This is a genomic window from Acidobacteriota bacterium, from assembly GCA_016716905.1.
GTDB lineage: Bacteria > Acidobacteriota > Vicinamibacteria > Vicinamibacterales > SCN-69-37 > SYFT01.
Genome location: JADJUS010000022.1, coordinates 114486 through 229828 on the forward strand (window position 1 = coordinate 114486; position 115343 = coordinate 229828).

General features: G+C 65.6%; 103 protein-coding genes and 3 tRNA genes (2 of these 106 cut by a window edge). 36 read left to right on the forward strand and 70 right to left on the reverse strand.

The window, feature by feature from the left end; translation table 11 throughout:
* The 24 genes in view from IPL75_16685 to IPL75_16800 are tightly spaced (at most 57 nt apart) and all read right to left on the reverse strand, a layout consistent with a single transcriptional unit that may run on beyond the window.
* Positions 1–18 carry the 5' end (the start) of a hypothetical protein gene (locus IPL75_16685; protein MBK9241834.1) on the reverse strand. The gene continues 1131 nt to the left of window position 1, outside the view, so the window shows 18 of its 1149 coding nt (coding positions 1–18); the start codon lies at positions 16–18; its stop codon lies beyond the left edge, outside the window.
* Between the two features lie 28 nt (positions 19–46).
* The gene (locus tag IPL75_16690; GenBank protein ID MBK9241835.1) at positions 47–547 is read right to left on the reverse strand and encodes a hypothetical protein; all 501 of its coding nucleotides are present in this window, start codon (positions 545–547) and stop codon (positions 47–49) included.
* Positions 544–1902, reverse strand: a complete 1359-nt coding sequence (locus IPL75_16695; protein MBK9241836.1) for an exopolysaccharide biosynthesis polyprenyl glycosylphosphotransferase — start codon at positions 1900–1902, stop codon at positions 544–546. Before IPL75_16695 ends, IPL75_16690 begins: the two co-directional genes overlap by 4 nt.
* A 30-nt stretch (positions 1903–1932) precedes the next feature.
* Entirely contained in the window at positions 1933–2697 is a 765-nt protein-coding gene (locus IPL75_16700; GenBank protein MBK9241837.1) for a YdcF family protein, read from the reverse strand.
* A gap of 14 nt (positions 2698–2711) precedes the next feature.
* On the reverse strand, positions 2712–4601 hold the full coding sequence (locus IPL75_16705; GenBank protein MBK9241838.1) for a polysaccharide biosynthesis protein: 1890 nt from the start codon (positions 4599–4601) through the stop codon (positions 2712–2714).
* 34 nt (positions 4602–4635) lie between these two features.
* Complete coding sequence (locus IPL75_16710; GenBank protein MBK9241839.1) at positions 4636–5622, reverse strand: glycosyltransferase family 2 protein; 987 nt, start codon at positions 5620–5622, stop codon at positions 4636–4638.
* Positions 5619–7169: a hypothetical protein gene (locus tag IPL75_16715; GenBank protein MBK9241840.1), complete on the reverse strand. Its 1551-nt coding sequence runs from the start codon at positions 7167–7169 to the stop codon at positions 5619–5621. The genes IPL75_16710 and IPL75_16715 overlap by 4 nt, the downstream gene beginning before the upstream one ends.
* Positions 7170–7226: 57 nt before the next feature.
* Positions 7227–8234 carry a glycosyltransferase family 4 protein gene (locus IPL75_16720; protein ID MBK9241841.1) on the reverse strand — a complete coding sequence of 336 codons (1008 nt, stop codon included), beginning with the start codon at positions 8232–8234 and terminating at the stop codon, positions 7227–7229.
* Positions 8234–9154, reverse strand: coding sequence for an NAD-dependent epimerase/dehydratase family protein (locus IPL75_16725; GenBank protein MBK9241842.1), 921 nt, complete (start codon positions 9152–9154; stop codon positions 8234–8236). Before IPL75_16725 ends, IPL75_16720 begins: the two co-directional genes overlap by 1 nt.
* A gap of 5 nt (positions 9155–9159) precedes the next feature.
* Entirely contained in the window at positions 9160–10434 is a 1275-nt protein-coding gene (locus tag IPL75_16730) for a glycosyltransferase family 4 protein (GenBank protein ID MBK9241843.1), read from the reverse strand.
* On the reverse strand, positions 10404–11567 hold the full coding sequence (wecB, locus tag IPL75_16735; protein MBK9241844.1) for a UDP-N-acetylglucosamine 2-epimerase (non-hydrolyzing): 1164 nt from the start codon (positions 11565–11567) through the stop codon (positions 10404–10406). Before wecB ends, IPL75_16730 begins: the two co-directional genes overlap by 31 nt.
* Positions 11542–12669 carry an NAD-dependent epimerase/dehydratase family protein gene (locus IPL75_16740; protein MBK9241845.1) on the reverse strand — a complete coding sequence of 376 codons (1128 nt, stop codon included), beginning with the start codon at positions 12667–12669 and terminating at the stop codon, positions 11542–11544. Before IPL75_16740 ends, wecB begins: the two co-directional genes overlap by 26 nt.
* Positions 12670–12677: 8 nt before the next feature.
* Positions 12678–13700, reverse strand: coding sequence for a polysaccharide biosynthesis protein (locus IPL75_16745; protein MBK9241846.1), 1023 nt, complete (start codon positions 13698–13700; stop codon positions 12678–12680).
* The gene (locus IPL75_16750; protein MBK9241847.1) at positions 13697–14941 is read right to left on the reverse strand and encodes an O-antigen ligase family protein; all 1245 of its coding nucleotides are present in this window, start codon (positions 14939–14941) and stop codon (positions 13697–13699) included. The genes IPL75_16745 and IPL75_16750 overlap by 4 nt, the downstream gene beginning before the upstream one ends.
* Positions 14938–16107, reverse strand: coding sequence for a glycosyltransferase family 4 protein (locus IPL75_16755; GenBank protein ID MBK9241848.1), 1170 nt, complete (start codon positions 16105–16107; stop codon positions 14938–14940). The genes IPL75_16750 and IPL75_16755 overlap by 4 nt, the downstream gene beginning before the upstream one ends.
* A gap of 6 nt (positions 16108–16113) precedes the next feature.
* Positions 16114–17277, reverse strand: coding sequence for a DUF2029 domain-containing protein (locus IPL75_16760; GenBank protein MBK9241849.1), 1164 nt, complete (start codon positions 17275–17277; stop codon positions 16114–16116).
* 44 nt (positions 17278–17321) lie between these two features.
* Positions 17322–19145, reverse strand: a complete 1824-nt coding sequence (gene asnB, locus IPL75_16765) for an asparagine synthase (glutamine-hydrolyzing) (protein MBK9241850.1) — start codon at positions 19143–19145, stop codon at positions 17322–17324.
* On the reverse strand, positions 19145–20341 hold the full coding sequence (locus tag IPL75_16770; protein ID MBK9241851.1) for a glycosyltransferase family 4 protein: 1197 nt from the start codon (positions 20339–20341) through the stop codon (positions 19145–19147). The genes asnB (IPL75_16765) and IPL75_16770 overlap by 1 nt, the downstream gene beginning before the upstream one ends.
* 32 nt (positions 20342–20373) lie before the next feature.
* Entirely contained in the window at positions 20374–21444 is a 1071-nt protein-coding gene (locus IPL75_16775) for a glycosyltransferase (protein ID MBK9241852.1), read from the reverse strand.
* Positions 21441–22925, reverse strand: coding sequence for a hypothetical protein (locus IPL75_16780; protein ID MBK9241853.1), 1485 nt, complete (start codon positions 22923–22925; stop codon positions 21441–21443). Before IPL75_16780 ends, IPL75_16775 begins: the two co-directional genes overlap by 4 nt.
* A complete protein-coding gene (locus tag IPL75_16785; protein MBK9241854.1) occupies positions 22922–24367 on the reverse strand; it encodes a lipopolysaccharide biosynthesis protein in 1446 nt (481 codons plus the stop codon). Before IPL75_16785 ends, IPL75_16780 begins: the two co-directional genes overlap by 4 nt.
* A 5-nt stretch (positions 24368–24372) precedes the next feature.
* Positions 24373–25584 carry a glycosyltransferase gene (locus tag IPL75_16790; protein ID MBK9241855.1) on the reverse strand — a complete coding sequence of 404 codons (1212 nt, stop codon included), beginning with the start codon at positions 25582–25584 and terminating at the stop codon, positions 24373–24375.
* Positions 25584–26435 carry an NAD(P)-dependent oxidoreductase gene (locus IPL75_16795; protein MBK9241856.1) on the reverse strand — a complete coding sequence of 284 codons (852 nt, stop codon included), beginning with the start codon at positions 26433–26435 and terminating at the stop codon, positions 25584–25586. The genes IPL75_16790 and IPL75_16795 overlap by 1 nt, the downstream gene beginning before the upstream one ends.
* The gene (locus IPL75_16800) at positions 26432–27586 is read right to left on the reverse strand and encodes a DegT/DnrJ/EryC1/StrS family aminotransferase (protein ID MBK9241857.1); all 1155 of its coding nucleotides are present in this window, start codon (positions 27584–27586) and stop codon (positions 26432–26434) included. The genes IPL75_16795 and IPL75_16800 overlap by 4 nt, the downstream gene beginning before the upstream one ends.
* 57 nt (positions 27587–27643) lie before the next feature.
* On the opposite strand from IPL75_16800, the gene gmd reads away from it, so the two are divergent.
* Positions 27644–28609 (forward strand): GDP-mannose 4,6-dehydratase, encoded by a 966-nt coding sequence (gmd, locus tag IPL75_16805; GenBank protein MBK9241858.1) that lies wholly within the window; start codon positions 27644–27646, stop codon positions 28607–28609.
* Here the strand turns inward: gmd and IPL75_16810 are convergent.
* From IPL75_16810 to IPL75_16895, 18 genes are all read right to left on the reverse strand, one after another.
* Positions 28606–29160 (reverse strand): hypothetical protein, encoded by a 555-nt coding sequence (locus IPL75_16810; protein MBK9241859.1) that lies wholly within the window; start codon positions 29158–29160, stop codon positions 28606–28608. The two genes, gmd and IPL75_16810, sit on opposite strands and share 4 nt — an antisense overlap.
* A 2-nt stretch (positions 29161–29162) precedes the next feature.
* Positions 29163–30047: a glucose-1-phosphate thymidylyltransferase RfbA gene (rfbA, locus tag IPL75_16815; protein MBK9241860.1), complete on the reverse strand. Its 885-nt coding sequence runs from the start codon at positions 30045–30047 to the stop codon at positions 29163–29165.
* 8 nt (positions 30048–30055) lie between these two features.
* Positions 30056–30496, reverse strand: coding sequence for an SsrA-binding protein SmpB (gene smpB, locus IPL75_16820; GenBank protein MBK9241861.1), 441 nt, complete (start codon positions 30494–30496; stop codon positions 30056–30058).
* Between the two features lie 124 nt (positions 30497–30620).
* A complete protein-coding gene (locus IPL75_16825; GenBank protein ID MBK9241862.1) occupies positions 30621–31700 on the reverse strand; it encodes an FAD-dependent oxidoreductase in 1080 nt (359 codons plus the stop codon).
* Complete coding sequence (pdxA, locus tag IPL75_16830) at positions 31697–32575, reverse strand: 4-hydroxythreonine-4-phosphate dehydrogenase PdxA (protein ID MBK9241863.1); 879 nt, start codon at positions 32573–32575, stop codon at positions 31697–31699. The genes IPL75_16825 and pdxA overlap by 4 nt, the downstream gene beginning before the upstream one ends.
* Positions 32572–33909, reverse strand: a complete 1338-nt coding sequence (locus IPL75_16835) for a nucleotide sugar dehydrogenase (GenBank protein ID MBK9241864.1) — start codon at positions 33907–33909, stop codon at positions 32572–32574. The genes pdxA and IPL75_16835 overlap by 4 nt, the downstream gene beginning before the upstream one ends.
* Positions 33910–34303: 394 nt before the next feature.
* A complete protein-coding gene (locus IPL75_16840; protein MBK9241865.1) occupies positions 34304–35302 on the reverse strand; it encodes a DNA polymerase III subunit in 999 nt (332 codons plus the stop codon).
* Positions 35303–35314: 12 nt separating this feature from the next.
* A tRNA-Asp gene (locus IPL75_16845) sits at positions 35315–35391 on the reverse strand.
* Positions 35392–35399: 8 nt separating this feature from the next.
* A tRNA-Val gene (locus IPL75_16850) sits at positions 35400–35471 on the reverse strand.
* A 124-nt stretch (positions 35472–35595) separates the two neighbouring features.
* On the reverse strand, positions 35596–36096 hold the full coding sequence (locus tag IPL75_16855) for an isoprenylcysteine carboxylmethyltransferase family protein (protein ID MBK9241866.1): 501 nt from the start codon (positions 36094–36096) through the stop codon (positions 35596–35598).
* Positions 36096–37127 carry a lipopolysaccharide heptosyltransferase I gene (waaC, locus tag IPL75_16860; GenBank protein MBK9241867.1) on the reverse strand — a complete coding sequence of 344 codons (1032 nt, stop codon included), beginning with the start codon at positions 37125–37127 and terminating at the stop codon, positions 36096–36098. Before waaC ends, IPL75_16855 begins: the two co-directional genes overlap by 1 nt.
* Complete coding sequence (locus IPL75_16865) at positions 37124–37540, reverse strand: adenylyltransferase/cytidyltransferase family protein (protein ID MBK9241868.1); 417 nt, start codon at positions 37538–37540, stop codon at positions 37124–37126. The genes waaC and IPL75_16865 overlap by 4 nt, the downstream gene beginning before the upstream one ends.
* Before the next feature lie 47 nt (positions 37541–37587).
* Positions 37588–38652 (reverse strand): sugar kinase, encoded by a 1065-nt coding sequence (locus tag IPL75_16870; protein MBK9241869.1) that lies wholly within the window; start codon positions 38650–38652, stop codon positions 37588–37590.
* Positions 38649–39230 carry an HAD family hydrolase gene (locus IPL75_16875; GenBank protein ID MBK9241870.1) on the reverse strand — a complete coding sequence of 194 codons (582 nt, stop codon included), beginning with the start codon at positions 39228–39230 and terminating at the stop codon, positions 38649–38651. Before IPL75_16875 ends, IPL75_16870 begins: the two co-directional genes overlap by 4 nt.
* The gene (gene waaF, locus IPL75_16880) at positions 39227–40261 is read right to left on the reverse strand and encodes a lipopolysaccharide heptosyltransferase II (protein MBK9241871.1); all 1035 of its coding nucleotides are present in this window, start codon (positions 40259–40261) and stop codon (positions 39227–39229) included. Before waaF ends, IPL75_16875 begins: the two co-directional genes overlap by 4 nt.
* Positions 40258–41193, reverse strand: a complete 936-nt coding sequence (locus tag IPL75_16885; GenBank protein ID MBK9241872.1) for a lysophospholipid acyltransferase family protein — start codon at positions 41191–41193, stop codon at positions 40258–40260. Before IPL75_16885 ends, waaF begins: the two co-directional genes overlap by 4 nt.
* On the reverse strand, positions 41190–42374 hold the full coding sequence (gene lpxK / locus IPL75_16890) for a tetraacyldisaccharide 4'-kinase (protein ID MBK9241873.1): 1185 nt from the start codon (positions 42372–42374) through the stop codon (positions 41190–41192). Before lpxK ends, IPL75_16885 begins: the two co-directional genes overlap by 4 nt.
* Before the next feature lie 47 nt (positions 42375–42421).
* Positions 42422–43735 (reverse strand): 3-deoxy-D-manno-octulosonic acid transferase, encoded by a 1314-nt coding sequence (locus IPL75_16895; GenBank protein MBK9241874.1) that lies wholly within the window; start codon positions 43733–43735, stop codon positions 42422–42424.
* 34 nt (positions 43736–43769) lie between these two features.
* Here IPL75_16895 and gap point away from each other — a divergent pair, with 34 nt between their 5' ends.
* The 6 genes from gap to IPL75_16925 all read left to right on the forward strand — a co-directional run bounded on the left by gap (position 43770) and on the right by IPL75_16925 (position 47780).
* The gene (gap, locus tag IPL75_16900) at positions 43770–44777 is read left to right on the forward strand and encodes a type I glyceraldehyde-3-phosphate dehydrogenase (protein ID MBK9241875.1); all 1008 of its coding nucleotides are present in this window, start codon (positions 43770–43772) and stop codon (positions 44775–44777) included.
* An 8-nt stretch (positions 44778–44785) separates the two neighbouring features.
* On the forward strand, positions 44786–45958 hold the full coding sequence (locus tag IPL75_16905) for a phosphoglycerate kinase (GenBank protein MBK9241876.1): 1173 nt from the start codon (positions 44786–44788) through the stop codon (positions 45956–45958).
* A complete protein-coding gene (locus IPL75_16910; GenBank protein ID MBK9241877.1) occupies positions 45955–46719 on the forward strand; it encodes a triose-phosphate isomerase in 765 nt (254 codons plus the stop codon). Before IPL75_16905 ends, IPL75_16910 begins: the two co-directional genes overlap by 4 nt.
* A gap of 35 nt (positions 46720–46754) precedes the next feature.
* Positions 46755–47153 carry a preprotein translocase subunit SecG gene (gene secG / locus IPL75_16915; protein MBK9241878.1) on the forward strand — a complete coding sequence of 133 codons (399 nt, stop codon included), beginning with the start codon at positions 46755–46757 and terminating at the stop codon, positions 47151–47153.
* Between the two features lie 23 nt (positions 47154–47176).
* Positions 47177–47263, forward strand: a tRNA-Leu gene (locus tag IPL75_16920).
* A 187-nt stretch (positions 47264–47450) separates the two neighbouring features.
* Positions 47451–47780 carry a DUF1475 family protein gene (locus tag IPL75_16925; GenBank protein MBK9241879.1) on the forward strand — a complete coding sequence of 110 codons (330 nt, stop codon included), beginning with the start codon at positions 47451–47453 and terminating at the stop codon, positions 47778–47780.
* Here IPL75_16925 and IPL75_16930 read toward each other — a convergent pair.
* From IPL75_16930 to IPL75_16940, 3 genes are all read right to left on the reverse strand, one after another.
* Entirely contained in the window at positions 47726–47947 is a 222-nt protein-coding gene (locus tag IPL75_16930) for a hypothetical protein (protein MBK9241880.1), read from the reverse strand. The genes IPL75_16925 and IPL75_16930 overlap by 55 nt on opposite strands.
* 181 nt (positions 47948–48128) lie before the next feature.
* Positions 48129–48593: a DUF1569 domain-containing protein gene (locus tag IPL75_16935; protein MBK9241881.1), complete on the reverse strand. Its 465-nt coding sequence runs from the start codon at positions 48591–48593 to the stop codon at positions 48129–48131.
* On the reverse strand, positions 48590–48994 hold the full coding sequence (locus IPL75_16940; protein ID MBK9241882.1) for a DUF3291 domain-containing protein: 405 nt from the start codon (positions 48992–48994) through the stop codon (positions 48590–48592). Before IPL75_16940 ends, IPL75_16935 begins: the two co-directional genes overlap by 4 nt.
* A 237-nt stretch (positions 48995–49231) precedes the next feature.
* Between IPL75_16940 and IPL75_16945 the strand changes: the two genes are divergently transcribed.
* Positions 49232–49474: a hypothetical protein gene (locus tag IPL75_16945; GenBank protein ID MBK9241883.1), complete on the forward strand. Its 243-nt coding sequence runs from the start codon at positions 49232–49234 to the stop codon at positions 49472–49474.
* Positions 49475–49478: 4 nt separating this feature from the next.
* Here IPL75_16945 and IPL75_16950 read toward each other — a convergent pair whose 3' ends face one another.
* The 4 genes from IPL75_16950 to IPL75_16965 form a co-directional block, all read right to left on the reverse strand.
* Complete coding sequence (locus tag IPL75_16950) at positions 49479–49745, reverse strand: hypothetical protein (protein ID MBK9241884.1); 267 nt, start codon at positions 49743–49745, stop codon at positions 49479–49481.
* A gap of 64 nt (positions 49746–49809) precedes the next feature.
* Entirely contained in the window at positions 49810–50376 is a 567-nt protein-coding gene (locus IPL75_16955) for a sigma-70 family RNA polymerase sigma factor (protein ID MBK9241885.1), read from the reverse strand.
* Between the two features lie 213 nt (positions 50377–50589).
* Positions 50590–53568: a hypothetical protein gene (locus IPL75_16960; GenBank protein ID MBK9241886.1), complete on the reverse strand. Its 2979-nt coding sequence runs from the start codon at positions 53566–53568 to the stop codon at positions 50590–50592.
* Between the two features lie 58 nt (positions 53569–53626).
* Entirely contained in the window at positions 53627–54691 is a 1065-nt protein-coding gene (locus tag IPL75_16965; protein MBK9241887.1) for a proline racemase family protein, read from the reverse strand.
* Between the two features lie 283 nt (positions 54692–54974).
* Here IPL75_16965 and IPL75_16970 point away from each other — a divergent pair, with 283 nt between their 5' ends.
* Both IPL75_16970 and IPL75_16975 read left to right on the forward strand, forming a co-directional pair.
* Positions 54975–56828, forward strand: coding sequence for an ATP-binding cassette domain-containing protein (locus tag IPL75_16970; protein MBK9241888.1), 1854 nt, complete (start codon positions 54975–54977; stop codon positions 56826–56828).
* A 41-nt stretch (positions 56829–56869) separates the two neighbouring features.
* Positions 56870–58906, forward strand: a complete 2037-nt coding sequence (locus IPL75_16975; GenBank protein MBK9241889.1) for a hypothetical protein — start codon at positions 56870–56872, stop codon at positions 58904–58906.
* Here the strand turns inward: IPL75_16975 and IPL75_16980 are convergent.
* The 4 genes from IPL75_16980 to IPL75_16995 form a co-directional block, all read right to left on the reverse strand.
* Positions 58787–59653: a metal ABC transporter permease gene (locus IPL75_16980; GenBank protein MBK9241890.1), complete on the reverse strand. Its 867-nt coding sequence runs from the start codon at positions 59651–59653 to the stop codon at positions 58787–58789. The two genes, IPL75_16975 and IPL75_16980, sit on opposite strands and share 120 nt — an antisense overlap.
* Before the next feature lie 5 nt (positions 59654–59658).
* Positions 59659–60594 carry a zinc ABC transporter substrate-binding protein gene (locus IPL75_16985; GenBank protein ID MBK9241891.1) on the reverse strand — a complete coding sequence of 312 codons (936 nt, stop codon included), beginning with the start codon at positions 60592–60594 and terminating at the stop codon, positions 59659–59661.
* Positions 60595–60603: 9 nt separating this feature from the next.
* Positions 60604–61677, reverse strand: coding sequence for a hypothetical protein (locus tag IPL75_16990; protein ID MBK9241892.1), 1074 nt, complete (start codon positions 61675–61677; stop codon positions 60604–60606).
* 119 nt (positions 61678–61796) lie between these two features.
* Positions 61797–62168 carry a hypothetical protein gene (locus tag IPL75_16995; protein ID MBK9241893.1) on the reverse strand — a complete coding sequence of 124 codons (372 nt, stop codon included), beginning with the start codon at positions 62166–62168 and terminating at the stop codon, positions 61797–61799.
* Positions 62169–62356: 188 nt separating this feature from the next.
* Here IPL75_16995 and IPL75_17000 point away from each other — a divergent pair, with 188 nt between their 5' ends.
* The 3 genes from IPL75_17000 (at position 62357) to IPL75_17010 (ending at position 70869) form a co-directional block, all read left to right on the forward strand.
* Positions 62357–65260: a TonB-dependent receptor gene (locus tag IPL75_17000; protein ID MBK9241894.1), complete on the forward strand. Its 2904-nt coding sequence runs from the start codon at positions 62357–62359 to the stop codon at positions 65258–65260.
* A 75-nt stretch (positions 65261–65335) separates the two neighbouring features.
* Positions 65336–68092: a hypothetical protein gene (locus IPL75_17005; protein MBK9241895.1), complete on the forward strand. Its 2757-nt coding sequence runs from the start codon at positions 65336–65338 to the stop codon at positions 68090–68092.
* Positions 68092–70869: a PIG-L family deacetylase gene (locus IPL75_17010; GenBank protein ID MBK9241896.1), complete on the forward strand. Its 2778-nt coding sequence runs from the start codon at positions 68092–68094 to the stop codon at positions 70867–70869. The genes IPL75_17005 and IPL75_17010 overlap by 1 nt, the downstream gene beginning before the upstream one ends.
* A 31-nt stretch (positions 70870–70900) precedes the next feature.
* Here the strand turns inward: IPL75_17010 and IPL75_17015 are convergent, their stop codons facing one another.
* On the reverse strand, positions 70901–71947 hold the full coding sequence (locus IPL75_17015) for a VanZ family protein (protein ID MBK9241897.1): 1047 nt from the start codon (positions 71945–71947) through the stop codon (positions 70901–70903).
* Positions 71948–72030: 83 nt separating this feature from the next.
* On the opposite strand from IPL75_17015, the gene IPL75_17020 reads away from it, so the two are divergent.
* The 6 genes from IPL75_17020 to IPL75_17045 all read left to right on the forward strand — a co-directional run bounded on the left by IPL75_17020 (position 72031) and on the right by IPL75_17045 (position 79209).
* Positions 72031–73242 (forward strand): MFS transporter, encoded by a 1212-nt coding sequence (locus tag IPL75_17020; protein MBK9241898.1) that lies wholly within the window; start codon positions 72031–72033, stop codon positions 73240–73242.
* A 78-nt stretch (positions 73243–73320) separates the two neighbouring features.
* Entirely contained in the window at positions 73321–74703 is a 1383-nt protein-coding gene (locus tag IPL75_17025) for a cardiolipin synthase B (protein MBK9241899.1), read from the forward strand.
* Entirely contained in the window at positions 74679–75536 is an 858-nt protein-coding gene (gene fdhD, locus IPL75_17030; GenBank protein MBK9241900.1) for a formate dehydrogenase accessory sulfurtransferase FdhD, read from the forward strand. The genes IPL75_17025 and fdhD overlap by 25 nt, the downstream gene beginning before the upstream one ends.
* A gap of 140 nt (positions 75537–75676) precedes the next feature.
* Positions 75677–76987: a cytochrome c3 family protein gene (locus IPL75_17035; protein ID MBK9241901.1), complete on the forward strand. Its 1311-nt coding sequence runs from the start codon at positions 75677–75679 to the stop codon at positions 76985–76987.
* Positions 76984–77832 carry a hypothetical protein gene (locus IPL75_17040; protein MBK9241902.1) on the forward strand — a complete coding sequence of 283 codons (849 nt, stop codon included), beginning with the start codon at positions 76984–76986 and terminating at the stop codon, positions 77830–77832. Before IPL75_17035 ends, IPL75_17040 begins: the two co-directional genes overlap by 4 nt.
* 15 nt (positions 77833–77847) lie before the next feature.
* A complete protein-coding gene (locus IPL75_17045) occupies positions 77848–79209 on the forward strand; it encodes a NapC/NirT family cytochrome c (GenBank protein ID MBK9241903.1) in 1362 nt (453 codons plus the stop codon).
* 86 nt (positions 79210–79295) lie between these two features.
* On the opposite strand, the gene IPL75_17050 is transcribed toward IPL75_17045, so the two are convergent.
* Positions 79296–79652, reverse strand: a complete 357-nt coding sequence (locus tag IPL75_17050) for a cytochrome c (protein ID MBK9241904.1) — start codon at positions 79650–79652, stop codon at positions 79296–79298.
* Positions 79653–79808: 156 nt separating this feature from the next.
* Here IPL75_17050 and IPL75_17055 point away from each other — a divergent pair, with 156 nt between their 5' ends.
* From IPL75_17055 to IPL75_17075, 5 genes are all read left to right on the forward strand, one after another.
* Positions 79809–80213 carry a BlaI/MecI/CopY family transcriptional regulator gene (locus IPL75_17055; GenBank protein MBK9241905.1) on the forward strand — a complete coding sequence of 135 codons (405 nt, stop codon included), beginning with the start codon at positions 79809–79811 and terminating at the stop codon, positions 80211–80213.
* Complete coding sequence (locus tag IPL75_17060; GenBank protein MBK9241906.1) at positions 80210–81181, forward strand: M56 family metallopeptidase; 972 nt, start codon at positions 80210–80212, stop codon at positions 81179–81181. The genes IPL75_17055 and IPL75_17060 overlap by 4 nt, the downstream gene beginning before the upstream one ends.
* Positions 81182–81261: 80 nt before the next feature.
* Positions 81262–83469 carry a TonB-dependent receptor gene (locus IPL75_17065; GenBank protein ID MBK9241907.1) on the forward strand — a complete coding sequence of 736 codons (2208 nt, stop codon included), beginning with the start codon at positions 81262–81264 and terminating at the stop codon, positions 83467–83469.
* The gene (locus tag IPL75_17070; protein MBK9241908.1) at positions 83469–84005 is read left to right on the forward strand and encodes a hypothetical protein; all 537 of its coding nucleotides are present in this window, start codon (positions 83469–83471) and stop codon (positions 84003–84005) included. Before IPL75_17065 ends, IPL75_17070 begins: the two co-directional genes overlap by 1 nt.
* 12 nt (positions 84006–84017) lie before the next feature.
* A complete protein-coding gene (locus IPL75_17075; protein MBK9241909.1) occupies positions 84018–85184 on the forward strand; it encodes a DUF1343 domain-containing protein in 1167 nt (388 codons plus the stop codon).
* A gap of 10 nt (positions 85185–85194) precedes the next feature.
* Here IPL75_17075 and IPL75_17080 read toward each other — a convergent pair whose 3' ends face one another.
* Complete coding sequence (locus IPL75_17080; GenBank protein ID MBK9241910.1) at positions 85195–88083, reverse strand: glycosyl hydrolase; 2889 nt, start codon at positions 88081–88083, stop codon at positions 85195–85197.
* Between the two features lie 105 nt (positions 88084–88188).
* Between IPL75_17080 and IPL75_17085 the strand changes: the two genes are divergently transcribed.
* Both IPL75_17085 and IPL75_17090 read left to right on the forward strand, forming a co-directional pair.
* Positions 88189–89379 (forward strand): DegT/DnrJ/EryC1/StrS family aminotransferase, encoded by a 1191-nt coding sequence (locus tag IPL75_17085; GenBank protein MBK9241911.1) that lies wholly within the window; start codon positions 88189–88191, stop codon positions 89377–89379.
* 64 nt (positions 89380–89443) lie between these two features.
* Positions 89444–90295, forward strand: a complete 852-nt coding sequence (locus IPL75_17090) for a hypothetical protein (protein MBK9241912.1) — start codon at positions 89444–89446, stop codon at positions 90293–90295.
* Here IPL75_17090 and IPL75_17095 read toward each other — a convergent pair.
* Genes IPL75_17095 through IPL75_17110 form a run of 4 tightly spaced genes read right to left on the reverse strand, consistent with a single transcriptional unit; the run spans position 90286 to position 93003 of the window.
* Positions 90286–91443 (reverse strand): metallophosphoesterase, encoded by a 1158-nt coding sequence (locus IPL75_17095; GenBank protein ID MBK9241913.1) that lies wholly within the window; start codon positions 91441–91443, stop codon positions 90286–90288. The genes IPL75_17090 and IPL75_17095 overlap by 10 nt on opposite strands.
* Positions 91444–91449: 6 nt before the next feature.
* Complete coding sequence (locus IPL75_17100; protein MBK9241914.1) at positions 91450–92523, reverse strand: exo-alpha-sialidase; 1074 nt, start codon at positions 92521–92523, stop codon at positions 91450–91452.
* Positions 92524–92574: 51 nt separating this feature from the next.
* A complete protein-coding gene (locus tag IPL75_17105; protein MBK9241915.1) occupies positions 92575–92814 on the reverse strand; it encodes a hypothetical protein in 240 nt (79 codons plus the stop codon).
* Positions 92815–92823: 9 nt separating this feature from the next.
* On the reverse strand, positions 92824–93003 hold the full coding sequence (locus IPL75_17110) for a hypothetical protein (protein ID MBK9241916.1): 180 nt from the start codon (positions 93001–93003) through the stop codon (positions 92824–92826).
* A gap of 280 nt (positions 93004–93283) precedes the next feature.
* On the opposite strand from IPL75_17110, the gene IPL75_17115 reads away from it, so the two are divergent.
* The gene (locus IPL75_17115; GenBank protein MBK9241917.1) at positions 93284–93763 is read left to right on the forward strand and encodes a hypothetical protein; all 480 of its coding nucleotides are present in this window, start codon (positions 93284–93286) and stop codon (positions 93761–93763) included.
* Between the two features lie 63 nt (positions 93764–93826).
* Here the strand turns inward: IPL75_17115 and IPL75_17120 are convergent, their stop codons facing one another.
* From IPL75_17120 to IPL75_17130, 3 genes are all read right to left on the reverse strand, one after another.
* Positions 93827–94783 carry a sugar-binding protein gene (locus tag IPL75_17120; GenBank protein MBK9241918.1) on the reverse strand — a complete coding sequence of 319 codons (957 nt, stop codon included), beginning with the start codon at positions 94781–94783 and terminating at the stop codon, positions 93827–93829.
* A gap of 128 nt (positions 94784–94911) precedes the next feature.
* Positions 94912–95871: an ABC transporter permease gene (locus tag IPL75_17125; GenBank protein MBK9241919.1), complete on the reverse strand. Its 960-nt coding sequence runs from the start codon at positions 95869–95871 to the stop codon at positions 94912–94914.
* Positions 95868–97400: a sugar ABC transporter ATP-binding protein gene (locus IPL75_17130; protein MBK9241920.1), complete on the reverse strand. Its 1533-nt coding sequence runs from the start codon at positions 97398–97400 to the stop codon at positions 95868–95870. The genes IPL75_17125 and IPL75_17130 overlap by 4 nt, the downstream gene beginning before the upstream one ends.
* 73 nt (positions 97401–97473) lie before the next feature.
* Between IPL75_17130 and IPL75_17135 the strand changes: the two genes are divergently transcribed.
* A complete protein-coding gene (locus tag IPL75_17135) occupies positions 97474–98622 on the forward strand; it encodes a galactose mutarotase (GenBank protein MBK9241921.1) in 1149 nt (382 codons plus the stop codon).
* A 12-nt stretch (positions 98623–98634) separates the two neighbouring features.
* On the opposite strand, the gene IPL75_17140 is transcribed toward IPL75_17135, so the two are convergent.
* From IPL75_17140 to asnB (IPL75_17155), 4 genes are read right to left on the reverse strand one after another with little or no spacing between them, the layout of a single operon-like run.
* Positions 98635–99720 (reverse strand): glycosyltransferase, encoded by a 1086-nt coding sequence (locus IPL75_17140; protein MBK9241922.1) that lies wholly within the window; start codon positions 99718–99720, stop codon positions 98635–98637.
* On the reverse strand, positions 99717–100511 hold the full coding sequence (locus tag IPL75_17145; GenBank protein ID MBK9241923.1) for an ABC transporter ATP-binding protein: 795 nt from the start codon (positions 100509–100511) through the stop codon (positions 99717–99719). The genes IPL75_17140 and IPL75_17145 overlap by 4 nt, the downstream gene beginning before the upstream one ends.
* Positions 100511–101284: an ABC transporter permease gene (locus IPL75_17150; GenBank protein MBK9241924.1), complete on the reverse strand. Its 774-nt coding sequence runs from the start codon at positions 101282–101284 to the stop codon at positions 100511–100513. The genes IPL75_17145 and IPL75_17150 overlap by 1 nt, the downstream gene beginning before the upstream one ends.
* Positions 101281–103155: an asparagine synthase (glutamine-hydrolyzing) gene (asnB, locus tag IPL75_17155; protein ID MBK9241925.1), complete on the reverse strand. Its 1875-nt coding sequence runs from the start codon at positions 103153–103155 to the stop codon at positions 101281–101283. Before asnB (IPL75_17155) ends, IPL75_17150 begins: the two co-directional genes overlap by 4 nt.
* 53 nt (positions 103156–103208) lie before the next feature.
* Here asnB (IPL75_17155) and IPL75_17160 point away from each other — a divergent pair, with 53 nt between their 5' ends.
* The 7 genes from IPL75_17160 (at position 103209) to IPL75_17190 (ending at position 110452) form a co-directional block, all read left to right on the forward strand.
* Positions 103209–104195, forward strand: coding sequence for a glycosyltransferase (locus IPL75_17160; protein ID MBK9241926.1), 987 nt, complete (start codon positions 103209–103211; stop codon positions 104193–104195).
* A gap of 1 nt (position 104196) precedes the next feature.
* On the forward strand, positions 104197–105144 hold the full coding sequence (locus IPL75_17165) for a glycosyltransferase family 2 protein (protein ID MBK9241927.1): 948 nt from the start codon (positions 104197–104199) through the stop codon (positions 105142–105144).
* Positions 105141–106313 (forward strand): glycosyltransferase family 4 protein, encoded by a 1173-nt coding sequence (locus IPL75_17170; GenBank protein ID MBK9241928.1) that lies wholly within the window; start codon positions 105141–105143, stop codon positions 106311–106313. The genes IPL75_17165 and IPL75_17170 overlap by 4 nt, the downstream gene beginning before the upstream one ends.
* A gap of 65 nt (positions 106314–106378) precedes the next feature.
* On the forward strand, positions 106379–106990 hold the full coding sequence (locus IPL75_17175) for a class I SAM-dependent methyltransferase (protein ID MBK9241929.1): 612 nt from the start codon (positions 106379–106381) through the stop codon (positions 106988–106990).
* A gap of 41 nt (positions 106991–107031) precedes the next feature.
* On the forward strand, positions 107032–108084 hold the full coding sequence (locus IPL75_17180) for a hypothetical protein (GenBank protein MBK9241930.1): 1053 nt from the start codon (positions 107032–107034) through the stop codon (positions 108082–108084).
* Between the two features lie 69 nt (positions 108085–108153).
* Entirely contained in the window at positions 108154–109254 is a 1101-nt protein-coding gene (locus IPL75_17185; GenBank protein MBK9241931.1) for a hypothetical protein, read from the forward strand.
* Positions 109255–109273: 19 nt separating this feature from the next.
* Positions 109274–110452 (forward strand): hypothetical protein, encoded by a 1179-nt coding sequence (locus IPL75_17190; GenBank protein MBK9241932.1) that lies wholly within the window; start codon positions 109274–109276, stop codon positions 110450–110452.
* Positions 110453–110472: 20 nt separating this feature from the next.
* Here IPL75_17190 and IPL75_17195 read toward each other — a convergent pair whose 3' ends face one another.
* The 3 genes from IPL75_17195 to IPL75_17205 are packed head-to-tail and all read right to left on the reverse strand — an operon-like array spanning position 110473 to position 113488.
* Positions 110473–110919: a chromate transporter gene (locus IPL75_17195; GenBank protein ID MBK9241933.1), complete on the reverse strand. Its 447-nt coding sequence runs from the start codon at positions 110917–110919 to the stop codon at positions 110473–110475.
* A gap of 38 nt (positions 110920–110957) precedes the next feature.
* Entirely contained in the window at positions 110958–112490 is a 1533-nt protein-coding gene (locus IPL75_17200) for a carbohydrate kinase (protein MBK9241934.1), read from the reverse strand.
* A complete protein-coding gene (locus IPL75_17205; protein MBK9241935.1) occupies positions 112487–113488 on the reverse strand; it encodes a Gfo/Idh/MocA family oxidoreductase in 1002 nt (333 codons plus the stop codon). Before IPL75_17205 ends, IPL75_17200 begins: the two co-directional genes overlap by 4 nt.
* A 169-nt stretch (positions 113489–113657) precedes the next feature.
* Between IPL75_17205 and IPL75_17210 the strand changes: the two genes are divergently transcribed.
* Positions 113658–115343: the 5' portion of a hypothetical protein gene (locus tag IPL75_17210; GenBank protein ID MBK9241936.1), read on the forward strand. It continues 48 nt past the right edge of the window; the window shows 1686 of its 1734 coding nt (coding positions 1–1686); the start codon lies at positions 113658–113660; its stop codon lies off the right edge, out of view.

Here is a 115343-nt window from a genome sequence, read left to right on the forward strand (position 1 = left end):
CTGACCTGGAAGCGACACCCGGTGAGCGTAGCACGACACCTCCGGGTCAGCGCGCGCGGGCCCCGATGTCGTCCCCGCCGAGCATCAGGGCGGCGATCGGCGTTTCGATCAAGCCGTTCGGGCCCGCTGACAGCAACCAGGACGGCCCCGCAGATCCCTGCGCCCGGACGTCGAGCAGGAAGCATCGTCCCCAGGCATCGGTGGGCATGCCCTCGCCGAACAGCTCCGGCGCCGACGTCGCGGCAAGAATCCATTCGCTATGCGAGGCAAGCGATTGTGCGGCCGCACGGGCACTCGCCGTAGCCGGCACGAGTTGCGGTAACCGGCCGGGACCACACGCCACGGTGATGGTGCCGCCGGAGACGCGTGCGGGGTGCGCGCGCAGATACTCGGCGGCCGATTCCGCTCTCGTCTGCGTTTGTGTAATCCGTCTCGAATTCAGAAACGAGGCGGCACCGGGTGGTACAACGACCGTCGCCACGACGATTGCAATCAGGGCTCCCACCAGCTGCTGACCTGAAAACGGGAAACGCGGATGTGCGGTCACCGGCCCCTCCCGAGAAGCATCCGGCCCACCGTGCGCACGAGGATGCTGAGGTCGAACCACATCGACCGGTGGCGCACGTAATACAAGTCGTATTCCAGCTTCGTCATCGCACCTTCCACCGAGTCACCGTAGCGGGTGTTGACCTGGGCCCATCCCGTCAGGCCCGGCGCCACGATGAGGCGTGCCCGGTACAAGGGCGCCTGCTGCTCGAGCACATCGATAAACTCCCGGCGCTCCGGACGTGGCCCCACCATGCTCATGTCTCCGCGCAGCACGGCCCACAAGTTTGGCAGTTCATCGATGTGGGTGCGGCGCAGCATGCGGCCGACACGGGTGATGCGCGGATCGTTTTCCGGGCTCCATTGGGGCCCCGCCGTTTCCGCGTCCTTTCTCATCGTCCGGAACTTGGTGAGCCGGAACGGCCGTCCCCGGCGACCCTGGCGCATCTGCGAATACAACACCGGCCGCCCCGACTCCACGAGGACAGCCAACGCGGCGATGACGGCCGGTACCACACCCACCACAGCGAGGATGACGGCCACGGCAAGGTCGAGGAGACGCTTCGCGATCGGCGAAGGGTCCCCGGGCCCGGCCCCCACGAAGAGTTGGGTCAGCATCCAGTCGTGGCCGAGATGGCGCACCGGCACGCGCCGGAGCGTCTGCTCGTACACACGTGCGAACGTGACCACGTCGATCCCGGCTTCCTGGCAGCGCAGGAGTTGGTCGATGGTTTCTGCCGAAACGGCGCCATCCGCCGCGACGATGACTTCGTTCACACCAAGCCGCGCGGCCAGTCCATCAATTCCCTCACCGGCAATCAGCCGCTGATCGTCGGCGCGTCGGAGGGGCGCCAGCATAGCCGCGTCGCGCAGGGCGGGCTCCTTCGCGAGCGCCATCGCGGCGTCGGCGGCGGGACCATCACCCACGATCAACACGGTCCGAGTGAAGGAGTCGCGCGTCAGGATCCACAGCAGGAGCAGGCGGCCGCCCAGCGTGAGCCACGCGGCGTTCCAGAGCAGATACAACGCCACCAATCGCGGCAACGCCTCCGAACCGACGTAGAAGAACACGGCGAGGTACGCCACGAGCAACACGCCGCCGGCATGGATCAACCCGGATGCCGTGGCCCGGAGATCGAGGGCGATGGTGGAGTGGCGCGTGGGTGAGAGCGCGGTGACCCAGAGAGGAACCGCGATGAACCACCAGGCTTGATCGCGAACGAAGCCGGCCGAATATCCGAAGCCTGCGGTCAACGACCATGTCCACGTCGCCAGGACCACCGCCATCGTCGCGCTCGCGGTGTCGCTCACGGCGAGCAGTACGGCGCGTTCGGAGGGGCGAAGGGCGCGGGCCATGGGTAGGGATGTTAGCTCAGGGCCGATGAGTCATCGGGGCGCGACGGCGCCCCACAACCAGTAGAACGCGCGGCCGTAGAGCTCGCGAAGCGCCGTGTGGGTCTGGCGCAGCGCATCGACGCTGGGCAGGAACCTCATCAGCGTCAGGCCGTCGTACGCATCAAGTGCGAAGTCGACAGGAAAGGAGGTGACTACGAATCCGTGCTGTTCGAAGACCAGCCGCGCACGGCGCATGTGGAACGCCGATGTGACCAGCAGGATTTTCGGTGATGTGAGTTGACGCGCCCTCAGGAGCGACGCGACTTCCCTGGCCTCGTCGGCGGTATTGGCGACACGACCGGTGATCGCGATGCGATCCGCAGGGACGCCAAGTGCCATCGCCTGCCTCGCGAGCAGGTCGCCTTCTGTCGGAAGGTCCGGCGCCCCGGCTATTGGCGCCGCCGTGAAGACCAGCAACGGAGCCTTGCCGGCCTGGAACAACTCCACGCCGCCGAAGAACCGATTCGGGTCGCCCCATTCACTGACACGCTCCGGCCCAGGCGCCAGACCGCGGCCGGCGCTCAGGACCACAATCGCGTCGACCACCGGACTGAGCGCCGCCGACGGCCGCACGGCCCAGTTTTCGGTCGCCCTCATCAGCCATGAGCCCACGTAAGGATTGGTGCTCACCAGCAGCACGACGAGCGCCGCAAGCATGGGGGCGCGACGCCGCCGTGCCAGTCCCCAGACGAGCAATATCAGGCACATGCCGAGCGGCAGCACAAATTGCGGCAGGACTTTGCTGAGGAGGAACATCCGTCCTGTGGATGTCAGGCGCGGGGTAACTGCACCACGACTGCGGGCGCGCGGGGGCCCGCGGGTCGAGGCCGTGCGGTGAGCGTCGCCGACGGCACACACTGATGAAAGAGGCGAACGATGCGATCGTGATCGTCGGCGGCCGCCGCGTCGGCCAACCGGTTCACCATGTCGTCGAGGTTGTCTTCGGTCACCACAGTCGGCTCGAGCACACGTCTGACGTCACCTCGGGCGGTGGGCTCGATCACCGCACCGGGCTCCCACAGTACCTCGTTGAGTTTCTCTCCAGGCCTGAGCCCGGTAAACACGATGGGCACCTCACTCTCCTGGAAACCCGACAGCCGGATCATGTCAGCGGCCATCTCGCGCAGCAGCACGGGCTCACCCATGTCGAGCACAAACAGTTCGCCGCCCTGGCCGATGCCTCCCGCCTGCAGGATGAGGTGCACCGCCTCGGAGATGGTCATGAAATACCGGCGCACGTCCGGATGCGTGACCGTCACGGGCCCGCCGCGTTCGATCTGCGCCTTGAAGATCGGGACGACACTGCCGCGACTCCCGAGGACATTGCCGAATCGCACCACGACGTACGCCCCACCCTGCGTGCGGGCGGTCCGTTGCACCACCAGCTCGGCCACGCGTTTGGAGGCGCCCATGATGTTGCTCGGCGCCACGGCCTTGTCGGTTGACACCATGACAAAACGCTCAACGCCCGCTGCGACGGAGGCATCAAGGACGTTCCTCGTGCCAAGGATGTTGTTGGTCACCGCCTCGGCGGCGTTGTCCTCCATCAGCGGCACGTGTTTGTGGGCCGCGGCATGGAACACGACCGTCGGTTCGCACCTGCGGAAGATTCGCATCACCCGTTCGCGGTCCCGCACGTCGGCGATCGCAACCTCAACGATCACGGAAGGGAACCGCATCCGCAGTTCACCGGCAATCGCGAAAATGCTGTTCTCACCGTGTCCCAGCAACAGCAACCGAGCCGGCCTGGCGTGCGCCACCTGCCTGCACAATTCAGACCCGATGGAACCGCCGGCCCCCGTGACCACGACGCTCGCGCCCTGGAGGTACGTCGGACCGGCGACATGCGCGGGCACCTGAGGCCGGCGCAGGAGGTCGGAGATCTCCACGTTCCGAAGGCGGCTGACGCTGACGTTGCCGTCAAGCAGTTCGTAGAAACCTGGCACGACGCGCGACGGGATCCCCAGTTCCTGACAGCGTTCGGCCACGGCCCGCACGATGTGCCCGCCCGCGGTGGGAATGGCGATGACCACTTCATCGACGCGCTGGTCAGCGGCGATTTTCGCCAGGGCGCCAAGTTCACCCAGGACGGGAAGTCCGTGAATCTGCTGATTCACCTTGTTCCTGGCGTCGTCGAGAAATCCGATCGGCAGAAGACCGAGTTGGGGATTCTTCTGCATTTCGCGGGCAACGAGCACACCCGCATCACCTGCGCCAACGATCAGGACTTTGCGGGTGGGCGGAGGGCCGCCGCGGGGACGCATGGCGATGGTTTCGGCAATTGCACGGACGGACGCACGAAGACCGACCGTCATCGCGACGGCAAACAACCAGTCGAGCGGCGGCACCCAGCGCGACCAGCCCTCAGTCCACTCCAACAAGCGCAGCACCACCATGAAGGTGGACAGGATGGCGGAGGCCACACAGTTGGCCAGGACGATGGCCATCAGATCCCAGAACCCGGCGTACCGCCAGTAGCGGCGATAGAGACCGAATCCGTAAAACGTGGCCAGCTTGATAACGATGGCCGCCAGCAGGAACGGCACAAACTCCGGCCGAAACTCCAGGAACAACCAGCCGAAGCGCAGTCCGAACGCACCCCAGGCGGCCACGATGATGGCCAGCAGGTCGGCAAGGAAGAGGTATCGGTTGCGGATCACGTTGCCGTAGGGATTATCGCCGAAAAACGCAATATCAGTGGTGCGGCGGACCGCCGCCGAGCATCCCACGCCAGAATCCGGCGCTCCAGCTCACCTGCAGGGTGGCCAACGCGGTAAAGGCCGCCAGGGCACTCGCCCCACGTCTTGCCACCAACACGGCACCGGCCGTGAGCACAGCCGGATACAGGCCCGCAGCGACGCCGCTCAGCGGCGAGGGCCACAGCAGTGCCATCACGCCGGTGGCCAGCACCCAGGGCACCAGGAGCATCGGCGGCACCTGGCGCCAGTGAATCGCCTGCACGTCTTTGCGCAGCATCTGACGCTTCCAGTAGCCGTATCGGAAGTACTGGCGGCTCAGCGTTGCCAGCGTCGGCCGCGCGGTGTACGTCGCTGAAATCCGGCGATCGAACACCACGTCCAAGCCAGCCTTCCGGACACGATAATTGAAGTCGAAGTCCTGATTGGCTGAGAGGGACTCATCGAACCCGCCGAGCTGCTTCCAGAGCTCGCGGCGGAATGAGCCAAACGGGACGGTCTCCACCCGAACGGTGACCGGACCGGCAGAATCCGGATGGCGATAAAGGGCCCCGCCCGATCCCAGCGGGTGCGACACAACGTCGGCGATTGCCCGGGCCATGCGGGTCTCGGCACCGGGCTGCACCTTCCAACCTCCACCCACCACGCCGGCACGCGCATCGGCCAGCCCGGCTATCGAGTGCTCAATGTAGTTGGCATCGGGCACGCTGTGCCCATCCAGGCGGACGATCACGTCGGCAGAGGTGGCGAGGATCCCGGCATTCATGGCCGGCCCGGGGCCGCGGCCAGGTCCGGCGACGACTCGTGCAGGCGTCCTGGTGTTCGCCGAGGACCAACGGCGAATCACGCCGGCTGAGTCGTCGGTGGATCCGTCATCCACGACGACAATTTCATCGGGAAGGACCGTCTGGGATCCGAGGGCGTCGAGGAGGGCCTCAATGGACCCCGCCTCGTTGCGGCACGGGACAACAACGGCTACGTTCAGCGGCGCTCCAGTGCCAGGCGCTCGCGAACGACGAGGAACCCGAACACGACGACCACCATGGCCATGAAAGCTGCGGCCACCAGCTGCAAGAGGGAGCGTCGGGTGAACGCCCGGTTCTCGTCAAACGCCACAGGCTTTTCAGATTGGTAGAGTCCACCCGCCGGGCGCAAGGCGACGCGGGAGAACTGGTCGTAGAGTTCGCCGAACTGCCTGGTCAGCATCTTGCCCTCGGCCTTGATCTCCTCAAGGCGCTTCTTCAGGTCATCCGCGCTGATTGACGCGCCGCCGGAGTCACGTAGCGACTGCAGCCGCTTGTAATAGTCGGCGCGATTCTGCGCGCGAACCGCGTCGAGATTCGCGGTCACCATTTGCTGGGTCAAAGCCTGCCGGAATCCCGCCGTCATGCCAGACATCTGAATAATGCGATCGATGAAGGACTGATCGATCAGGGGCATGGGCGCTTGCCCCGCGTCCCGGTTCGAACCCGCTGGCGCCGCGGCCAGCCTCGCGTCCATTGGAGCCGAGGTGCCGGAGTATTGCTGCAGGCCTTCCTGGTATTTCTTCGCCCGGTTCTCAGCCGATTTTTGCTCGCGTTCGGCAGACGCCACAGCTTCGTTGATCCACGCAAACGATTCCCGGGCCAACGCCCTGCCGGACGTCATCACCAGTGGTTCGAGCTGGGCGCGCAACAAATCGTCGAGCTTGCCGCGAAGTTCCCAGAAGGTCAGCCGATCGACGCCGGCCGGCGCAGCCGCACCAGCACCTCCGGCCGCGTCCGGTGCTGGGTTCAAACGCACCTGGACAGCGCCAGGAATTTTTGCAACTTCTTCGACGTTCAGAATAATCCGCTCCAGCGCGCTACGAAGCTGGTCGGCCCCAATGACCCATCCTCCAGGCCCTTCAGATGTCACGTCGAGGGTGGTGGGACTGAGCACGGTCACCTGGTACTTCAACACGCCTCGTTTGCTCTCGCTTTCGGTCGCCCACGTGGGCAGCACAATCGACATGGCCTTCACCAACACGGCATTCGGGATCGACGCGCACTCAGACGGCAGACTGAACACCAGACGGTACTGAATCGGCAAGGCGCGCCGCTTGGCCGCATGTTCATCCTGCAACTGCCGCCGTTCGACCGGGTCGAGTCGAGGCTGGCCCAGGAGCGCCTGGTACTCAAGGTCGAGCCACACGGAATCATCGGACCGTTGTTCGACAAAAAATCCCGCACGAAACGGTTCGGGCGCGCAATAGGGTTTGACCTCGGCCGTGGTCCACACCTGGTCGATCACCGACGCCGCTGTGACGTCGGAGGACGAAAAGGGCAACCCGTTGGGATATTCCATCTTGTCTGCGGCAAGGAAGGTCGGCCGAAACTCCAGACTCACCTGCCGCGTCACCGGCTGGATAAACCGCATGTACACGAAGCCGCCCACGCCAACAAGAACCGCCACCGCAGCCGCCGCCAGGATCGAAATTCGTCCGTGGGCCTTGAGCAAGGCTACGACATCAATCTTCCAGGCCTCAGAAACGTCGCGATTCGGTTCGGTCATAACGGACAAATCTCCCAAGCATCGGGTCGGGTCATCAGCCTAACATGGCACTGGTCGTCACCGCCTGCCGGTGGCCACCGGTGGCAGCCCCGCGCCAAGCATCACGGCCGCGACAACCAGCGGCACATAGGCCACCACCAGGCCCCCCAGTACACTCAGTTGCCCGATCGCGACCAGGGCCGCCAGAGGCGCGAGCCAGAGCGCGTTGATTCCGATGATCGCCAGCGTGACTGGCTGGTGCGCGCTCCACGCCACCGCGAGGTGCTGATACGCATGGCTGCGATGCGCCTCGACCACGCGCTCACGCCGCATCGCCCGTCGCAACAGAGTAATCGTGGCATCGGCGATGAAGACACCTGAGAGGATGAGCCAACTCCAACCAAGAGCCGGAGTGGCCGACAGGGCGCGCAACGAGAACACCGCCACGATGAACCCGAGATACCCGCTTCCGACATCGCCCATGAAGATGCGCGCGGGCGGCCAGTTCCATGCGAGAAACCCAGCCGTGGCTGAGGCGACCACTGCCGGCTCCAGCCACAGGACCGAGCCCGGCAGCACGACCGCCGACAGCACAGCCCCGCCGATGCAGACCGTCAGTGTCTGCGCGCCCGCGATGCCATCGATGCCGTCCATGAAGTTGGTCAGGTTGATGAGCCAGACGATGGCGACAACCAGCAGGGCGGCGACGGGCACACTCCAGGCCGGGTCCGCCAGGCTTGAGACCGCGAGACTCGCGGCAATGAAGTGCATGGTGAGGCGAAGCGCTGGAGGCACGTGGCGATGGTCATCCGCGAAGCCGACCGCGGCCACCAACACGCCGCACCCGAGCACCACCGGCGGGAGCGCGCCGGGGCTGCCGGTCCACCACCACCAGCACAATACTGCCGTGGTAACCAACACAATCGCCCCACCCCCGCCGCGGGGCGTGGCGACAGAATGCGAGCTGCGGGAATTGGGCACATCCACCATGTCCCGGCGGAGTGCGTACTGCCGTACCCGATCGGTGAGCCACCAGGACACGACGGCGGCCGTCAGCAGCAGAATCGCCCCCATGACTGGCGTCATCATTGGCGCGCCGCCTTGCGCAGGCCTTCATCCACCGAAAACGGAGGCTGCCACCCCAACACCCGTCGCGCCTTGGAAATGTCCACCTGCAGGGAACCGGTCAGGCGTTCGATCGCCGGCGTCTGCCCGCTCAGTGCGCCGGCCAGCCGAAGTCCCCAGCGAGGCACCGGCACAAGCCGCGCGCGACAGCCAGCGGCCGCCGCCAAGCGGCGCACGAGGGCCGGCGTCGACAGGTCTTCCCCATCACTGACCAGGAAGGTCTCGGACGCGGCAGCGGGATGATCCAGACACACGACGATCAAGTCCACCAGGTTGTCCACACTCACCAGACTGCGGGAATTCGCGATGCCCCCGAGCGGCAGCGGAATGCCGCGGCGCACCGCGTGCAACAACGACCGGAAGTTTGCCTTCACGCCGGGACCGTACACCAACGGCGGCCGAAGGATGACGACCTCAAGCGGCGCTCTCCGCGCAAGTTCACGAAGAACGCGTTCACCCTCACTCTTGCTCTCAGCGTACGGATCCGCCGGCGCCGCGGGACTCTCTTCGTTGAAGCGCCCCTGTTCTCCGTTGACTTTGACCGAACTCAGGAACACGAAGCGGCGCACACCGGCGTCGGTGGCCTGCAGGGCGAGACGCCGGGTGCCCTCCACGTTGGTGCGGCTGAACTGCTGCGCGGCCGCCGGGCCGGCCGCATTCATCACGTGCACGCGCGCCGCAAGATGGACAACGACATCCACCCCAACGAGGAGAGGGCGCCAGTCGGCGTCAGGCCCCAGCTCGGGCCCCACAACCCACTCGATACCCGCCGTCGGCGCTGAAGGCGGAGTCCGGCACACGGCGCGCACCTCACACGATGGCGTCGCGGCCAGCCGCGACACCAGCACCGACCCGACAAACCCGGTGGCGCCGGTGACCATTACTCTCACCGCGTGACCTCGCGCACCAGCGCGTCATAGCGCGCGCTGACCGAGCGGCGGCCGTAGTGCTCCAGCACATGCGCCCTGCCTGCCAGCCCCATCGCGGCGCCCGCTGAAGGGTCGCGCATCGCGCGACGAATGGCGTCCGCCATGGCCGCCGGAGACTCGGGTGGGACAACCATCCCGGATCGCGTGCCCGACACCAGAACGGCGAGATCGGAGTCCACATCCGCCGACACCAGGACCGGACGCGCGCAGGCCATGATGCGGTACACCTTCGACGGCACGGCGTCACTCCCGGTCCTGGCCGCAAGCGTCACGAGACAGAGATCCGACGTGGCGTAGATCTCGGGCACGACCGCGTAATCCTGGTGCGCCAAAAACCGCACATGTCCCAATCCCAGGCGTCGCGCCTGGTCCTCAAGCGCAGCGCGGCGGCCGCCGTCACCCACAAACAGGAACGTGAGGCCGGTTTCGTCTCGTAGCAACGCGGCAGCTTCGAGGACGGTTTCGAGATCCTGGGCCGGCCCCATGTTGCCGGCGTACGTCACCACAAAGTCGCGGTCCAGTCCATGCGCGCGGCTGAAGGCATTCTCCTTGGGCAGCGGCCTCATGTCATCGACGTCGACAAAATTCGGAATGAGCCGGACTTTGGTCTCAGGGACGCCTTTTTCCAGAATGCGTTGGCGCATGTGCTCGGCAATCGGCGTGATCACGCGAGCGCGCGCGTAAACAAAACGCTCAAGAGCGTACAGCGGCCGGATCAGCCACGGGCTCCTGATCGCGCCCAGTCGAACGGCGATGTCCGGGTACAGCTCCTGCACGTTGTAAATAAAGGGCGCGCGGTAGATCAGTCCCAACAGCCACGCGCACAACCCGATGGTCAGCGGCGGTGAGGGCGCCACAATGACATCCACGTTCCGCACGAGCGCCAACGACGCCATGAGGCTCAGGACATGGAACTGCGCCCACGCCAGGACACGGAGCCAGGGACTGGCGTTCTTGCGCGGCATGATGACGTGAATCACCGGCACGCCGGCGCATTCGCTGCGCGCCAGCAGCCCGCCCCACATCCGGCGCAGCGGCTGCCGCGCCTCGGCCTGGGCATCTCGGTTGTAATGCGGCACGGTCGTCATCACCGTCACCTCGTGGCCCGACGTCTTGAGGTCCGCCGCGAGTTCTCCCACAATCACGGCCGTGGACACGCCGTCTGGCGGAGCCACCAGCGTGAGCACCAGCACGCGCGCCATCAGGTGCCGGCGGCCGGCGATTCGTGCCACACCACCCGCCGCACATAGTCGGTGTAGCTCAACAGAATGCGGACCACTTTCTCCGAGACGTTCGGCACGTCGTAATCCCGAACCACGCGCAGGACTCGCTCGGGGCCACGCGGCTGCCCCGCCAGCAGGGTCAGTCCCTGCGCGACACGCGGCCAGCGAAGGCCGGTCATGATGACGGCCGCTTCCTCCATCCCCTCGGGTCGCTCATGCGCGTCCCTGATATTGAGCGCGCGGAGATTGAGGATCGACGCTTCCTCCGTGATCGTGCCGCTGTCGGACAGCGTCACGTCAGCGCCCAGCTGCAGCGCCACGTAGTCGGTCAGCCCGAACGGTTTGTGCAACTCGACGCGTTCGTCCAGAGCAACGCCGTCCAGCCGCCGGCGCGCGCGCGGGTGGGTCGTGACAATGACCCGCTTGCCCGTTGTGGTCGCCAGACTGTTCAGGATGTCCACGAGGCCGGACAGATTCGACGGCGAATCCACATTCTCCTCGCGATGGCAACTCACCAGAAAATAGCCCTGCGGCGTGAGACCGAGTTGCTCCAGAATCTTCGATCGTTCAACCTTGGGCATCACATGGTGGAGGACTTCGTACATCGGACTGCCGGTGACGACCACCCGATCGGGGGGCACGCCTTCACGCAGAAGGTATTCCCGTGCGATGGCGCTATAGGGCAGGTTGATGTCCGAAATATGATCCACGATGCGCCGATTGATTTCCTCGGGCACACGCATGTCGAAACAGCGATTGCCGGCTTCCATGTGGAACACCGGAATCCTGCGGCGTTTGGCTGGAATCGCCGCCAGCGACGAATTGGTGTCTCCCAGGATCAGAACGGCTTCAGGGCGTACTGCCTCGAGCAGCCGATCCACGGCGATGATCACCTGCCCAATCGTCTCAGCCGCGGTCGCCCCTGCGGCATTCAGGTAGTGGTCGGGCGGGCGCAACTCGAGGTCGTCAAAAAACACCTGGTTGAGCTCGTAGTCGTAGTTCTGGCCCGTGTGGACCAGCACATGGTCGGTGTCGCGATCGAGCCGCACCATCACACGCGACAACCGGATGATCTCGGGCCGCGTGCCGACGATCGTCATCACCTTGAACCTGGAACTAGCCACGGCGCACCTCGTTCGCATAGGTGTCTGGCCGCGCCGGGTCGAAGATCTCCGACGCCCAGAACAATGTAATCAACTCGGACGTGCCGACATTCTCAATGCTGTGGGTCACACCCGGCGGGATATCGACCACCGTGAAGTCACGGCCCGACACCCGATGCTCGGTCACGTCGTCACCAAGAATGGCGCGGAATCGAATGATGGCGTCGCCTTCGAGTACGCAGAATTTCTCGACCTTGAGGTCATGGTAGTGGTTGCCGCGGGTCACGCCGGGGTGGGTGCGCGACACAAACATCTGCCCGAACGTGGGCGACTTCAGCAGTTCGGCCAGCACCCCGCGCGCATCAACGCGCTGCTGCAGGGGATACGCGAGGTCTGACAGCGGCAAATACGTCAGGTAGGTCCCCAGGAGTCTTCGCGTCAGCGGGTCGGCAGCGTCGGCCACTTCGAGTGTGGTCCGAGCTGCCTTGAACCCCTGGATTCGCGCCGCGAGCGCACCCAACGAGATGGTGAAGGACGGTCGCACGGTTCCGCGACTGAGACCGGACGGCATCGGCGGAGACATGTGCGACTGGAATTGTTCGACCACATCGTCGACGTGCACCAGTTCGATGACACGGGCCGGATCAGAAATTTCGATCGCCTGGCCGCGCGCAATCCGATGGCAGAACGTCGACACGACGGAGTTGTAGTCGGGCCGGCCCCACTTGCCGAACACACCAGGCAGCCGGTAAATCACGACCGCCAGGCCGCGGCGGGTGGCATGTGCCTTGAGCGCGGCTTCTGCCGCCAACTTGGAGCGGCCGTACGCATTGGCTGCGGCGGCCTGGGTGGAAGATGACAGGACGATCAGCGGTCTGGCGCGGACATCGTCGATCGCGGCCAGGAGAGCGTCGACCGAGCCGACGTTCCCGGCGGCGAATTCCGCATCGGCGTCGATCCCCGGCGCGGGGCGATTCATGCCGGCAAGGTGGAAGACGACGCCGGCGTCGCGCACACCGGATCGCAGATCATCGGGCGTTGAACCGCGATGCACCTCGGCCACGTCCATCCCGGCCCGGCGGAGCCTCACCACGAGGTTTCTGCCGATGAAGCCGTGCGCGCCGGTCACCAGTGTCTTCACGGCGCTGGCTACTCGTCGATCTTCTCGCCGGCTCTGGCGCGCTTGATGGTGTCGACCGACAGGAGGAGGTCACCGAGTTCGGCCACCGACAGTTGCGTGGTGTTGTGGCTGGTGTAGTCGTCGTGGGCCGAGGAGTCGCGGCGGCCGGTGTCGAAGTAGAGGCTGTAGTTCAGGTCGCGGCCATCCGCGGCCACTCGGTAGTAGTGGCCCATGTCCTCGGCAATCGCCATTTCCTCGCGCGTCAGCAGGGTCTCGAACAGCTTCTCTCCGTGTCGGGTCCCGATCAGCCGGATGGCACTCTGGGTGCCGAGCGCGCGGTTGACGGCGTGCGCCAGCGTCTCAATTGTGGCCGCGGGCGCCTTCTGCACGAAGATGTCGCCGGGATTGCCGTGTTCAAACGCCCACAACACCAGGTCCACGGCGCCGTCAATGGACATCATGAATCGCGTCATCGCGGGGTCGGTCACCGGCAGGGACTGCCCCGCCTGCGCGTGGCGCGCGAAGAGCGGCACCACCGACCCCCGGCTCCCCATGACATTGCCGTACCGTGTGCAACAGATGACGGTGTCGCGGCCGGCGACGCGTGACTTGGCCACCGCGATCTTCTCCATCATCGCTTTCGAGATGCCCATGGCGTTGATGGGATACACCGCTTTGTCGGTGGACAGGACAATGACGCGCTTGACGCGCGCAGCCATCGCGGCGTTGAGCACATTTTCCGTCCCGAACGCGTTGGTCCGCATGGCTTCGACCGGGAAGAACTCGCAGGACGGCACCTGCTTGAGTGCGGCGGCGTGGAAGACGTAGTCGACACCGGCCATCGCGTCGCGCAGGCCCTGTTCATCGCGGACGTCGCCGAGATAAAACCGCACGCGGCGGTCCGCCCAGCGGCGGCGCATATCGTCCTGCTTTTTTTCGTCGCGCGAGAAGATGCGGATCTCGCTGAGGCCTTCAGCCAGCAGCCGCCCGGCAACGGCGTTGCCGAACGTCCCGGTTCCGCCAGTGATCAACAACGATCCGTGCAAACTCATGTTTCCTCAGGCGGCGTTCGCATGCGCGAGGCCGCCAGAATCAATCCGCACGACAGCCACTGGAACAGCCCGACCTTGGCTCCGAGCGGCACGGCATCGAACAGGCCGTAGACGTGGACTGAGACCACTGACAATCCCGCGCCGACCCCGACATATCGCGCGAGTGTTTCAACGCCGGGGGCAGTCACCAGATCCGCCGCGCGGCGCAAAACGAACCCTATGATAGCCAAATATGCCACCAGGCCGCAGAGGCCGACATCCAGGGCCGTCTGCAAAAACATGTTGTGCGCGTGCGGCGCGCCGGCCATCCGGTCTGGCGCAATGCGCACCATCGCCAGACCGCTTTCCCTCAAGTAGTCGAGGCCGATGCCGAACCAGGGCGACGATCGCCACGCGTTGACACCATCGCGCCAGATGTCGGCCCGGGCGCCGACGGCCGTGGCTGTGGCTATGACCACGGGATGATCGCGGGCGATCACGACGGCAACCGCGACCAGGACACCAGAGGCCGCCACCAGTCGCCACCAGGTGCGCGCCTGGATCCACCGCCGCGTGAGCAACACCAGAAGGCACATGGCAGACAGCCACACCGAGCGTGACTGCGTGAGGAGGACGACCACAGCCGAGAGGGCGGCCGACATCCATCCCAGCAGACGCAGCGCCAGAGGCAGACCGTGCCATGGCACCGGCGCGATCGCCACCGCAGCCGCGATCGGCAGGATGAGCATCGCTGTGGCGCCGAGTGCGTTGGGGTTCACCGACCGGCGGGCATGCAGTTCCTGCAGCGGGAGCGGCACGGATGTCCGGGGATCCGACAGGGGATTGCCGACCTGCGACTGGGTTTCATGGAGCGGCGTCGTACTCCTGAGGCCGACGCCAAGCACCACGGCTCCCAGGAGCAGGCACGCACCGGTCGCGGCGGCGAATGTCAGCCGGTTGCGGCACCAGACGGCAAGTGTGCTCATCGCCAGGACTCCCAGCGCCAGTCCGCAAAAATGGTTGAGCGTGTTCACGTTGTCGGGGACGCGCCACCACCCGAAGATGGCGGCGAGCGACAGCAGCGCCAGGGGCCAGGCGAGCCGACCCGTGTTGTGGATCAGACCGACCGCCACTCCAAGCGCCACCATGCCGACCGTGGCGGCCACAAGCATGTTGGCGTACCCGAGTATTCCCGGGAAGACGAGCACCGGGGTGACGAGTGCCAGAAAGGCGACGGCAAGCCAGGCGGCACGAGTGGTCATGTGCCGGCCACCCGACTGAGCAACTCGTACGTCCGGCGAATCGCGGCCGGCCTGTCGGCCCGCTGTGCGGCATACGCGGTCGCGCGGGCTGCGGCGGCGTCGCGTTCCTGCGGCGAACGCCGGCTGACCGCGTCGATGGTGTGCGCGAAAGCCGCCATGGAGTGCAGAGGCAGGCTCCACCCGGCGCCGTGCTGATCCAGATCGGTCCAGGGGGTTTGATCGCTCGTCAACACAGGCACACCAGCCGAGAGTGCCTCATGGATGACATGACCAAAACTCTCGCCCCGACTGGGCAGGAACAACAGGTCATGCCGCGCCAGCGTTCCCCTCACATCGGCGGATGGCACCTCGCCGGCGTAAACCGCCCGGATGTGCTCCGGCAACCGGGCGACCAGTGCCTCGCACGCCGCCCAATACCCGGCATCCTCGATGGGGCCATAGATCGTGAAGACCACGGGCGCCTGCACCGAGGCCAGCACGCGCAGGGCGAAATCGAGGTTTTTGATCGGGGAGATACGTGACAGGAAACAGACACGCAGGGCGCCATCAGCGGGCGCCGGCGGCCGGGACGGAGCCGCGGTTGTCTCGGCGGTCAGCACCGGAGCGACATGGATACGCTCGGCAGGCACGGCCGTCATCACGCGCATGATGTCCTGGCGCTCAAGGGCACTTGACGCATGCCACGAGAGATCCCGATAGAGTCCGGCGAGACGCGCGCACGAAATGTAGACGGATTTTTTGGCGCGCTTCAGACTCAGCGCACCCGGAGAACAGTCACCCCTGGGCGCGAGGAGGATGGGGATCCTCGGGATCATTCCGAGCCGGCGCGCCACCATGAGACGGATGGTAAAGACCGGCTCAAAGAATCCGTTGAGGTACATCAATTGCGGCGCATGCCGGTCTATTTCCCCGGCCAGCCTGCGGATCGACACGGCGCCCCGCGAGAGATACAACACCTCGGTACCGTCAACCGTCTGCCAGACGCCGGACGTGACGGTGGCGTAGGGTGTGTGACTGCCGACATCCGTGTCGAGCGTCACGATCCGGAAATCGACTTCCGCACCAAGCGCCTTCACGAGATTCACCAGCGAACTAATCGGACCACCCGCCCGGAACCCTGGGAGGTAACATCCGCTGAATACCAGCACACGCAACTTCGGCGTCATACGCGCCTACGCTCCTGCGTGCCGTGGCACCGATCGTCCGGGCCATTCCAGGATCAGCAGGAGCACCAGACCGGCCGACCACATCACCCACTGGAACGTCTGGTACGCCGCCACGTCGGCGAAACGCGCCGGGAACCAGAGCGACAACCCGACGGCAACAAAACCCGTCCACGCCCACGCCCGGTCGTGACGAAGGGCGTGCACGCCCAGCGCCAGCATGAGAAAGATCAAAATCAGGTTGTCGTAGTGCGTGTGGTAGGTCCAGAATCGCGCCGCCACACTGGCGATCGCAAACAGACTCAGCATGGACGCGTGGCGCCACAGATACAACACCACCAGGGCCGCTGCCGTGGTCACGACGGCGGCAATTTTGACGGCATCACGCGCACCCAGACCAGAGCCCACCGTGAGCGACACGACACTGTTGTCGCCCACGTAATGACTTGCCGTACCCAGAACCTCGGTCAACCACACGAACGGGCTCGCATCAATGGCAGGCCAGACCACCAGTGCGCCAAGACCGACGTACGCCGCTGCGCTCAGCACAGTTTTCCAGCGTTGTCGCAGCAGGAACGGCAGCAGGAACGGCCCGGCGAGCGTCACCTTGATCATCGCCACACCAAGGAGGACCCCGGCCAGTAACGAGCGACCCCGCTGGTCAAGCTGATAGGCGCCCACGAGTGCGGCCAGAACGATCACGCCATATTGTCCGAGTCCGAGCGTCGTGCAGATGCTGCTGGTAGCCAGCAGCGAGGCGGCAAACAACAACCCCAGCCTCCGGTCGGCGGGCCCGGCGAGCCGGACGGCCCAAGCCAGCAACAGGGCCAACAGTACCAGGTTGATTCCGGCGAAATACCACCGGGCGGCCACAAAACTCGAAGGCCAGGCAAAGACCGCCCCAGTGAAGTAGGCCCACGGAGGATACCCACCGATCGCCGTGCCAAGATCGGGGTCAGGAGGCAGGTCACGGTATGACTCCCTCCTCGGGTCGGGTAGCCGGCTCAGTGGAATCACCGCGGACGGATTCTTGCCCCGGAATACGTATTGCTGCTCGGTCCACCGCAGTTGGAAGTCCGCCGAGGACGAAAAGGCGAAGTACGCTCCGCGCGCCAGATAGGCAGCGCCTGCGAGGAAGAGCACCATCGTCGAGGCGACCAGAAAAAACTTCACCAAACGAGCGTGTGTTTCCAAACGAACGCGAGTGTACCCCACCTTCAGCGGGCCGACGATCCGGGCACTTCGCTGGTCCGATCAAATGCCGCCACGAGCCGGTGGGCCCACGCGCGGCTGTCGGGCACCGGCGCACCGCCGTCCGCGCCTGCCGCCAGCCAGCGGCCTACCGGAATCCCGAATCCGGTCTTTCGACGTTCGAGAATCTCGCGGGGGAGCGCGTCGTTCGGCGTCTCTGCCAGAAGCCGTTTGCCCGGATATCGGAAAAATGACGCGAGCACGGGCTGCAGGGACATCAGCAGTCGCGCATCCACCAGCGGCGTCCGCAGTTCGACGCTGTGGTCCATGCTCGCCCAGTCGCTGTCGCGCAGCAACTGATTGCGCAGGTACGTCATGGATTCAATCTGGCCCAGCGCCAGGCGCGGGTCCGCCGCGAGTTCGCCACACATCCGACTGACCCACCGACCGGCATCAAACGCCCCGAGCGAGGTCGCAGCCTGGCGGTCACCCATGATCGCGGCAAGCGCTTCGGGTGCGTTCAGGCTGCGCCGCAGCCACCAGGCGCCACCGATGGTGCGCGCCCACTCCGGGGCGTGACGCCATCGGTCGTTGCCGGTGCGCCAGGCCTGCGCCGCGCCTGCCAGCTTCGCCAGCGCCGGCACGCCGGGGACTCGTGCCCACGCGTTCCACCGGCGCACCAGCCGTGGCAGCGTGGTGAAGCTCTCGTACCCCTGAAACAACTCATCGCCACCCACGCCCGACACCACCACCTTCAAACCACATTCGGCGGCGGCCTTGCTCGCGTACCACGTGTTGATTCCGTCGATACTCGGCTGATCCATCGCGTCGATGATGCGCGGCAGGTCGGCGGTGAACTCGTCACGCGTGACGCGCCGGACATGGTGGCGAATGCCGTACCGCGCCGCAATCGTCGCGGCGACCGGGGCCTCGTCCTCACGACTGCCTACAAACTCGTCGTAGGCGATCGTGACGCCCTCGATTCTGCCGCGGCCGGCTTCCGCCATCACTGCGGCCAACACCCCCGAGTCGATGCCGCCTGACAGGAACACCCCCACCGGCACATCGGACACCATGTGCCTGGCCACGGACTCGCGAACCGCAGCGCGCACCTGTGTTCGCACGTCATGGTCCGACACGGAGTCCGGCACAGGCGAGACCGCCGCCTCACGCCAATGCCGGCCAATGTCCGACCAGCACACCGTGCGTGTCAGTTGCCCGTGCTCGATCCAGCCATAGTGCCCAGCAGGGATGGCCGCGATGTCGCGATACCAGGTCAGTGGGTCGGGCACACTGCCGAGCAGCCAGAAGCCGAGTTGTCCCTGCGGGTTTGGCTCGCGGGCCACGCACCCGGTGGCGAGCAGGGCCTTGACCTGCGACGCGAGCATGACGCCGTTCGACGTCACGGCGGAATACAGCGGCTTGATCCCGTACGGGTCGCGCGCCACAAACGCCCGCCTGGCCACCCGATCCCAGATGACCAGCGCGAACATGCCGTGCAGTCTGGGCAGCATCGCCGCGCCTTCGGCCGCGAACAACGCGAGAATCACCTCGGTATCCGACGTCGTCCGGAACGTGTGGCCCTGCCTCGCCAACTCGTCACGCAAAATGGAAAAATTGTAAATTTCGCCGTTATAGACCATCAGGTAACGGCCGCATGCGGACGGCATCGGCTGCGCCGCCCGCGCGTCGAGATCAATGATGGCGAGACGTCGGTGACCCAGGCAGACGCCCGGTTCCTGCCACAGCGCCTCGGCATCGGGTCCACGCCGATGCAACCGCTGCATGGCCAGACGAACCGGTTGCTCGAGGTCTGCTGATTCAGAAAACGCCGCGATAAAACCACACATCAGCCGGCCCCTCCCTGATGGGCCAACCGGTCCCAAATATCGACAAAGGCCTCGCCGGCGACGTGTTCGTCATACCGGCGTTCAACCGTTAGCCGAGCCTGACGTCCCATTTCGACGTTGCGCAACGGCTCGCTCAATAACACCGTCATTCGTCCTGACAGCGCCTCGACGTCGTCGAGCGGAACCAGATACCCGTCGAGGCCGTCGGTGATTATGGCGTCCGGACCACCACTTCGTGTAGACACCACAGGCACGCCGCACGCCATGGCTTCGAGAAGGACCAGACCGAATCCCTCTTCGTCCGACGATAGCGCGAACAGACTCGCGTTCTGGTAGAGATGCAGCAAGGCCCGCTCATCCGGCCGTTCGACATACTGCACGCGGTCACGCAAACCCAGCGCGTCGGCCCGCCGCCAGAATGACTGCGGGGGCGCCGACGCGCCCGCCAGAACCAGCTTGGTTCGGCTCCGAAACACATGAGGCATAAGGGCGTAGGCGTCTAGGAGGAGACCAATTTTCTTGCGTGGGTCGCCCAGCCTCGCTACGCAAAGGATGTACGAATCCCGGAAGGTCTGACGCGATTCGACGGGCCGGTAACGGTCGGCGTTAATGCCAGGCGGCAAGTGGCGCATGTCAACAACGCGCCCGGCATTCAAGTTCCTTGCGTAATCAAGCAGTGTTGGATTCATCGCTTGAATTGCCTGAACGCCGCGCAGCGCCCGGTCGTCGAGCTTGTCGGTGACAAACGTCATCGCGCGGCGCCACAACGCCGAGGGGCTGCGCGGACTGGCGTCACGCTGTCGCCGTTCAATCCGCGCACGGGTCGCCACGTGCAACGACACGGGTTTTCCCAGCCCCAGCACGGAGTTGGCCCACGCGGGTGAGCCGGACACCACCTGCACCACGTCGCAGCCGGCCAGCGCGCTGGTGAGCACCGCTCGCGGTCGATACCGCTGAAACTCGAACTCCCCAACCATTGCACCGACGTGGACAAAGGGAAGACCTTCCCATTCGCCGGTCGCCACCGTCGGGCAATTCAGCCAACTCCAGGGATTCGCAAGCCGAAGGCTCTGATGATCATTCGCGGATTCAGACAACGAGACCAGCTGCAGGTCGAACCCGCCTGAACGCAGCACCACGTCCTTGATGAAGCGCGCCGTGGCCGCCACCCCGCCCTCTCGGCTCAGGCTGGGCACCACCAATGCCAGACGAGGACGACGCCCCAGCGTCACAGCGTCCGCCGATCTGCGGGGCCACTCATCGCTCTTCTAACCTGATCGATGACCTCGGCCGCGCGATGCGTCAGGGAATACGCCGGCACGGCGCGCGCCTGCGCCCGCGCCGCCATCTGCCGCCGCTCCGCCTCTAACGGGAGATACCGGAGCACGAGACCAGCCAGTTCCTGCGGTGTGTCCCACATGGGCACTTCTGTGTGTTCGTCGTACACCGACTGGGCGTACGCGGTGCGGCGATGCAGGAAGAAGCAGCCCATGGCCGCCAGCTCATACGTGCGCGTGGTGTCTTCGTCGCCGGGTTGGCGAACCCCCTGGATGACCACCTCGCGATTGACCGGCGCCACCACGATTCGGCCCCGGCGCAACCACTCGCCATAACTCCGGCCGTGCAGCGACGGCGCCACCTCCCATTCGGGGGGCAGTTGATGGCGGCGTTCGATCCATCCACTCCCAATGACGCCGACCTTCAACGAGTGACCGGCCAACGCCGCCGCCAACTCTTGCATCAACGCGTGATACTCCGGCCGCCAGGTCGCGGCCAGCAGCAGATCAAAATCCTGCACGTCCGGAGGCTCAGGCCAGGCGTGCACGTTCGGGTCGTAGCCATGAGGCACGAAGACGCAGTGGTTCCTATAGCCGTAAGTACTCGCCCAGATCGCCGGATGAAAGGGCTTGGTGGACACCACCAGTTGGTATTCACCCATGGCGGCCTTCAACCTGGCGCCATACGCGTGCGGTGAATAGTCCGGAAACACGTTGACCGTAAAGACCCGTGCCCGTCTGGCCACCTCGACGGTGGCCGCGGCCACCTGGGCCCCCTTGTACACCATCAGGACATCGGGCCGTCGCGCATCCAGGGCCGACACGATCGCGCGATGCAACTCCCGTCGATACCACGGACCGAGGAGCCGACGCGTGGCCCGTACCCGGCGCGATCGCGCGCGGGGCGAATAGTGATCCTCCCCCACATCGTCCACTTCGATGCCGGGCAGGGGCACCAGCGCTTCGCGCAGGGATCGCGCGAACGATCCCTGCCACGTTTCGCCCACAAACAGCACCCTCAACGGCTCGCTCCGACCGCCGCTGTCGTCACGCCGGCGCCGGCCGAAACGCGGGGCACGAACAGGGCCGCCGCCAGAATCGGGTAGAGGATGAACATGAAGGCGCCCAGATAGTCGGACACAAAGTCGCCGTCAATGCGGAACGCGATAAACAGGCCGAGCAGCGACAACGGGAGCATGAGCAACGCACCGCCGAGGTAAATGGCCCTCGCGATCGCGGAGGTCTGCGCCACAATCCATCCGCACACCACACTGGCGAACACCAGTCCGAACCATCCGCCGTGATAGTACCCACTGGCGAAGATCCCTTGCCCGTCCGACGACGTGGTATACCCCGTGATCTTTTCGTACAACTCGACACTGGTCTTTGTGATCTGCGGCTTCTGCGGCGCAAGGAACCTGGGCACGGCCACCCACCACATGAGCTGAAACCCGTCGCCACCATTGCCTTCATCGTAGAAGGCGAGGCCGGCCGCCGCGGTCGGTACGTAACACAGCCGGCCCCAATAGGAATATTCGTCTTCCTCTTCGAGATCGCTGGACAAGGCCCACGCGTCAAACACAGTGACCACGCGTTCGACCATGGACATGGTGTAGCTGCTGTACGAGGTGATACGCGATTGGATCGTGAGATTGCCGAGGATAAAAAACCCGCCGGCCAGCATGACCAGCCCAAGAGGCAATACGCGTCGCGACCCGTACCGCATGGCCAGACCCGCAACCAACGCAGCCAGCGGCAGCAGCGCCCCCGACTTGCTGAACATCAGGGTGCTGGTAAACGCCAACCCCAACGCCACGAGCACCCCGAACAACCGCAGGATCCTCTCGCGCTCCCCTCGGTGGGACACCGCAAGGAAGATCGCGACCAGCACCAACTGCGCGAGGTTGCGGAAGAGTCCCGCAGGGATGCCTTGACGCCACCCAAGATCAAAGGTCAGCAGATAGTAGGCCGCGCCTCCGCCCAACACCAGCAGGGTGGTGATGACCCGGGTCGCCGGAAGGCGGCTCACGACCGCTGCGGTTTTCGCGGCTTGAGCACCGAGCCATGTGCCGCGCGACAACGCCGCCGTCAACAGCGCCATCGAAAACCCAATTGCATTGATGCCGTCGACCCTGAGCGCTTCAGGTGTCCCGATGGGAAAGTGCCCCAGCACCGCGCCCACCTCCAGCTCCGACCCGTAGGTCAACATGGCCGAACCGAACAGGAAGTAGAGCGAGAACGACGACAGGAACATCAGGCGGTGATCGGTCAGCACCTGCGCAAAGTCCAGGCGCACCACACGCACCAGCGTCGGCACCGCGACCGCCAGCCCGACAAAACACCAGACGCCGTGCACCCACCATTCATCGGCGTGGTACGACGGCCCCATCCACAACGCCCACACACCCATCACGAAAAAGGCGATCGCGATTTTGACCCAGTACGCGCGCGGAATTGCATCGAGGTGTTGTGGCGGCTGGGCCACCGGCGACAGCCGAGTCACCGCTGGTCCCCCATCGCGAGGCGCAGCCGCTGAACGATCATCGTGACCTGCATCCGCCCTTCGGCGTCCCGGACGGCCACGGTCAACAACCCGGCCGCCAGCAGGGCGACGCCCGCACGCAGCACCCAGCTCAGGTCCGCCAACTGCGGCTGCACCGCCACGCAGGCGACCACGATGGCCAGAACCGCCACCACGTTGCGCAGGGAGTACGCGGCGCCCCCCCACCGCCGGTGCACAAAAAACAGCGACACGCCTGCCATCAGCAGCATGGTACCTGCCCGGGCGACGGCAGCGCCGAACAACCCCGCACTCGCAACCAGAACTGTTGCAGACGCCATCAAAGCGATCAGGCCGGCCGATGTGGCATTGCGGCTGAACCGGCCGTCCGTCGCAATCTGGAGCAGGTGGTTCTGACAGGAAACGGTCAGGCCGATCAACCCGAGACTCAAGACGGCCAGCACAGTCGAGCCGGCGCGAAACCCGGCCCCGAACGCCAGTTGCATCACTTCAGGTCCCAGCCCGATGAGCATGACCGCGGCGGCGCCACAGACCAGCAGTTGCATGTCCATGATCCTGCGGGCCAGTGCGACAGCCTGTGCCTTGCCCCCTTCGCCCCACAACCGCGTCAGCTGTGGCGCGACGCCCCCGGTCGCCAGCATCACACCCTGGATGGCGCCGCCGAACAGCACGAGAGCAGCGGCGTAATGAGCCACGCCGGCATCGCCCAGATAGGCCCGGACGATCGGCATTTCTCCACGCGACCAGACAAGGCTCCACAGCAACGCCGTCAGCCACATGTTGATCGCGTATTCACGAATGCCCCGCCATCGCGGCGCATCGATCACCGCTGGTGGGCCGTCAAGCAACCGTCGCGTCGAGGCGGAGCCCACCACGGCCGCGCTACCCGAGGCGAGCGCCATCAGTCCGAAGACACGGCTGGGCCCGTTCGCGTCGAGGGGCATCCACAGCGCACCGGCGACCAGCACCACGGCGGCGACGACGCTTCCGCCGAATGCGAGATCAAACCGCTGCATTCCCGTCAGCGCGGCCGTCTGCATCGCCCACAAGCCGCTGGTCATGGTCAGCAGTGCCAGCAGCGCGAGACCGTTGGCATCAAGGGACAGGCCAGACAGCCATGCGGCAAACGGCACAGCTGCCGCTGCGACCCACGGCAAGCCAAGGGCGAATGGCCGCCAACGCCGGACCACGGCCGTCAGCAGGCCGGGGTCATGGCGAAACTCGGCAACGTAGCGGCTGATGGCGCCCATAGCGCCAAGCGAACACACCATGAACGTCAGGTCCGCGAGCCACTGTCCGTAGACATACTGGCCGAAGTCCGTCAGCGAGAGCCGTCGTGCCAGGATGGCGGCGAACAGGAAACGCGCGACCGTCAGGACGATGGCGGCTGCCGCAGCCCAGGCGGAATGGCGCAGGATCGACACGATAGTCAGCGTGGCGACATCTGATCAGGAACCCGCACGCTGTGCGCTGCCGCGACAATGCCGAGGCGGCACCGCTCGTAGCTCCACCCGGCCATCAGGTCGCGGGCCCGGCGCCCCATCTCGAGGCGCTCGGCATCACCGGCCAGCAGGCGGCGGAGCGCAGCGGCAAGCGCAGGGACATCACCGGCCGGCATCAGCAGGCCCGTCCGGCCGTCATGCACCAGATCCGGCACACAGCCCACTTCCTCGGCGACGACGACCGGAACACCCGCGCACATCACTTCATTCACGATCAGGCCCCACGGCTCGCTCTCGGCGGGCAGCACAAACACATCCGACGCCGCGTAGACCCTCGGCAACTCAGCCTGGTTCACGAAGCCGCCAAAGACCACCCGGCCGTCGAGATTGTATTCGACGACAAGCGCCTTGAGCGCCGCTTCCATCTCCCCGGTGCCGACCATCAGCAGCGACGCGTCCACGCCTTCGTCGCGCAGGAGCGCAATCGCCCGAATCACATCCTCGGGATGTTTGCGGGGGATGAACTTCGAGGCAAACAACACCACGGGCCGGTCCGCTGTCAGGCCGAACCGCTGACGCATCGCCGCGCACTCGTCCTGCGACAACGTGGACGCCTTCATGAAGCGATCGTTGTCCACGGTGTACGGCACATCGAAGATCTTCTCGGACGGCACACCCAGCGCGCGGTAGTACTCGCGGTTGGCCGTACCGATGGCCAGGAATCGATCCACAAAACGGAACGCGCGAGACAACACGCCATCACGCACGCGCCGCTTCCACGGCTGCCGCCGCAGCCCCAGGTGTGTCTCCGACCGGAGGAACACGGGAATGCCCCGGCTCCTGGCCGCGAGGAACGCCAGGACATCTGCCGCGTAGGCATAACCGTGCAGCAACACCGCGTCGTATTTCCCGCGGCGAATTTCGGTCCAGACCTCCGGACACACCAGCGACCAGAACCCTCCGGGCACACGGCGGCGAGCGTTGTCGCCAAGGAACACCGATTGATACCCGTTCAGCAGGTCCACATCCCATTGGACGGCCTGTCCAAACCCAGGGTCCAGTCCGCCACGCAGGCTGAAATCGCTGCAATAGAGAGCGGTCACCTCAAGCCCCTCATCGCGATTCAGGTACGCGTAGAGCGGGGCAAAGTACTGAATCGGGTGAGAGTTGACTACGGCCAGCCGGAAGGGCTCCGCCATTACTGGTGGCTCCGCTGCCTGACAAAACGCCCCATCGCGTCCTGCCAGGTGGGCATCGTGACCCCGGCACGATGCAGCTTGGCATTTGAGAGCGCGGCAAAGAGCGGACGCGGCGCAGACCACGTCATCTCGGCTGCGCACCCGGCCTGCAGGCTCATCTCGGGAAATCCGCCCAGGCGCCGCAGATGGTCGGCCACGTCAAACCACGTGGCGTGGCCGGTATTCACGCAGTGATACAGACCCGCGGGCGCCTGGCGTTCGACGAGCGTACGCGTGGCGGCAATCACGTCTTCAACGAAACTGGGTGACACCACGCGGTCGCTGAACGCCACCGCCGGCCCGCCCGACGACATCTGCGACCAGAGCCGGTCGATCGAACTGCCGGCCGTCCCGCCACCAAACAGGCTCTCGACCCTGAGCACGTAGTGGCGCGGGGCGTCGGTCGCCAACTGTTCTCCGAGGAACTTGGTCATGCCATACACACTGCGCGGATTCGGGGCATCGTCTTCGGTGTAGGGTCGATCGGCGTCTCCGTCAAAGACGAAGTCGGTGCCGTAGTGGACCAGTGTGGCGCCGTGTTCAGCCGCCACGCGCGCGAGCGTGCGCACCGCAAAGGCGTTGGCCGCGAGTGGCGGCAGCGGCGCCGCCTGTGCGGCATCCACGCGGTTATCGGCCGCACAGTTGAGGATGAGGTCAGGCGCAAATTGCGCCATGACGCGGCGGACCTGATCACACTCCGTGATGTCGAGATCGGCACGCGACAGTCCGGCTACGGTGTGGCCGTCCGCCGTCCAGGCCTCCACCGTCGCGGCACCGAGTTGGCCGGCCGCACCAGTCACGAGCACGTTCACGCCGACGCCGCCTCATAAAAACGCGCGAGGGTGGCCACCACGTACTCCTGATGCGCTTCGGTGAGTTCGCCATAAATGGGCAACGCCAGCGACTCAGCCGCCGCGCGTTCACTGTGCGGAAAATCTCCGGCGGAGTGACCCAGATCGCGGAAACACTGCTGCAGATGAAACGGCACCGGGTAGTACACCTCGCACCCGATTCCGGCCGCCTGCAGGAAGTCTTTCGCGGCGTCTCGCTGCGGCAGGCGAACAATGAACTGATTGTAGATATGGAAGGCGCCGGCCTGCTCCACAGGCAGCACGACTTGCGACAGGCCATGGGAGGCAAACAACGCGCGGTAGCGGTCGGCGTTGCGCCGGCGTGCGGCCGTCCAACCGGACAAGTACGGAGCTTTGACGCGCAAGACTGCAGCCTGCAGCTCATCGAGTCTGAAATTGCCGCCGACCTTGTCATGGTAGTAGCGACGTTCCGCGCCGTGGCCGCGCAGGAGACGAATCTCTGCGGCAAGCGCGGCATCCTGCGTGGTCACCAACCCGCCGTCCCCAAACGCGCCGAGGTTCTTCGACGGAAAAAATGAAAAACAGCCGGCCGCGCCCATGGACCCGGCCTGACGCCCCTGCCAGGTAGCGCCGATGCTCTGACAGGCATCCTCAATGATCGGCACGCCGGCGCCGGCGGCGATGGACATCAGCGCGTCCATGTCCGCGCAATGGCCATAGAGATGCACCGGCACGATCGCCCGCGTCTTCGAGGTCAGGGCGGCGGACACACCCGCAGGATCGATGTTGTACGTCACCGGGTCGATATCCACGAGCACTGGTCGCGCGCCAAGTCTGCTGATGCAACCGGCGGTGGCGAAAAACGAGTACGTCGAGGTCACCACTTCATCGCCGGGGCCCACACCCAGCGCCATCATCGCCACCAGAAGGGCGTCGGTCCCTGACGACACGCCGACCGAGTCGGTCACGCCCAGCATTCCGGCCAACTCGCGCTCGAGGGCCTGGGTTTCGGGACCCAGGATGAACCGCTGGCTGTCACAGACGCGGGTGACCGCCGCAAGAATCTGCTCGCGCAGGGGTTCGTACTGTGCCTTCAAATCGAGCAGCGGCACGGGTGAGTGAGACGGGGGTGTGGAGGTGGGAGTCGTCATCGTAGCTGCTATCGTAGCGCGGAGATTACCGAGCGGCTGTGTTATCGTCCTGAACCGATGGCATCACGGCGCGCGCTAATTACGGGTATTACCGGCCAGGACGGTTCGTATCTGGCCGAACTGCTGCTCGCCGAAGGGTACGAGGTCTTCGGCCTCACCCGCCGCTTGTCGGCGGCGAACTACTGGCGCATCGAGCACCTGCTCGATCGCATCACCCTCATCCCGGGTGATTTGCTCGATCAATTGTCGCTCATTCGCGCGCTCGAACGCGCCCAGCCGCAGGAGTTGTACAACCTTGCGGCCATGTCCTTCGTGCCGGCGTCGTGGGACCAGCCCATGCTCACTGGTGAATTCAACTCGCAAGGTGTCACGCGGGTGCTCGAAGCGGTGCGCGTCGTGGATCCGAAAATCCGGGTCTACCAGGCATCCTCCTCCGAGATGTACGGCAAAGTGCGCGAGATTCCCCAGACCGAACTGACGCCCTTTTACCCGAGAAGCCCGTACGGCGTCTCAAAGGTCTTTGCCCACTACATCACCGTGAACTACCGCGAAAGCTACGACCTGTTTGCGGTGTCCGGCATCCTGTTCAACCACGAGTCGCCGCGGCGCGGGCTCGAGTTTGTCACGCGGAAGGTCACCGATGGCGTGGCCCGCATCAAAGCCGGCCTCACCGACCAACTCGGACTGGGCAACCTCGATGCACAGCGCGACTGGGGCTTTGCCGGCGACTACGTCCGCGCGATGTGGATGATGCTGCAGCAGGACGAGCCGGACGACTACGTCATCGCGACCGGCGAGAGTCACTCGGTCAGGCAACTCGTGGAGATTGCCTTCACACATGCCGGCCTCGACTGGCAGCAGCACGTCGTGCTCGACCCGGCATTCATCCGCCCGGCCGAGGTGGACCATCTCATCGGCGATGCGTCAAAAGCCAAGGCCCAGTTGGGCTGGGCGCCCACGGTGGATTTTGCCGGGCTCGTCACCATGATGGTGGACGCCGACCTGGCACGCTACGGCCGCTAGCGTGTGACGATGGCGGGGGCGCCCCAGACCGCCAGATCGTTGTCGGGCGTGGCCGCACCCGCGCCGGCGCGGGTATTAAAAATAATCTCGACCTTCTGACCCGCGTACGGCGACAAGTCGAGCAGGAGCGGATACCACTGCCGGTCAACCGGGTTCCCAGACGGGTTGACGACCAGGCTCACGAGTTCATCGTACTTGCCGTTCGCCGTGACGCCGACCATGAAGAGCACGCCGTCGCCCGGCTTGGTCCAGGCTTCTTCGCGCAGGCCCAGGCTGACATCGAGCCAGGCATGTGGCGGCACGTCTTCCTGCCAGATGATTCGAGAGGCCTCTGAAACGGCGATCGACTTCAGCGTCCGCCCGGCGATCGTGACGTCACCCAGGGTGAACGCGTCTGGGCGGGGCCGCGCCTGCGTGGCCAGCGGGAACCGATCGACCAGGTCGGCGAACATCTCTGGCGCGCCCAGCGAGCGGAACCACACCACGAGTACCAGAGCGCCGAGCAGCGCCCCGACCAGGAACCACTTCCACCGGCCGATCATCGTCCACATGTTTACGCGCCTCCGAGGAGCGACGTCAGATATCGCCCGTATTCATTGTGGGGACCAAACGGCGCGGCGAGCCGCTCGAGTTGTGCGCCGTCGATCCAGCCCTGCCGAAACGCGACTTCTTCAGGACAGGCGATCTTCAGGCCCTGCCGGCGCTCGATGGTTTCAATGAACTGGCTCGCCTCGAGCAGCGACGTGTGCGTGCCGGTATCAAGCCATGCGTAGCCACGGCCCATCACCTCGACCGCGAGTTCGCCGGCCTCGAGGTAGCGCCGGTTGAGGTCGGTAATCTCCAGTTCACCGCGCGCGGAGAGCTGCTGCGTGGCCACAAACTCCGGCGCCCGGTTGTCATAAAAATACAGGCCCGTCACGGCAAAGTGTGACTGTGGTCGCGCGGGCTTTTCTTCGATGGACGTGGCGCGGCCCTGTGCGTCAAATGCCACCACACCGTACCGTTCCGGATCCTGCACATGGTAGGCAAACACCGTGGCACCGGCGGCGCGGTGATTGGCCGCCGCGAGCCGCTCCGGCAAGTCGTGACCGTAAAAGAGGTTGTCACCCAGGATGAGCACAGATGGTCCGCCCTGGAGAAAGTCGCGCCCGATGACAAACGCCTGCGCCAGGCCGTTGGGTTCCGGCTGCACGGCGTACGACAGGGAGAGTCCCCAGTCGCGACCGTCGCCCAGCAGCGACTCAAAAATCGGTGTGTCCCGCGGTGTCGAAATGATCAGGATGTCGCGCACGCCTGCCAGCATCAATGTGCTGAGCGGGTAATACACCATCGGCTTGTCAAAGATGGGCAGCAACTGCTTTGACACTGCGCGCGTCGCGGGATAGAGGCGAGTGCCCGAGCCGCCGGCCAGAATGATGCCTTTACGAGATTCGGGCATGGGGAATCTTACCTGACGCGTTCCTTGACGGCTGCCCGAGTCTCCCGGTCGGCGTCACGTTTTTTGACCGTCTCACGCTTGTCGGGCGCCTTCTTGCCTTTCGCCAGGGACACGGCCAGCTTGATCCGGCCGCCCTTGAGGTACATCCGCGTCGGCACCACCGTCAGGCCCTTCTCGGCCGTCTTGCCGATGAGCTTGCGCAACTCGTGTTTGTTGAGCAGGAGTTTTCGGGTGCGACCCGGATCGTGTGACGCGGAACCGCTGTGGCTGTACTGGCCGATGTGCAATTTGAAAAGAAACGCTTCGCCACCTTCAATGCGGACGTAGCTATCGCGAAGGTTGACCAGCCCCTCGCGAATGGCTTTGACCTCGGTGCCCACCAGCACCATCCCGGCCTCAAAGTGCTCGAGCAGGTGGTAGTCGAATGCCGCCTTGCGGTTCTCCGCCATCACGACGGGGGCGTCGTCTTTTTTTCCGGCCGGCGCCGGTGGGCGCGCGTGTCCGGTCTGATACGACGTGGTCTTGCTCAGAACGCCACCATCCGCATTGATATTACAGCTTCGCTGGGAACGATCAGCGCATTCCGACGATGTCGGCGACACGTTCGCCGATGGCCAGACTTGCGGTCAGCCCTGGCGAATCGATGCCGGCGGCATGCGTCAGCCACGGGCGCCGGTGGTCGGTGCGGATGAGGAAGTCGGCAAATCGCTCGGTGGCCGGGTGCGCCTTCGCCCGGATTCCGCTGCCGCCAAGGCGCAGGTCGTCCATCGTGACGGCGGGCAGCAGGCGGCGGGTCGGCTCGAGAAACGATGCGAGCGGTTCGCGGTCGGCCTCGTAGTCGTCTTTGCGCGACTGGTACCGAATGGTCGGGCCGACCCAGACGGTGCCCTCCACGGTGCGCGTGAGATGAACGCCGAGCCCATGCCCCGAACCGTGCGGCACCGGATAAACGAGGCCGCTGATGAGTCGCGAGGCCTTCGGCGTCAGTTCCGCGTATTCGCCACGGCAGGGGTGAATCGTGAACGGCTCACCATCACAGACGCGCGAGACATCATCCGCGTGGAGACCAGCCGCGTTCACGACCGCATCAGCGTCGATGCGTTCGAGCGGTGTCACCACCTCAACACGGTCGCCGGCCGGTTCCACTGCCAGTACAGGAGACCCAGGAAGCACATGGCCGCCGTGCGCCTCCACCTGGCGCTGCAATGCCGACACAAAGGCGTGGGCATCAACCCAGCCGGTGTGCGGGGACCACAACGCCCGCGTGGCACGTACATGGGGCTCGCGCGCGTGCACGAACGCCGCGTCAACGAGGTCCACCTCCACACCACAGGCCCGGGCATTGGTGGCGAGGGGCTCGAGGTCCGGTTCCTCGGACGCGTCGGTGGCCACCACCAACTTGCCCGACTCGTGATGCGGCACCTGGTGTGCCTGGCAGAACTGCTTGAGGCGATCACGGCCCTCCACACACAGGGTGGCCTTGAGTGACCCCGGCGGGTAGTAGAGGCCGGCATGAATCACGCCGCTGTTGTGCGTGGATGTGTCGAGCCCCGCGCGCCGGTGCCGTTCGAGCACCACCACGTCACGGCCCCTCTGCGCGAGCGACAGCGCACACGCCAGTCCGGTGACGCCCGCGCCGATGACGACGATCATGCGGCGAGGCGGGCGGCCAGGAGAATGGCTTCCACCATGCTGCCGGCATCGGCGCGGCCCTGACGCGCGATATCAAACGCGGTGCCGTGATCGACCGACGTCCGGATGATCGGCAGCCCCAACGTGACGTTGACCGCGTGGCCAAAGGCGAGCAGCTTGATCGGAATGAGCCCCTGGTCGTGGTAACACGCCACCACAACGTCGAAGTCGCCCCGCGTGGCGCGCACAAACACGGTGTCGCCGGGAAACGGGCCCGTCACGTCGATACCCTCCGCGCGCGCGGCGTCGAGGGCAGGAGCGATGGTCTCAATCTCTTCCAGGCCGAGCAAGCCGTCTTCGCCGGCGTGGGGATTGAGCCCCGCCACGGCGATTCGCGGCGAGACAAAACCGAAACGCGGCATGGCGGCAGCCGTCACGCGAAGCGTCTGCAGCAGCCCTGCGGTGGTGAGCGCGAATGGCACCTGCGCCAGGGGAATGTGCACGGTGGCCAGCACCACCCGGAGTGGCTGCGACCAGAACATCATGGTGGCCCCATCAACGCCACACAGGTGTGCCAGGAGATCCGTGTGCCCGCGCCACGGCAGCCCGGCAGCCGCGAACGCGGCCTTGTTGATGGGTGCGGTGGCAATCGCCTGAACGCGACCGGCGAGAGCATCTTCCACTGCGCGGACAATCTCCGCGTATGCGCGCCGGCCGGCGTCCGCGTGCACCTTCCCTGCCGGGTAGATGGCGAGGTCCTCGGGCCGGTGCGGCCCGTAGAGCACGGGGCGGCATACCGCGAGCACGCGCGGGTCGCGCACCGCCGCCTCGGCAATTTCCGGTCCGATGCCGGCAGGGTCGCCAACGGTGACGGCGATGGCGGGGAGCGGGGTCACTGCTTCGGAACCGGTGCCCCGAGTTTGAAGACGTGGGGGTGGTCGGTCTTGATGGCGTGACGAGTGTCCACCACGAGGCGGGCGTACTTCACCACGTCCTTGAAGTCGAACTGCCGGTGGTCAGTCAGCACCACCACGCAGTCTGCCGCAGCCATCGCCGCCGGCGTCAGGGGCACCGACGACATGTCCACCGCGCCGGGCCAGTGCAGACCATCGATGAACGGCGCAAAGGGATCGTGATAGGTCACGCGCGCGCCTTTTTTCATCAGCAGGGCGATCACGTCGAGCGCGGGCGATTCGCGCACGTCATCGATGTCGCGTTTGTACGCCACACCCATCACCAGAATCTCGGCCCCGTTGACCGCCTTGCAGTGGGCATTCAGCGCATCGGTGATCTTGTCCACCACGTGGTGCGGCATGGCGCCATTCACCTGGCCGGCCAGTTCGATGAACCGGGCTTCGAAGCCGACCTCCTTGACCTTCCATGACAGGTAGAAGGGGTCAATCGGAATGCAGTGCCCTCCCAGGCCGGGCCCCGGGTAAAACGGCATGAACCCGAACGGCTTCGTGGCGGCCGCATCGACGACTTCCCAGACGCTGATGCCCAGACGATCACACATCATCGCCAGTTCATTCACCATCCCGATGTTCACCGCGCGGAAGGTGTTTTCGAGCAACTTCACCATCTCGGCCACTTTTGGCGAACTCACTTCGACCACGCGATCGATCGACGAGCGATACAGCGCGCCGGCGAGCCGCGCGCAATCGGGCGTCAACCCGCCCACCACCTTGGGCACGTTCTTGGTGGTCCATTTTTCATTGCCGGGGTCCACGCGTTCGGGAGAAAACGCCAGAAAGAAATCGACGCCCGCCTTGAGCCCGCCGCGCTCGAGAATGGGCTGCACCACTTCTTCGGTGGTGCCGGGATACGTGGTGGACTCGAGAATCACGAGCATGCCCGGGTGGAGATGGCCGGCAATCGCCTCAACAGCCGACACCACAAACGAGAGGTCCGGGTCCTTGGTCTTGCGGAGCGGCGTGGGCACGCAGATGTTGATCGTGTCGAAGTCCCGCACGGCTCCAGGGTCCGTGGTGGCGGCCAATTTGCCCGCCGTGACCAGCGCGGCCACCGCCTCGGTGGGCACATCCTGGATGTAGGACTCGCGGCGATTGATCTGATCGACCTTTCGCGCATCCAGGTCAATCCCTGTCACCGAAAAACCCGCCTGCCCGAATTCCACGGCCAGGGGCAGCCCGACGTAACCCAGGCCGACTACGCCAACTTTGGCGGTGCGATTGGCGATTCGTTCGAGCAGCGTGTCGGCGTGGGACATGGCAGGGTGATTATAAGAGATTGAGGGTTGAGGGTTGAGGATTGAGCGATTGAGGATTGGGATTGCACGCGCTTGGAAATTGAGGATTGAGGATTTGGCGATTGAAATTGCCTCATGGTGCGATGGGCGGATCGCGAGATTGCGGGATGGGGCGATTGCCGGATTTGGGATTGGATTGCGGGATTGGGATTGGATTGCGGGATTGTCGGATTGGATTGCCTGGATTGAATTGCCCATCGCACCATCAGCGATCCCACCATCCCACCATCAGACCATCCGACAATTCCCATCCTCAATCCCAAATCAGCAATCGAGCCATCCCGATCCTCAATCGCTCAATCCTCAATCCTCAATTGCATGGCGGATCGCTGAGCTCTCTATTGCGGGTGTCCGCCTAGATGCCCACGGCGACCCAGTCGGCGACGATCTTCGGGCTCGCATTGCGGTCCAGCGCGGCCTGGCCTCGCGCGACCACGCCGAACGCAGCGATCACGCGGTCTGGCGGATAGGCGCGAACGAGGGCGCGCAGGTCGGCTTCACGTCCTGAGTTGGAGAGCATCGCCGTGCCGGCCGTCGCGGTGGCGAGGGCGCCTATATCGCGCAGCAGCGATGACACGAGTGCCAGCCGGATGCCCAGCGATTCGCGCGCCCGCCGATGTTTGGGTGACTTGGCCAGTTCGGCGGCCGCCTTCAGTTTTGCCTCCAGCGACGGGGCCACGGACTTCCGGACCAGATCCATTGCCAGTGCCTGATCGCCTTCGAGCTCGGCGCCGTCGAGCGCGAGGGCCCGCGACACACTGCCGCCGGCCAACGCGGCGCACGTCTGCGCGGAGGCCGCGTCAATGCCGTGGCGGCTCTGCAGCACCTGCGCCACCTCGTGGTCCGCGAGGACACCAAAACGCACCCGCCGGCAGCGCGACAACACCGTGGGGCGCAACGCGTCCGGGTACGCGGAAATGAGGATCAGAATGGCGGCCGGAGGGGGTTCTTCCAGTGTCTTGAGCAGGGCATCCTGTGCCTGCACGCTAAGGGCGTCGGCGGGGTCGATGATGAACACCCGTCGCTGGCCTTCGAACGGCCGATACCCAACCAGATCGATCACGCGATCGCGAATGGACTTGATCGAGATGGAGGCAATGTCGCCGTTGTCCACCTCAACGACATCAGAAAACTGGCCTTTGTTGATTCGGACGCACACGCTGCATGTGCCGCAGGCCACGCCCTCGCGCGCGGCCGGGCAATTCAGGGTTTGCGCGAGGGCCCGCGCCACGGTGTGTTTGCCCACGCCCTCCGGCCCGGCAAACAACAGCGTCTGCGGGACCCGGCCGTGGCCCACCGCCTGCCGGAGCAGCGCCTGCACGCGCGCGTGACCGACGGGTGGTGGAATGGTCATGACGAAAGGAAGTGGCGGGGCCGACGAGACTCGAACTCGCGACCTCTGGCGTGACAGGCCAGCGTTCTAACCAACTGAACTACGACCCCGCAAAAAATGGGCGATACAGGATTCGAACCTGTGACAGCCGGCGTGTAAGGCCAGTGCTCTACCGCTGAGCTAACCGCCCGTGCCGACAACCGGACGATTATCCCACCGACGCGGGCCCGATGACAAGTCCAGAGTCCAAAGTCCAGGGCCTGCCCGCCGTAGCGCAGCGCGCGGAGGCGGGTCCAGAGTCCGCTCGGGCCATCCTAGACCCTGAGCCAGAGCAGCACAAATACGCAGACCAGGCCGGCCACGCTCCGATACTCACGATTACGGCCGAAGGCGCGGTGTGCACTGAACCGGCGCACCACTTCTGCGGCGCGGCCGGCGCGATAGGCCGCATATTCGCCGTCAAATCTCTGGTCAAGCGTGGCTTCTTCCGAGCGCATCGCTGCCACGTACGTGACCAGAAAATACGCAAGAACCAGGACCGCCGTCCCGATGCTCGCCGCGGCAATACCGAACCCGACCGCCATGATGCCCGACCCGACGTACAACGGGTGTCGCATCAGGCGGTACGGCCCCGAACGCGTTACCTCAGCGCCCTTCTCGATGTGACCGGCCGCCCACACTCGCAACGCCTGGCCGACCAGCGCGACCGCCGCCCCAGCCAGAACCGACGCGGTCGTGGGCGTGGCCAGCCAGAACGCCACCACAAACGAGAGGAACCCCAGCGGCACACGCCACCGCGCCAATTGCGTCAGCATCAGGCGGCTCCCATCCGCCGGGCAATCGCCCGCGTCACTTCATCAACAGTCACATCGCCAAGGCACCACGTCGGCTGTCGATGGCATTGACGCTTGTAGTGACAGTCACACGAGTCGTACCGGCTGATGGACACGTCACGATCATCCCATGGACCGTTGCGGGCCGGCGTGGTGGGGCCAAAGAGCGCCACGATGGGCGTGGCGGTGGCGCCCGCGATATGCAACGGTCCGGTGTCGCCAGAGACGAACAGTTTCGCAGCGCGGGCGATGGCGACAATGTCGGCCAGCGTGGTCGAAGGTGCGCAGACGGCCGCGCCGGCGGAACCATCAACGACGGCCTGCGCGATGGCGTGCTCGCCCGGCCCCCACAAGACGACCGGCGTCCATCCGTAGGTGGACCGAATCACCCGAGACACTTCGCCGAACAACTGCGGCGGCCACCGTTTGTTCGGCCAGGCCGCACCCGGATTGATCACGGCGAAGTCGCCAATCCCCTGAGCGCGTAACGCGTCCAGGGCCGGCGACGCCGACTCAGACAGCGGAAAACGGAAAGCTATCGTCGGGGTCCTGGAGTCCTGGGGTCCCGGGGTCAGCGCACGCACGAGGGAGAGATTCTTCTCGATGACGTGGCGCCCCTCACCGACGGCCACGGACTCGGTATAAAACAACCGCGCCGCCGGCTCGCGCAGTCCGGCCCGGTCAAAACCCACCACGCGACCGGCGCCCGACCCACGCGCCAAGGCAGCCGACTTCACCAACCCCTGCAAATCGATCGCGAGATCGTAGCGGCGGGCGCGCAACGCCCGAATCGTGGACCACCATCCCCCGGCTGTGCGGCGCCCCAGCACGATGACCCGAGTCAGGTCGGGCACAAGCGTCAGCAGTTCGGCATGCGCCTGCTCCACCACCCAGTCGATCTGCGCCGTGGGCCACGCCGCCCGTAACGATGCCACGGCCGGCAGGGCATGAATGAGATCGCCGAGTGACCCCAGGCGCACCACCAGAATCCGCTCCGGCGCCCGCATGGTCATTCCGCCGCGGAACCTGCGAGCTTCGTGAGCAGCGCCCTGGTGGAGTGGTCTTTCGGATCGCCCACGATGGCGACGCGTCCACCGTACGCACGAACGGTTTCACGTTCGGGCACCGTGTCCACGGTGTAGTCAGTCCCCTTGCAGTGCACGTCCGGCTTGATCATCGTCAACAACCGATCCACCGTGGGGTCATCAAACACCACCACGTAGTTGACGCAGGCGAGCGCGGCCACCAACTCCGCGCGCGCCGCCTCATTGAGGATGGGGCGGCCTTCGCCCTTGAGCCTTCGCACGGAAGAGTCGGAGTTGACCGCGACGACCAGCCGATCACCCTCGGCGCGTGCGCCCTGGAGGTACCGCACGTGCCCGACGTGCAGCAGGTCGAAACAGCCGTTTGCGAAGGCGACGGTCATCCCGGCCTGCCGATCGGCGGCAATCTGCGCGAGGAGCTCGGTTTCGGTCAGCACGTCGCGGCCAGCAGTTCGGCGGCAGAGACGGTGGCGGTGCCGCGCTTCATGACCACCAGACCACCCGCGTGGTTGGCCAGGCGCGCCGCCTCGCCAAACGTGGCTCCCGACGCCAGGGCCAGGCCGAACGTGGCAATCACCGTGTCGCCCGCACCGGTCACATCAGCGATTTGATCTGATCCGACAATGGGAATGTGGTCGGTCGGGCGGCCGGGCTCGAACAACGCCATGCCACGGCTGCCCCGCGTGATGAGCACGGCCCTCGACTGCAGCTTCCGCAGCAACGTGCGGCCCGCCTTTTCAAGGGCCGCCGGGTCATCACCAATCGACACGCCCAACAAGGCCTCAACCTCAGGCTCATTGGGCGTGCAGGCCGTCACGCCGCGAAATCCGGCAAGGCCATACCTGGAGTCCACCAGAATCATCGGTACCCGCCCGACGTACGCCGGGTCCACTGCCCCTTTGGCGCCGGCACGAAGCCGGTCGCCGCGTCCGGCGGCCTTGGCCTCGGCGCGCGCGATGAGCTCCGGCGCATACAGGCCGCTCCCATAGTCGGACACGATCACCACGTCGGCATTGGCGAGGGCGGCCGCCAACGCGTCCTCAAGGCGGCGTACCACCGCGGCACGCTGCCTGGCCGACATGACCTGACCGGCCCGATCGATGCGCACCACTTGCTGCTTGGCCGAATGCACGCCACCGGCCAGCACCCGGGTCTTGACGGGTGTCACGTAGCCCCGCACTCGCGCCACGCCACGCGTATTCGCGCGCGAGGGCATGGCCTCGAGCAACCGGCGACCGGCATCGTCGCGACCCACCGCACCCACCACTTTCACACGGGCGCCCAAGGCCACCACGTTGTTCGCCGCGTTGCCGGCACCGCCTGGCAGCACCTCAGTGGTGTCGTACTTGAGGATCAGCACCGGCGCTTCGCGCGAGACCCGCTCGACCTGTCCGTACAGGAACTCGTCGGCAATGAGATCCCCGGCCACGACCACACGGGCGCGTGAGAAACGGGAGATGAGGTCCGCGTATCGCTGTGTCTCTTCGCGGGTCATGTGCGCCGCTCTCCTTCCGCGAGGATCAGCACCGTTGCTTCCATCAGATCCATCACCACCGGTGTCCCTGCGGGCAGACTGAGATTCGGTTTCCGCAAGTCGCGTTCACCGTGGCCCGTCCGCACCAGAATACCGCGTGCGCCCACGGCGGCGGCCATCATGACATCAATGTCGCGGTCTCCGACCACCCACGACCGGGCCAGGTCAATGTCCCAGCGCGCGCACGCCGCGTCGATCATGCCGCGGCCTGGCTTTCGGCAGGCACACGGTCCGCGCATCTCTGCCGCAACCGCGCGCGGATGATGCGGACAGAGGAACCACCCGTCCACGACCGCGCCAGACTCGTGCAAGGTGACATCAAGCGAGGCATGCAGCTCGTGCACAAACGGTTCGTCGAACAACCCCAATCCAATGCCGCCCTGGTTGGTCACCACACACACGAGGTAACCGGCGCGGTTGAGCAGACGGACCGCGTCCATCGTCCACGGAAACCACCGCACGTCTTCACGCCGATCGAGATACCCGACCTCATCGATCATCGTCCCATCGCGATCGAGGAACACGGCTTGACGACTCACGACATTCCTTCCGGCGCTGGCCGCTCAAGGTGTTGCGACACGGCGGCCACCACTGTCTCCACGTCGATACGCTTCATGCAGCGGTGGTCAATTGGGCAATCGCGGAGGTGGCACGGCCGGCAGAACACATCGGCCGTCAACACCGCGCCGCGGCCGAGGGGACGCGTGGCGCGTTCGTCGGTCGGGCCGAACATCGCAATCACCGGTCGCCCAAGCGCGGCCGCCACATGCATCGCTCCCGAGTCGTTGGACACAAACACACGGCACCTCGATGCCACTCCCACCAGGCTGCCGAGATCGGTTCGGCCCACGAGATCCAGCACGCGCGATTCCGTCTCGGGCGCGTGCGATCGGAGCCAGGATTCTATCGCACGCAGACTGGGGCGGTCGTGCGCCGCACCCACCACAACACACGTGACACCGTGCTCGCGTATGAGATGCGCCATCACGGCGGCCATTCGCTCGGGCGGCCACTGCTTCGCCTGGCCGTATGCCGCGCCTGGCGCCACACCCACCAGCGGCGCGTCCACCGGAATGCGGGCCCGCAACAGCAGGTTCGCAACCACTGCGAGACTTCCAGCCGATGCCGCCAGCGTGGGAGGCGCGTCGTCACACGCAATGCCCAGCCCGCGGACAAGCCCACGGTAGTAGTCGGCATGGTGGGCGCCGCCCGCCGCCCGCTCACTTCGACGCGTGAGCAACCATCCACGCGCGCTGCGGGCGATGCCCCATCGCTGCGGGATGCCGGCCCGACGCAGCGACCACGCCGACCGGAATGAATTCGGGAAGAGGATGCCGAGGTCGAAGGCGCCCTCACGCAACGCCATCACCGCATCACGCGGCGAAGGCGGCAGCACCAGAACGGCATCAGGCCGCACCCCGGTGTCTTCGCGGAACAGCGCCGCCACCGATGGAGGAGCAGCCACCGTGAGCGACACGGAGGCAAAGTGCGTGCGGAGTGCCGCCATAGCCGGCAGGGCCAGGACGGTGTCACCGAGCCAATTCGGCGCGCGTATCACGACACGTTTCACGACGAGCTCTCGCCTTCGGCACGGGGAAACATGCCTGCCACCGGTGGCTCATCGTCGCGCCATCGCCGGTGCATCCAGAGCCAGAGTTCGGGCTGGCGCCGCACGTACATCTCGAGGACGTCCGTGCAGCGCTGTGTGAGCTCCACAACCGGGTCCGGAGAATCCGCGCGCGGCAATTCGATCGGATGTTCGTAGACGATGCGGCAGGTGCCGTCGGGGGACGGAATGGCAAATATCGGGATCACGGCGGCGCCAGTTCGAATCGCCAACGCGCCGACAGCGGAGGTCGTGGCGGCAGGCCGTCCGAAAAATTGAACCGACACGGCGTCGGCCGGCTGGATGTGCTGGTCGATCAGAATGGTGACCGCGTCGCCGGCACCGAGCGCGCGCAGGACGCGCCGCAGCGCGCCGCGGCGGTAAATCACCTGATTGCCGGTGCGGGTCCGCGTGTGTTCCAGCAGCGTCTGCAACTGCGGGTTGTCGAGCTTTCGCGCCAGGACGAACATCGGCGGCAGCACCAGTGGGTGCGCGAGTCCGTAGACCTCCCACAGGCCAAAATGCCCGGTCACCAGCAACACCCCGCGGCCGGCGGCGATCGCTTCGCGCACGCGGTCCTCGCCCTCAAAACTCACCCGGGCGCGGATCTGCTCGGGGCTCAATGTGCTGAACTTGAGCAGCAGCGTCAGCGAGCGGCCGAAGTGCGCAAATGTCTTTCGCGCGATGGCACGGCATGCCGCCGGCGGTTTTGATGGGAACGCGGCCTGCAACTGCCGGATGGCGAGGCGCCGATGGCCGGCATCGATGGCCCAGAAGATGTGACCGATGCCGGCGCCCAGCAGGCTGACGGCCCGGTCGGGCCACGGTGCGACCATGGCCCGAACGACGACCACAATCGCGTACTCAATGCGATGACGCAGCGCGCGCGCACTCACGCCGGCACCGCCGACGAGCCCCCGGATCGTCCGCGAGCGGATTGGACCTGCGCTGCGAGCCACCCGGCAAATTCGGCGGCGGGCTCGATGGTGACGCGCAGGGGCCACTCGTAGACGGGCACGGGCAGTGGACGCAGCGCGCGCAGGCGAACGGCATCTTTACTTGTGGTGAGGACACCGGCGGCGCCACCCGCGCGGACATCGCGCGCGAGGCGCGCGAGGTCCGCGCGCGTGTAGCGGTGGTGGTCGCCGGGGCCCCAGGCCCCGGCGACCACATAGCCGGCGTCTTCGACCGCGCGGGTGAATCGCGCCGGGCCGGCGATGCCGGCCAGCGCGATCACGCGCGCGCCGGGCGCCAGCGCCGGGACGCCCGTCTCGATCGAGACGGGCGTCCCGGTGTGGCGAACGAGGCGGAAAGGGGACGGGTGTCGATCTGTGGAAAACCCGGTCACGGAAAAGACGTCGGGTGTCTTTTTGGCGGACGCAGGCAAAAAGACACCCGACGTCTTTTCCCCAGCCGGGTTTTCCACAGATCGACACCCGTCCCCCTGTGTGCCCCGGTCCTCAATCACCGCGTCGGCGCGCGCCAGCGCCGACACCGGCTCCCGCAGCGCGCCGAACGGCGCGCGGCGGCCCGTCAGGTCGCCCGGCGTCACAAGTACCAGGTCCACATCGCGCGCCATCTGCCGATGCTGAAACCCGTCGTCGAGCACCAGGGCGGTGGCCCGCAGGATGTGGCGCGCGAACGCGCCGGCGATCGCCCGCTGGTCGCACACCAGCACGGCGACGCCGGGCAGATCCCTGGCCAGCATCAGTGGTTCGTCGCCCGCGCGATCCACATCGGCCAGCAGGTGCCGCCCGTCCGAGACCACCACCACGCCATCCTCTGTCCGTCGCCGGCCGTAGCCCCTGGAAAGAATCGCGGGCCGTTCACCCATTTCAAGGAGCAGCCGCGCAATGGCCGCCACAGTGGGCGTCTTCCCCCGCCCACCAAACGCGATATTCCCGACGGAGATTACGAAAGGGGACGGGTGTCGATCTGTGGAAAACCCGGCTGATGGGAAAACGACCGCTGAGCGGAAAACGACCTCTGAGGTAGTTTTTTCGGCGGAAGGGACAAAAACTACCTCAGAGGTCGTTTTCCCAGCAGCGGTCGTTTTCCCCTGAGCCGGGTTTTCCACAGATCGACACCCGTCCCCCTCTCTTCCCCGATCTCCGGTCAGCCCGTTCACCGCCGCACCAGTCGGGGTCCGGGCGGCGGCAGCAGGGCGGCGACCGCGGCGAGCGTGCGCGCCTTGGCGCCGCGATTGGCCTCGACCAGTTCGCGTGCCGCCGCGCCCAGTCGCGCGCGCTCAGCCGCATCTGACAGCAGGCGCACCCACACCTCACCCAGTTCGGACGGCGTCGCCACTTGCACCGCGGCGCGGCGGCCCAGGAACGTCTCGGCGATCTCCGCAAAGTTCTGCATGTGAGGCCCGAACACGATCGCCTTGCCGTGGACGGCCGGTTCCAGGATGTTGTGGCCGCCGTGATCCACCAGACTGCCGCCGACAAACACCGCGGTCGCCACCTGGAACAGGTGCGCAAGTTCACCAATTGAGTCGAGCACCACAACATCGGCGGCAGGCTCGGTATCCACAATCAGCTCCGTGCGCCGGACCACGCGCAGCCCTTCCGCCCTGACAAGGGCCACCGCCTCATCGAATCGTTCCGGCTTGCGCGGCGCCATGATCAGCATCGCGGTCGGGTGCGTACGGCGAACCACGCCAAACGCGGTCAACGCGGCGGCCTCTTCCCCCTTCATGGTGCTTGCCGCCATCAGCACCGGTCGCGATTCCGGAATCCGGAAAAAACGCAGCACACGCCCGGCACCCCGGCCAGCAGCCGCGGTCGGCGACTCCAGCGAATCAAACTTCAGGCTGCCCGTCACCGAGACACGCGCCGGATCGGCGCCGATGTCGATGATGCGCCGGGCCGACTCATCACTTTGCATGCAGAATTGATCGACGTCGGCCAGCACGGTGCGAAAGAAGCCCCGGGCCATGCGGTATCGCGGATACGAACGTGATGAAATCCGCCCGTTGGCCATCAGGGTCTTCACGCCGGCCTTGCGGCAGGCCCGCAGCAGATTGGGCCAGATTTCCGTCTCCATCATGATGAAGAGCCTGGGACGCACCAGGCGCAACGTTCTCGACACAAACGGCTGCAGATCGAACGGGAAGAAAAACACGGCGTCCAGATCCGACAGGCGCTCCCGGGCAATCTGCTGCCCGGTCATCGTCGTGGTCGAGAGAAAAATTTTCAGGTCGGGGTATCGCTCCCGGAGTTCGGGAATCAGGGCCCGGGCCGTCAGCGCCTCGCCCACCGATACGGCGTGAATCCAGATGGAGTCGTCACCGTCAAGGTTGAACGTGACCGGCAGGACCCCCATCCGCTGGCCGAGGCTCCCCACATATTTTCGATACCGGATGGCCTGGTAGAGGAACCAGGGCGACAGGACCAGGGCCAGGACGACAACGGCCAAAGAGTAGAGGACGTGCACAACACTGGACAATATACGTCTTATAATCGCAGCCATGGCGATCAAGGTTGGTATCAACGGGTTCGGCAGAATCGGGCGCAACATCATGCGGGCGGCCATGGCGTACGACGACATCGACATCGTCGCGGTCAATGACCTGACCGACGCGGCCACGTTGGCCCACCTCCTGAAATACGATTCGATTCTCGGCAACCTCAAGGCGAATATCAGCGCATCGTCCGACGGCATTACGGTGGATGGCGATGCGTTCAAGGTGCTGGCACTCAAGGACCCGGCGGCGCTGCCCTGGAAGGACCTGGGCGTGGATGTGGTGTTTGAAGGCACCGGCCGCTTCACCAACCGCGAGGATGCGGCGAAACACCTGACGGCAGGGGCCAAACGCGTCATCATCACCGCCCCGGCGAAGAAACCGGACGTCACGGTGGTCATGGGTGTCAACCACGAGTCGTACGACCCGGCCACCCACCACATCATCTCCAACGCCTCGTGCACCACCAACTGCCTGGCGCCGGTGGTGAAGGTGCTGCACAACGCCTTTGGGCTCAAGAGCGGGTGGATGACCACCGTGCATGCCTACACCAACGACCAGAATCTGCTGGACCTGCCCCACAAGGATTTGAGGCGCGCCCGCGCGGCGGCCCTGTCGATCATCCCCACCACCACGGGTGCGGCAAGCGCGGTGGCCGAGGTTCTGCCGGAGCTCAAGGGTCGCCTCGACGGCATCGCGATGCGCGTGCCGACCCCCAACGTTTCTGTGGTGGATCTGAGCGCCAACCTCGAGCGGCCGGCGACGGCCGAGGCGCTCAACGCCGCGTTCAAGGCGGCCGCCGACGGCCCGCTGGCCGGCATCCTTGAATATGTGACGGCACCGCTCGTGTCGATCGATTTCCGCGGCAACCCACACTCGGCCATGCTCGACGCGGCGTACACGAAGGTGATGGACGGCAATTTCGCCAAGGTCATGGCCTGGTACGACAACGAGTGGGGCTACTCGAGCCGCTGCGTCGATCTGGTCCGGTACATGGCCACGCGCGGCCTCTGAGGGTCGCCATGCGAACCATCCGTGACGTCGCGCTGAAGGGTCGACGCGCCTTCATTCGCGTGGACTTCAACGTCCCGCTCAAGGACGGGCACATCACCGACGACACCCGTATCCGTGCGGCATTGCCCACCATTCATGCCGCAATCGACGCGGGCGCCACGGTGATTCTGGCGTCGCACCTGGGCCGGCCCAAAGGGAAACCGAATCCGGAGTTCAGCCTGCGCCCCATTGCCGATCATCTGGCATCGCTCCTCAAGCGTCAGGTCGCGTTCGCCCCCGACTGCATCGGTCCCGCGGCCGCAGAAGTGATCGCGGCCAATCCTGGTGGAGTCATCCTTCTCGAGAATCTCCGTTTCCACAAAGAAGAAGAAGCGAATGACGCCGGGTTCGCGGCTTCCCTTGCAGCGCTGGCCGACGTCTATGTGAATGACGCGTTTGGCGCGGCGCATCGGGCGCACGCCTCCACCGAAGGCATGGTCCACCTGATGGCCGATCACGCCGCGGGACTGCTGATGGAAGCGGAAGTGACCTACCTGGGTCGTGCGCTGAATAACCCCGACCGTCCATTTGTCGCCATCCTCGGTGGCGCCAAGGTATCGGACAAACTCGAAGTCATCGAGAACCTGCTGGGCAAGGTGGATGCGCTGGTCATTGGGGGCGCCATGGCCTACACGTTCTTCAAGGCGCGCGGCCTTGACGTCGGCACATCGCTCGTGGAAGCCGACCTGGTGGACACCGCCCGCGACCTCGAACAACGCGCCAAGGCCCGCGGTGTACGGTTGGAACTGCCGGTTGATCATGTCGTGGCGGCTGCAATCAGCGCCGACGCGGCCACCGAGGTGCTCGCGATCGGCGATTCGGCTATCGGCGATCGGAAGGGCCTCGACATCGGTCCCAAGACCATCGCCGCGTTCGCCGCCGTCATCGCGACCGCACGCACAGTGGTGTGGAACGGCCCCATGGGTGTCTTTGAGCTGCCGCCGTTTGCGGCCGGCACGATCGGTGTGGCGCAGGCCGTCGCCGCCGTAGACGGCACGACGATCATCGGCGGCGGTGATTCGGTGGCTGCTGTGACCCAGGCGGGCGTGGCCGATCGCATGACGCACATCTCCACCGGCGGTGGCGCCTCGCTCGAGTTCCTGGGTGGTCAGGCATTGCCAGGGGTGGTGGCCCTCTCATGAGAATCCCCGTCTTCGCGGCGAACTGGAAAATGAACAAGAGCGGCCTGGAAGCTGTGGCGTGGGTCCGCGAATTCGCCCTGCTGACCAGAGAATTGAGCGCGGACGCGGCCGAAGTGGTCATTGCGCCGCCGTTCACGGCCATTGCCGCCGCCGCGGAAGCCGTCCACGGCTCACACCACACGGTGGCCGGGCAGAACCTCCACTTCGAACGCGAGGGCGCCTTCACCGGCGAGGTCAGCGCCGGCATGCTGAAGGCCGCCGGCGCGTTGTCGGTCATCATCGGCCACTCGGAACGCCGGCGCCTCTTTGGTGAGACAGACGAGTGGGTGCAGCGCAAGGTCGCCGCGGCGCACGGCGCAGGCCTGACGCCTATCGTGTGTGTGGGTGAGACGCTCGACGAACGAGAGCGGGGCGACACCCTGACCGTGCTTGACGCCCAGGTGCGGGCCGGACTCGATGGCTGCAGTGGCGATCAGATCGGCGCCTTGATCGTGGCTTACGAGCCCGTCTGGGCCATCGGCACCGGCAAAAACGCCACCGCGGCCGAAGCCGGCGAGGCCCATGCCCACATTCGGCGGCGCCTGCGGGAGTGGTTTGGCGGCGCGCACGCGGACCGCACCCGGATTCTCTACGGCGGGTCGGTCAAGCCCGAAAACATCCGTGAACTCATCGGGCTGGCTGATGTGGATGGCGCCCTGGTGGGCGGCGCGTCCCTCGACGCGGCCAGTTTCGCCTTGATCGTCCAAAAAGCCACGTCCTAGACGGGGCTCCACGCCGTCTGTTAGAGTGAATGGCTATGTATTACGTCTTCCTTGGCGTCTACGCGATCGTCTGTTTCCTGCTGCTGGTGGTCGTCCTGCTGCAGCAGGGGAAGGGCGGAGACATTGCGGCTGCCTTCGGCGGTTCAAGCAGCCAGGCGGCGTTTGGCGCACGCGCCGGCGCCACGGTCCTGACACGGGCCACGACAATTCTGGGCGCGCTGTTCATGCTCGGCGCGCTGGCCCTGGCGGTCATGGGATCGTCGGGTGGTTTCGGCGGGTCGGTTGTGAGCGGCGTCTCTGGTCCGGCGGCACCGGCCGCCACGGCGCCGGTCGTTGATCCGCTGTCGAACCCGGGCGCAGTGCCGACGCCTCCGGCAACAACGCCGCCGGCGACACCACCGGCTGGCGGTCGGACGGGCGGCGGCGGGAAATAGACCTCGTTCACGAGCAAGACCACGCGGAAGTGGCGGAATTGGCAGACGCACCAGCTTGAGGGGCTGGCGGTAGCAATATCGTGGGGGTTCGAGTCCCCCCTTCCGCACCAATATTGGTCTGAGGGCTTCGCCCTCAGACTCCCTACACACTCACTCGTTCGGCGCTTCGACGCCTCTCTCCGTTCGCGTGGCGCGGCCGCTGACCGCGACCGCGCTGTGCCACTCGTGTGCCAATCGTGCAGGCCGGCTGGACCGACGGCGGTTGCCGCGACGACACGTGGCCGGTATCCTGCTGTGATGATCCTCGCAAAGGCCGTTGCCCTGCTCGGCGTGGTGGTGATGTCGGCCGCGCTTTTTCATGGCTTCGCGAACGGTGACTTCTTCGGCGAAGGGCGCCAGCTCGCGGCCATGCCCTGGGGCATTGTCTCGCTGGTCGATCTCTACACGGGCTTCGTGCTGTTTTCGGGCTGGATCATCTACCGCGAGCGATCCGTGCTCGTCGCCGTGTTATGGACGATCGCGATGATGACGCTCGGTTTCTTCGCCGGCAGTCTCTACACGTTCATCGCGCTTCACCGCAGCGGCGGCGACTGGCGGCGCTTCTGGCTGGGCCGGCACACCTCATGATGAGCCGCGCTCATTTGCGCTAGCAAGGCCGTCCAGTGCTGCACCAGCGTCAGCGATCGCGCGTTGTCTGAAGCACCGTCGTCGATCACCAACTTCTGGCCGTCGGCCGACACGTCGTAGGTCATGCCGCCGCGGATGCCATGGGCGCGGCTCGGTCTTTGCGCCACCCGGCGCTGGCTTCAAGGGAGCGACCCAGAGGTCGGGGCCGGCGTTCTTGCCATAGCGCTCAAACAGCGCCCGCAACGATCGCCGCTTCGGTCCCAGTGCCATTGGATGGCTTGCCGAAGAGACTGAATACCCCATTGCGGTTGGAACTGAGGCCCTCCAGCTCTGGGGCTGGCCGCGCGATCAGCCGCCGAACTGGCGCAGGTGGTGATCGGTGTGGCGGTAGCCCCAGATCATCCACTCGTCACGGGACATCGTGCCGAAGAGCGGGTGCGCCGCCGGCACTGATGTTGGGGCGCCAAACGCCCGCAGCAGCGCGATCGCCCGTGCGCGATCGCCCTCGAAGACGTCGGGCGCCGTGCCACCCTTCTCCGCATCCACCTCCGGCATGGTCTTGACCCCCTTCGGCCAGGTCATCGACGTATGGAGTGCGATCCACTTCACGACGGTGCGGTTGAACCAGTGGTCTCCGCGCGTGGCGACCGGGCGATGGCCGGTGACGACGAGGAACGCATCGCTCAGATGGCACACCATCTGGTGACTCGTCATTCGCCCCCACTGCCGCTCCGATCCGGGCAAGAGCGCGTTGAGGCGTGCGGTCAACGAGTCCACGGCGCCGGGGTCAGAAAGTTTCGCAAAGGTGGTCATCGGGTCCTCGGCGCGGGAATCGAATAGTCCACGTGCGCCTGCGACGGGAATCGTACTTTCGAGCGCCGGCCATCGGCGACCAGTCGCGCATGGGCTTCGGCCCAGGTCGGCGGCGTCGTGCTGTCCTGATTCCAGTGCGCGGTCGCGGCTTCGTCGCACCATTCCATCAGCTTCGGCATCGCCACTTTGTGTGCGCCGGAGATCATGTAGCCCCGCATCGCCGCCTCGTCGCGCCAGGTCGTCACGGTCCAGAACGCCAGTCGAGCGTCGTTCAAGACCTCAGACGTCAGGTTGCCGTCGGCGCCCTTCGACTGCCGCTGCGATCTGGCGGCGTGGAAGAGAAAGGCCGGCAGAAATCGCCATGACCTCAGGCGCAGGCGTGTCACGGAAACGAATGGCATCCAGAAAGTCTAAAACAAATGGCGCCCATCTGTTCGCCGGCGCAGCTGCCTGCGATCGTCGTACCGCGGCCTCGGTCTCGCGCGTGCGCGAGATCGTGCGTGCGCTGATGGGTGCCGACTGCCTCACGAGACCGAGTTGTTTTTCCCACACACCTCGTTCCGAGCTTCTTCATTCGCCACGCGCTGTGCGGGCCGCCCGTGGCACGTGTACTGCAATCTCCTGAACCGGAGGCAAATATGGCTTTCGCTGACCTGAAGACAGTGGCAACCGAGAAGATTGACGACCGTGTGCAAGCAGCCAAACGGGTGATTCGACAGCGCACCAACGATCTCGAAGATCTGCGTGATGCCGCCACACTCAAGATCCGGCGCGCGCCGATTCAGACCGTGGCGATCGCGGCCGGTGCCGGGATCCTGCTGGGATTCGTGATTGGTGCGACACGTGGCCGCGCCCGCGCGAATCGCATCCAGCCGATGTAGGACGTTATTGCCCCTGGCCTTCGCCGGCCCGTGGGCCGAAGCCGAAACGGTCGCGCACCGCCCGCCGGAATCGTTCACGTTCCTCCGGTGTGTAGCGACCGCTGCGTGACGACGACAGGCCGCGCCCGAATCCGCCGAAGAGGATTCGGCACAGGGCGAGCAAGCCCAGCGCCTGCCAGAAGGAGACCTGCGGCCACCCGAAGAGCGGCGGCATCAGCCAGTTCCAGAGCAGGAGTACAACCTGGCCGCCGACGAAGGCGAACAGCAGCATTCCCAGAATCGCCAGCGGCGCGATGAACAGCAACTTCCTCGATCGATGGATCATGGTCGGGTCCTCAGTGGTTCGTCAGTTCGTCGTAGATGTCCTGCAACCGCTCGCGCAGTTGGAGGACCGCGTAGCGCTTGCGTGAGAGCAGCGTGTTCACGCTGATGCCGGTCTCGGCGGCCATTGCCTTGAAGCTGCGGCCGTCGATTTCGTGCGCGACAAACACGTCGCGCTGTGCGTCCGGCAACTCGTCCACCGCCAGTGCAAGGGCATCGATGAGCGCCTGGCGTGCGAGTAACGCGTCAGGGCCGGCGTCGGGTGAGGGCAGCAGCTCCTCGAACCGTAGCCACTCGTCGTTCTCATCCCCGTGGCCCGAGGCGGCGCGGCTGGGGAAGGGTTCGGGCTTCTTCTTCCGGAAGAGATCGGTGATGCGGTTGCGCGCCACGCGAAACAGCCAGCCCGTGACGTGGTCGATGGGCATCAGCCGCCGGTTCGCCTCGACCAACTCGTAGAAGACGTCCTGGAGAATGTCTTCCGCATCGCGCGGGTCCGGCACGCGCCGGCGGATGAATTGGCGAAGCCGCGACTCTTCCCGCGTGACCACGTCGTCGATCCGCCGGTCTTGTTCAACGGCCATGGGGTGCAGGTGTGTCACCAGTCATTCGCCTACAGGTGTAGACGGATGAGACGTGCGGATATTGTAGGGGGCCGCTGCCAGCGCCTCAGCCCACCCGCAGAGGATCACTGAACCATGGCGTCCAGAAACGCGATGGCGTCATCCTACTTCCCTACTTCCCTACTTCCCTACTTTCCCAGCGATCGCCGTGACCGCGTCCCAGTAGAACCCCTCCTAGCGGCCCCCGTGCTCGGCCATCATCGGGTCGTCACGCACGGTGACCGTGCCCTCGAGCGTCTGCCCGTTCACTCGCAGGGTGACGCGGTAGGTGCCGGCGCCGGCCGTGCTGTTGCCGATGGGCGAGCCGAACAGCGGGCGCCCGGCCGCCTCGCCGTTGAAGTCGGTCACCAACTCCAGGCGCACCCGATTGAGCGCGGCATCGGTGGAGGCGGCCGTCAGCGCCGTGCGCAGCCGGCCGAGCTGCTGGCGCCGGGTGGCATCAGCCACGCGCCCGTCCAGAAACGCGATGGCCGCGTCGAGACGGGCCGCCATGGCGGCGCGTTCGGCTGCGGTGGTCGGGAACTGGAAGTTCCAGTGCGCGCGATTGATGCCGGCCTGCGCACCGCCGCCGCCCAGACGCACGGTCGCGATGCGGTCACCGGCAAACTCCGAGACGTTCAGTGTCACCGGGCCTTGCGGCGCTTCGCGCAGCCAGAAATTGATCGAGGCGCCCGCTGGTGGATTGGCACCGCGAAACAGGAAGTCTTCCTGCATGCGCCCCAGGTCGATCGTCACCCACCTGGTGGCCACCTCGCTTCGGAACAGGTGCGCGGCCGTGTTCGCCACGGCCGGCGTCATCTGCCGTAGTGGGGTAAGGTCATCCAGAATCCAGATGGCCCGGCCATGGGTGCCGGCAATCAGGTCTCCGTCACGCGGGTGAATCACCAGATCCAGCACCGCCACGTTGGGCATGCCGCTTGACAGCTTGAACCACGTGGCGCCGCCTTCGGTCGAGGCGTACACGCCGAACTCCGTGCCCAGAAACAGCAGGTTCGGGTTCACCGGGTCTTCGTTGATGACGTATGACCCGATGCCCTTGGGCAGATTGCCAGTGATGTTGGTGAACGTGGCGCCAAAGTCGCGTGTCACGAACACATGCGGATCCATGTCGTCGAGCCGATGGTTGTCGAGCACCACGTAGGCCGTGCCGACCGCGTGGTGTGAGGGCTCCACGCGGCTGACCCACACCTCGCCGGTGACACCCGGCAGGTTGCTGCGCACATTCGTCCAGCGGGCGCCGCCGTTCCTCGTCACCTGCACATTGCCATCGTCAGTGCCCGCCCAGATCAGCGCCGGGTCGAGCGGCGACTCTCGGACGTCGAACACCGTGAAGTGGTTTTCGCCGCCCGTCACCTCGCGCGTCAACCCGCCCGAGTTCGACGGATTGCGCAACTCGGCATTATTGGCCGTCAGGTCGGGGCTGATGATGCGCCACGTGTCGCCGCGATCCACCGACTTGAACACGTGATTGCCGCCGAAGTACAGCGTGCGCGGGTTGCTGGGCGACATCGTCAGCGGACTGTTCCAGTTGAAGCGGAAGTGCGGCGGCATCAGCGGCCGGTTGGGTTGCCCATAGCGGAACCAGTGCTCGCCGGGTGCAATCGTGTATCGGATGGGTGTTTCGGTGTAGCCCACGTCGGAGTAATCCGAAAAATTCAGCACCGTCTCCGGCGTGGGCGTGATGAACGTCGGCTGGCGTGTCTCAACGTTCAGGCGCATCGCAAACCCGACGTGATTCACCATGTAGGTCACGCGATAGTCGGTGGGGTCGACCAGGGAGGCAAAGCCGTCGCCTTCACCCAGCCACGTGTTGTGCATGTTGAGGATGCCGCGGGTCTCTCGAGAATTGCTCGGGCCGCTCCAGATCGCGTTGTCCTGCAGACCGCCGACCACCCAGTACGGGTCGCGCATGTCGACGCCCACCTTGTAGTACTGCCCGATGGCCATGTTGTCGAACGAGAGAATCGTCTGGCCGTCATCCACCGTCAGGTACGCGCCCTGGTCGGTGGCGGTATAGAAGATCTTCGAGTCGCTGGGCGACATCCAGAAGTCGTGCTCGTCCCCGCCGCCGCCCCACCATTTGTCGCGCCAGGTGACGCCGCCGTCGAGCGACACCTTGAACTCGCGTCCCACCGAGAAGATGCGCTTCGGGTTGTTCGGGTCGATGAGCACCTGCCCGTGGTAGAACGGTCGCAGGTGGGTCTTCAGCAGCCACTTCCACGACGCCCCCGCATCCTCGGAGATGTAAATGCCCGAGCCCGGCGTCTGTGCGCTCGTCGGTCGCGACGGGTCGTACGGGATGTTCTCGTCGGCTTCGTACGCCGCCACGACGATGTCGGGGTTGGCGCGGTGAATCGAGATATCGATCATGCCCGAGTCGCCGGCCGCCAGGCCGTTGCTCATCCGCTGCCACGTGCGGCCGCCATCGCGCGTCTTGAAGATGCCGCCATTGGGTCCGCCCGAGTGCATCGTTGCCGGCTGTCGCAGCCGGTGATACATGCCGGCGTACAGGATGTCGGGGTTGCGCGGGTCCATCACGACTTCGGTGGCGCCCGTGCGTCCGTCGTTGGGCAGGCCGCCCGCCAGTTTCGTCCAGGTGGTGCCGCCGTCAGTGGTCTTGAACAGGCCGCGGTCGCCCGAGTAGCCCCACAGGTGGCCGGGGGAGGCGGCGTAGGCGATGTCGGGATTGGTCGGGTGCAGCGCGATCTCCGCGATGTGGTGGGTGTTGGCCAGACCGACGTGCCGCCACGTCTTGCCGGCGTCGATGGTCTTGAACAGCCCGTTGCCCCAGCCGCTCGAGTTGCGGTTGGCCGCCTCACCCGTGCCCACCCAGATGATGTTGGGGTTCGGCTCGAAGATCGCCACTGAGCCGATCGAGCCGGCGCCCTCGGAGCGGTCGAAGATCGGGTCCCATGTGATGCCGGCATTTTTCGAAAGGAACACGCCGCCCGAAGCGGACGCCACCACCACGTAGCGGTGATCGGTGGACAGGGCCTCGATGGCGGCGATGCGGCCCGTCATGTTGGCCGGACCGATGTTGCGCCACCGCAGGTCGCGGGCCAGCGGATGCGTCGCCGCTGGAGCCTGGAACGCACCCAGCGACGCAACTACTCCCAGCCACACCGCCGCACCCCACAACCTGGAAATTCTCACGTCAACAACTCCTTACCCCGGACCCCGGACCCTGGACCCTGGACTCTGGACTCTGGACCTACCAAATGTCCCCCACTGTGTACCCGTTCGGGAACGGGTCTTCCGGATCCACCACATACGAGGCGAATCCCGTGATCCACGCGGTGCCCGTGATGGTGGGCACCACCGCCGTACGCGCCTGCGCGCCGGCGCCAACCGTGGTTGTGGCGATCAGGCGGCCCGTGAACACCGTGCCCAGGATGCCCTCGTGGCGGAAGTCTTCGTGCAGGCCCAGCTGACCCTTCGCGTGCAGGATTGCCATTTTTGCCGACGTGCCCGTGCCGCAGGGTGAGCGATCGATGACGCCCGTCCACGTGGAGGGTTTGTTCCAGTCGAGGATGCCGGTGGACACCGTCACGGCGTTACGGCACGAGTTGGCCGGGTCGTGCGGCGGGCCTGACAGCTGGCCGATGGTGATGCCGGCAAACCCAGGTTGGTCCGGGTGGACGACGGGCAGTTGTTCGGCGGCCGCGGCCTCGATCATCTCGGTCGTGCGGGTGATGTCGCGTCCTTCGTCGGGCGTCAGCCGGAAGCCGAACTGTGCCGCATCGGCAATCACGTAGAACATGCCGCCGTAGGCGACGTCGACGGTCACCGTGCCCAGTTGTGGCACTTCGATGGGCTGGTCCAGGTGGGTGGCAAACGCCGGGACGTTGGTGAACGTGACCCCACGCACTTTGCCGTTGCGGCACTCCGCGTGGACCCGGATCAGGCCCGCCGGCGATTCCAGCACCACGTCGGTGGTGGGTTCGGTCATCGGCAGCATGCCTGTTTCGAGCAGGGTGGTCACCACGCAGATCGTGTTTGTGCCCGACATGCCGGGGTATTCGACCTGTTCCATGATGACGAAGCCGGCCTGGGCTTCGGCGTGGGTGGTGGGCAGGATCAGGTTGCAGTTGGCGGCCGGGTAGCCGCGTGGTTCGCGCAGCATCCGCAGCCGCAGGTCGTCGCCGTGTGTCTGCAGCCACGTCATCTTCTCGAACATCGTCGTGCCCGGCACGTCGAGCACGCCGCCGACGATGACGCGTCCGGGTTCGCCGGCCGCATGCAGGTCGACGGCCTGTATCATCCGGTTCAGTCGCATACGCGCATTGTAGCCACAGCCCCGGTCTGCGGGACCGGCTTCGGCCGCAGCACGATTGGGACCAACGCGCGCTCAGCCAGCTTGCCAAGATCCGGTTGCGCCCGTAGAATCACGTCAGGATCTGTGGGGGTTCGAGTCTCCCCTTCCGCACTATTATTGGATCGCCGGGGGACCCTGCACCCCGGCTAGCTCCACGGCCCTCCGCGCGGACGCTCTGGGCCGCTCCGCAGGGCATCCCTGTTGGAACGCCGAGGCACAGAACCGCAACTAGCTTCCGCGAACCATGCCCCTCCTGACCCTCGACCACATTTCCACGGCCTTCGGCCACGTGCCGTTGCTCGACGACGCCTCGCTGCAAATTGAAGCCGGCGAGCGGATCGCCATTGTCGGACGTAACGGCACCGGCAAGTCCACCCTCCTCAAGATCATTGCCGGTGACCTGGAACCCGACGCGGGCACGATTTGGCGAGGGCCTGGTGTGAAGGTCTCACGGCTGCCGCAGGATGTCCTTGAAGCCAGTGCCGACCGCCGGAGCGTCCACGATGTGGTCTCCGAGGGCGTGCACGGGCTCGACGAGGAAGACTGGGAACGCGAACAACGTGTGGATCAGATCATCGAGCGCCTGGATCTCAATGCCACCGCCCGCGTGAACGAGCTGTCGGGCGGATGGCGCCGGCGCGTCTGGCTGGCGCGGGCCCTGGCCGCACAGCCCGACATATTGCTGCTCGACGAACCCACCAACCATCTCGACATCGAGGCCATCACGTGGCTCGAGGACATCGTTGAAAAACACCGCGGCGCCGTGGTGTTCGTCACGCACGACCGCGCCTTCCTTCAACGAGTGGCCACGCGACTGGTGGAACTCGATCGGGGCCACCTGACCTCCTACGCCCCGGATCCTGCCGCCCGCAGCGGTGCCGTTCCTGTGTACGACGAGTATCTGCGACGCAAGGAAGAAGCACTCGCCATCGCGGCCATGGCCCACGAGAAGTTCGACAAGCGGCTCGCGCAGGAAGAAGTCTGGTTGCGGCAGGGCATCAAGGCGCGACGCACCCGCGACGAAGGCCGCGTCAAAGCGCTCATGCAGATGCGCGCCGAACGCTCCCAGCGCCGGCAGGCCATCGGCTCGGTGCGACTGACGATGGACGCCGGTGAGCGGTCGGGCAAGCTCGTCTTCGACGTCAAGAGCATCTCGAAGACCTTCGCGGTCCAGGGTCCAGAGTCCAGAGTCCAGGGTCCTGTCATTGCCGAATTTTCAACCCGCATCATGCGTGGTGATCGCATCGGCGTGCTTGGACCAAACGGCGCGGGCAAGACCACGCTGTTAAAGATGCTCGTGGGCGAATTGCCACCTGACACCGGCACGGTGGAGATTGGGACCAACGTCCAGATTGCGTACTACGACCAGCAGCGCGAGCAACTGGACCCCGAGCGCACCGTGGTGGACACCGTTGGTGACGGCAACGACGTGGTGACGGTCGGTGGACGCAGCCGGCACGTCCACGGCTACCTCGAAGACTTCCTGTTCCCGGCCGCGCGTGCGCGGTCCAAAGTCAAAGCGTTGTCGGGCGGGGAACGTAATCGCCTGCTGCTGGCGCGACTCTTCACGCGCCCGGCGAACGTACTGGTGCTCGACGAGCCAACGAACGACCTCGACATCGAGACCCTCGAATTGCTGGAGTCACAACTGGCGGAGTTCGACGGCACGGTGCTGCTCGTCAGCCACGACCGGGCGTTCCTCAACAATGTCGTCACCAGCACGATGGCCTGCGAAGGCAACGGTATCGTCCGCGAGTATGTGGGAGGATACGACGATTGGCTGCGGCAGTCAGCCACCCCGACCTCGGCAGGCGACGCCTCCGGGAAACGGTCGCCGACGGATCAGGCTCCGCCTGCGAAGGCGATTGCCAAGAAAAAGCTCTCGTTCAAGGAACAGCGCGAGTTCGATGGGCTGCCCGCGCAGATCGAATTGCTCGAACGCAGCATTGCCACACGTGACGATGTCATCGCCAGCGCGGAGTTTTATCGCAAGGGCGCAGAACAGATCCGGATCACGCTCCAACAACAGGACGAAGAACGCACCGCCCTGATTGCGGCGCTCGCACGCTGGGACGAATTGGATTCGCGCACGCGTTAGACGCTTGACAACTGTGATAATTTTGCATACCCAGTACCTGTATGCATCGGCTGACGTGGCCACGGGCCACGATCGTCTTGTTCGCGTTCTTCGGACTCGCTCTCCTTCAAGCGTGGCCCTTGCCCCTGTACCTGTCGAGCCAGCTGACGGGGCCGCCCTCGGGTGACACCGGCGTGTACGTCTGGAACACGTGGGTCTTCCGCCACGAACTCGTGGATAACGGCGCGTGGCCCCTCTGGACGAGCTCGATTTTTGCCGGGGATGAACCTGCCAATCTGGGCCATCACAACTACACGTTGTTTGCCAATCTGCTCGCCGTGCCGCTGCAGATCGTCTTTGACGTGGTGGCCTCATTCAATCTGATCTACCTGATCAACATCGCCCTCGCCGGCTTTGGGATGTTTCTGTTGGCGCGCCGGGTCACGACGCACGACGCCGAAGCGTGGCTGGCAGGTGCGCTGTTCGCGTGTTGCGGTTTCATGGTGGGGCGCAGCTTTGGCCATTTCAGTCTCGTCGCGGCTGCCCCTCTGCCCTTTTTTGTCTGGTGCCTGATTCGGTGCTGGGAACGTCGCCGCACGCGCGACGCACTCGCGCTCGGTCTCGTGTCCGCGTGGTCGATCACGGCGGACCCGTACTACGCGGTGTATTGCCTCATGTTGGGCATGGGGTTTCTCGTGAGCCACACCGTGAGGCTCACGCCGGCGATGTCTCGACCCCGTGTCTGGAAACGGGCGCTGACTATTTGTGCCGTGCTCGCGGCTGTCCCGGTGGCCGTCCGGCTCCTCACGGGTGGCGGAGTGATGCAGACAGGCCCGTGGGAAATTTCCGTGCGTTCGCTCTATACGCCGGTGCTGATCCTGACGTTCGTGATTTGCCTGCGCGCACTGGTGATGTTTCGCATTCAGCGCACGCGCGAACCCTGGCCGCAGTGGGTCACGGCCACGTGGCTCGTGATCGTGGCGGTCGCGTCCGCCGGCGCGCTGGCGGCGCCCGTGCTCTCGGCCCAGGCCTTTGGCGAAGCGATGGACGCCGCACCCGTGCTCTGGCGCTCGGGACCGCAAGGCGCGGACCTGTTGGCCCTCCTGCTCCCGCATGCCGCACATCCGCTGATGCCCGAGGTGGTTCGGACCGCCCTCGCCCAGCATCCGGGCGGACTCATCGAACAGAGCGCGAGCCTGTCGATGGTTGCGTTGCTCGTGATCGGCTTGGCGTGGTGGCGCACGTCATGGCGGCCCTCGATGCGGTGGCTCGCGGCCGCGGTGGCGTTCGGGCTCATGACGATGGGTCCGTTCATCTACGTAGCCGGCGTGAACACGTACATTCCAACTCCGTGGACGCTGCTGCGTTACGTGCCGGTCATCTCAGACGCGCGGATGCCCAGTCGTATGGCCATTGTGGCGACCATGGCTGTGGCCATGCTGTTTGCCGCCGCCCTGAGCGCGTGGACGTCCCGCGCGGGAAAACATCGTCCCTGGGTGCTGGTGGCCGTCGCGCTGTTGTTGTGCGTGGATTTGTTTCCGGCGCCGCGGCGGCTGTACTCCGCCGGCGTGCCGGAGATTTACCAACGCATCGCCCAGGACCCTCGGCCGGTCAGCGTCCTGAGGCTGCCCACTGGGGTGCGTGACGGCCTGGCGTCGCTCGGCAACTTCACCGCCCACGCGCAGTTCTTCCAGACGGTCCACGAGAAACGCCTGATCGGCGGGTACTTGTCGCGGACGACGCCCCGGCGGCGCGAGTCCCACATCAGCCATCCGGTCCTGGGCCCCCTGGTCGCCCTCAGTGGCGGCCTGCCGGTCACCCAGGCACAACGGCTCGAGGCCCGTGCGGCTGCCGCCGCATTCGTGCGCGAGGTCGATCTGGGCTACGTCGTGATCAACCACCGCGAGGCGTCACCCGCCCTGGAGCAGTTCGCCGTGGACGTGCTCAAACTGACGCGCGTGCAAGGGGATGCGGATCTGTCACTCTACGTGCCGTTCGGCGCCGCCCGGACCGAGGCCGGGCCGCAGCCACGGCCTGGCGGCGGCCATGAGGGCCAGAACCCCACCAAACGTGCACACGATGGTGGCGCCGGTCGGTAAGTCGAAGGACACCGACAGATACATCCCCAGCATCGACGTGATGCCACCCATCACCCAGCCCAGCGTCAGTCGCGACCCGACGCGGCTCGCATACAACATGCCGGCCACGGACGGCACGATGAGGTAGCAGAACACCAACAGGACGCCGGCGATGGCCACCGACCGGGTCACGACCACACCAAACGACGCGTAGAACAGAAAATCCCAGAACCGCACCGAGATCCCCGATGCCTCGGCGGCCGCCGGATTCATGGAGATCAGCAGGAAGCGTTTGCGGTACACGAAGTGAAACGCACCGATCGCCACGTACACCCCTGCGGTCTTCCACACTTCTTCCCACGACACCGACAGGATGTTGCCCACGAGCATGTCGCGCAGATGTTCGCTCTCACCGGTGGACTGGCTCATGGCGACGATCACGGCCGCTGACGCCACCGCGTAGGAAATGCCGATGATGGCTTCCTGCGGCACGCGGGCGTTATGCCCTTTGACCAGTGAAAAGATTGCCGCGCCAATGAAGGTGAACCCGAGGCTCATCCAGTAGACGCCCGGGTGATGGGAATCGCCGCCGAACGCGGGGACGAGCAACGCGAGCGTGGCGCCAAGCGAGGCGATCTGCGCCAGCGACAGGTCCACGAAGATGACCCCGCGTTCCACCACGTGCAGCCCGAGGTACGCGTGAATGCCGGCGATGATCAAACTGGCCACTATCGCCGGCGCGAGAAACGAAACGAGGGCCCAGTCCATCGCCACTACTTCCCGGCCTTTGCGAGCGTCGTCACCAGCAGATTGATGTTGAAGTCGAACAGCTTGATGTAGTCGTCGGTGCCTGGCAGGCCTCCCACCGAGGGCGCCAGCGTCAGCACCTGCGCGCCGGTTTGCGACGCAATCTGTTTGGGGGTCTTCGTATCGAAGTACGGCTCAATGATGATCACCTTCACCTGCTGGCGTTTCATCTCAGTGATCAAGCCGAGCGTGTGCGCTGGTGAGGGAGGCACACCGGGCTTGGGCTCGACGTACCCGATCACGTCAAGACCAAACCGGTCGGTGAAGTTCGGCCACGACCGGTGATATGTCACGACCTTGGTGCCCTTGAACGGCTTCATGGCCGTATCCCATCGCCGTTCTGCGTCGGCCAGGCGCCGATCGAAGTCGGCGTACCGCTGGGCGTAACCCGCCTGGTTCGCGCGGTCAAGCTGGGTGAGCCGGTCACGAATCGCTGCCGCGATGACACGGCCGTTTCCGGGATCGAGCCAGTAGTGCGGGTTGCCGGAAGGGTGCACGTCGCCCATCGCGCGCGTCAACTGTCCGGTGGGCAGGTCCAGGATCTTCACGTTCGCTGAAGGGTCGAGGTATCCCGTGGCGCCCACCTGGATGCGCGCGTTGCGGCTGCTGTTGATCAGCGGAGGCAGCCAGCCAATTTCAAGTTCCCGGCCCACCACGATGAGAAGGTCGGCGCGACTGAATTTCAGAATAAAACTGGGTTTGGCCTCAACAAAATGCGGGTCCTGGTAGCCCCGCGCGATGGCTTCGACGGTCACGGCGTCGCCGCCGATGTCGCGCGCGATTGCGGCCAGGTCCTCGGTGGTGGTCACGATCTTGAGTGGCGCCGAAGTCGCGAACACGCCGCCGAGAGGGCCGGCGAGCAAGACGACACCGGCACAGATTGATGCAAGGAGTATTTTCATGGGCATGCCTCAGAACACATGGGCGCCGTGCGCCCCGATGCCAAAACTCAATTGAAAGAGAAACTCGTTCGCGCGGCGACCCTCGCCGTATCGCGTGTGACGGTACTGGCCGCGCAATTGACTGAACTCACTGGGCCAGAACGAGAGGAACACCGACGCCCCGGAGTCGCGCAGGTCCGGATCCAGGGCGCGCTCGGAACGGTCGAGCCGCCCGCCGATATACCAGCGCCTGGCGAACTGGTACTCCGCCAATCCAAACAGGCCGAACGCGCTCGCGGCCGGGGCCCCGGGCAGGTCCTGCCGGCTCCAGACCAGTTCCGTCCGCGCCTGGAAGCGGCGATAGATCGCGCGGCGCAGCGGCCGGTAGCGAAAGGTGGCATCCACGCCAATCAAGCGGCGATTGGCGTCGGGCCCCACGTTGGTGGGGCCCCACGCGACCGACCCGCCGAGATCGAGATTCGCGCTTTCCGTGAGATCGCGATACGCGCGCAACCGGCCCACGTAGTTGAGCTTCGACCGCTGGTCGCTCTGGAAGACCGCCGAGTCGCCGCTGAAGACCTCTGCGGTCGCTTCAAGAAAGGCCAGCGGGTTCTGCACGAGCCGTGACAGCGACAACCCGGAATCGGAGATGCCCTCCTCGCCTCCCACCAGATGCTGGGTGACGAGCGGCCGGTCCGCCGTGGGTACGGCGTGAGTGTGCAGCGTGTTGACCTTGCCGAACTGCGCGCGCAGTTTGCCCGCTTTGAGCAGCAACGACCCAGGGAGCGAGGTGAAGGTGATGTATCCCTCCTCGATCTCCACGCCTTCGGGTGACGCCGCGAGAAAAAAGTCGGCCCGTGCGTAGGTATCCACCACCGACCTGAACGACAGTTCCACTTCGCGAAGTTGGAGCGACCGCTCACCGGCGTTCGGGTTTTTTCCGGCTGCCGCGACGAAGTTCGCAATGACCGAAATGTCCGGATTGAAGACGTTAGAGCCAGCGGCCGCCGCGGGTTGTGCCGGCGCAGCGGCCGGCGGAGGCGGCACAGCCGGCGTCCCGCCTGCGGCCTGGGCCAACGCCAGGCCGGGCGTGAGGCCGCTCACGCCAAGGCACAACAAAAAAATACATCGATGGATCGATCGGAGACACCACGCTTGCATGGCCTGCACCTTCCGACAACACGGGGACAACTCGCGCCCCGTCTCGCCGTGCGAAGCGGGGCCTACAGAGCGGTTGAGCGGGTTGAAGTGGGAGGGCCGCGCGAGGGCCGTGTGAGGAGGTCGATGGCCGCGGGCACCTCGAGGGCCATCAGGACGGGCACGGCCAGTCCACCGGGCATGGCCAGGCGCGCTTCGGAAGTGGCGCTGGCACCGCGTACGGCTTGCAGGAAGTGGCAAACGGGACAGTGCTGTGCCTCGCCGTCCGAGGCGTCGCCGACCGCTGTCGCACGGTCACCGACGGTCAGGCTGACGGCGCCGCACGCGATGTCAATAATGCCGAGGTGGTCCCTGCTCAGGCCTGTCAACCCGAGGGTCAACACAAACGTGGCCAGGAGCAGCCGCGCGCGAAGCCGCCGAACCGTCGCGGAGCGCATGCCGCCACTGTACGGCCGTGCTCACTCGTCGTCAAGACAGCGCGCCTTGCGGTGGCTTCAGGGCCTCAAGCTAGGCCTCGATCTGCCCACTTGACAGCCGCGTAACGAAGGCTTCTACTTCTTTCGACCGACTTCGTTCACCGACTTAAGGAAGTCGGCCCGGACAGGTCGTTTTGGAGGAATCAGTGATGCAGTTGCGTCGTCTTTTTGCCATGGCCCTCGTGGCCGTGTGCGCCACCGCCGGCACGGCCTATGGACAGTCTCAGGCCATCAACGGAACCATCGAAGGCACAGTCAAGGACTCGTCCGGGGCCGTGTTGCCTGGCGTGACCGTCACCGTGACCAATACCAGCACGGGCGCGCAGCGCGTGGTCGTGAGCAACGAATCTGGCGTGTTCCGGGCCCCCCTTCTGCCACTGGGCGTGTTCACCGTCACGGCAGAACTCTCCGGATTCTCGAAGTTCGAACAGGTGGGCATCAATCTGGTGGCCGGGCAGACGGTTGTCCTGAGTGTGGCCCTGAAAGTGGGCGCGCTGAGCGAGACCGTGACCGTCAGCGCCGACTCGGCGGTGGTCAACCTGGGCAAGACGGACGTGGGCCGCAACCTGAACGAGCGTGAAATCAAGAACCTGCCGCTCGTCTCGCGCAACCCCTACAATTTTGCCCTCCTGCAGCCCGGCGTGACGGGCTCGGAAAACAGTGAGTTCGGCGTGCCGCGCTTCGGCGTCAACGGGCAGGCCCTGCGCGTGAACTACCAGGTGGACGGCAACACGAATACCCAGCGCGACCGCGCCGGCCTGCGCATGATGCCGATGTCGGAAGTCATGATCAGCGAAGTCCAGGTGGTGACGTCCGGATTCGCGCCCGAGTTCGGCAGCACGACCGGCCTGGTCTACAACGCCGTCACGCCGTCAGGCACCAACACCTTCAAGGGTGATCTCGGCTACCGCTTCCGGCGCAAGTCCTGGTCGGCATTCCCGTTCTTCTTCCAGGGCGTGCGGACGGACGATACACGACCGGATAACTCGCTCAAGATTTTCACCGGCACGGCCGGCGGCCCGATTGTGAAGAACTCGCTGCATTTCTACACAGGCACGGAACGCACCTACCGCGAAATGCCGCGCCTCATCAACATCGACCCGGGCATCGCCACCCAGGTGGGTGTGGCGGCCCAGCCCGGCGCCATCGACGCGTACCAGCAAGTACTTTTCATCATCGGCAAGGTTGACTGGCAGGCCACCCCGAGCCAGCGCCTCACCGCGCGCACCAACCTTTTCAGGAACGACAATCCGCTCAACGCAGGCGGCGGCGGCAACACGGCCATCGAGCGGTCGGTGGACTTCAACGACCGGATGTGGTCGCACGCCGTACAGGCGGTCTCCACCCTCGGTGCCTCGAACCTCAACGAACTGCGGATGCAGGTGATGCAGCGCACCTCGCGCCGTGACTCGGCGGAGGGCGCCGGCACCGGCGTTTCGGTCAACATCAATGGCGGCGTCATCAACGGTGTCAACAACAGCATCCAGTTCGGCATGCCGACCGGCGACGGCGAACTGCTGCAGCAGCGCATCTACCAGGTGGTCAACAACTTCACGATGCTCCGCGGCAACCACAACTTCAAGGTGGGCGTCGACTACTCGTTCATCGATGACAAACGCGCGGTTCCGCTGCCGGCCACCTACACCTTCCCCACAGTGGCGGCGTACCTGGCGGCCAAGAGTGGCGCCAACCCCAAGGGCTACACGACGTTCGCGCAAACCGTGGCGATCGAGCCGGAATTCGACATGACCAACGCCGGGCTGTCGGGCTTCATTCAGGACGACTGGAAGATCTCGCCCAGGCTGAAGCTGCTGTACGGTGTGCGGTACGACCTCAACATGTACAACAAAGGCATCGAGGGGTCGCCCTACTCCCAGACGTTCAACCGCGACGCCAATAACTTCGGCCCCAGGTTCGGCTTTGCGTGGACACCGGACGAGTCCGGCAAGTCCGTCATCCGCGGCAGCTCGGTCGTGATGTACGACCAGATGCTGCTGGCGATCATCGAGCAGTCGTATGAAAACTCTGGCGACCCGCGACGCATCGCCGTCTCGCTGGCGCCAACCGCGGCCAACGCGCCCAGTTTCCCGAACGTGCTGACGACCGCCACGGGCACCCAGAGCGTGCTCTTCGGCATGGATCCCGATTTCGTGTCCGGTCGCACGTGGCAGAACAACATTGCGTACGAGCGCGCCATCGGCACCAACTACTCGGCGTCGGTCAGCGCGATGTATGCGCGCGGCTATACGATGCCCGTCATCTCGGAAGTGAACTTCACCGACAATCCCGTCCGCACGCTGGATGACGGCCGCAAGGTATTCAGCGCGACCGTGAACGCGGCCAACCGGGTGGACCCACGGTACAATCGCGTCCGGCTCGTACAGTCGATCGGCGAGTCCTGGTACAAGGCCATGACGCTGCAGTTCGGCAAGCGCTGGAACGGCAGCCTCCAGTTTGACCTGAACTACACGCTGGCCAAGGGCATCGACACGGCACCGCTCGGCGGCGGCACGCTGTCGGTGCAGGGTGATGCCGCGCGATCGGATCCGTTCGACCTGCAGCGCGACAAGGGCCCGAACTCGCTCGACATCCGGCATACGTTTAATGCGAGCATCGTCGCTCTGGCGAACTTCACGATCGCCAACCGCGTGCTGCACCACATCATCAACAACAACCAGGTGTCCCTGCTCGTGCAGGTGAACAGCGGCACACCCGTGCAGCTGGCGGGCAACACGGACCTCAACGGCGACGGCACCAACAATGACCGCCCGCTGTTCATCACGCGCAACTCGCTGAACCTGCCGACGCGCAAGAACATGGACCTGCGATTCTCGCGCTTCTTTAATCTGCACAAGAGCTACCGGTTCGAGGTGCAGGCGGAGTTCAAGAACATCTTCAACAACGAGCAGGTGTCCGGCGTGCAGACCACCTACCCGGTGAATGCCACGACCGGCGCGGCCACGGGGACACTGCCGAACAACAGCTTCGCCCTGATTCCCACTGGCGGATTCGAGCAGCGCAAGTTCCAACTCGGCTTCAAGCTGTTTTTCTAGTCGTTCGACCGGTGACCGCAGGCACCACGCCTGCGGTCACCGGAGGTTCACGTCTTCTCCCAGCAAGCGAGCGCCATGCCGTCTTTCGTTCGGGTCAGGCCTCTTCTCTTCATCGTCACGGCATTCGCGACCGGTGCGCTGGTCGCCGTGCCGCAGGCCCGGCCGCCGCAGGGCGCTGCCCCTGCTGTCAGCGTGAAGCAGGGCCGCATTCCCCTGACGGTCGAACGGTACCTTCCAGGCGCTCCGGTCACACTGGGCGTCCCATTTCCCAAAGGTGCGCTGGAGTCACCCGACCACGTTCGGGTGCTGCGGCCCGACGGCACTGAGCAGCCCAGTCAGGTCACCGAAGTGACCACCTGGGATCCGATTGACCCGAGCCTCAAGTGGGTCTGGGTGTTTTTCTTCGCCGAGGCCGGACCGGCGTATTCGCTCGAATACGGCCCCGCCGTGCGCCGGCAGCCGGTCACCTCGCGCCTGGAATTTGTCAACAACCCGCGCGCGCAGGGCCTGGCCGAGATCACCACGGGACCTCTGCGCTTCGTCGTGCGCCAGGGTGATACCGGATTCTTGTCATCGGTCCAACTTGACCTTGCGGGCGACGGCTATAGCGACGCGGACGTGATCGCCACCGGCCCCGTGGGCCGAGGCTCGTTCGCGGATGTTCTGGACGACGCGGGCGTGGATCACTCACGGGCCGTCGTCCTGCGCACCACGATGGACAAAGGGACCGGCCCGCTGCACGCCATCCTCCGGGTGGAAGGCGAGTACCGATACGGGCGCGCCGACAACCAGACGTCACCCTTCGTCACGCGCATCCACGCGTACGCGGGCAAACCGTACATTCGCGTGCTGCACACATGGATTTACACGGGCACGCCAGACAAACATCGGCCGCAGGCAGGCGACTATCCGCATGTCGCCACCCAGGGCGCGTCACTCATCACCACCGACCCCACAGACACGGGCTGGACGGTGCCCAACGACCGGTTGCAGGGCCTGGGCCTGTCGTTGTCACTGCCGCTGACTGCGCGCGCCGAGACTCGGATCGGTCTGCGCAACGGGTCCTGGTGGTCACCTGGCGACCGGCGCGTGGCGCTCGTGCCTCCGGGCCCGGCCAGCCTGGTCCAGCTTGGCCCGAAGCCCGACCGGATTCCGCCGGTCCCGAATTCGTCGGCAAGCTCGCGCCTGAGCGCCGCCGAGGGGTTCGAGGCGACGGTGACAAGTGGAGTGCGGGTCATCGATCGCGCTGAACGTGCCGAGGGCTGGATCGATGTCTTTGATGGCACGCGAGGGGTGGCCATCGGGATCAAACACCTCGTTGAGGAGTATCCGAAAGCCCTGACCTTCGACGCGGCCGCCGGCACGATATCAGCATTCTTCTGGGCGCCCGAGGCGGGCCCCATGAGTTTCGCACGCGCCTCGAACGCACCGGCCAACGAGAACGCCGTCGAAAACTGGGCCCAGGGGCTCGCCAAAACCAGTGAAGTGCTGCTCTTCTTTCACGGGTCCCAGACCACGGTGGACGAAGTGGCCGCCACCATGCAGCTCGTGCTGGCGCCCCCGGTGGCCCACGTCGCACCGGCGTGGTACGGCACGAGTGACGTCTATGGCGCCATGGCGCCGCAGAGCGCTCGTCACGGCGATCTGCAACGAAGTCTGGATTACAAGTTTTCCTGGATGCGTTTCAACCAGGCGTGGGAACCGTGGTTCGGCATGTTCGAACACGGCGACATGATGAACACCTTTGACGGCCAGCGCTGGAGCGTCTTCGGCAACGGAGAACCCGCGCAGGACTTCATGTGGTGGCTGCAGTTCATGCGCACGGGCGATGCGGACACCTTCGACACGGCGATGGCGTTCAGCCGTCACACCATGGACGTGGACAACACCCACTGGCCCGCCGGACCGCAGTTCATCGGCGACACGAACTACCCGATGGACTACTGGTCCACGTTGACGGCGCCACCAGCCACGAAATACCTGGGCGTCGGCCGGCGCCATGCCGACCAGCACTGGATGCACATCCTCAGTGCGCACGTCTGGGTGCAGGGCTGGATGGCCTCGTATTACCTGGCGGGTGAACAACGGGGTCTCGACGTGGCTCGCCTCACAGCCGATATGCACTTGCGCCGGCTCTGGGGTGAACACGAATTGACCGGGCGGCGGCTCTACCTGTCGATCTGGAATCTCGCGGAAGTGTGGGACGCCACCAAGGATGTGCGCTACGAACGTGAGCTCGACGACCGCGTGGGTCGCATGTTGGCCCTGCAGCGCGACCAGGCCGACAGCCTCGTGCTGGAGCGATACGGATATACCAACGTCTACGCGTCGCACGGGCTCGGCAAATATCTGTCGATGACTGGCGCCCCAGCGGTGCGCAGCGCCCTCATCCGGCACGCGCGCGCGGTCCGTGACATGCCGCCCCTCAACCACGGCATGGAGTCGTACCTCTCAAGCATTCACAGTCTCGCGCTCGGATACCGGTTGACCGGAGATCGCTCGTTTGTCGACGAGATGACCCGCCGGCTGGACCCGCTCAAGGTCGATCCCCTGCCCCGGCCCATCGATGAACGCTGGACGCAACAGGACTTGTTCAGCGCCCTCGAGCGCGCCGATCACTTCCCAGACGACCCGAACCGATTCCGGCCCAACGCATCAAATCAGGGCACCACGGCGCCGCCACCGCGCCGCCCGATCTGGTCATTCACCAACGGCCTCCGCGTATTCGGGTGGACCAGCGCGTACACAGTGCCGTGGGCGATACAAATACTTGAAGATGTCCAGGGTCCAGAGTCCAGGGTCCAGGGTTCAAAAAAAGAGAAGGAGCAGTGATGTCGAGACGATTGATCAGAACCGCGTTGGGCGCTGCCGCGATGGCTGCCGTGCTCTTGTCTGTGTCGCCACGCGTCAGCACCCAGGTCACGGTACTCAACCACGACACCGGGCCGGTCGGACTCGGCCTGGCCCTGCGCCAGCTGCCCGTCGAGGGTTCAATGCTGTACGTCACGGCCCACCCGGACGATGAGAACAATGGCGTGCTGGTGGCGCTCAATCGCGGCCGCGGACTCAAGACCTCGCTGTTGACGGTCACGCGCGGCGACGGCGGCCAGAATGAAATTGGCCCGGAGCTGTTCCAGGCGATCGGCATCCTGCGATCGGAGGAACTCGCAGCGGTGCACCGGTACGACGGCGCCGACCAGTACCACACGCGCGCCTACGAGTTCGGCTACTCCTTCAGCGTCGAAGAGACCTTTGAAAAGTGGGGCAAGGACGAAATCCTGGCCGACGTCGTGAAGGTCATCCGCATGACGCGGCCCGACATCATCCTCACCATGAACCGCGATGGCCAGGCGGGGGGCCAGCACCACATGGGCTCGGCGCGCCTGGCACAGGAGGCGTTCCGCGTGGCGGCAGACCCCACGCGCTTCCCGGAGCAACTCAAGGCCGGACTCCGGCCCTGGCAGGCCCGCAAGGTCTATCAGGCGGGCGCGGGAAACCCCGGCGGGGGTGCGGCGCAGTCATCAGCCGGCGGCGCGGCGCCGCCGCAACGGCCGGTCCGCATCAGCACGGGCGACTACGACCCGCTGCTCGGCATGTCGTGGGCGCAGTTCGGCACACTCGCGCGCCGCAACCACCTGTGCCAGGGCATGGGCCAGACCGAAAGCCGGCCCGGTGAAGCGGGCGGCTCGTATTCGCTCTATGACAGCCAGCCGCGCGTGGCCGGCGACGAGCAGGACGTGCTTGAAGGTATTGACACGTCACTGCGGCGACTGGCCGCGTTCGCGACCGGCCAGGAAGCGAAAATACCGACACTTGGCGCGGACCTCGATGCCATCGAGGCGTCGGCACGCGCGGCCATCGAGGCCTTCGACGCGCGCGCCACACACAAGACGTTGCCCCACATCACCCGGGGTCTGGGTCAGGTGCGCGCCTTGCGCACGGCCGTGGCCGGCAGCACGTTGACTGCCGACGCGCGCGCCGAAATTGTCTGGCGCCTCGATCGCAAGGAACGCGATTTCATGAAAGCCCTCGAACTGGCCCAGGGCGTCGTCACCCACATCACCGTGCCTGATGGCAACGTGGTGCGCGGCCAGACCTTCGATGTCATGGCGCAGGTGTTCAACACAGGGACAGAGCCGATGTCGGTGGACGAGGTCTCGCTCCAGGTGCCGGAAGGCTGGACCGCCGTGCTCAAGCAGGGCCAGCCGGTCGCCTTGAAACACAACGAGGCCGCCACGCTGCTCTACAGCGTCACCGTCGGGCCGAACGCGCGGTACTCACAGCCGTACTGGAAGCGCAAACCCGGTCCGGTGGAGCGCACGGGCGGCGACATCTACGACCTCGACATTCCCGAACACCATCTGCTGCCGTGGAGTCCCCCGGATGTGACCGCCACGGTGAGCTATGCCGCCGGCGGAGCGAACGCCGCCGTGACCGCGCCCGCGTATTACCGCTACGACGGCCCCTGGGTGGGCGGCGAAAAGCAGAAGGTGCTGAACATCGTGCCGCACGTGTCGGTGAAACTGACGCCGGACATTGCGGTGGTGCCGCTGACGGCGGGAGGCAAGAAGAAGGAATTTCGCGTCTCGGTGCTCAACAATGCACCTGGCGGATCGGCGGTCAAAGTGCGGCTCGAAACTCCGGCGGGCTGGAAGGTGGAACCCGCCGAAGCCACACTGAACTTCTCCGTGGAAGAAGAAGAAATGTCGGCGCAGTTCTTCGTGACGCCGCCGGCGCGGGTCACACCGGGCGAAGCCGTCATTCGCGCCGTGGCCGAGCGCGGCACCGAGACGTTTCGCGAAGGCTACCAGGTCATCGCGTATAACCACATTCAGACGCGGCACCTCTTTCACCCGGCCGCGTCGAAGATCAAGATGATTGACGTGGTGGTGCCGGCCAACCTGCAGGTCGGCTACGTGGTGGGCACGGGGGATGATGTCCCTGCAGCCATCCGCCAGCTCGGCGCGACCGTGACGATGTTGTCGCCCGACGACGTGGCGTTTGGAGATTTGTCGAAGTACTCGACGATCGTGCTCGGCATCCGCGCCTATGAGAAACGGCCGGACGTACGCGCGTACAACCAGCGGCTCTTCGACTTCGCTCGCAACGGTGGCCACCTTGTTGTGCAATACAACAAGACGGCCATGAATCAGCTCGGCGGCGGCCAGGCTGGTCCTCCTCCAGGCGCGTTCGGCGGTGGTGGTCCCGGGGGTGGACGCGGCGGTCGCGGAAGTGCGCCGCCCAATAGTCCCTACGTCCCGTATCCAGGTGGCATCACGAGCAATCGCGTGACGGTGGAAGAGGCCCCGGTGCGGGTACTTGAAGACGGCACCACTGAGATGAGCCGCCCAAACCGCATCACGGCTGCCGACTTCGAGGGCTGGGTGCAGGAGCGCGGTCTCTACTTCTTTGGCGCCAACGATCCGCGGTACACCGACATCCTGGCCGCCACCGACCCATGGGCCTTCAACCCGGGTGAAAAGAAGGGCATGTTGACCGTGGCGCAATTGGGCAAAGGCACGTGGACGTATGTGGGCCTTGGCCTCTGGCGCCAGCTGCCGGCCGGAACGCCCGGCGCGTATCGGATCCTCGCGAACCTGCTTCGGTAGGACCCTGGACTCTGGACTCTGGACTCTGGACTCAGGACCCTGATTTCAGGACCCACTTGGTGTCCACCGCCGCTGTGCTGGTGAATGGCGGCGGTGCGCCGAGCGCGCGAAACCGCCGCTCGGCGTCCGCGCGATGATCGGGATGCCAGCGGTGCCCGGTCTTTGAGATGTGTGACGGCGTGTCGAGCACAGGCGCGTAGTAGCGCTCGAGTACCTGATTCTCGCCCCAGGCCGTCGCCACATCGCCCGCCTCCCACGCGTCGTTTCTGGCACGCACGTGGGCTTCACCCTCTGAGCGGTATTGATCTTCACGCGCGAGGGTTCGCCGCACGAGCGGCGGCGTGATCGCCCATCGTGCCGTGCGTTCCGTCGCGAGCTCGTGCAACTGCGCCGCGGAGTATCGCGATCGGAACATCCCGGCGTCCGGGTCAGTAATCGCAAAGCCGACATGCACGGTCCAGACGAACGCCGCCCCGGCGACTGCCGCAACCAGCACACCGGCCAGCGCGCCCCGATCGCCACGCAGGACGCGGCCCGCCGTGGGCCGCTCCATGGGCGCCATCGCCACGCTGGCCATCACGCCACAGGCGATCGCCACCGTATTGAGCATCACGTCCTGCCACTCGCCGACGCGCGCCGGGAGAAACCACTGCCACCACTCTTCAGCGACGCCAAACACAAACGCCGCCGAGGCCGGCCACACCAGGCTGGTCGCGTCACCCTTCCCGCGCCACGCACGGTAAAAGAGCCAGGTGATGACGCCGTACTGCACGAAGTGAAAGTGCTCCACGGCCGCCACAGCAGGGTTGGCGCTGCCGGTCAGACGCGCGAACACCACCGCCACCAGCGCCGCCACGCCAAGGAGCGCAAACCGCCAGACGCGCCCCTCTCGAATGCGCATCAACGCGGCCACCGCCAGCGCGGCCACCGACAGCCCCACCACCCCGTTCACAATCCACACGTACTGCCCCGGCAGCGTCGCCGCCACCCAGCGGCGCAGTTCGCCGATGAATGGCGCGGCCAGGACCAAGGCGAGCGAGACGATGAGCGCCAGTAGCATCGATTGCCGATAAATCACAGATTCCAGGTTACCGATAGTCAGATAAGCGATTCCCGATCTCAGGTTTCAGATTGTAGATTCAACCGCATAGACTTGACCGGATGTCTTCGCCTGCGCGGCGCCCGCTGTCCCGTCCCGATGCGCCGCCCGGTGCCCTGCGCTGGATCCTCGTCATCGTCTTTCTGGACATGATGGGTTTGGGCCTGCTGGTGCCGGTGATCCCCCTGATCGTGCGTGAGTTTCGTGCCGACGCACTGACGATTGGCTGGCTCTCGCTGGCGTATGCGGCCGCCCAGTTTGTGACCACGCCCCTGCTTGGCGCGTGGTCAGACCGTCATGGCCGGCGAGGCGTGCTGTTGCTCAGTTTCCTGGGTTCGGCCGTCGCGTATTTTGCATTCGGATGGGCTCCGGCCTTGTGGGTGCTCTTCGCCGGCCGGATCGTTGATGGCCTGACCGGCGCCAACGTCGGCATGTCGCAGGCGTACATCGCCGACATTACGGAAGCCGGCCAACGTTCGCGTGCGCTGGCGCTCTCGGGTGTGGCACTCGGCACCGGATTCATCGTGGGCCCACTCGTGGGCATCGGTCTCTCGGCGTTCGGACCGCACGTGCCGGCATTTACGGCGGGAGGCCTGGCACTGGCCAGCACGATCCTCGCATGGTGGCGGCTGCCGGAGTCACTGGCGCCTGGTACCCGGGCCGCGCCGGCGGCGACACACCAACTGAATCCGTTTGCGCCGCTCCTGCAGGCGCTCGGCCGCAGCTCCCTTCGGCCGCTCCTGATCGCGACGTTTCTCGCAAGCTTCGCCATGGCGGCGCTGCGTTCACACTTCGCGTTTTTTGCGATCGCGGTCCTGGCGTTCAGCCAGTCGGATGCCAACCGCGTCATCGCGTTCCTCGGGGTGATGATGGTCGTCGCTCAGGGCGGACTCGTCCGACAGGCCGTGCAGCGTTGGGGCGATCACGGCACGCTTGTGGTGGGACTGGTGCTGAGTGCCATTGGGTTCGCCGGCCTCTCGGTCGCGTTCTCGCCGTCGATGCTGTACCTGATGGTCGCGGTCACCGCCGTTGGCGTTGGCCTCGGCACCCCGACGATGGCGGCGCTCGTCTCACACCGCTCGGGTGCCATTGAGCAGGGCGTGATGCTGGGCGCTGCACAGGCGGCGGCGGCGCTCGCACAGGTCTTGGGTCCCGTCTGGGCGGGTTTTATCTTCGATCGCGCCGGGCCACAGTTTCCGTTCAGCACCGGCGCCGCCCTCGTCGCAGCCGCCCTGCTTGTCGTGACGCTCAATCGCCCGAAAAACGACCTCTGAGGTCGTTTTCTTCACCCGGGATATCCTTCCCCTGTGGTCGCCCGCAGTCCCCGGCACAGCACAGGCGTCAGCCAGGCTATGAGGATGATGGCCGACCAGGCATTCAGCCGCGCAGCCGGCGCGCCGCTTGTGGCCGGCAACTCCGTGCGTGTCTTGCGTGATGCCGTCGAAAACTATCCGGCGTGGGAGGCGGCGATCCGCAACGCTCGACGAACCATCCACCTGGAGATGTACATCTTCCATCGGGATGCCGTCGGACGTCGCTTTGTCGATCTGCTGGCGGCAAAGGCGCGCGAGGGTGTGGCGGTGCGGGTGATCTATGACTGGTTCGGTTGCGGATTCGGGCCGGCCCTCGGCCTGTTCGACCCCCTTCGACAGGCCGGTGCCGACGTGCGCGTGTTTAATCCTCCGACATTCGCCGCCATGCTCGGCTGGGTGAGGCGCAACCACCGCAAGCTCCTGATCGTTGACGCCGACGTGGCGTTCATCGGCGGTCTGTGCATCGGGCAGGCCTGGGAAGGCACCCGCCGGGCAGCCCCCTGGCGCGATACCGCCGTGCAGCTGCGCGGTCCGGTGGTGGGAGATGCCGAACGATCCTTTGCCGACAGTTGGGCCGCCGCCGCAGATGACCGCGAGAGCGACACCCCCGTGCGTGCAGAGGCCCCGCCCATTGAGGGCGACGTGAGCGTGCGGTTGATTCCCACCGCGCCGTTCACGGCCAGTATGTTCCAGATGGACCTCCTCGTGGCCGCCATGGCCCGACGACGCCTCTGGATTGCCGACGCCTATTTCATCGGGCATGGCCCGTACGCCGACGCGTTGAGCCGGGCCTCGCGCGATGGCGTGGACGTCCGCCTGCTGCTGCCGCAGGGCAGCGATGTGGGATGGACCGTACCCGTATCCCGCAGTCTGTACCGATCGCTCCTCAGCGCCGGCGTCCGGGTGTTTGAGTGGACAGGGTCGATGATGCACGCGAAGACCGCCGTCGCCGACTCGCGCTGGAGTCGTGTGGGCTCCACGAACCTGAATATCAACAGCTGGCTCGGCAACTGGGAACTCGACGTGGCGATAGACGACGAGGGCGTGGCGAGCACGATGGAGGCGCAGTTTGAGGAGGACATGGCCCACGCCACCGAGATCACCCTCTCGGAACGGGGCCGGCTGCTGGCATCAGGACCGAGCCGCAGGACCGGAAGGGCCAGACGGTCGGCACGGCGCGCGGTCCGCGAAGTCACGGGCGTGGCGCGCAGTGTCGGCGCCGCGCTGACCGCAAGCCGGCCGCTCGAGGATTTTGAAGTGACGCCGCTGGTGGTAATGGGACTGACCGGGATGATTGTGGCTGCGCTCTCGGTCTGGCAGCCGTGGATCGTGGCCTGGCCCGTGGCCGCCGTGGTGGCCTGGGCCGCGGCCAGTCTGTTCGTGGAAGCCTGGCACGCGTGGCTCGCGTGGAGGCGCCAGTGACGCGACCGGTGGCCATTCGCGCCGTGACGCGGTACGGCGCGGGCCGGCTGACGCACGATCAGGATCTGGTGGCGGTGGAAGCGCCGATTGCGTTACGCCTGCACGCGCACACCGGCATCGAACGCGACCTAGGCCTCCTCATGCGCACACCGGGGCATGACGAGGATCTGGCGGCGGGCGTGCTCGCGGCCGAAGGCGTCGTCGCACGTGCCGGCGACCTCGTGGCGATCGAGGTGCACGACGATGACGCGCGCGAGAGTGGCGCCGCTGATCGGACGGACGTGATTCACGTCTGGGTGGGCCCCGGGGCGGACGTCAATGCCATCAGTGATCGCGTAGGCACGGCGACCAGCGCGTGTGGGCTGTGCGGCCGGCTGTCGATGCGACAGATCGACCGCCTGGGCGCGCCACTGGCAGCAGAGACGCCGCGCCTCAGCGCCGATCTCCTTGTGTCATTGCCCGGCCGGCTTCGCGAGGCCCAACACGCGTTCGCCCAGACGGGTGGGCTGCATGCGGCCGCCGTCTTCACCGCCGATGGCGCTTTGGTGGACGTGCGCGAGGATGTGGGCCGCCACAACGCGGTGGACAAAGTGGTGGGCGCGCTGCTTCGCCGTGACGGTCTGCCGGCCCGCGACCTGATCCTCGCCGTGAGCGGCCGGGTGGCGTACGAAATCGTCCAAAAGGCCGCCATGGCGGGGCTGCCGATGATCGTGGCCGTCGGGGCGCCAACGGACCTGGCGGTGGACGCGGCGCGTGCGTGCGGCATCACCGTCCTCGGATTCGTCCGCGACGGGCGATTCAACGTGTACACACACGGCCAACGGGTATCATGAGAGGGGATTTTTCCCCAGTGCTGCGGTGACCTCGCGAAATTGAACCCGGGACGAGGGCGTGGTTTAGGGATTTACCCAGTGCCGGTCTCTGGGGCAATTGCGGCAAGGATCCTGCAGAGTCAACGAACAGCGATGCATCCATGACGACCCGTGCGCTCCCCTTTATTGGCTTGCTGACCTGGCTGGCGGCCCTCGGCATGGTGCCGATGGCAGCCTCTCGCCCGCCCTCACCTCCCAGGGCGGCGAACCTGGCGGCAATGCAGGCACCGGCTGCGGCAGCCGTTCAGGCACCGTCGAACGACGACTGTCTGTTGTGCCATGGCGAGGCGGACGCCAAGGCGGAGAATGGCCGGTCAATCGCCGTGGATGCGTCGCGATTTGGTGGGTCGATTCACGGGGCGCTGGGCCTGACCTGCACCGCGTGCCATACGGATTTGGCGAGCACGGAATTGCCGCATGCCGCCACCCTGGCCAAGGTCAGCTGCGCCACCTGCCACGAAGACGCCGTTGTGAAGTTCACGGCCAGCATCCACTCCACCGCCCGGCGGCAGGGCGCCAATACGTCGGCCGCCACGTGCGTGGACTGCCACACCTCACACGACATTCGCGCGGCCAGCGACCCGGAGTCACGCACCTACCCGCTGAACCTGCCGGCCACGTGCAGCGCCTGCCACGGTAACCCCGCCATCATCGCCAAAGGGCACATTGCGATTGGCAACGTCGGCGATCTGTTCAAGGACAGCATTCACGGGCGGGCGATCAGCCGCAGCGGCCTGCTGGTGTCGGCGAACTGCACCTCGTGCCACGGCGCCCACGACATCCTGCCCAAGAGCGATCCGGCGAGCAAGGTGTTCCGCGCGAACATCCCGCAAGTCTGCGCCGCGTGCCACGGTGGCATTCAGGCGCAGTTTGAGCGCGGGTCACACGGCACCGCGCTCGCCGCCGGCAAGACGACGGCGCCGGTGTGCACGGACTGCCACTCGGCCCACGCCATTCAGCGCATCGATGCCGGATCCTGGAAGCTCGACACGATCAAAGAGTGCGGCACCTGCCATCTCGACAAGATCAGGACTTACAGGGACACGTTCCACGGCCAGGTGACGTCACTGGGCTTTGTGCGCGTGGCCAAGTGCTCGGATTGCCACGGCGCGCACGAAGTGCATCCGAAGTCTGATGCGCGCTCGATGGTCGCCCCTGGCCGCGTGCTGTCCACGTGCCAGACGTGTCACGCCGGCGCCACCGCGAGCTTCGCCGAATACGATCCGCACGCCGACAAGGACGACCCTGCCCGAAACCCGGAACTGTACTACGCATCGCGGTTCATGCACTGGCTGCTCATCGGCGTGTTCGGGTTCTTCGGCCTGCACGCCGTGCTCTGGCTGCCGCGCAGCATGGCCGAGCGCCGGCGCCGATCGCGGCCGGCCCCGCCCGAGGAGACCGCGCCTGAATGACCACTCCTGCCGACGTTCCCACGCCCGGGGCCCATCACCGCTTCGTCCGCCGGTTTGATGCGCACGACCGTGTGCTGCATGGCCTGCTGATGCTGAGTTTTCTCGGACTGGCCGCCACCGGCCTGCCACTGGTCTTCAGCGATGCCCCGTGGGCGAGCCGGATGGCCGCACTGCTTGGCTCCTTTGAAATCGCCGGCTGGCTGCACCGTGTCTGCGCCACGCTGCTCATCATCGTGTTTGCCGTCCACCTGACACGCCTGTTTCGCCGCATCGTCGGGCGGAAGGACTGGGGTGTGTTGTGGGGGCCGTACTCAATGGTGCCGCAGCCACGGGACCTCACCGACCTGATCGGCCACATGCGGTGGTTTGTGGGACGCGGTCCACGACCACGCTTCGACCGGTATACCTACTGGGAGAAGTTCGACTATTGGGCAGTCTTCTGGGGGATGGGCATCATCGGTGCGTCGGGATTGGTCCTGTGGTTTCCGATCTTCTTCTCGCAGTTCATGCCAGGATGGATCTTCAACGTGGCGCTCCTGATCCACGGCGAGGAAGCCCTGCTGGCGGTGGGCTTCATCTTCACGATGCACTTCTTCAACGGCCACCTGCGCCCGGAAAAGTTCCCGATGGACCGGGTCATCTTCACCGGCCGGGTGTCGGAAGCCGAACTGCAGGAGGAACGCCCCGATGAATACGCGCGCCTGATCCGCGAAGGGGGATTCGAACGGATTCGTACGGATCCACCTCCCGACTGGCTGGTGCGCCTGGGCACCGTCATTGGCGCCGTTGCTGTGACGGTTGGCCTGCTGCTGGTGGGCCTGATTCTGTATGCTGTGCTGACGTAAGACACAACCCTTTCCATGAAAAAACTTCCATTTCTCCGTCACCCCATTTCCTACTCGGGCGCGCTGCTGGCGCTGTTCAGCGCCACGCTGTTTCTGATTTTTTTCGTCGCCGATTCGGTGGGCTGGCACTCCAACCCCTACATGGGAATGGTGTTCGTCATCATCCTGCCGATGGCGTTCATCGCGGGACTCGTGCTGATTCCGATCGGCGTGTGGCGGCAGCATCGACGGGTGGCTGCCGGCAAAGGCGAGTTGATGTGGCCGACGCTCAACCTCAACTCTCCACGGCACCGGAAAGTGACCGCCATCGTGATGGTGCTCACCCTCATGAACGTGGTGATCGTGTCGCTCGCGGCGTATTCCGGATTGCACTACATGGACTCGACCGAGTTCTGCGGCACGGTCTGCCACGAAGTGATGGAGCCGCAGCATGTGGCCTTCCAGAACAGCGCCCATGCGCGTGTGGGATGCGTGCAGTGCCACATCGGGCCTGGCGCGTCCTGGTTCGTGCAGTCGAAGTTGTCGGGCACGCGCCAGATCGTGGCGGTGACGCTCAACACGTTCTCGAGGCCCATCCCGCAACCGGTGCGCAACCTGCGCCCGGCGCGCGAAACGTGTGAGGCGTGCCACTGGCCGGAAAAATTCCACGGCGACAAAGTGGTGACGCGCCGGGAGTATGCCAGCGACGAAGCGAATACCATGAGCGAAACCACACTGCAGCTGCATGTCGGTGGCGGCAGCGACCAGTTGCGCAAGGCGACGGGCATTCACTGGCACACCAGCGCGTCGAGCACGATCGAATACATCGCGACGGATGAAAAACGTGACGTGATTCCCTGGGTGCGCGTGAGCTACAAGGATGGCACGGTACGCGAGTACGTCGCGGAAGGCACGCCCGCCGATGCGCTGGCCGCCGGGGAACGTCGGCGGTTTGACTGTGTGGACTGCCACAACCGCGCGGGCCACCCCTTCGCGAACACGCCTGAACGTGCGGTCGACGCGGCCCTCTCGGCGGGAGAAATGCCGCTGGACCTGCCGTTTGCGCGTCGCGAGTCGGTGGCGGCGCTCACAGCGACCTACGATTCAAAGGAAGCCGCCCTGGACGCCATCGCCGTCGCACTGCGCGGCTTCTATCGGACGGAGGTTTCAGCCGCCTACATGGGGCGCAGGCAGGATGTGGAGCGGGTGGTCAACGCGACGCAGGAACTCTATCGGCGCAACGTGTTCCCGACTATGAAGGTGGGCTTCGGCAAGTACTCCAACAACATCGGCCACATGGACTTCCCCGGGTGTTTCAGGTGCCATGACGACAACCACAAAGCCGCCGACGGCCGCGTGATCAGCCAGTCATGCGACCTCTGCCACGAGATTAGATAATTTCCAGAATGGGACAATGCCGCCGTATCACAGGAGGCACTGAGGCGCACCCCCGCACCTCCTGTAATCCGGCGTGAACGCTTCGCTCACTTCTTCTTGAGCGATCCCATGTAGGCGACGAGCGCGTCCAGATCTGCGGGCGCCAGCTTGAACGCCTTCATCTTGAGCGGCTGCTTGACGGCCTGTTTGGCTTCCATCTCTGCCGGGGTGACGATCCACTTCTTGATGTCGTCGGCCGTGAGCTTCGTGCCAACGCCATCCAGCGGATACTTCTTCATCCCCTTGCCGTCGATCGCGTGGCAGGTCATGCACTTGTTGGCGTCGTACACCTTCTTGCCCGCCTCAATTTTGGCCGCGTCCTGCCCGCCAGGTGTTCCGGCTGCCGCCAATGACATACCCGAGACCAGTAACATTCCCGTCAATCCAGCTACGAACTTCTTCATAACACGCTCCCTATACCTGGAATTATTGCACCAACCGTGCCAACGCGCTGCCGCCCCAGCGTGTCATCGACGGGCGGCATTTCGGCACTTCTGACATTTCTCCCATTTCGCCGCTGCTGTAAACTTCCTCCGTGGGTTGGGAAGTATTCCGCACCAATGGTTAACAAGACCTCCACCCTGCTGGGGCCGTTGGAATGGCGTGTGCTCGACGCCCTGTGGGCCCGGGGCGCCGCCGCCACCGTGCGCGACCTCCAGCCTGAGTTTTCCGACATCGCGTACACCACGCTCATGACCACCCTGGACCGCCTGCACCGCAAGCGGGTGCTCGCGCGCACCAAAGAAGGTCGCGCCTTCGTCTACGAGCCGGTACACGGCCGGGCCGCGTTCGACTCACGCCGGGCCACACAGGCCCTGCTGGCGGCCGTTGAACGTGGTGGACCATCGGCCACGCCGGTCCTGTCGTGCTTTGTCGAGGCGCTCGGCGACCACGACGAGGCGTTGCTCAGTGAGTTGGAGACATTGGTTCGCGCGCGCCGCGCGCATCGCGAGAACGCTGAATGACATTTCTTGTGCGATGCCTCGTGCTGGCGCTCGCCGCGTTCGGTGTGGCCGCCCTCGTGACATCGGTGGTCATCGCCGTCACGTGGTGGCGGAGGACGCCGGCCGGGTCTGCGGCGGTTCGCGCGGACGCCCTGCTGCGGCTGCGCCTCATTCCTTCAGGCGCAGCCGCGCTCGCGGGCCTGTTTGCGCTCATCGGCCTGTGGCGTTTTGAATCGCGTGATGTGGACGAGGTCCTCGGCTGGACGGTCCTCGCGAGTGCGGCCACCGGCGCCTGGCTCATGTCGGTATTCCTGACCCGACTGTGGCGCATGCGGCTCGAGACGCGCCGACTCCTGTCATCCTGGCTCGCAGACGCCACCGCGCTCTCGCTGCCTGGTGTGACGGTGCCGGCTTTCCGCATTGATTCCGGCTTCCCGGTGGTGGCAGTCGTCGGCATCTTCCGCCCCATACTCGTTGTGGACGGCACCGTGCTCGATGGGTGTAGTGAGGACGAACTCGCGGCCATCCTCGCACACGAACAAGGGCACCTGCGCCGTTGGGACAACCTGCGCCGCGCCCTCTTTGCGGCAGCGCCCGATCCGCTGTCGCACACCCCGGCAGGTATCCGGTTGCGTGACGACTGGCGCGTGGCAACCGAAGAAGCGGCCGACGATGTGGCTGCCGAGCGCGGAGAGAATGCCCGGGTCCACCTGGCGAGCGCGCTGCTTCGTGTGGCTCGCCTCGCTCCACGGGCCGCCCAGCAGCCTTCCGGAGCCTTCCACGGCGCACAACTACCCGCAAGCGCACTGTATCGCGGTGAGAGCGTCGAGGGCCGTGTCCGGCGGCTGATTGACGCGGCTCCGGCTGCTGCGGGCCGCGCGAGCCGCGGCCTGGGCCTTGGCCTCACTGCGGCGATGGTCACGATCGCTCTCGCCTTCCAACAGGACATTCACGACCTGATGGAAGTGGTGATCGCGATTCTTCCGTAGTTCAGTTCCCCAGTTCCCCAGTTCCCCAGTTCCGAAACTGCTTCTGGTAGTAGCGCCCGGTGCGGCACTATTGTTGTGACATGCGTATCTTCAGGGTTATGGCGGTCGTCGCCGTCGCCCTTTTGACCATCGTCTCCAGTGCGTTCGCCCTCGAGGGACGCCTTGTGGACAAACGGACCGGCACGCCGGTGGCCGGCGCCGAAGTGATGATTGTGGGCCTGACCGGATCCGTGAAGACGGACGGCGACGGGCGATTTTCCTGGAAGCCCGATCCTGTCGCGCCGTTCGAGCTGCTGGTGCTCATGCCGAACGGCACGTTGACGCGTCCGGCCCGCGTGACGAGCCTTGATGCGGCGGCGGTGCTCACGATCCTGATTGAGCCCGTGGTGAATGAAGAAGTCACCGTGACCGCCGGCCTGGCGCCGAGTATTGATGCGGCGCCTGGCGCCGGCATGACGCTGCTCTCCGGACGCGACGTGGCGCTGCGCCAGCCGGGCAACCTCACGCAGGCGCTCGAGAACGTGCCAGGCGTGAATCAGGTCTCTGAAGGACAGGCCGGCGTGCCGGCCGTGCGCGGACTGGCGCGCGGGCGCACACTCATCCTGATCGACGGCGCCAGGGTCACCTCCGAGCGCCGCGTGGGCCCGAGCGCCACGTTCCTGGATCCGTTTGGCATCAGTTCAGTCGATGTGGCTCGCGGCCCCGGGTCAGTGGCGTACGGTTCGGATGCCTTCGGCGGCGTCATCTCGGTGCAGACCCCTCGACCGACCATTGGCGGCCCTTGGCGCGGCAGACTGACCGGAACGTTTGGCACGGGCGTGCCCGATCGCCGTGGCGGTGTCGAAATTCAAAAGGGCTACGCGACGGGCGCGTTCATCCTGCAGGCGCACGCACGGAAGGTGGAGGACTACGACGGGCCCACCGCCGCCGTCCTCAATTCCGGCTACGAAGATCGGGGGGTTCTGGCGCGGGTGGATCAGCAGGTGGGCCACGGCCTGTTGTCGCTCGGCTGGCAGAGTGACTTCGGCCGTAACATCGAGCGCCCCCGCAACAACTCGGCGGCCACGCGGTTCTACTACCCCTTCGAAAATTCTCACCGTGCGACGGCGTCTTACGAAATCGCGGGCGTGGCCGGGCTCGACCTCGTCCGGGTGCAGGGCTTTTTCGGCACTGTCGCGCAGCGCACCGACCAGGATCGGAATCCAACGCCAACCGTGACGCGCCGGATCGAACGTGCCGACATCAAGTCGAAGGATTTTTCCCTGCGGGCGATCGCCGAGAAATTCCTGAGCCGCGCCCGCCTCGAGTTCGGCGCCGACATCAATGGCCGCACCGGCCTGGAAGCGCACGACGTCCAGATCAACTTCAACCTCGCGGGCGGCGAAATATCGCGCACGGACAATCTCTCGACCGAGTCAGCGCGGCGCATCGACACCGGGCTCTTCGTTCAGGCCGACGTCTCGCTGGCCGCTCGGCTCCGGGCCACCGGAGGCGCGCGCGTGGACTTTGTGTCGTCGAAGAACACCGGCGGCTACTTTGGTGACACTTCGATCTCACACCAGGCCATGTCGGGATTCGGCGCGATCACGCTCGGACCGTTTGAGGGGCTGTCTTTCACCGCGCAGATTTCGCGTGGCTTCCGCGACCCCACATTGTCGGACCGCTTCTATCGGGGTCCGTCAGGACGCGGCTTCATTACCGGCAACCCGGACCTCGCCCCGGAAACCAGCGTGCAACTGGACTTCGGCGCCAGGTACACGACCGGCCGCCTTCGCCTGGCCGCCTACGTGTATCAATACCGGATTACCGATTTGGTTGAGCGCTACACGACGGCCACTGACTTCTTCTTCTTCCGCAATCGCGGCAAGGCCCAGTACCGCGGTGTCGAGGTTGAGGCGCAGGCCGACCTCGGTCGTGGCGTCACCCTTGAACTGAGTGGTCAGACCGCGCGCGGACGAGCGCTGGAAGAAGCGAGCAACACGCTGTGGCTCGATGACGTGGCGCCGAACATGGCGGCGGTCGTTCTGCGCAAGCGTGTGTTGGACAAGGGCTCCGCCCACATTCGAGTGGCCGCCTTCAGCGACGACGAGCGGCCCGGGGTGAGCGAAGTCCGTGCGCCTGGTTACACGCTCCTCGATGCGGGCGCGAGTTGGACGCTGTCGCCGCACCTCGAAGTGCGCGCCAACGGCAGGAACCTGCTCAACAGGTCGTACTTCGCCAGCCCCGATCCGCGATGGGTCTTCGCACCCGGCCGGAGCGTCTCGGCGACAATCGTCATCGGGTACTGATGTTCCGCCGGCTGTTCGGGCGCGCAGCGCCTCCACAACCTGACAGTGCGGCGTGGTGGCGCGAGGCCAACGCCCTCGCCGAATCGCCAGACGCCGTTCGCATCGAAGCGCTGCGCATCGCGATGTGCGACCCAGACGAGGCTCCCGATATCGCCGAAGACCAGTTGGAGATGATTGAGGGCCTTGAACGTGTGCACGCACTCCGCCTCCTGCCGGCATTGCCGGTGGTCGCCACCCAGCATCGCGTGATTGGCCAGGCCACCTGTCACTTTCTGGCGCCCGGAAGCCTGATTGACCCAGTGGACGCCTCGGGCAAGGTGTTCGCCACCAATGCCGCTCTTGTCTTTGCTCCCGGGGCCGCAGGGGCCGTGAAGGTCTGGCCGTGGCACACCATTGCGGCCGTGTCCCGTGTGGAGCGCGATGTCGTCGTTGACCTGCGAGGCCAGCCGGCAGCCGCGCGGCTGCGCATGAATACCAGCGGCGATGCGCTCGTGATGGTGGCGCTGGCAGAGCGCCTGCGGCCGAATCGGCCATAATGGCCGACGGACATGGCCACGGTGATTCTCGGTTCCGATACCCTCTTTGACCGGTCGCTCCTGCGGGGCAGGACGATCGGACTCGTCTGCAATCCGGCTTCGATCGATGCCAGGCTGCAGCACGTCATCAGCCGCGCGGAAGGTGCGGGCGTCCGCGTGGGCGCGGTGTTCGGTCCGCAGCACGGTTTCCGCTCAGACCTCCAGGAGAACATGATCGAATCGCCGCATGGCGACGACCCCACGCGTGGCGTGAGGGTCTATTCGCTGTACAGCGAGACCCGCACCCCCACGGCCGACATGCTCGCCGGTCTGGACGCGCTGGTCATCGATCTCCAGGATGTCGGCACGCGCATCTACACCTACATCTACACCATGGCCAACTGCCTGACCGCCGCGGCCCGGCACGGAGTGCCGGTCGTGGTGTGCGACCGGCCCAATCCCATCGGTGGCACACAAATCGAGGGACCGATGTTGATGCCGGGGTTTGAATCGTTTGTCGGGCAGTATCCGATCCCGATGCGCCACGGCATGACGATTGGCGAGCTGGCCCGCTTGTTCAACGACCATTTTTCGATCGGCGCCAAGCTCGAAGTCGTGGCGATGCAGGGCTGGTCGCGTGCGCAGTACTTCGACTCGACGGGCCTGCCCTGGGTGTTGCCTTCCCCCAACATCCCCACGCTCGACACCGCCATCGTCTATCCGGGAACGGTGCTGTTTGAGGGCACCAACGTGTCGGAAGGGCGCGGCACCACGAAGCCGTTTGAACTGTGTGGTGCGCCGTGGGTGGCGCCTGAACCATTCTGCGAGGCGCTCAATGCACGGGGATTGCCTGGCGTCACGTTCCGTCCGCACGCCTTCGAACCGGCGTTCCACAAACATGCGAAGGTCTTGTGCGGAGGCTGCCAGATCCATGTGACGGATCGTGCGACCTTCCGGGCGGTGGAAACGGGCGTGGCCTTGATCGAAGCGTTCCGCGATGCCGGGCCGGATCAATTCGCCTGGCGCGAACCGCCCTACGAGTACGAATACACCATCCCGCCGATCGACATTCTCTACGGGTCCGCGGGGCTGCGCGAAGGACTGGAAGCGGGCCGTACAACGAACGACCTCGTCCACCCGTGGGCAGACGAGGTCGCTGAGTTCATGAATCTTCGAGAGCGCTTCCTGTTGTATCCCTAGTCGCGGCGAACTACCGATTCCCCTCGGGAAGCGGCACCACCGAAAAGCTTTGTCCCGCCCCGACCGCCGTGAAGGTACCGTTGGCGACCTTGCCGATGGTCGCCGTGTAGCGGCCCTGCTCGACGGCCGAGCCGCCACCGCCGCCGCGGCCACCAAACCCACCGCCACCGCCCCGACCACCGCGGGCGCCTGCGGGTGCGCCTGCGGGCGCCGCCGCGGGCGCGGGAGGCGCGCCGGCCAGGTTCCACACCACACGTTTGACGCCGGCCTCTCCGGTCAGATCGATGCGGCGCACTTCGCGGCCGGCGGCATCCGTAATGGCAATCGCCCACTGGGTGCCCGCGGCTGCCGCGTCACGGAGGTAGTAGGTGAGAATCGCGCCGTAGGGCGGGTTCGGCGCCCGCCAATCGCTCTGGGCCGCGCGAATCTGGTTCTTCATCGGGAACTGATACGCGTGCCGCAACGGCAGCAGTTGCGCTTCCTGCGCAAAACTCTGGGCCGACACGCCGCGCAACGCGCTGTAGTCGTCGAGCACGTAGAAGCTCCGGCCGAACGTGCCCAGCACCAGATCGTTCTCACGCGTCTGGACGTCGAGATCACGCACCTGCACCGTCGGCAGGCCGCCCTTGAGCTGCACCCAGTGTGAGCCACCGTCCACCGTGACGAACAGACCGTACTCGGTCCCGACAAACAGCAGGTTGCTGTTGACGTGATCCTGGATAATCGCCCACGTCGGATGCCTGTCGGGCAGGTTGCTCGCAATGGACGTAAAGGTGCGGCCGCGGTCGTTGCTGCGCGCCACATACGGCTTGTAGTTGCCGCGCTGCCAGTCATTGAGGGTGACAAACACCACGTTCACATCACGCGGCGACGCCATCACGTCCGACACGTACGTGAACTTCGGCACGCCCGGGAAGTCTTCGGTCTTGCGCCAGGTGCGGCCGCCATCTTCTGTCACCTGCAACAACCCGTCGTCGGTGCCGGCGTAGATGAGGCCGGCGAGCAAGGGCGATTCGTCCACCGACACGATGTTGCTGAGCGCGGTGGTCGCGCGGTTGAAGCCGACGGTTTTGGCCGCATCCCACTGCTTGCCCATGATGGGCACTTCGCGGGCGTCGAGCTGTCGGGTCAGGTCCGGGCTGATGCGCGTCCAGCTGTCGCCGCGGTCTTCTGTGCGATACAGGAAGTTCGACGCCCACAGCAGGCTCTTCGGGTTGTGCGGGCTCACGATGTACGGGGCGTCCCAGTTGGGGCGCTCGCTCGGCATACCGCCTCCGCGTCCGCCGGTGGCCGGGCCAATCTCGCTGCCGTCGAGGTTGCGCGTGTTGTTCGCGTTCGGGCGAATCGACTGCGACTGCCCGGTGCGCAGGTCGAGGCGGGTGACCGCGCCGTTCTGCGACGTGGCATACGTGAAGTACGGATCCTCAGGGTCGCTGCGGGTGGTGAAGCCGTCGCCGCCGCCCGTGATGTAGACGTCGCTCGTACGGATGCCCGCCGAGTTCTGGGTGCGGTGCGGGCTGCAGAACGAGCCGTTGTCCTGTGTGCCGCCGCAGACGTTGTAAAACGGCTTCATGTAGTCCACCGACACGCGGTAGAACTGCGAAATCGGCAGGTTCGTGAAGTGACGCCAGGTACGGCCCTCGTCGTAGGACTCGTAGAGGCCGCCGTCGTTGCCGAGCACGAAGTGGTTGCGGTCAGTCGGGTTGGGCCAGATCACGTGGTGATCGACATGCACGCCCTGCGTCGGCATCGAGCCCCACGTACGGCCGCCGTCCGTGCTGCGCTCGAGGTTGGTGCTCATCGCGTAGAGCGTGTCGGGACGAATCGGGTCCACGAAAAACTCGTTGTAGTAACCCGGGTCCGCGTTCATGTACCAGTTGTCACCAGCCCCCTGCGGCGCGCCTTCCTGCCCGGCTTCCTCTGCCTCGGTCTGCGCGACCTCGCCGTCGTCTGCAGGACCACCGCCACGCCCGCCGCCGGGAGCGCGCTTGCCCACACGGGCCCAGGTGGCGCCCTGGTCGTCGGACCGATAGAACCCCCGTTCCTCCTGAAGGGCGTCGATCATCGCGTACACGCGCGTGGGACGCACCTTCGCGTCCACCGCCAGGTTGATGCGGCCCATGTCCATCTTCGGCAGGCCGTTGGCCAGCTTGGTCCACGTCTGGCCGGCGTTGGTGGACTTGTAGATGCCGCTCTCCGGCCCGCCGCCCACAAACTGCCCGACCGCGCGCCGCCGCTGCCACATCGCCACATAGAGCGTGTTCGGGCTGGCCGGGTCAATCACCACTTCGTTGGCGCCGGTGTCCGGGCTGACCGTCAGAATTTCCTTCCAGGTTTTGCCGCCGTCGGTGGTCTTGTAGAGGCCGCGCTCGCCGCCGGCGGACCACAGCGGGCCCTGCGCGGAGACGTACACGACGTTGGAGTCGCGCGGGTCGATCTGGATGTTCCCGATGTGCTCGGACTTCGCCAGCGCCACGCGTGTCCACGTCATGCCCGCGTCGGTGGACTTGTAGAGACCGTCACCAATCATCGAACTGCGCGGGTTCGAGTTTTCGCCCGTGCCGAGCCAGACGATATTGGAGTCTTTGGGATCGACCTTGATGCAGCACAGGTTGAACGACCCGCCCTGATCAAACGTGGACACCCAGGTGATGCCGCGGTTGACGCTCTTCCACACGCCGCCCGCCGCCGTGGCCACGTAGTACACGTTCGGGTTCTTCGGGTCCACGTCGAAGTCTGCGATACGGCCGGTCACAAGCGACGGGCCCATGGCGCGCCATTCGAGGCCCTGGAACGCCGCGGCGTTCAGCCGGTCGTTAGTGGGGGCCTGCCCGGAGGGCGTGACGGCCGCCGCAAACAGCGCGGCGCAGGCCAGGACGAATGTCAGTCGTTGTTTCATGAAAAATCTCCCCGCAGATGTGCAGGCGCCGCCAGCCCAACTGGCAGCATCCGCACCGCAGATTCTGACACATCCGGAGGTCGTGGTCGCGCTAGAGTGTGGACGATGCCGAACCGCGCCTGGAATGTCGATGCACCGGTCCGTGACCGCTATCTGACCTTCGGTAGCCCCCAACTGCTCGAGCCCGAAATTGAAGGCGTGGTCGCGGCGATGCGGTCCAGCTGGATCGGCACAGGGCCGCGTGCCAAAGAATTTGAACAGGCCTTTGCCGCGTACATCGGCACGCCGCACGCAGTGGCCGTGAACTCCTGTACTGCGGCACTGCATCTGGCCTTCGTGGCTCTCGGCATCGGACCCGGTGACGAGGTGATCGTGCCCGCCATGACATTCGCGTCCACCGCCAACGTCGTGATCCACGCCGGAGGCACACCGGTCTTCGCCGACGTGGATCGCGCGACGATGTGTCTGGACCCCGCCGACGCCGCGACAAAAATTACGTCACGCACCCGGGCGATTCTGCCCGTGCACTTTGCGGGGCGCGCCTCCGATCTGGACGCGCTGATGGCATTGGCGGCGGATCACGGAATTCGGCTTGTCGAAGACTGCGCACATGCCGTCGAGACCCTGGTGCGTGGCCGGCATGCCGGAACCTTCGGGGACTTCGGCGCCTTCAGCTTCTACGCCACCAAAAACGTCGTCACCGGCGAAGGCGGCATGATCGTGACTGCAAATGCTGAATGGGCGGCGCGGGTCCAGCGCCTGGCCCTGCATGGCCTCAGCGCGGATGCCTGGAAGCGGTTCTCTGATGCGGGCTTCAAGCACTACGACGTGGTGGAAGCCGGTTTCAAATACAACATGATGGACCTGCAGGCCGCGATCGGCCTGCCCCAGCTCGCGCGTGTGGAAGCGAACCTGGTTCGTCGCGAGGCCATCTGGGTGCGGTATGACCAGGCATTCGCGGATCTCCCGGCATTCCTGCCGGCGCCGGCCGCTGCGGGCACCCGTCATGCGCGCCATCTCTATACGCTGATCCTGGACATCGACAGGCTTCGGGCCACGCGTGACGAGGTGCAGACCGCCCTCCACAAGCAGTTCATCGGAACAGGCATCCACTACCGCGCGCTGCACCTGCATCAGTACTACCGGGAGCGGTTCGGCGAGCGAACCGGCAGGCTCGCGAATGCGGAATGGCTCAGCGACCGGACGATTTCGCTGCCGCTGGGTCCCCAGCTGACGGACGCCGACGTCGATGACGTGATTTTTGCCGTCCGACAGACGCTGATGCACTTCTCGTGACACCGGGAGCCGTCGTAAACTGTGGCCACCCGAATGACCGGGGCCGGACAGAGGATTGGCAGTGATGAGCATGTTCCGACGCATCGCCGGTGGCGCAGTTGTGGTCGTGGGCAGTTGGGCGGCGTTGTCGGCGCAACAGGCCGTCGCACCGGCCACCCCGCCAGTCCTCGAAACGGTGGACCAGTATCAGGGCGCGGCCGCTGAACAGTTCCTGGCGAAAGCCAAAGTGAAGACGGTGAAAGACATCGGCATCGGTGTGACGCTGCCGCAGAAGGTCACGCTGGAGCTTGACGGCGTCACCCGATTTGCCGCGTTCAAGACGATCGACGAGAAGCGGCAGGGCATCACGCAACTGGGCAACGCGCCGCCCGACATCAACTTCCAGGACAGCTGGCAGACCGAAATCCCCGGTTACGTCGTGGACACGATCATCGGCCTCGGCATGGTGCCCGCCACCGTGGAGCGCCGGATCAACAACAAGGTCGGCTCACTGCAGTGGTGGGTGGTGTCGATGATGCCGGAAGCCGAACGCGCGAAGCAGAAACTGCAGCCGCCCGACAAGGAAGCCTGGGACCGGGTGGTGCTGAAGATGCGGCTGTTTGACGCGCTCATCTTCAACGTCGACCGCCACGCCAACAACATCCTCGTGACCCACGACTTCCAGTTGCGGCTGATCGATCACTCACGATCGTTCCGGCCTCAGCGCCAGCTCCGCGACCCGCAACTGCTGACCCGCTTTTCAAAGTCGTTGCTCGAAGGACTGGGGCGGCTCGAACTTCAGGACCTGCGCAAGCGCCTCAATCGCTACCTGTCGGCGGCACAGATCAATGGACTGCTGCAGAGGCGCGATGCGATTCTCGAACTCGCTCGCACACGGGTCGCCGAGTTGGGTGAAGCCGCGGTGATTTACCCCTGAGGTCCGCGGAGGGCCGCCGGCGCTCCGCCACCAAGCGACGGCTGCAGTGGCTCCCGCCGGCCTTCGTAAATCACGGTCCACGTGCTGCCGTGAATCTCCAGGGCTGACGGAACGCCCTTGGAGTAGAACTCGCCGTTGAGCATACCGGTATCGATCTGGACGATGCGGCCGTCGTAGCTGGAGCGCATGCGGTAACCATCGGGAACCGTGTGCCCCACGACGAGCGCACGCGCGCCGAGCGCGGCCAGGACGGCCTCAACTTCTGCGGCCCCGATGCCTGGTGTCCCATCCACGAGACCGCGATACCACAACGGCCCGTCAGTGCCCATCAGGAACGAGGTCTCAATGCCGGGATCGGCCATTGTCATCGTGCCAAGTTCCGCGCGGACCCTGGCGTTGATCCCGGCACAGCCCAAGGGCGCGACGGCTGGGCTGGCGCCGCCATGCATGAAGACGATGCCGTTGATCTTGATCACCGCGTCGCGTTCGCGCAGCCAGCGCCCGTAATCGGCCTTCGGCGCAAACGCGAGCTGCATTTCGACCAATCCCAGGGGTGTGGTGTTGAGAAAATCGGCCCGGAACGCGCGCGCGTCGAATTTCGCGCCGGCCGCTTTGGCCTGTTTCTGGCTATCGGCCAGCACCAGTTCGTAGTAGCGATCGCGTAGGCTCTCTGATTCCGGCGTCCGGAATGCGGCATATTCGCCTGGGCCGACATCACGATAGAAGTTCAGCACGCGCATGGCTTCGTGATTGCCCAGCAGGGCGTGCACCTGGCCGCCGGCTTTTGCGGCCTCCTCGGTGAGCTTCCGTAGCAGGTCGATGATCTTGCGCGAATCGGGACCGCGGTCGGTGATGTCGCCGGTCTGCACGAAGATGGCGCGTTCGCCAATCCAGCGCCGGCGGGAATCAATCAGTTTGGCCTCGCGCAGAATGGAGACGAACTTCTCAAATGCGCCGTGTGCGTCCCCGACGGCGACTATGCGTTCGGTGGTCTGGATGTCGCACGGCGCCCCGGAGGCAATCGACGATACCGGGGGCGGCACCGATTGGGCAACCGGGCGTCCGGCTGCACACGCCCACAAGGCGGCGGCAACCGCACTGGCCGACAGGAATCCACGGGACGTACGCCAAGCGTGGCTGTTACGCATGCCTCATTATCGCTGAACCGTTACCACCGTGACGGTGCCCGCCTGCTCCCACGCCACAACGGTCCGGCGCGCAAGCGCCGCGATTGCGGGAAAACGCCCGGCCCCTATCAACGTCGGCGCCCCGCCTTCGCGCCGCAACATGATGCCCGCCGGGGAGTTCCACGCCACGTCCAGATGCTGTCCCGCCAGCGAAATCGCGGGATCGCGCCCGGCTCCGATCCGCAGTTCCGGCGTGCCGAGCGTGTTCAGGTAGACGCCGTCCTCGCGCCGCCAGACCGAGACGACATCCGCCTGCCGAAACACCACACCGCCCCCATCCATCGGGCAGGCGTCGAGCTTCCAGGAACCCGTGCCCGACTTCTGTGCGGGCCTGTAGCTCACTCCGTCGCTGGACCGAGCGATATACAGGTCGCGGTTGCCGTTCAGGGTATTGCGGAACATGACGGCGATCGACCCGCCGGCGTCAATCGCCACCGACGGATGGCAGCACTCGCAGACACTGCCGGAGGGCGATGCGTACGCGAGGCGGTCGGCAGACCACGTGACGCCGTGATCGCGCGACACGGCCGTGTAGATGCGCGTGCCCTTCTCGCGCAGATCAAGCCACGACAAGACGACCAATCCGGCGGGCGTGGCGGTGAGCGCGTGCAGGCCTTCCCGCGCCGACGCCGGCACGTCGTTGATGACAACAGGCGACGCCCAGCTGGCGCCGTTGTCGGCGGATCGATACAGCAGGAGGTCCCCATCGGCGCCGCCACCTTTGGCGGCAGCGATCACTGCGACCAATACCGACTTGTCCGTCGCCGCAATGCGCGGCCCGCGGTGCATCCCGAGCGACACGCGGCCAGGAACGGTAATCCGCACGGGACTCGCGAATGTCACACCGCCGTCTGCCGATCCGACCACACTGATGACGTTGTCTTGTCCGAACGTCAGATAGACGCGGTCACCGTCCGATGCCAGATGTGGCTGGACACCGGTAAATGTCGTCTGTGACCTCACCGAAGCGCGCAGTAGCCCGCCAGCAGGGGCCGTCGCGACCACTGCCACCGCCATCACCGCTACACCGAACATCTTCATGACTTGTGACTATTGTAGGTGTGGTGGAGGAACTGGGGAACTTCGATACGGTTAAGATGGCCAACCAGCCCGATGGCCCAGCAGCCGCCCCCCTCCGATGATCCCGCCCCGGGTGAAGCACCCTTGAGCCGCAGCCTTGCCCTTCCGGCGCAACCCGGCCAGCCACTCACGAAATCGCAGAAGACGTTCAACCGGCTGGTCGCGCAGATCGAACAACGTCGAAGGCGTCTGGACGCTGACAAGGAACTGTTTGAAGAGGCGCTCGTGTACCACGCGCAGCATCTTCGCCACCGGATAGCGTCAGTGGTCACGCTGCGACAGAACGTCGTGCGAGCGCTCGCGCCATTCCTTGATGACCGACGCCTGAAAAAAGGCGACGTCCGGGTCCTCGAGAGCATCCTCATTGGTCAACTCGACGACATCCTCGCTCACGCCGACGTCGTCGAGGATGACGTTCGCGCACTCTTCGAGCGGCTGCACGGCGCAGACTTCACGACCGTCGAAGACGCCGCAATGCAGGCCGCCCGAGCCGACATGGAAGACATGTTCGCGGAAATGGGCACGACGAGACCACCAGGGGGGGGGAAGGGGGGGGCGGGGGGGGGAGCGCCGCCCGGGGCGGAACAAGCGACACGCAGCGGAATCCGAAACCCGTTCACGGTCAACCCGTCGAAGGACCAAACGCGAACAACGAGAGGAGGACCTGCGTCAACGAGCCGAAGAGGCACGCAAAATCAGCCTCGGTTCCATTTACCGGCAGTTGGCGAAGGTGCTCCACCCGGATCTGGAGCAGGATCCTGAACAGCGCACGCGAAAGGGCGCCCTGATGCAGCAGCTCACGACCGCCTACGCGAGCCAGGACCTGCACACGCTACTGCGCCTGCAACTGGAGTGGGTCTACAGCGAGAGCGCCGACATCGCGCGCCTCGCAGACGAGCGCCTCGACGCCTATAACCTCGTGCTGAAGGAGCAGGTAGCGGAACTGGAACGCGCGCGCGCCGCACTGCCCCACAACCCGAGGTTTCAGCCACTAGTTGAGGACAGGGGGCCCTATGGCACGAGAGTCCGCACCAACGGTCCTGCGGAGGCCCAGCGCCTGGACGATGTCGCCAGCGGACTCCAAGGCGCCCTCGAAGCTCTACAGGCCCCCCACGCGCTCAAACACGTCCGCGTGCTCATCCGGGAGCAGCGAGCGGCCGACAGGGTTCGGTTCAGGTTGCCGATACGGTTTCCGTACTGACGCCTAGCGGACACTCGGGCTTGAGGAACAGCCCGAGCTACGTACCGTTCCCCAGTTCCTCAGTTACTTACCTCCCGAGACCATGACCTTCCAGGCCGCCTCGTAGGCGTCCACAGTGGCGGCGGTCACCACGTCCACACCGGAGTCGATGATCGGATTGGCAGGTTTGCGGCCGTTGACGATGCCGTGCAGGAGCTTGATTGGCTCCTCACCCCAGCCGAAGTACTTCTGGCCGAGCAGGACCTGGACCTTGCCCGCGCGCAGCAGGGTAATGGCCGACGGGACCGTATCAAACGACACGAACTTCGTGGTCGGTGGCACCGGAGCGAGCGCGTTGGCGCTGAACACGGGCCAGCCGCCCACCGAAATCCAGGCCCCGAGGTTGGGGTATCGGTTGGTGCCGGTCGCGATGATCTCGCCCGTCCGCACGCTGTCTTCCTTGATATCGTAGGTCTCGAGAATGGTAATGCCGGGGTGCTTCGCCAGGGCTTCCCGCGCGCCCTCGAGGCGCCGGGCGAGGTTGTTGGCGCCAAGACTCGTGATGAACGCCACCGTCCCCTTGCCGTTCAGCATCCTTGCCGTTTCCTCACCCATCACGAGACCCGACTTGTAGTCGTCCACGCCGTAGAACGCCAACCGCTTTGACGCCGGAGCATCCGAATCCCAGGTGACCACCGGAATACCGGCCTCAACCGCGCGATCGATCGTTGGCGTCAGGAAGGAGGCATTCAACACCGAGATGGCAATGCCATCCACCTTCTGGGTGATGAACGACTCGAGCACTTCCTTCTGGCGCAACTCGTCGGCGCGGTCGGGACCGCGATAGATGACCTCCACGCCCAGCTCGGCGGCCGCCCGCTCGCCGCCAATGCGCGCGTAGTCAAACACCGGGATGTCGAGCGACTTTGGAATCAGCGCGAAGCGCAGTTTCTTCGGCGCCGGAGGCGCGTCGGGCGCGCCACCACCACACGCCACCACGCCCATTACCGCTACAGACAAAACCAGCCACAATTTCTTCATCGAGAGCTCCATTGTTCCGGCGCGGCTGAAGCCGCGCGCTACGTACTTTTCCACTTGTCCCCGGGGCTAAAGCCCCTGGGCTCCGAACTCCTGGACTCCTGGACTCCGGGACTCCTGGACCCCGATCCCTATCCTTGCGCCCTTCGCACCATGATCTGGTCCATCACCACGATGACGATGACCGCCAATCCGACGATGACCCGATCATAGAACGTTGCGCCGGGAATCTGCGGCAGTGCGTTACGCAGAACGCCAAAAATCAGCGCACCCAGCACCGCGCCGGCCACCGAGCCTCGGCCACCCGTCAAACTGGTGCCGCCCACCACCGCAGACGCGATGATGTCCAGTTCGTACCCATTGGCGAGGTCGGCCTTGCCCTGCCCCTGCACCACTGCCAGCACCACACCCGAGATCGCCGCGAGGAGGCCGGCCGTGACGTAGGCCGACGTCTTGACCAACCCCACCCGCAGCCCGGAGAACAAGGCGGCGGTTTCGTTGCCGCCCACCGCGAAGATGGCGCGGCCCCACTGGAAGCGCGTCATCAGCACCTGGAAGATCCCGGCCAGTGTCACCATCACGAGCGGCGGGACCCAGTCGATCGAGACACCCGCCACCGTCCAGTTGCGCGGCAGCTTCGCGGAAAGGTCGTAGAAGCGCGCCTCGGTGATGATGTAGCCCGCGCCGCGCCAGATGCCCATCACGCCAAGCGTCGCGATGAACGGCGGCAACCGCATGCCGACAATCAGCCATGACGAAGCGAGGCCCGCCGACAGGCCCACCATCAGGCCCATCACGGCGCTGGCGGTGAGAGACCATTCGGCCTGGACAAAGAAGTACCCGGTCACCACACTCGTCAGGCCAATCACGGCCCCCGAGGCCAGGTCGATGCCGCCGGTGATGATGACAATGGCCGCACCGATGGCCGCGATGCCGTAGATCGACGAGTACTTGAGGATCAGGAGGGCGTTGCCGACGTTCAGAAAGGGATGTCCGCCATCTGAAGGCCACAGGTACCACGTAAAAAACGCGACCTCCAGCACGAGGATCATCAAGGTGCTGACTTCGCGCACCTGCCACAACTTCTTCACACTGTGCCTCCTGTGGGCCGATCAGCCTCGACATTGTGCGTGGCCAGCCGCATCACGGCCTCTTCGGTCGCGCCGGCCCCCGGCAGTTCGCCGCGCAGGTGGCCCTCGCGCATCACAAGGATGCGATCGGCCAGGGCGAGCACTTCAGGCAGGTCGCTCGAGACCATCAGGCAGGCCATCCCCGCATCCGCCTGACGCCGGATCAGGTTGTGAATTTCGAACTTGGCGCCGACGTCCACACCCTTTGTGGGTTCATCCAGCAACAACACCTTCGGCGTAGTCGCCAGCCACTTGCCGGCAACGATCTTCTGCTGGTTGCCGCCCGAGAGCGCGTCGGGCGTGACGCGCAGATGGGGCGTCTTGATGGCAAGCGCCTCGACCTGGACCCTCGCGGCGGCGTCCTCACCTGCGTCGCGAATCACGCTCACGCCCTGCTTTGCGGCCAGCGGCAACACGAGGTTATGGCGGAGCGACAGATTAAAGAACAGTCCCTGCCGCTGCCGGTTCTCGGGCACCAGCGCGAGTCCGGCCCGGGCGGCATCCCGTGCCGAGCGCACGTGGATGGCCTGACCATCAACGGCCACCTGGCCCGCGTCCGCAGCGGCGAGGCCGAAGAGGGTCTCGAGAATCTCGGTACGGCCGGACCCCACCAAGCCGAACATGCCGACAATTTCGCCCGGTGCCACCTGGAAGGACACGTTGTCAAACGCGGGGCGTCTCGAAAGCCCGCGCACGTCGAGCGCTGATGAACTGGGGAACTGGGGAACTGAGGAACTGGGGGCTCGGGGCACGCGCGCTGGTGGCTCACGGCCCACCATGGCCCGCACAATGTCGTCGGAGGGCGTTGTCGCGCGTTCGAATGTGCCGACGAACTGGCCGTCGCGCAGCACGGTAATGCGGTCGCACAGTCGATACACCTCCGGGAGCCGGTGCGAGACGAACAGCACGGTGACACCCTGCTGCCGCAGGCGACCGACCACGCCAAACAAGTGGTCAACTTCGGCGTCGGTCAGCGAGGTTGTGGGTTCATCAAGCACGAGGACGCGGCAGTCGAAGGCGAGCGCACGCGCCACCTGCACCAGTTGCGAGCAGGCTGTCGACACACGTTCCATGGACATGTCCGGGGTCACAGGCACGTGGAGTTGCGTGAGCAACTCCTGCGTGCGCGCGCGCATCGCCCGTTCGTCCAGCATTCCCCAGCGGTTGGTGATCTCGCGGCCAGCAAAAATATTCGCCGTGACCGACAGGTTGGGAAACGCGAGCATCTCCTGGTAGACCATGCCGATGCCGCGTTCCAGTGCCTCGCGCGGACTGGAGAAGTGGATGCGTTCGCCGGCCCACGAGAGTTCTCCGCGGTCGGGCTTGAGAATCCCGGCCAGTATTTTGAGCAGCGTGGATTTCCCGGCGCCGTTTTCGCCGACACACGCATGTGCGTCGCCGGCGGCGATCGTGAAGCTGACGCCGCGCAGCGCCTGTACGGCGCCAAAGGCCTTCGCCACATCACGAAACTCCAACCCGGCAGTTGTCATTCGGCGGCAATCGTATACGATTCCATCGGGTCGGGTCCAGGGTCCAGGGTCCAGGGTCCAGAAGGAGAATGCAATGAGGCGCGCAGCGGTGGCGATAATGGTTGGAATGGTTGCGGTGGGGTGCGGTGGTGGTGAATCATCTCCGCCAATGCCTGCCGACGACATCCGCGTCACCTCGGTGCCTTTTGGCGCCACGGCCGATGGCACGCCTGTGGACGTCATCACACTTCGAAATGGCAAGGGCATCGAAATGACGGTGCTCACCTATGGCGGCATCATCATGTCGCTCAAGACGCCGGATCGAAATGGCGTGGCTGATGACATCGTGATGGGCCACGACTCCGTGGCCGGGTACGAGGCGAACTCGCCGTATTTCGGCAGCCTGATCGGCCGGGTGGGCAACCGCATCGCGAACGGCGCCTTCACGCTCGACGGCAAGGTGTATACGCTCGCGAAGAACAACGGCCCGAACCACCTGCATGGCGGCCTCAAGGGGTGGGACAAGGTGGTCTGGAAGGCCGACCCGTTCCAGGACCGCACCGGAGCCGGCGTTCGCCTCGAGTACACGAGCGCCGACGGCGAAGAGGGGTATCCCGGCAAGGTCACCGCCCACGTGGTGTATACCCTGACGCCGGATAACACACTCATGGTGGACTACCATGCGACCTCCGACAAACCCACGGTCATCAACCTGACCCAGCACAGCTACTTCAACCTGGGCGGCGGCAAAACCACCGACATCCTGGGTCATGAGCTGATGGTCAACGCCGACCGATACACACCCGTGAACTCCACGCTCATCCCCACCGGAGAACTGGCGCCGGTCGCCGGCACGCCCTTTGACTTTCGCGCGCCCACGGCCATCGGCGCGCGCATCAACGACAAGAACACGCAGTTGGACTACGGCAAGGGCTACGACCACAACTACGTGTTGACCCGGGCCGGCACCGGCCTCGAACTCGCCGCGCGCGTCTATGAACCCACGTCAGGCCGCACGCTGGAGATCACCACCACCGAGCCGGGCGTTCAGCTGTACACGGGCAACTTCCTCGACGGCACGATCACGGGCAAGGGCGGGCGTGTGTATCCCTTCCGCTCGGGCTTCTGTCTCGAGACCCAGCATTACCCCGACTCGCCGAACCAGAAGGGGTTCCCCTCCATCGAACTGCGGCCAGGCGGCGAGTACAAATCAAAGACGGTCTTCGCGTTCGGCAGCCGCTAGATCAGGCGACGATCACCACGACGCAGACGCTCGCTCACCGCGGGGCGACAACGCGTGGCGTGTGCGCGCACGTACGCGGTCCCAGGTGGTGGCGCGCGAACCGAGGTTGAAGACAATGAAGTCGCGGAGCGCGCGCTCATCCTGAGAGAGCCGCGCGTGGTCTTCCCTCGGCATGAGCAGGCCATGGGCGAGCGCGATCCTGGCCACAAGCGCGCGCCGGTCTGCGCGTGGGGCGCACAGGCGCTTGAAGGCCTCACGGAATGTCTCCCCTGCGGCCGCATCGCCGAGCTCGGCCCCCACCGCGACGAATCGACGGAAGATTTCGCCGAGGCGCGCGTACTGTGTGAACGGCAACACCTCAGCCACCAGCTCGTCGGCGCGCCCCGGCCCTGCCAGCAGTGCGGCCAGCGCCTCCGCGGCCTGATCGTGCCTCGGCGCCTTCAATTCGTCGTGTGCCATTGGCACAAACAGGCCGTGAAGGTAGGCCACCCGCGCCAGGAGTGACAGCGGATGCGTGCTGTGGCTCAGCGCGTCCAATTGGAACATCAAGCCATAGCTGGCCGCGCGGTACCTGACGCGCGCGCCTTCGAGCACAAACTTGCGGTACGTATAGGACGGCGTGTAGTTGGGCCGGTGTTCCCCCACCGTCGGCCTCGCCGCTCCCTCCATCGCCCCAGTGTGCTCGACGTACTCGGTGCGCCATCCATCGCGAGTCAGGCTGGCGCCAAAGTCGGTGTCAGGGGAGATCGAGTCGGGCATGCCGCCATCGCGAAAGCAGGCCGTGCGGAACATCCTGATCCCGACCACCTGCCCCACCAGTGGGTCGCGGAGCTCGCCGACCACGATCCCGATGCCGGGCCGCATGTGTCGCAGGAGCACTTCCACACACGTGGGGTCCAGAATCATGTCGGCGTCAACCTGGACGAAATACGGCGTGCTGACACGCCGCGCGCCTTCGTTGATCGCCCGGGAGAACGGCGACACGTGCGCAATGACCACCTGCTCGTGCAGCGGCACCGACTGGGTGGCGAGGCTCCTGATGGCCCGTTCAGCGAAGGGCTCCCCGACCGTCAGCACGACGGCGGAGACCTCGCTCATTTTGAGACCTCGACGGGAAGGGACTCCCTGTGTGCCCCGTCGACGGCGCCGGTCTGTGCCTCGACATATCGCGTGACCACAGACACGCTGTCACCAAAGGCGACCACGGTGCCGCGATCCAGCCACAGGGCCTTCGTGCAGAACGTGCGCGCGAAGTCCATGTCATGCGTCGCCACCAGGAAGGTACGGTCGTGGTGCTGCGGTTCTTCGAAGAAGGCACGTGTCTTCTTCTGGAACGACAAGTCACCGGCCGCGAGAGCTTCGTCGATCAGCAGAATGTCGGCCGCGATATGCCGCACCACAGAGAAAGCGAGCCGCGCCCGGGTGCCGGTGGACAGGTGTTTGAGCTTTGTGTATTCGAAGCCGGGAATGCCGGCCCACTCCAGGACCTCGGCCAGAAGCGTGCGCATTTTCGCGGGCTCGACGCCGTACAAGGCGCCGTACATCAGCGTGTTGTCGGACACGCTCAACTCCTCGATCATCCCGACGCCCAGCGAGGTGAGCAACACCATCTCGCCGCGTACCTCGACGCTGCCCGTCGTCGGTCGCAACAGGCCGGCGATGATCTTGAGCAGCGTACTCTTGCCGGCAGCGTTGTTGCCGACAATGGCGATGCGATCGCCGTGCGACACCTCCAGGCTCAGTTCACGCACGGCTCGGCGTGGCTCGGGCGCGACATGGCCGCCTGTGACGGATTCGCGCAACACCCGAAACAGGGTGCGCGGTTCCTCCTCGGCCCTGAAGTTACGGGTCAGTTGCCGAACCGTGATGACCACCGCGTTGTCAGCCATCACAGACGCTCCAACAGCGCCGGCTCGGCGCGACGGAAACCCGCGATTGCGGCGAGCACGACGCCCGCATTGATCGCGAGGAACCCGAGCATCTGGCCGATGGGGGGCCACTGCCCTGCGAGCAGGATGGTCCGGGAAAATCCAATGACCTGTGTCAGGGGATTGAGGAGGGCAATGACCCGGAGTGTGGGCGACAACGCGTCGAGGCTGTAGATGATCGGTGTGCCAAAGAACAGGATTCGCATACCCACATCAAACAGATGTTCGATGTCGCGAACGAACACGTAAATCATCGACAGCAACAGTGAGACCCACAGCACCAGCAGCACCTGCATCAGCACGACGAGCGGCAATGCGACCAGCGCCCACGACACGGGCGCACCACTCAACAGGGCGACGAGCGTGGTCAGGACCATCGAGATGAGGAACTCGGGCAGGTTGGCCAGCACCGCGCTGTAGACCAGGATGTCCTTGGGGAAGATCACCCTGGTCGCCAGACTCCGCATGCGGCCCAGCACCCGCATCGCGGCGCCCGCGCTCTTCGAAAAGTGCGTGAACTGCACGAGGCCCACCAGGAGGTAGACCGGATACAGTGGAATCGCTACGCCAACCTGGCGGCTGAAAAACGCCCACAGCACCAGCAGCATCAACAGTGGATTCAGGAAGGTCCAGAGGTACCCAAGCCCGGTGCTCTGGTCGAGGAGCCGGTGCTGCACGGTGGTCAGTTGTCCAAGTAGCGCGACGTGCCGTCGCGACAGAAGGCGGAAGGTCATCGTGTCGTCCAGACCGTCAACTCACCGGCGGTGTTGCCGGCATGCGCAAACGCTGCGCGAAAGTGCCGCGCCTCCCACAGGGCCAGGCTGAGCAGGCGCCACAACAGCCGGGTGTAGTCTCCCACTCGCGTCAGATGCAGGCGGTAGATCCGCGCCAACGCCTCCTGGCCGATCGTCAGCCCAAGCAGTTCTCCCCGAGACAACACCAGGTCCTCGAACAGGGGGCGAAGCGGTCCGCGCAACCAGGCCGACATCGGCGCTTCAAACCCGCGCTTGGTCGTGGTCTGGAAACCGGCATGCCTCACGAGCGACGCACGCAGCGGGAGTTTGCCGACACTGCGGCGCAGATCGACGGCCGATCGCCAGTCGATACGGGCCGCCACATCCACGACCTCACGGTCGAGCAGCGGCACCCGGACCTCGAGTGAGTGATGCATGCTGGCCCGGTCGACCTTCTGCAGGACACTTCCCAGATGCCCGCTGTATTCGTTCCAGCGAAGCCACAGCGCGAGGGCGTCCACGCCGGATCCACCAAAGTCAAACAAGGTGCACGCGCGCGGAAACGGCGGCAGGTCCGGAAAGACCTCTGCCAGTTGCACCGGATCAACAAATCGCTGCCGGCGCAGTTGCTCGGCTCCAGCCGATGGCCCGCTCGTCGTGGCTGGTGCCCCGCGCACCAGGTCGCGCCACCCCTGCATGGTCAATTTTGATGCCGGCGCCAGCGGATGGATCATGCGGCCCGGGTATCCCCAGAACAGATCGTCGCCACCGTCACCGCTCAGCACCACCGCGACCTGTTCACGCGCGACGCGGCTGATGAGCATCGTGGGAAACAGCGAGTAGTCGTCGTGCGGTTCGCTGCTGGCGGCCACCACCTCGTCGAGCAACTCGATAGCGTCGGCTGGGACGATTTGCCTGACGACATGGTGCAGTCCCAGCGCTTCCGCATACCGCCGCGCATCGGGAGACTCGTCAAGAGAGTCGCCGTTGGTGCCCAGGGTGAACGCGGGAAAGTTCATCGTGGTGGCCTCGCGCATTTTGGCCGCCACCAACGGCGAGTCAATACCGCCGGACAAAAAGACGCCCAACGGCACATCACTCACCATCTGTCGACGGACGGCCGAGGTCACGGCGGCGTCAACAGCATCATAGGCGGCTTGGCCGAACAGGTCGGGTTCGGGACTGCGCGGGAACGTAAAGTGCCGGCCCTCCTCACACCGCCCGGTATGATCGACCGCCAGCCACGCGCCGGCGTCCAGGGCCATGGTGCCGGCCACGAGCGCAAAGGGTGGAGGCACGTACCCGAGATGCGCATAAAGCGCGAGCCCCTCGGATGTCACCGCACCGCCGCGAGCCCACGGATGCGCCAGAATCTGGTCATACTGCGACGCAAACAGCACCCCGTCGCGGTGGCGCAGGACGTAGAGCGGCTTGATGGCGGCGTGGTCGCGGGCCAGCAGCAACCGCTTCGTGAGCGTGTCGTAGAAGGCCAGGGCGAACATGCCGTTGAAAGACGCCAGCGCCGCATCGCCGAATTCTGCCAGGGCGTACAGAACCACTTCGGCATCGCCGGTGGAGCGAAACGTGACGCCCCGGTCCTGCAGTTCCTTGCGAATCTCTCGAAAATTATAGAGTTCGCCGTTGAAGACGAGCGCATAGCGCCCGTCGCGGGTCAACATCGGTTGGTGGCCGGCTGGGGAAAGATCGAGGATTGAGAGGCGCCGGAACCCGAGCAGGCAACACGCGTCGTCGGACCAGAGGCCGGCGTCGTCCGGCCCCCGGCGTGACATCCGGTGCACGGCGCTGGCTACGTCCCCGCGGAACACCTCGGCGGGGCCATCAAACGTCAGCAAGCCGACAATGCCGCACACGCGCTCAGATCTCCCGGCTCGCGAAGTTTCCCCTATGATAGTGCGTCGCCGCCATGCAGACGGTGACTTCGCGGCGTGTCATGGACGAAATTATCGTATCAAACGACCGGGTTGATGACACGAGGGCACCACTGTTCTCGATCGTCATTCCCACTTACGCGCGGCCGCAGATCCTGCGGGAATGTCTGACTGCGGTCTCGCGGCTGAATGCACGCGAGAACTTCGAGGTCATTGTCGTGGACGACGGAAGTCCGGAACCTGTGGGTCCCGTGGTCGAGGCATTCAGCGAGACCCTGCCAATCCGGCTGCTCCAACGGCCACGCGGCGGCCCGGCCCTGGCCCGCAACACGGGAGCCAGCGTGGCGCGCGGCCGGTATCTGGCGTTCACCGACGACGACTGCCGGCCTGCGCCGGATTGGCTGACGGCGCTTGGGACCGCGTTTGAACGTGACGGCCGCCGCCTGCTCGGCGGCCGTGTGGAAAATTCGCTGGTGCACAATGCGTATTCCGAGGCGAGCGAACGGATCGGCCAGTTCGTGTACGAGTACAACCGCAACATCGGCGCTCAGGAGCCATTCTTCACGACCAATAACCTCGCGGTCTGCGCGGAGCACTTTCGTGACGTCGGCGGCTTTACCAGCCTGATTCCAAGCGCCACCGCAGAGGACAAGGAATTTTGTGACCGCTGGCGGGCGCACGGCCTTCCGCTCGCACACGTGCCCGACGCCGTGGTGTTTCACGCCCACCATCTGTCGTTCAGGGGATTCGTGCGGCAACACTACAACTATGGCCGGGGCATTCTGGCGTTCCGCCTGCTCAGGCGTGGGCGCGGAAACACCCAGGGCATGGTGCCCGAACCGCTGACGTTTTACCTCGATCTGCTGGCGTCACCGCTTCGGCATCACACCCGAGCCAGACGGTGGCGGCTTGTGGGCCTGCTGGCATGCTCGCAAGTGGCGACCGCGGCCGGCGCGCTGGTCCAGTTGCTCCGCTGGCGTCAGTTGAAGAGGGTTCGCGCGACCACGACGACCGAGGCTTGAGGTGGGCGCCATTCCGTCGGTTTCCGTTGTCATTCCCACCTACCACCGGCCCGATCTGGTGCTGCGCGCGGTGCGCAGCGCACTCGACCAGACCATGGCCGACCTCGAAGTCATCGTCGTGGTGGACGGGCGTGATGCGGCCACGTGCGATGCCCTGTTGACCATCGCCGACGCTCGCGTCCGAGTCCACGTGCCTGATCGCCACCTGGGGAACGCTGACGCCCGCAATGCCGGCGTGGCCATCGCGCGCGCGCCGTGGGTGGCGTTCCTGGATGACGACGACGTCTGGATGCCGGCGAAACTCGAACGGCAGCTCTCGACCGCCACCGCAGTTTCGGCTCCCCGCCCGATTGTGGTGTGTCACATGGTTGCGCGCAACGCCCACGGTGACAGGACGTGGCCCAGGCGCCTTCCCGAGCCGGGCGAGGACTGGAGTGAGTACTTCTTCTGCCGCCGCACGCCATTCACCGGTGAAGGCATGGTGACGCTGTCGACGATCTTCACGTCACGAGCGCTGCTGACCGAAGTCCCGTTTTCGAGCGGGCTGGCGCATCTGGTGGATCCCGACTGGATGCTGCGCGCGCTGCGAACGCCAGGCGTGACCATGACCTTTGTGCCGGACTCGGAGCCGCTGATCGTCTGGCACATCGAGCATGACCGGCCCCGCATCACCAACCGGCGTGACTGGACCACGGCGTTCGACTGGGGCCTCCGCAACCGGCACCTGTTCTCCCCGCGCGGCTATGCGGCGTTTGTGCTGCATGTGGTCGGCTCCAACGCGGCGGCGCAGCGCGACCGGCGCAGCTTCTTCCCGTTGCTGAAGGAGGCACGTCTGAAGGGGCAACCGGCATTGGTCGACGTGGCGTCACATGTGGCGAACTTCGTGCTCCCGCCGGCGGTACAACGACACGTGGCGATGTGGTACGCGCGAGCGACAACCCGCGCATGAAAGTGCTGCTGGTCAACGACTACGGCGTACTCGCCGGTGGCGCCGAGCGCATCACGGTGGACCTGCGTGACGGCCTGCGCGCCCGTGGCCACGATGCCCGCCTGCTGGCCAGTTCCGCCGGAGCCCCGGCACAAGCCAGCCTCGCGGACTACACGTGCCGCGGCTCGAATGGCACCGGGCGGCTCCTGCTCCAGGCCTGGAACCCATGGGCAGTCAGTCGCCTTCGACAAGTTCTGGCTGAGTTTCAACCCGACATCGTGCACGTCCGCATGTTTCTGACACAGCTGTCACCGGCTGTGCTCAAGTGGCTGCCGCCGGATCGGTCTCTGCTGCACATCGGCAACCATCAGACGATCTGCCCTCTCAACTCGCGTGTGCTGCCCGATGGATCGCGTTGTGGCGTTCGTGCCGGCGTGGAGTGCCACCGGCAACGATGCGTCTCCACGTTTGGACTCGGGCGCACACTGCTCCAATTGCGTACATGGCGGCGTCACTCCCCGGTCTTCCGATGTGTGGTGGCCAACAGCCACGCCATCGCCGCGACACTTCGCGAGAACGGCGTGCCGGTGGACACGGTGATTCCAAACGGCACGAGAGTCGTGCCCCCACGTCCGTCGCTCACCGGCCCGCCGACAGTCGTCTTCGCCGGCCGCCTGGTGCCGCAAAAGGGCCTCGACCTGCTGGTGCAAGCCATGGCGATCGTGGTCACGCATCAGCCTGACGCCCGTCTGGTCATCGTGGGGGACGGTCCGGATCGGGCACGCATCGAGGAACTGATCGGGATGCTCAAGCTTCGCGACCGCGTGCAGTGGCGCGGGCACATTCCGCACCCCGCGCTCGCCGAGGCTCTCGGAACAGGCTGGGTGCAGGTGCTTGCGTCGCGGTCGCCTGAGCCCGGGGCCAATGTCATCCCCGAGGCGATGATGCGCGGCACTGCCGTCGTGGCCACACGCTTTGATGGCGCGCCCGAGGGATTGCGAGACACCGTCACGGGATTTCTGGTGCCGCCATTCGACGTCCAGGCGCTGGCCGACCGGCTGGTCACCCTGCTGGGAGACCGCGCCCTGGCGGAGCGCATGGGCCAGGCCGGCCGCGACGTGGCGCTCGCGGAACTGACCACAGACCTGATGATCGACCGGTTTGAGGCGGTCTACGCGACGCTGGGATGACTTCGCCTGGTTGCGTTGCCTCGCCGATTGACCCGAGCGGCGGCAACCACGCAAGATAGCCGAATATGCCCGGACACAATGAATGGCTGGAGGTGGCGCGCACGGCCACCGCCGACGACCTGCGCGAACATATCCTCACGGGATTCAAGAGCGGCAAACCGTTCACACCGTACGTGCCGACCATCGCGCTGCCGTCACCTGTGGACTGGGTGCTGGATTTCGGGTGCGGCGTCGGCCGAAACTTCCCTTGTGTGCGAACCATCGGGGGGCACGTCGCGGGCTTTGACCTGCCGCCCATGATCGCGCGATGCAGGGAACTGGCGCAGCCCGTGGATCTGCTGTCAGACGACTGGTCGTCGCTCAAGAACCGCCGCTTCGATCTGATTTTTGCGTCGCTGGTACTGCAACACATCGAAGTGGACGTGGTGCGCGCATACCTTGCTGACTTTGCGCGCATGGCGCCCGTCACGTACCTCCTGACGCGCGACAGCAGTGATTTCGGCGTCAACGTGCTCGACCTGGTCTCCGAGAGTGAGGCCTTCGACGCCGGGGACTGCACGGCGGTCGATCACGATCCGGAGACCCACCAGCTTCGGGTGCTGGGACGCATGTCATTCGAACAGGCCCGTCAGTCCACCGAACCTGCGCACTACGAAGTGCTGTTGCGGTCCCGGTGACTTAATCAGTCGACAAGCGCCAAGTGAATATACTCACTCCCGTGCTGCCTGACCTGCCCGCCCGATGGGTTGCTTCCCTCCTGCCGGGCGGGATTCCCGAAGAAACGCACGCCACCTGCGACCGCTGTGCCATGTGCTCGGCGGACGCGCCTCAGGGCTCGGCCACGTTTTTTCATCCCACCGCCAAGTGCTGCACGTACGAACCGGCCCTGCCGAACTTCCTCGTGGGACGCATTCTGCGCGATACCGATGCGGCCATGCAGTTCGGCCGCCGCACGGTGGAAGAGCGCATCGCCACGCGACTGGCCACCACGCCCTGGGGCCTCGAGCCCACCCGTCGTCACAGCCTGCTCTACGGCGACAGCGTGGAGTTGTTCGGCCGATCGCCGGATCTGAGATGTCCTCACTATCAGGAAAACGGCGCCGACGGCACGTGTGGGATCTGGCGGCATCGGAATGCGGTGTGCGCGACGTGGCATTGCAAACACGTGCGAGGCGCGGTGGGTCTGGGGTTCTGGCAGTCGCTGGGACGCCTGCTGTCGGAAGCTGAATGGGCGCTCGCCACCTGGTGTGTCACCGAGTTGGGTGAGTCTCCGGGTGAACTGTCGCGGCTCCTGCACCGAGCGAGGTTGCGCCTGGCGCCGTCCGACCTCGGCGGCGCGGATGACCAGGCCGAATACGAAGCCGGATGGGGCTCGTGGGCCGGGCGCGAAGCGGAGTACTACACACGCGCAGCGGCGCTCGTGGACGCGCTGGAGTGGACGGACGTGGAGCGGATCGGGGGCGTGCGGCTCCGCGCACACGCAACGCTCGTGCGAGACGCCTACGCCGCACTGATATCGACCGAGCTCCCCGAGCGGACCACGTTGGGTACGCTGAGAGTGCTGTCTGCCGACGACGGAAAGTGCACCGTGCAGACATACAGCAGCTTCGACCCGCTTCGGGTCCCGGCCAGCCTGATTTCTCTGTTGCCGCAGTTCAACGGGCGCGACACTCACGCCACCGTCGACGCCATTGCGAGCGAGTCGGGCACCCGTCTCAGCGACGGAATCCTTCGCAAATTGCTCGACTTCGGCCTCCTGCGAAAGGCCTGAACGCACCCGTCCGCCCATGCGATAATCCGGGCGGGTTTCCCACAACTGTTTTTGGAGGTCTTTCGCGTGATGCGCACATTCACCAAGCTCACCGCTGTCTTGCTGCTGGCCGTCGCTTCGGTGTCGGCCCCGCTCTCGGCGGGTCCGACCCCTGCGGTTGGTCCCTCGTTCTCAAGCATCGGCCCGCTCGCCTTTGGCCCCGACGGCACGTTGTTCGCCGCCGACCGCACCGCCGCGTCCATCGTCGCCATGAAGCTTCCCGACTTCGACGTCAAGGTTGGCGATCCCTTCGGCACGTTGGGCACGAAGGATGTCGAGAACATCGACTCGAAGGTCGGGGCACTGCTCGGCACCGACGCTGCCGGGGTGACCATCACGGACCTCGCCGTCCATCCCACAACGAAGCACACCTACTTGTCGGTGATGCGCGGCACGGGACCGACCGCACAGCCCGCGCTCGTGCGCATTGAGGGCGCCGGAGCGATCAGCCTGGTGGCGCTTGAGACGGTGAGCTTCACGAGCGTGGCGTTGCCGAACCCGGCCGCAGTGAATCCTAACGGCCGCGGCGGCCGCGCGCAGTCGGTGACCGACCTCGCGTTTGTGAATGGCCGCGTCTACGTGGCGGGCCTGTCGAACGAGGAGTTTGCGTCGAAGCTCTGGTCGGTCGGTTATCCATTTGCCAGCGTGGACAACGGCGCGAGCATCGAGATTTACCACGGCAACCACGGCGCGCTTGAGACGCGTTCCCCCGTGATGGCGTTTGTGCCGTACACAATCGGCGGCGAACTGAACATCCTCGCCGGCTACACGTGCACCCCGCTGGTCAAGATCCCGGTGCAGGCCCTCAAGGCAGGAACCAAAGTCGTGGGCACCACGATCGCGGAATTCGGCGCCGGCAATCAGCCGCTGGACCTGATGGTGTACCGCAAGGACGGGAAGGACTTCCTGCTGATGTCCAACTCCCGGCATGGCGTGATCAAGATTGGCACCGATGGCTTTGCCACGGCGGCGCCCATCACGACCCGGATCGGCGGCACGGCCGGCGTGACTTTTGAAACCATCACCTCGATGACCAACGTCGAGCAGATGGACCTGCTGGATGCGGGTCACACCATGGTGATCACGCGCGGCGCGTCGGGACGGAACCTCAACGTCGTCGTCCTGCCCTGATCCACGCGACGCTCTTATCGTGCGCGTCTTCGTTCGACGGTCACTGCAGCGGCTCAGCCTGCTGACGTGGCTGGCGGCCGTAACGGCCTGCTCGGCAACTCCAACGCCGGAGTTGCCAGGCGGGCCGTTGTCGGCTGCGCTCGTGGTGGACACAGAGACGCAGCAGCCGGTGATTCGCGTGACCGGGTGGTCGTCCACTGAACTCGATTCACTGCGGGCCCGGGACGTGGCCGCTGCAACCTGGAATCAGCTGCTGCAAGTGAGCGTGGCGGGCACCACAGGCATCGACATCGCCGGGCAGCATCGCGTGAACGCAGATTCCGTGGACATGGTGCCCAGGTTCCCGCTCGATCGCGGTCGCGAATACGTGGTGCGCATCAATCCGTCTGCGCTGCCGGTGCCCCGGCCTGGTGGCCGCATTGAAGCGCGCGTCATGCTGCCCGCGTCGGCTGCGACGCCGTCGGTCTCGGTCACCGGCATCTACCCATCTTCATCTGTGTGGCCCGACAACATCCTGCGCTTCTATCTGCACTTTTCCGCGCCCATGGCGGGAACGGCAGCGGTGGGCCATGTGCGCCTGGTGGACGACGCGGGCCAGGAAGTTCGCGATGCCCTGCTCGAAGTGGACGTCGATCTCTGGAACCGCGACTACACGCGCCGCACCGTGTTTTTTGATCCGGGTCGGGTCAAACGCGGTATCAGACCCAATCTGGAACTCGGGCGCGCGCTCATCGCCGGCAGAAAATACGCCATCGTGGTCAGTCCGGAATGGCGTGACGGGCGTGGCCAGCAACTCATTCGTGAATTTCGCCACGAGTTCACGGCCGGACCGCCGGTTGAGCGACCCGTCGCACCGGCGGCCTGGACGATCGAGCCGCCCCCTGCGGGATCGCGCGACCCGCTCGTGGTGCGATTCCCCTGGGCACTTGACGAGGGCCTGCTGCAACGCGCCCTGGGTGTGACGTCGCCGGGCGGTCAGCCCATCGACGGCACGGTGACGGTGCGCGCGCAGGAAAGGGAATGGACGTTTACGCCCGCCGCGGCATGGCGCAACGCGCCGCATGCCCTGGTGGTCCTGACCGTGCTCGAAGATCCAGCCGGGAACAAGGTCGGCCAGGCCTTCGAGTTCGAGATGTTCGCACAGCCCCGCACCGCTGAAGCAGAACGGCTCACCATCCCCTTCCGCCCCCGTTCCTAAGTTCCTAAGTTCCTAAGTTCCTAATTGACGTAGAGTGCGCGTATCTGGAACAGGATGTAGAGCCCGATGAGGCCACCGATGAGGGCGCCCAGGATGTTCCCGCTCAGCAGCGAGAGCAGGATCCCGATCAGCTGCGAATAAAAAATCAGCGTCCACCCCGACTTTTTACGCGCGAAGAGCCCTGGCAGCGCCAATCCGAGCAGCACGAGCTGGGCCAGCAGCACCAGCGTGAGGTACGTGAAGCCGGCTGCGTATCCCACGCCGCCGAACGGCATCAGCGCTGTGCCGATACCGAGCATGAATAGCAGGCCAGGCAGCGAGAGCACCAACAGCACCAGGGCGATCCATGGACCGAACTTCACCAGGAACTCCCGGATCTCGCCGGGGATCTGGAACGGGGCCTTCTGGACGAGATAGAAGTCGAGGAACCCAACGAGGTCGCGTGGTGCCTGATCGGATGTGGTCATGAGAGCCTCCTATGCGAGAACAGTCGCGGCATTGTAGTTCAAAGCGCTCGCCGCAGCCGCCCTTCTGCTTCGGCATAGCGCGTCCTCAAATCGGCGTAGGTCGCTACGGCCGCTTCCTGTGGGGTGACTCGGCTCGCCACCAGCGGGGCAGCCAGATCTCTGACGACGTCGGGCCACGGCACCGGGTCGGATGACGCAGCGGCATCAGCGTGCCACGCTCGGAGCGCCGACCCGAGGCAGGCTGAGTTACCGACCGGGAACTGATAGACGTCCGCGTTGAACACGTTGGCCATGACCTGCAGTACGTCGCGGTTGGCGGCGGCGCCTCCGGTGGCGTGGATGCGGCGGACGGCCACCCCCATCCAACGCGAGTGATTGGCCATGGCCATCATCTGTGCCTCAACCACCGCTCGCACGTTACCCGGCACATCGTCAGGCTCCAGGCCGACCCGGCGCACACCGGGCACCGGGACGTCGGGTGTGATTTCGGGATCGAACCACGGGAACATGATTCGCCCGAGGTTGCCGGCGGGTGTTGACCTGAGGCATTGCGAGAAACCCGCCCAGTCAAGCCCATAGGCGTCGCGCACCCGTTCGCGCGCGAGCGATCCGTTCTTGAAGACGGTGATCCCCATGAAGTCACCCGTCGGCGCGCCGAACACATGACCAATGCCGCCGGGGTCCACTCTCGATTCCCGCATGATGCCGGCGATCGTGTCACTGGTGCCGAGCGAAACCACGACGTGGCCGTCCGTCACCAGACCCGTGCCCACGAGGCTGGACGAATTATCGCCAGTCCACGCGACGATGCGTGCGGGTGGCAAGCCATACGTCGACTGCCAACGTGGCGCCAGCGTGCCAATCACGCTGGCCGACGGCACGATCCGGGGCAGCTTCGGCCCCAAACCCGGTGCGGTGGCCTCCACCGCGAGCAGCCACCACTCATTGGTCGCGAGGTCCATGAGGTTCATTCCGCTGGCATCGCCTGGATCAAGAGGTGCCTCCGCGCCGAGCAGATGTGACGCGAGGAAGGAACTGACCAGGTGGATGCGTGCAGTGCCGGCGTACGCCTGCGGATCGGCCTTGTAGAACTTTCGAATCTGCGGTCCGGCGAAACGTTCGTACGCGCGTGATCCCGTACGCTGGGCCAGCACCGCAGCGCCACCAACCGCCGCCGTGATCTCCGCGCACTCGTCGCGCGTGCTGCTGTCCATCCAGATCGGGGATACGGACCTTGTGAAGGTTCCGTCGCTGCCGAGATACACGCTGCCGTGCTGCTGCGCGCATCCGCTGATGGCACAGAGCCGGCTCAGATCAGCACCGCACCCGGCCACACGACCCAGCATCTGCTCCAGCGCCTCGACCCACATCGCAGGAGACGAGACTCTGACGAGCGGGTCAGCTGAAGGCAACACACCATGGACGGTGCCGAACTCGGGGAACGCCTGATCAAACGGCATGACGTCCTGCCAGAGGACTTCGGCTCTACCGCCGGTCACACCGATCAGAATGGCCGACAGACTCTGCGTGGAACTGTCGAGCCCGAGGTAACACCGCTGCGCGCCGCTCACGGAACCTCCCAGCCCCCAGACGTTGCGGAGCGGAACGCCGCATCGATGACGGCCATGTTCTTCACCGACATCTCGAGCGGATATGGCGCCGCGCGCGATTCCAGAATGGCGAGCGACAATTCGTCGCCCTGCGCGCGGTACTGATCACACGCCGGAATCTCCAGAGTCTCTACGGTCCTGCCCAACAGATCGCCGTGTGAATCCACGAAGAGACGGCACGGCCGGTCGGGCGGCGCGTTGAAGGGAATCTCGACCTCGAGGCGTCCGCGTGTGCCAAACACCTGCACGCGCTGGTAGGGCGCCAGTCGTGTGCTGCACACGCCGATCGCCTGACCCGACGGGTAGTCCAGCATCAACGAGGCCAGCGTATCCACGCCCGACACCGGGTCGCGCTCCACCAGACTCATGACCCGTCGCGGTTCCTCGCCGAAGATCATTCGCGACGTCATGATCAAATAACACCCGATATCCATCAAGCCACCGCCGCCCCACTCAGCAACATTGCGGATGTTGGTGGGGTCGTCGTTGAAATAGCTGAATGCGCCGACGTACGAACGCACGTCACCGAGCTGGCCGGAGCGGCACACGTCCAGAGCACGCACCCACTGCGGCGCGGACCGCACCATGAACGCCTCCTGAATGACAACGCCCGTCCGATCGCGCACGCCGATCAAGGCCTGCGCGTCGCCGGCCGACAGACCAACCGGCTTCTCGCACAACACGTGTTTGCCGGCCTCTGCCGCCCGCGTGGTCCACGGCACGTGCAGGTGGTTCGGCAACGGGTTGTAGATGGCGTCCACGTCGGGATCGGCCAGCAGGGCCTCATACGATCCGTGGGACTTTGGGATCCCCAGCGCGGTGGCCGCCGCTCGAGCCGACGACGCCTCGCGCGACGCGATCGCCACCACCTCGGTGTATGCCCCGCCCTGCATGGCGGGAATCACTTTATCCACACCGATTTTCGCGGTGCTCAACACGCCCCATTTAATCTTCTTCATTCGTGAATCTGGAACCGGTAATTTACCTCAGTCGAGGTCTGCCGGGCGTGGGGAGTCTGGCGCAGCGGTGCGGAATAACCCACCGCCCTTACCCGACGAGGGGCGCGGGACACTTCTCAAAACCGGCCTCCGGGCGTGGCCCGCATCTTGCTTCGTTGAGGGCCCCATCATGGACCAGGAGCAGGAGCGCGACCTCCGACTCGCCCGCCTCGAAGCCGCACTGGCTGAGGTGCAGCACCGCCTGGACGCGCTCGAAGGCCGCCGCGGCACCCAGATTGTGACGCGCGAGGCACTCGCGTCTCCTGTCGCGCTGCTGGAACTTGCGCCGGTGGAGCCCCCACCCGCGGAAGCCGCCCCGAGGGACCTCACCGGCCTTGCGACGTTACTGGGCCGGGCCTTCATGGTGTTTGGTGGCGCCTATCTCCTGCGTGCCCTCACGGAGTCTGGGCGTGTGCCCGCAACCGCCGGTGTCATCATCGGCCTGGCCTACTGCGCCGGCTGGATGATCGCGGCCCACCGCTCGGCCGCGACACGCCCAACAAGCGCGCAGTTCCACGGCGTCACCGCCCTGCTCGTGGCGTTACCTCTCGTGTGGGAGGCCACCGCACGGTTCGGCCTGATGAGTCCAGGTGCCGCCGCGCTGACGCTGGCCTGCATCAGCGGCGCCGCATTCGCTGTCGCGTGGCGCGGGCGGCTCGACGTGGTTGCGGCCGTGGCGGGTTTCGGCACCGTGGCCGCCGCCTTTGCCACCGCGTCGTCCACCAACCACTTCGCGGCGTTCTCGTTGCTCCTGATCGGTCTCAGTGTGGTGACCTATTGGATGTCCGAACAACCCCGACACGCCTGGCTCCGATGGCCCAACGCTGCCGCCGCCGGACTGTCGGTGATCGGCGTGACGATTCGCGCGCTGGGCCACCCTCCGCTGGAAGCCCCAGGGCTCACCCTGATCGCCCAAGCGGCATTTGTGGCGACGATGCAGGGATCGCTGGCGGTGCGACTGCTGATGCTCGGTCGCAACGCCCGGTTCTTCGACGTCATGCAGGCGGCGAGCGGCCTGGTCATCGGCATCGGGGGCGCGGTCATGGTGAGCCGCGCGTCACCCGGCGGGCTCGGACTGATCGGCGCGGTCGCAGGGATCCTGGCGCTCGGCGCATATCTGGGCGCCTTTCTGCGTCTCTCCGACCGCCCCCATCTCTCAGCCAGTTACCATCTGTTGGCGGCCTTCGGCCTCGTGACCGCGATCGCGGCGCTGGCGCTGCTCTTCTCCGGGCCCATCCTGGCGCTGGTTGCGATCACTCTCGGAATCATCACCATTGGTCTGGGCCCCCACCGGCTCGCCGGCTACGCCGCGCTGCACGGTTCGGCCTACGTCCTGACCGCGCTCGCCGCGTCGGGGCTGCTCACCGCGTCGCTGTCTGCCTGGATGCGCAATCCGACGCCGTGGCCTTCGGTGTCCACTATCGGCTGGCTGACTCTGGGCACGGCTGGAATATGCGCCACGCTGCGTCCCCCGCAGCATGGCGATATCGGCGACCTGCTCGCGCGCGTCGGGCGGCGGCTGTTGGCTGCGCTCTTCGTCTTCGCGGCGAGCGGCGCGGTACTGATGGTCACGGGGCCGCTCATCGCAGGGACTCCGCCCGATGCCGGCGTCCTTGCCACGCTGCGAACCACGCTCTTGTCGCTGACGGTCATCGGCCTCGGCCTAGCCGCACGCCTGCCACAGACGAGGGTGTTTGCCCGCCTCGTCTATCCACTCCTCATCGTCGGCGGGTTGCGGTTCGTGGCCGACGACTTCCGGCACTCGGGTCCTGCCACGCTGTTCATTGCACTGGCCGTCTACGGCCTGGCGTGGGTC

Excerpts from the sequence above, each read along its gene's own strand:
- IPL75_16695 (MBK9241836.1), bottom strand. The coding sequence starts at position 1,902 with ATGGCCCGCGCCCTTCGCCCCTCCGAACGCGCCGTACTGCTCGCCGTG.
- IPL75_16700 (MBK9241837.1), bottom strand. The coding sequence starts at position 2,697 with ATGTTCCTCCTCAGCAAAGTCCTGCCGCAATTTGTGCTGCCGCTCGGC.
- IPL75_16715 (MBK9241840.1), bottom strand. The coding sequence starts at position 7,169 with ATGACCGAACCGAATCGCGACGTTTCTGAGGCCTGGAAGATTGATGTC.
- IPL75_16720 (MBK9241841.1), bottom strand. The coding sequence starts at position 8,234 with ATGACGCCAGTCATGGGGGCGATTCTGCTGCTGACGGCCGCCGTCGTG.
- IPL75_16725 (MBK9241842.1), bottom strand. The coding sequence starts at position 9,154 with ATGGTCACCGGCGCCACCGGGTTTGTCGGGTCGGTGCTGGTGTCGCGG.
- wecB (MBK9241844.1), bottom strand. The coding sequence starts at position 11,567 with ATGCGAACGAGGTGCGCCGTGGCTAGTTCCAGGTTCAAGGTGATGACG.
- IPL75_16745 (MBK9241846.1), bottom strand. The coding sequence starts at position 13,700 with ATGAGTTTGCACGGATCGTTGTTGATCACTGGCGGAACCGGGACGTTC.
- IPL75_16750 (MBK9241847.1), bottom strand. The coding sequence starts at position 14,941 with ATGACCACTCGTGCCGCCTGGCTTGCCGTCGCCTTTCTGGCACTCGTC.
- IPL75_16755 (MBK9241848.1), bottom strand. The coding sequence starts at position 16,107 with ATGACGCCGAAGTTGCGTGTGCTGGTATTCAGCGGATGTTACCTCCCA.
- asnB (MBK9241850.1), bottom strand. The coding sequence starts at position 19,145 with ATGTGTGGTTTTATCGCGGCGTTTTCTGAATCAGCAGACCTCGAGCAA.
- IPL75_16790 (MBK9241855.1), bottom strand. The coding sequence starts at position 25,584 with ATGGCGGAGCCCTTCCGGCTGGCCGTAGTCAACTCTCACCCGATTCAG.
- IPL75_16800 (MBK9241857.1), bottom strand. The coding sequence starts at position 27,586 with ATGACGACTCCCACCTCCACACCCCCGTCTCACTCACCCGTGCCGCTG.
- gmd (MBK9241858.1), top strand. The coding sequence starts at position 27,644 with ATGGCATCACGGCGCGCGCTAATTACGGGTATTACCGGCCAGGACGGT.
- IPL75_16810 (MBK9241859.1), bottom strand. The coding sequence starts at position 29,160 with ATGTGGACGATGATCGGCCGGTGGAAGTGGTTCCTGGTCGGGGCGCTG.
- rfbA (MBK9241860.1), bottom strand. The coding sequence starts at position 30,047 with ATGCCCGAATCTCGTAAAGGCATCATTCTGGCCGGCGGCTCGGGCACT.
- smpB (MBK9241861.1), bottom strand. The coding sequence starts at position 30,496 with ATGGCGGAGAACCGCAAGGCGGCATTCGACTACCACCTGCTCGAGCAC.
- IPL75_16825 (MBK9241862.1), bottom strand. The coding sequence starts at position 31,700 with ATGATCGTCGTCATCGGCGCGGGCGTCACCGGACTGGCGTGTGCGCTG.
- IPL75_16835 (MBK9241864.1), bottom strand. The coding sequence starts at position 33,909 with ATGTCCCACGCCGACACGCTGCTCGAACGAATCGCCAATCGCACCGCC.
- IPL75_16840 (MBK9241865.1), bottom strand. The coding sequence starts at position 35,302 with ATGACCATTCCACCACCCGTCGGTCACGCGCGCGTGCAGGCGCTGCTC.
- IPL75_16855 (MBK9241866.1), bottom strand. The coding sequence starts at position 36,096 with ATGCTGACGCAATTGGCGCGGTGGCGTGTGCCGCTGGGGTTCCTCTCG.
- waaC (MBK9241867.1), bottom strand. The coding sequence starts at position 37,127 with ATGACCATGCGGGCGCCGGAGCGGATTCTGGTGGTGCGCCTGGGGTCA.
- IPL75_16865 (MBK9241868.1), bottom strand. The coding sequence starts at position 37,540 with ATGACCGTCGCCTTCGCAAACGGCTGTTTCGACCTGCTGCACGTCGGG.
- IPL75_16870 (MBK9241869.1), bottom strand. The coding sequence starts at position 38,652 with ATGACCCGCGAAGAGACACAGCGATACGCGGACCTCATCTCCCGTTTC.
- gap (MBK9241875.1), top strand. The coding sequence starts at position 43,770 with ATGGCGATCAAGGTTGGTATCAACGGGTTCGGCAGAATCGGGCGCAAC.
- IPL75_16905 (MBK9241876.1), top strand. The coding sequence starts at position 44,786 with ATGCGAACCATCCGTGACGTCGCGCTGAAGGGTCGACGCGCCTTCATT.
- IPL75_16910 (MBK9241877.1), top strand. The coding sequence starts at position 45,955 with ATGAGAATCCCCGTCTTCGCGGCGAACTGGAAAATGAACAAGAGCGGC.
- secG (MBK9241878.1), top strand. The coding sequence starts at position 46,755 with ATGTATTACGTCTTCCTTGGCGTCTACGCGATCGTCTGTTTCCTGCTG.
- IPL75_16925 (MBK9241879.1), top strand. The coding sequence starts at position 47,451 with ATGATCCTCGCAAAGGCCGTTGCCCTGCTCGGCGTGGTGGTGATGTCG.
- IPL75_16935 (MBK9241881.1), bottom strand. The coding sequence starts at position 48,593 with ATGACCACCTTTGCGAAACTTTCTGACCCCGGCGCCGTGGACTCGTTG.
- IPL75_16940 (MBK9241882.1), bottom strand. The coding sequence starts at position 48,994 with ATGCCATTCGTTTCCGTGACACGCCTGCGCCTGAGGTCATGGCGATTT.
- IPL75_16945 (MBK9241883.1), top strand. The coding sequence starts at position 49,232 with ATGGCTTTCGCTGACCTGAAGACAGTGGCAACCGAGAAGATTGACGAC.
- IPL75_16950 (MBK9241884.1), bottom strand. The coding sequence starts at position 49,745 with ATGCTGCTGTTCGCCTTCGTCGGCGGCCAGGTTGTACTCCTGCTCTGG.
- IPL75_16955 (MBK9241885.1), bottom strand. The coding sequence starts at position 50,376 with ATGGCCGTTGAACAAGACCGGCGGATCGACGACGTGGTCACGCGGGAA.
- IPL75_16965 (MBK9241887.1), bottom strand. The coding sequence starts at position 54,691 with ATGCGACTGAACCGGATGATACAGGCCGTCGACCTGCATGCGGCCGGC.
- IPL75_16970 (MBK9241888.1), top strand. The coding sequence starts at position 54,975 with ATGCCCCTCCTGACCCTCGACCACATTTCCACGGCCTTCGGCCACGTG.
- IPL75_16975 (MBK9241889.1), top strand. The coding sequence starts at position 56,870 with ATGCATCGGCTGACGTGGCCACGGGCCACGATCGTCTTGTTCGCGTTC.
- IPL75_16980 (MBK9241890.1), bottom strand. The coding sequence starts at position 59,653 with ATGGACTGGGCCCTCGTTTCGTTTCTCGCGCCGGCGATAGTGGCCAGT.
- IPL75_16985 (MBK9241891.1), bottom strand. The coding sequence starts at position 60,594 with ATGAAAATACTCCTTGCATCAATCTGTGCCGGTGTCGTCTTGCTCGCC.
- IPL75_16995 (MBK9241893.1), bottom strand. The coding sequence starts at position 62,168 with ATGCGCTCCGCGACGGTTCGGCGGCTTCGCGCGCGGCTGCTCCTGGCC.
- IPL75_17000 (MBK9241894.1), top strand. The coding sequence starts at position 62,357 with ATGCAGTTGCGTCGTCTTTTTGCCATGGCCCTCGTGGCCGTGTGCGCC.
- IPL75_17005 (MBK9241895.1), top strand. The coding sequence starts at position 65,336 with ATGCCGTCTTTCGTTCGGGTCAGGCCTCTTCTCTTCATCGTCACGGCA.
- IPL75_17010 (MBK9241896.1), top strand. The coding sequence starts at position 68,092 with ATGTCGAGACGATTGATCAGAACCGCGTTGGGCGCTGCCGCGATGGCT.
- IPL75_17020 (MBK9241898.1), top strand. The coding sequence starts at position 72,031 with ATGTCTTCGCCTGCGCGGCGCCCGCTGTCCCGTCCCGATGCGCCGCCC.
- IPL75_17025 (MBK9241899.1), top strand. The coding sequence starts at position 73,321 with ATGAGGATGATGGCCGACCAGGCATTCAGCCGCGCAGCCGGCGCGCCG.
- IPL75_17035 (MBK9241901.1), top strand. The coding sequence starts at position 75,677 with ATGACGACCCGTGCGCTCCCCTTTATTGGCTTGCTGACCTGGCTGGCG.
- IPL75_17040 (MBK9241902.1), top strand. The coding sequence starts at position 76,984 with ATGACCACTCCTGCCGACGTTCCCACGCCCGGGGCCCATCACCGCTTC.
- IPL75_17045 (MBK9241903.1), top strand. The coding sequence starts at position 77,848 with ATGAAAAAACTTCCATTTCTCCGTCACCCCATTTCCTACTCGGGCGCG.
- IPL75_17050 (MBK9241904.1), bottom strand. The coding sequence starts at position 79,652 with ATGAAGAAGTTCGTAGCTGGATTGACGGGAATGTTACTGGTCTCGGGT.
- IPL75_17055 (MBK9241905.1), top strand. The coding sequence starts at position 79,809 with ATGGTTAACAAGACCTCCACCCTGCTGGGGCCGTTGGAATGGCGTGTG.
- IPL75_17060 (MBK9241906.1), top strand. The coding sequence starts at position 80,210 with ATGACATTTCTTGTGCGATGCCTCGTGCTGGCGCTCGCCGCGTTCGGT.
- IPL75_17065 (MBK9241907.1), top strand. The coding sequence starts at position 81,262 with ATGCGTATCTTCAGGGTTATGGCGGTCGTCGCCGTCGCCCTTTTGACC.
- IPL75_17070 (MBK9241908.1), top strand. The coding sequence starts at position 83,469 with ATGTTCCGCCGGCTGTTCGGGCGCGCAGCGCCTCCACAACCTGACAGT.
- IPL75_17075 (MBK9241909.1), top strand. The coding sequence starts at position 84,018 with ATGGCCACGGTGATTCTCGGTTCCGATACCCTCTTTGACCGGTCGCTC.
- IPL75_17080 (MBK9241910.1), bottom strand. The coding sequence starts at position 88,083 with ATGAAACAACGACTGACATTCGTCCTGGCCTGCGCCGCGCTGTTTGCG.
- IPL75_17085 (MBK9241911.1), top strand. The coding sequence starts at position 88,189 with ATGCCGAACCGCGCCTGGAATGTCGATGCACCGGTCCGTGACCGCTAT.
- IPL75_17090 (MBK9241912.1), top strand. The coding sequence starts at position 89,444 with ATGAGCATGTTCCGACGCATCGCCGGTGGCGCAGTTGTGGTCGTGGGC.
- IPL75_17095 (MBK9241913.1), bottom strand. The coding sequence starts at position 91,443 with ATGCGTAACAGCCACGCTTGGCGTACGTCCCGTGGATTCCTGTCGGCC.
- IPL75_17100 (MBK9241914.1), bottom strand. The coding sequence starts at position 92,523 with ATGAAGATGTTCGGTGTAGCGGTGATGGCGGTGGCAGTGGTCGCGACG.
- IPL75_17120 (MBK9241918.1), bottom strand. The coding sequence starts at position 94,783 with ATGAAGAAATTGTGGCTGGTTTTGTCTGTAGCGGTAATGGGCGTGGTG.
- IPL75_17130 (MBK9241920.1), bottom strand. The coding sequence starts at position 97,400 with ATGACAACTGCCGGGTTGGAGTTTCGTGATGTGGCGAAGGCCTTTGGC.
- IPL75_17135 (MBK9241921.1), top strand. The coding sequence starts at position 97,474 with ATGAGGCGCGCAGCGGTGGCGATAATGGTTGGAATGGTTGCGGTGGGG.
- IPL75_17140 (MBK9241922.1), bottom strand. The coding sequence starts at position 99,720 with ATGAGCGAGGTCTCCGCCGTCGTGCTGACGGTCGGGGAGCCCTTCGCT.
- IPL75_17145 (MBK9241923.1), bottom strand. The coding sequence starts at position 100,511 with ATGGCTGACAACGCGGTGGTCATCACGGTTCGGCAACTGACCCGTAAC.
- IPL75_17150 (MBK9241924.1), bottom strand. The coding sequence starts at position 101,284 with ATGACCTTCCGCCTTCTGTCGCGACGGCACGTCGCGCTACTTGGACAA.
- IPL75_17160 (MBK9241926.1), top strand. The coding sequence starts at position 103,209 with ATGCAGACGGTGACTTCGCGGCGTGTCATGGACGAAATTATCGTATCA.
- IPL75_17170 (MBK9241928.1), top strand. The coding sequence starts at position 105,141 with ATGAAAGTGCTGCTGGTCAACGACTACGGCGTACTCGCCGGTGGCGCC.
- IPL75_17175 (MBK9241929.1), top strand. The coding sequence starts at position 106,379 with ATGCCCGGACACAATGAATGGCTGGAGGTGGCGCGCACGGCCACCGCC.
- IPL75_17185 (MBK9241931.1), top strand. The coding sequence starts at position 108,154 with ATGCGCACATTCACCAAGCTCACCGCTGTCTTGCTGCTGGCCGTCGCT.
- IPL75_17195 (MBK9241933.1), bottom strand. The coding sequence starts at position 110,919 with ATGACCACATCCGATCAGGCACCACGCGACCTCGTTGGGTTCCTCGAC.
- IPL75_17205 (MBK9241935.1), bottom strand. The coding sequence starts at position 113,488 with ATGAAGAAGATTAAATGGGGCGTGTTGAGCACCGCGAAAATCGGTGTG.